This window comes from Helicovermis profundi (genome assembly GCF_033097505.1).
GTDB lineage: Bacteria > Bacillota > Clostridia > Peptostreptococcales > Acidaminobacteraceae > Helicovermis > Helicovermis profundi.
In genome coordinates, this window is the sequence record NZ_AP028654.1 from 922,743 (window position 1) to 1,038,085 (window position 115,343).

The 115,343-nt window shown below is 27.2% G+C and carries 106 protein-coding genes and 2 pseudogenes (2 of these 108 cut by a window edge); 84 read left to right on the forward strand and 24 right to left on the reverse strand.

Features of this window, described 5'->3' with window-relative positions; all coding sequences use genetic code 11:
* From uvrA to AACH12_RS04080, 25 genes are all read left to right on the forward strand, one after another.
* Nucleotides 1–2,079 carry the 3' portion of an excinuclease ABC subunit UvrA gene (gene uvrA, locus AACH12_RS03960; RefSeq protein ID WP_338536780.1) on the forward strand. 762 nt of this gene lie to the left of the window's left edge, so the window shows 2,079 of its 2,841 coding nt (coding positions 763–2,841); its start codon lies beyond the left edge, outside the window; the stop codon is at nucleotides 2,077–2,079.
* A 53-nt stretch (nucleotides 2,080–2,132) separates the two neighbouring features.
* Entirely contained in the window at nucleotides 2,133–3,989 is a 1,857-nt protein-coding gene (gene uvrC / locus AACH12_RS03965; RefSeq protein WP_338536781.1) for an excinuclease ABC subunit UvrC, read from the forward strand.
* Between the two features lie 439 nt (nucleotides 3,990–4,428).
* Nucleotides 4,429–4,905 (forward strand): NADH-quinone oxidoreductase subunit NuoE family protein, encoded by a 477-nt coding sequence (locus AACH12_RS03970; RefSeq protein ID WP_338536782.1) that lies wholly within the window; start codon nucleotides 4,429–4,431, stop codon nucleotides 4,903–4,905.
* Nucleotides 4,906–4,955: 50 nt separating this feature from the next.
* Nucleotides 4,956–5,327 carry a (2Fe-2S) ferredoxin domain-containing protein gene (locus tag AACH12_RS03975; protein WP_338536783.1) on the forward strand — a complete coding sequence of 124 codons (372 nt, stop codon included), beginning with the start codon at nucleotides 4,956–4,958 and terminating at the stop codon, nucleotides 5,325–5,327.
* 12 nt (nucleotides 5,328–5,339) lie between these two features.
* Nucleotides 5,340–7,130: an NADH-quinone oxidoreductase subunit NuoF gene (gene nuoF, locus AACH12_RS03980; RefSeq protein WP_338536784.1), complete on the forward strand. Its 1,791-nt coding sequence runs from the start codon at nucleotides 5,340–5,342 to the stop codon at nucleotides 7,128–7,130.
* Nucleotides 7,131–7,180: 50 nt separating this feature from the next.
* Complete coding sequence (locus tag AACH12_RS03985) at nucleotides 7,181–8,935, forward strand: NADH-dependent [FeFe] hydrogenase, group A6 (RefSeq protein WP_338536785.1); 1,755 nt, start codon at nucleotides 7,181–7,183, stop codon at nucleotides 8,933–8,935.
* A 272-nt stretch (nucleotides 8,936–9,207) separates the two neighbouring features.
* On the forward strand, nucleotides 9,208–11,892 hold the full coding sequence (fdhF, locus tag AACH12_RS03990; RefSeq protein ID WP_338536786.1) for a formate dehydrogenase subunit alpha: 2,685 nt from the start codon (nucleotides 9,208–9,210) through the stop codon (nucleotides 11,890–11,892).
* Nucleotides 11,893–12,068: 176 nt separating this feature from the next.
* Nucleotides 12,069–12,749 (forward strand): dTMP kinase, encoded by a 681-nt coding sequence (locus AACH12_RS03995; RefSeq protein ID WP_338536787.1) that lies wholly within the window; start codon nucleotides 12,069–12,071, stop codon nucleotides 12,747–12,749.
* A gap of 152 nt (nucleotides 12,750–12,901) precedes the next feature.
* Nucleotides 12,902–13,258 carry a hypothetical protein gene (locus AACH12_RS04000; protein ID WP_338536788.1) on the forward strand — a complete coding sequence of 119 codons (357 nt, stop codon included), beginning with the start codon at nucleotides 12,902–12,904 and terminating at the stop codon, nucleotides 13,256–13,258.
* Nucleotides 13,258–13,725 carry an ATP-binding protein gene (locus tag AACH12_RS04005; RefSeq protein ID WP_463670999.1) on the forward strand — a complete coding sequence of 156 codons (468 nt, stop codon included), beginning with the start codon at nucleotides 13,258–13,260 and terminating at the stop codon, nucleotides 13,723–13,725. The genes AACH12_RS04000 and AACH12_RS04005 overlap by 1 nt, the downstream gene beginning before the upstream one ends.
* Nucleotides 13,726–13,733: 8 nt before the next feature.
* Complete coding sequence (locus AACH12_RS04010) at nucleotides 13,734–14,984, forward strand: [Fe-Fe] hydrogenase large subunit C-terminal domain-containing protein (RefSeq protein WP_338536789.1); 1,251 nt, start codon at nucleotides 13,734–13,736, stop codon at nucleotides 14,982–14,984.
* Nucleotides 14,981–15,316, forward strand: coding sequence for an AraC family transcriptional regulator (locus tag AACH12_RS04015; protein ID WP_338536790.1), 336 nt, complete (start codon nucleotides 14,981–14,983; stop codon nucleotides 15,314–15,316). Before AACH12_RS04010 ends, AACH12_RS04015 begins: the two co-directional genes overlap by 4 nt.
* Entirely contained in the window at nucleotides 15,316–16,032 is a 717-nt protein-coding gene (locus AACH12_RS04020) for a PHP domain-containing protein (protein ID WP_338536791.1), read from the forward strand. Before AACH12_RS04015 ends, AACH12_RS04020 begins: the two co-directional genes overlap by 1 nt.
* A gap of 120 nt (nucleotides 16,033–16,152) precedes the next feature.
* Nucleotides 16,153–16,698 carry an ATP-binding protein gene (locus AACH12_RS04025; protein WP_338536792.1) on the forward strand — a complete coding sequence of 182 codons (546 nt, stop codon included), beginning with the start codon at nucleotides 16,153–16,155 and terminating at the stop codon, nucleotides 16,696–16,698.
* Between the two features lie 64 nt (nucleotides 16,699–16,762).
* Complete coding sequence (locus AACH12_RS04030) at nucleotides 16,763–16,936, forward strand: hypothetical protein (protein WP_338536793.1); 174 nt, start codon at nucleotides 16,763–16,765, stop codon at nucleotides 16,934–16,936.
* A gap of 150 nt (nucleotides 16,937–17,086) precedes the next feature.
* A complete protein-coding gene (locus AACH12_RS04035) occupies nucleotides 17,087–17,464 on the forward strand; it encodes a hypothetical protein (protein ID WP_338536794.1) in 378 nt (125 codons plus the stop codon).
* 39 nt (nucleotides 17,465–17,503) lie between these two features.
* Entirely contained in the window at nucleotides 17,504–19,267 is a 1,764-nt protein-coding gene (locus tag AACH12_RS04040; RefSeq protein WP_338536795.1) for a DUF5702 domain-containing protein, read from the forward strand.
* A 23-nt stretch (nucleotides 19,268–19,290) separates the two neighbouring features.
* Nucleotides 19,291–19,860, forward strand: coding sequence for a hypothetical protein (locus tag AACH12_RS04045; RefSeq protein WP_338536796.1), 570 nt, complete (start codon nucleotides 19,291–19,293; stop codon nucleotides 19,858–19,860).
* A 94-nt stretch (nucleotides 19,861–19,954) separates the two neighbouring features.
* Nucleotides 19,955–20,542 carry a protein kinase domain-containing protein gene (locus AACH12_RS04050; RefSeq protein ID WP_338536797.1) on the forward strand — a complete coding sequence of 196 codons (588 nt, stop codon included), beginning with the start codon at nucleotides 19,955–19,957 and terminating at the stop codon, nucleotides 20,540–20,542.
* Nucleotides 20,543–20,550: 8 nt separating this feature from the next.
* Complete coding sequence (locus AACH12_RS04055; protein WP_338536798.1) at nucleotides 20,551–21,087, forward strand: chromate transporter; 537 nt, start codon at nucleotides 20,551–20,553, stop codon at nucleotides 21,085–21,087.
* Nucleotides 21,084–21,599 carry a chromate transporter gene (locus AACH12_RS04060; RefSeq protein WP_338536799.1) on the forward strand — a complete coding sequence of 172 codons (516 nt, stop codon included), beginning with the start codon at nucleotides 21,084–21,086 and terminating at the stop codon, nucleotides 21,597–21,599. Before AACH12_RS04055 ends, AACH12_RS04060 begins: the two co-directional genes overlap by 4 nt.
* A gap of 22 nt (nucleotides 21,600–21,621) precedes the next feature.
* Nucleotides 21,622–22,704, forward strand: a complete 1,083-nt coding sequence (locus AACH12_RS04065; RefSeq protein ID WP_338536800.1) for an FUSC family protein — start codon at nucleotides 21,622–21,624, stop codon at nucleotides 22,702–22,704.
* A 122-nt stretch (nucleotides 22,705–22,826) separates the two neighbouring features.
* Entirely contained in the window at nucleotides 22,827–24,497 is a 1,671-nt protein-coding gene (locus AACH12_RS04070; RefSeq protein WP_338536801.1) for a glycosyl hydrolase family 18 protein, read from the forward strand.
* 12 nt (nucleotides 24,498–24,509) lie between these two features.
* Nucleotides 24,510–25,799, forward strand: a complete 1,290-nt coding sequence (locus AACH12_RS04075; protein ID WP_338536802.1) for a sensor histidine kinase — start codon at nucleotides 24,510–24,512, stop codon at nucleotides 25,797–25,799.
* A 106-nt stretch (nucleotides 25,800–25,905) separates the two neighbouring features.
* A complete protein-coding gene (locus AACH12_RS04080; RefSeq protein WP_338536803.1) occupies nucleotides 25,906–27,291 on the forward strand; it encodes a dihydrolipoyl dehydrogenase family protein in 1,386 nt (461 codons plus the stop codon).
* Between the two features lie 81 nt (nucleotides 27,292–27,372).
* On the opposite strand, the gene AACH12_RS04085 is transcribed toward AACH12_RS04080, so the two are convergent.
* Nucleotides 27,373–28,254: a response regulator gene (locus AACH12_RS04085; protein WP_338536804.1), complete on the reverse strand. Its 882-nt coding sequence runs from the start codon at nucleotides 28,252–28,254 to the stop codon at nucleotides 27,373–27,375.
* A 234-nt stretch (nucleotides 28,255–28,488) separates the two neighbouring features.
* Between AACH12_RS04085 and AACH12_RS04090 the strand changes: the two genes are divergently transcribed.
* Entirely contained in the window at nucleotides 28,489–28,647 is a 159-nt protein-coding gene (locus tag AACH12_RS04090) for a hypothetical protein (protein WP_338536805.1), read from the forward strand.
* A gap of 93 nt (nucleotides 28,648–28,740) precedes the next feature.
* On the opposite strand, the gene AACH12_RS04095 is transcribed toward AACH12_RS04090, so the two are convergent.
* Nucleotides 28,741–29,823 (reverse strand): NAD(P)H-dependent flavin oxidoreductase, encoded by a 1,083-nt coding sequence (locus AACH12_RS04095; protein ID WP_338536806.1) that lies wholly within the window; start codon nucleotides 29,821–29,823, stop codon nucleotides 28,741–28,743.
* A gap of 364 nt (nucleotides 29,824–30,187) precedes the next feature.
* Between AACH12_RS04095 and AACH12_RS04100 the strand changes: the two genes are divergently transcribed.
* The 12 genes from AACH12_RS04100 (at nucleotide 30,188) to AACH12_RS04155 (ending at nucleotide 42,826) form a co-directional block, all read left to right on the forward strand.
* On the forward strand, nucleotides 30,188–31,870 hold the full coding sequence (locus AACH12_RS04100) for a methyl-accepting chemotaxis protein (RefSeq protein WP_338536807.1): 1,683 nt from the start codon (nucleotides 30,188–30,190) through the stop codon (nucleotides 31,868–31,870).
* A 286-nt stretch (nucleotides 31,871–32,156) separates the two neighbouring features.
* The gene (locus AACH12_RS04105; RefSeq protein ID WP_338536808.1) at nucleotides 32,157–33,026 is read left to right on the forward strand and encodes a Rossmann-like and DUF2520 domain-containing protein; all 870 of its coding nucleotides are present in this window, start codon (nucleotides 32,157–32,159) and stop codon (nucleotides 33,024–33,026) included.
* 19 nt (nucleotides 33,027–33,045) lie between these two features.
* The gene (gene panB / locus AACH12_RS04110; protein ID WP_338536809.1) at nucleotides 33,046–33,882 is read left to right on the forward strand and encodes a 3-methyl-2-oxobutanoate hydroxymethyltransferase; all 837 of its coding nucleotides are present in this window, start codon (nucleotides 33,046–33,048) and stop codon (nucleotides 33,880–33,882) included.
* A gap of 51 nt (nucleotides 33,883–33,933) precedes the next feature.
* The gene (panC, locus tag AACH12_RS04115) at nucleotides 33,934–34,785 is read left to right on the forward strand and encodes a pantoate--beta-alanine ligase (RefSeq protein ID WP_338536810.1); all 852 of its coding nucleotides are present in this window, start codon (nucleotides 33,934–33,936) and stop codon (nucleotides 34,783–34,785) included.
* Between the two features lie 56 nt (nucleotides 34,786–34,841).
* A complete protein-coding gene (gene panD, locus AACH12_RS04120) occupies nucleotides 34,842–35,225 on the forward strand; it encodes an aspartate 1-decarboxylase (RefSeq protein WP_338536811.1) in 384 nt (127 codons plus the stop codon).
* A 248-nt stretch (nucleotides 35,226–35,473) separates the two neighbouring features.
* Nucleotides 35,474–36,475, forward strand: coding sequence for a LacI family DNA-binding transcriptional regulator (locus tag AACH12_RS04125; RefSeq protein ID WP_338536812.1), 1,002 nt, complete (start codon nucleotides 35,474–35,476; stop codon nucleotides 36,473–36,475).
* Between the two features lie 182 nt (nucleotides 36,476–36,657).
* On the forward strand, nucleotides 36,658–37,575 hold the full coding sequence (rbsK, locus tag AACH12_RS04130; protein ID WP_338536813.1) for a ribokinase: 918 nt from the start codon (nucleotides 36,658–36,660) through the stop codon (nucleotides 37,573–37,575).
* On the forward strand, nucleotides 37,572–37,979 hold the full coding sequence (rbsD, locus tag AACH12_RS04135) for a D-ribose pyranase (RefSeq protein ID WP_338536814.1): 408 nt from the start codon (nucleotides 37,572–37,574) through the stop codon (nucleotides 37,977–37,979). The genes rbsK and rbsD overlap by 4 nt, the downstream gene beginning before the upstream one ends.
* Before the next feature lie 10 nt (nucleotides 37,980–37,989).
* A complete protein-coding gene (locus tag AACH12_RS04140; RefSeq protein ID WP_338536815.1) occupies nucleotides 37,990–39,495 on the forward strand; it encodes a sugar ABC transporter ATP-binding protein in 1,506 nt (501 codons plus the stop codon).
* Nucleotides 39,485–40,426 carry a ribose ABC transporter permease gene (rbsC, locus tag AACH12_RS04145; RefSeq protein WP_338536816.1) on the forward strand — a complete coding sequence of 314 codons (942 nt, stop codon included), beginning with the start codon at nucleotides 39,485–39,487 and terminating at the stop codon, nucleotides 40,424–40,426. Before AACH12_RS04140 ends, rbsC begins: the two co-directional genes overlap by 11 nt.
* A gap of 13 nt (nucleotides 40,427–40,439) precedes the next feature.
* Nucleotides 40,440–42,179, forward strand: a complete 1,740-nt coding sequence (rbsB, locus tag AACH12_RS04150; RefSeq protein ID WP_338536817.1) for a ribose ABC transporter substrate-binding protein RbsB — start codon at nucleotides 40,440–40,442, stop codon at nucleotides 42,177–42,179.
* 146 nt (nucleotides 42,180–42,325) lie between these two features.
* Nucleotides 42,326–42,826 (forward strand): GNAT family N-acetyltransferase, encoded by a 501-nt coding sequence (locus AACH12_RS04155; protein ID WP_338536818.1) that lies wholly within the window; start codon nucleotides 42,326–42,328, stop codon nucleotides 42,824–42,826.
* 60 nt (nucleotides 42,827–42,886) lie between these two features.
* Here AACH12_RS04155 and mog read toward each other — a convergent pair whose 3' ends face one another.
* Nucleotides 42,887–43,387 carry a molybdopterin adenylyltransferase gene (mog, locus tag AACH12_RS04160; RefSeq protein ID WP_338536819.1) on the reverse strand — a complete coding sequence of 167 codons (501 nt, stop codon included), beginning with the start codon at nucleotides 43,385–43,387 and terminating at the stop codon, nucleotides 42,887–42,889.
* A gap of 166 nt (nucleotides 43,388–43,553) precedes the next feature.
* Here mog and AACH12_RS04165 point away from each other — a divergent pair, with 166 nt between their 5' ends.
* The 6 genes from AACH12_RS04165 to AACH12_RS04190 all read left to right on the forward strand — a co-directional run bounded on the left by AACH12_RS04165 (nucleotide 43,554) and on the right by AACH12_RS04190 (nucleotide 51,375).
* Entirely contained in the window at nucleotides 43,554–43,946 is a 393-nt protein-coding gene (locus AACH12_RS04165; protein WP_338536820.1) for a hypothetical protein, read from the forward strand.
* Between the two features lie 384 nt (nucleotides 43,947–44,330).
* Nucleotides 44,331–46,280 (forward strand): 5'-nucleotidase C-terminal domain-containing protein, encoded by a 1,950-nt coding sequence (locus AACH12_RS04170; protein ID WP_463671000.1) that lies wholly within the window; start codon nucleotides 44,331–44,333, stop codon nucleotides 46,278–46,280.
* A gap of 110 nt (nucleotides 46,281–46,390) precedes the next feature.
* A complete protein-coding gene (locus AACH12_RS04175) occupies nucleotides 46,391–47,539 on the forward strand; it encodes a YibE/F family protein (RefSeq protein WP_338536821.1) in 1,149 nt (382 codons plus the stop codon).
* A 122-nt stretch (nucleotides 47,540–47,661) separates the two neighbouring features.
* Entirely contained in the window at nucleotides 47,662–48,276 is a 615-nt protein-coding gene (locus tag AACH12_RS04180; protein ID WP_338536822.1) for a hypothetical protein, read from the forward strand.
* A gap of 152 nt (nucleotides 48,277–48,428) precedes the next feature.
* Nucleotides 48,429–49,799 (forward strand): 23S rRNA (uracil(1939)-C(5))-methyltransferase RlmD, encoded by a 1,371-nt coding sequence (gene rlmD / locus AACH12_RS04185; RefSeq protein ID WP_338536823.1) that lies wholly within the window; start codon nucleotides 48,429–48,431, stop codon nucleotides 49,797–49,799.
* A gap of 142 nt (nucleotides 49,800–49,941) precedes the next feature.
* Nucleotides 49,942–51,375: a DEAD/DEAH box helicase gene (locus AACH12_RS04190; protein WP_338536824.1), complete on the forward strand. Its 1,434-nt coding sequence runs from the start codon at nucleotides 49,942–49,944 to the stop codon at nucleotides 51,373–51,375.
* 272 nt (nucleotides 51,376–51,647) lie between these two features.
* On the opposite strand, the gene AACH12_RS04195 is transcribed toward AACH12_RS04190, so the two are convergent.
* The 5 genes from AACH12_RS04195 to AACH12_RS04215 form a co-directional block, all read right to left on the reverse strand.
* The gene (locus tag AACH12_RS04195) at nucleotides 51,648–52,880 is read right to left on the reverse strand and encodes an FAD-dependent oxidoreductase (protein WP_338536825.1); all 1,233 of its coding nucleotides are present in this window, start codon (nucleotides 52,878–52,880) and stop codon (nucleotides 51,648–51,650) included.
* A gap of 37 nt (nucleotides 52,881–52,917) precedes the next feature.
* Entirely contained in the window at nucleotides 52,918–53,475 is a 558-nt protein-coding gene (locus tag AACH12_RS04200; protein ID WP_338536826.1) for a YeeE/YedE thiosulfate transporter family protein, read from the reverse strand.
* A 35-nt stretch (nucleotides 53,476–53,510) separates the two neighbouring features.
* Nucleotides 53,511–53,738: a sulfurtransferase TusA family protein gene (locus AACH12_RS04205; protein WP_338536827.1), complete on the reverse strand. Its 228-nt coding sequence runs from the start codon at nucleotides 53,736–53,738 to the stop codon at nucleotides 53,511–53,513.
* 64 nt (nucleotides 53,739–53,802) lie between these two features.
* Nucleotides 53,803–54,030 carry a sulfurtransferase TusA family protein gene (locus AACH12_RS04210; RefSeq protein WP_338536828.1) on the reverse strand — a complete coding sequence of 76 codons (228 nt, stop codon included), beginning with the start codon at nucleotides 54,028–54,030 and terminating at the stop codon, nucleotides 53,803–53,805.
* A 110-nt stretch (nucleotides 54,031–54,140) separates the two neighbouring features.
* Entirely contained in the window at nucleotides 54,141–54,854 is a 714-nt protein-coding gene (locus AACH12_RS04215) for a YeeE/YedE thiosulfate transporter family protein (protein WP_338536829.1), read from the reverse strand.
* 176 nt (nucleotides 54,855–55,030) lie between these two features.
* Between AACH12_RS04215 and AACH12_RS04220 the strand changes: the two genes are divergently transcribed.
* Nucleotides 55,031–55,927, forward strand: coding sequence for a LysR family transcriptional regulator (locus AACH12_RS04220; RefSeq protein ID WP_338536830.1), 897 nt, complete (start codon nucleotides 55,031–55,033; stop codon nucleotides 55,925–55,927).
* 42 nt (nucleotides 55,928–55,969) lie between these two features.
* On the opposite strand, the gene AACH12_RS04225 is transcribed toward AACH12_RS04220, so the two are convergent.
* On the reverse strand, nucleotides 55,970–56,191 hold the full coding sequence (locus AACH12_RS04225; protein ID WP_338536831.1) for a sulfurtransferase TusA family protein: 222 nt from the start codon (nucleotides 56,189–56,191) through the stop codon (nucleotides 55,970–55,972).
* A 167-nt stretch (nucleotides 56,192–56,358) separates the two neighbouring features.
* On the opposite strand from AACH12_RS04225, the gene rffA reads away from it, so the two are divergent.
* From rffA to AACH12_RS04255, 6 genes are all read left to right on the forward strand, one after another.
* Entirely contained in the window at nucleotides 56,359–57,501 is a 1,143-nt protein-coding gene (gene rffA / locus AACH12_RS04230) for a dTDP-4-amino-4,6-dideoxygalactose transaminase (RefSeq protein ID WP_338536832.1), read from the forward strand.
* Nucleotides 57,470–58,192, forward strand: a complete 723-nt coding sequence (locus AACH12_RS04235; RefSeq protein WP_338536833.1) for a glycosyltransferase family 2 protein — start codon at nucleotides 57,470–57,472, stop codon at nucleotides 58,190–58,192. Before rffA ends, AACH12_RS04235 begins: the two co-directional genes overlap by 32 nt.
* A gap of 55 nt (nucleotides 58,193–58,247) precedes the next feature.
* Nucleotides 58,248–59,492: an ATP-grasp domain-containing protein gene (locus AACH12_RS04240; RefSeq protein WP_338537341.1), complete on the forward strand. Its 1,245-nt coding sequence runs from the start codon at nucleotides 58,248–58,250 to the stop codon at nucleotides 59,490–59,492.
* Nucleotides 59,493–59,520: 28 nt separating this feature from the next.
* A complete protein-coding gene (locus tag AACH12_RS04245) occupies nucleotides 59,521–60,486 on the forward strand; it encodes an ABC transporter substrate-binding protein (RefSeq protein ID WP_338536834.1) in 966 nt (321 codons plus the stop codon).
* Between the two features lie 240 nt (nucleotides 60,487–60,726).
* Nucleotides 60,727–61,488 carry an ABC transporter permease gene (locus AACH12_RS04250; RefSeq protein ID WP_338536835.1) on the forward strand — a complete coding sequence of 254 codons (762 nt, stop codon included), beginning with the start codon at nucleotides 60,727–60,729 and terminating at the stop codon, nucleotides 61,486–61,488.
* Nucleotides 61,472–62,194: an ABC transporter ATP-binding protein gene (locus tag AACH12_RS04255; protein WP_338536836.1), complete on the forward strand. Its 723-nt coding sequence runs from the start codon at nucleotides 61,472–61,474 to the stop codon at nucleotides 62,192–62,194. Before AACH12_RS04250 ends, AACH12_RS04255 begins: the two co-directional genes overlap by 17 nt.
* A gap of 32 nt (nucleotides 62,195–62,226) precedes the next feature.
* Here AACH12_RS04255 and AACH12_RS04260 read toward each other — a convergent pair whose 3' ends face one another.
* Nucleotides 62,227–63,717, reverse strand: a complete 1,491-nt coding sequence (locus AACH12_RS04260) for an ArnT family glycosyltransferase (RefSeq protein ID WP_338536837.1) — start codon at nucleotides 63,715–63,717, stop codon at nucleotides 62,227–62,229.
* Between the two features lie 230 nt (nucleotides 63,718–63,947).
* Here AACH12_RS04260 and AACH12_RS04265 point away from each other — a divergent pair, with 230 nt between their 5' ends.
* From AACH12_RS04265 to map, 4 genes are all read left to right on the forward strand, one after another.
* On the forward strand, nucleotides 63,948–64,853 hold the full coding sequence (locus AACH12_RS04265; RefSeq protein WP_338536838.1) for a sulfurtransferase: 906 nt from the start codon (nucleotides 63,948–63,950) through the stop codon (nucleotides 64,851–64,853).
* 168 nt (nucleotides 64,854–65,021) lie between these two features.
* Entirely contained in the window at nucleotides 65,022–66,806 is a 1,785-nt protein-coding gene (locus tag AACH12_RS04270; protein ID WP_338536839.1) for a rhodanese-like domain-containing protein, read from the forward strand.
* A 121-nt stretch (nucleotides 66,807–66,927) separates the two neighbouring features.
* Nucleotides 66,928–67,929, forward strand: a complete 1,002-nt coding sequence (rfbB, locus tag AACH12_RS04275) for a dTDP-glucose 4,6-dehydratase (RefSeq protein WP_338536840.1) — start codon at nucleotides 66,928–66,930, stop codon at nucleotides 67,927–67,929.
* Nucleotides 67,930–68,290: 361 nt separating this feature from the next.
* The gene (gene map, locus AACH12_RS04280; protein ID WP_338536841.1) at nucleotides 68,291–69,157 is read left to right on the forward strand and encodes a type I methionyl aminopeptidase; all 867 of its coding nucleotides are present in this window, start codon (nucleotides 68,291–68,293) and stop codon (nucleotides 69,155–69,157) included.
* Nucleotides 69,158–69,269: 112 nt separating this feature from the next.
* Here map and AACH12_RS04285 read toward each other — a convergent pair whose 3' ends face one another.
* Nucleotides 69,270–69,446, reverse strand: a complete 177-nt coding sequence (locus AACH12_RS04285) for a hypothetical protein (protein WP_338536842.1) — start codon at nucleotides 69,444–69,446, stop codon at nucleotides 69,270–69,272.
* Complete coding sequence (locus AACH12_RS04290) at nucleotides 69,439–69,846, reverse strand: NifB/NifX family molybdenum-iron cluster-binding protein (protein WP_338536843.1); 408 nt, start codon at nucleotides 69,844–69,846, stop codon at nucleotides 69,439–69,441. The genes AACH12_RS04285 and AACH12_RS04290 overlap by 8 nt, the downstream gene beginning before the upstream one ends.
* A 296-nt stretch (nucleotides 69,847–70,142) precedes the next feature.
* Here AACH12_RS04290 and AACH12_RS04295 point away from each other — a divergent pair, with 296 nt between their 5' ends.
* A complete protein-coding gene (locus AACH12_RS04295) occupies nucleotides 70,143–73,121 on the forward strand; it encodes a ligand-binding sensor domain-containing protein (RefSeq protein WP_338536844.1) in 2,979 nt (992 codons plus the stop codon).
* A gap of 250 nt (nucleotides 73,122–73,371) precedes the next feature.
* On the opposite strand, the gene AACH12_RS04300 is transcribed toward AACH12_RS04295, so the two are convergent.
* Complete coding sequence (locus AACH12_RS04300; protein ID WP_338536845.1) at nucleotides 73,372–73,767, reverse strand: hypothetical protein; 396 nt, start codon at nucleotides 73,765–73,767, stop codon at nucleotides 73,372–73,374.
* 188 nt (nucleotides 73,768–73,955) lie between these two features.
* Between AACH12_RS04300 and AACH12_RS04305 the strand changes: the two genes are divergently transcribed.
* The 4 genes and pseudogenes from AACH12_RS04305 (at nucleotide 73,956) to AACH12_RS04320 (ending at nucleotide 79,237) form a co-directional block, all read left to right on the forward strand.
* Complete coding sequence (locus AACH12_RS04305; protein ID WP_338536846.1) at nucleotides 73,956–76,124, forward strand: methyl-accepting chemotaxis protein; 2,169 nt, start codon at nucleotides 73,956–73,958, stop codon at nucleotides 76,122–76,124.
* 278 nt (nucleotides 76,125–76,402) lie between these two features.
* Nucleotides 76,403–77,845 carry an NAD(P)/FAD-dependent oxidoreductase gene (locus AACH12_RS04310; protein ID WP_338537342.1) on the forward strand — a complete coding sequence of 481 codons (1,443 nt, stop codon included), beginning with the start codon at nucleotides 76,403–76,405 and terminating at the stop codon, nucleotides 77,843–77,845.
* An 11-nt stretch (nucleotides 77,846–77,856) separates the two neighbouring features.
* Nucleotides 77,857–78,822: pseudogene (locus AACH12_RS04315) on the forward strand (NAD(P)/FAD-dependent oxidoreductase); the annotation flags it as partial.
* A 37-nt stretch (nucleotides 78,823–78,859) separates the two neighbouring features.
* Nucleotides 78,860–79,237: a DUF1667 domain-containing protein gene (locus AACH12_RS04320; protein WP_338536847.1), complete on the forward strand. Its 378-nt coding sequence runs from the start codon at nucleotides 78,860–78,862 to the stop codon at nucleotides 79,235–79,237.
* A gap of 81 nt (nucleotides 79,238–79,318) precedes the next feature.
* Here AACH12_RS04320 and AACH12_RS04325 read toward each other — a convergent pair whose 3' ends face one another.
* Nucleotides 79,319–80,272, reverse strand: coding sequence for a tRNA-dihydrouridine synthase family protein (locus AACH12_RS04325; RefSeq protein WP_338536848.1), 954 nt, complete (start codon nucleotides 80,270–80,272; stop codon nucleotides 79,319–79,321).
* Between the two features lie 208 nt (nucleotides 80,273–80,480).
* On the opposite strand from AACH12_RS04325, the gene AACH12_RS04330 reads away from it, so the two are divergent.
* The gene (locus tag AACH12_RS04330) at nucleotides 80,481–80,627 is read left to right on the forward strand and encodes a hypothetical protein (RefSeq protein ID WP_338536849.1); all 147 of its coding nucleotides are present in this window, start codon (nucleotides 80,481–80,483) and stop codon (nucleotides 80,625–80,627) included.
* 287 nt (nucleotides 80,628–80,914) lie between these two features.
* On the opposite strand, the gene AACH12_RS04335 is transcribed toward AACH12_RS04330, so the two are convergent.
* Nucleotides 80,915–81,583 carry a cyclic nucleotide-binding domain-containing protein gene (locus AACH12_RS04335; protein WP_338536850.1) on the reverse strand — a complete coding sequence of 223 codons (669 nt, stop codon included), beginning with the start codon at nucleotides 81,581–81,583 and terminating at the stop codon, nucleotides 80,915–80,917.
* Between the two features lie 129 nt (nucleotides 81,584–81,712).
* On the opposite strand from AACH12_RS04335, the gene AACH12_RS04340 reads away from it, so the two are divergent.
* Nucleotides 81,713–82,135 (forward strand): DMT family transporter, encoded by a 423-nt coding sequence (locus tag AACH12_RS04340; protein ID WP_338536851.1) that lies wholly within the window; start codon nucleotides 81,713–81,715, stop codon nucleotides 82,133–82,135.
* An 8-nt stretch (nucleotides 82,136–82,143) separates the two neighbouring features.
* The gene (locus tag AACH12_RS04345; RefSeq protein ID WP_338536852.1) at nucleotides 82,144–82,623 is read left to right on the forward strand and encodes a DMT family transporter; all 480 of its coding nucleotides are present in this window, start codon (nucleotides 82,144–82,146) and stop codon (nucleotides 82,621–82,623) included.
* 15 nt (nucleotides 82,624–82,638) lie between these two features.
* Here the strand turns inward: AACH12_RS04345 and AACH12_RS04350 are convergent, their stop codons facing one another.
* Nucleotides 82,639–83,520: a DMT family transporter gene (locus tag AACH12_RS04350; protein ID WP_338536853.1), complete on the reverse strand. Its 882-nt coding sequence runs from the start codon at nucleotides 83,518–83,520 to the stop codon at nucleotides 82,639–82,641.
* A 217-nt stretch (nucleotides 83,521–83,737) separates the two neighbouring features.
* Nucleotides 83,738–85,042 (reverse strand): IS110 family RNA-guided transposase, encoded by a 1,305-nt coding sequence (locus tag AACH12_RS04355; protein WP_338536854.1) that lies wholly within the window; start codon nucleotides 85,040–85,042, stop codon nucleotides 83,738–83,740.
* 349 nt (nucleotides 85,043–85,391) lie between these two features.
* On the opposite strand from AACH12_RS04355, the gene AACH12_RS04360 reads away from it, so the two are divergent.
* From AACH12_RS04360 to AACH12_RS04370, 3 genes and pseudogenes are all read left to right on the forward strand, one after another.
* Nucleotides 85,392–86,696: an MJ1477/TM1410 family putative glycoside hydrolase gene (locus tag AACH12_RS04360; RefSeq protein WP_338536855.1), complete on the forward strand. Its 1,305-nt coding sequence runs from the start codon at nucleotides 85,392–85,394 to the stop codon at nucleotides 86,694–86,696.
* Nucleotides 86,697–86,884: 188 nt separating this feature from the next.
* On the forward strand, nucleotides 86,885–87,895 hold the full coding sequence (locus AACH12_RS04365) for a cation diffusion facilitator family transporter (RefSeq protein ID WP_338536856.1): 1,011 nt from the start codon (nucleotides 86,885–86,887) through the stop codon (nucleotides 87,893–87,895).
* A 90-nt stretch (nucleotides 87,896–87,985) separates the two neighbouring features.
* Nucleotides 87,986–88,297, forward strand: a pseudogene (locus AACH12_RS04370) (Spx/MgsR family RNA polymerase-binding regulatory protein); the annotation flags it as partial.
* Nucleotides 88,298–88,391: 94 nt separating this feature from the next.
* Here the strand turns inward: AACH12_RS04370 and AACH12_RS04375 are convergent.
* Nucleotides 88,392–88,706 (reverse strand): hypothetical protein, encoded by a 315-nt coding sequence (locus tag AACH12_RS04375; protein WP_338536857.1) that lies wholly within the window; start codon nucleotides 88,704–88,706, stop codon nucleotides 88,392–88,394.
* 128 nt (nucleotides 88,707–88,834) lie between these two features.
* On the opposite strand from AACH12_RS04375, the gene AACH12_RS04380 reads away from it, so the two are divergent.
* A complete protein-coding gene (locus AACH12_RS04380) occupies nucleotides 88,835–90,997 on the forward strand; it encodes a DNA topoisomerase III (RefSeq protein WP_338536858.1) in 2,163 nt (720 codons plus the stop codon).
* A 46-nt stretch (nucleotides 90,998–91,043) separates the two neighbouring features.
* Here the strand turns inward: AACH12_RS04380 and AACH12_RS04385 are convergent, their stop codons facing one another.
* The 4 genes from AACH12_RS04385 to AACH12_RS04400 form a co-directional block, all read right to left on the reverse strand.
* Nucleotides 91,044–91,646, reverse strand: a complete 603-nt coding sequence (locus tag AACH12_RS04385) for a LysE/ArgO family amino acid transporter (RefSeq protein WP_338536859.1) — start codon at nucleotides 91,644–91,646, stop codon at nucleotides 91,044–91,046.
* 186 nt (nucleotides 91,647–91,832) lie between these two features.
* Nucleotides 91,833–92,366, reverse strand: coding sequence for a glutathione peroxidase (locus AACH12_RS04390; protein WP_338536860.1), 534 nt, complete (start codon nucleotides 92,364–92,366; stop codon nucleotides 91,833–91,835).
* Between the two features lie 141 nt (nucleotides 92,367–92,507).
* A complete protein-coding gene (locus AACH12_RS04395; RefSeq protein WP_338536861.1) occupies nucleotides 92,508–92,972 on the reverse strand; it encodes a MarR family winged helix-turn-helix transcriptional regulator in 465 nt (154 codons plus the stop codon).
* A 73-nt stretch (nucleotides 92,973–93,045) separates the two neighbouring features.
* On the reverse strand, nucleotides 93,046–93,813 hold the full coding sequence (locus AACH12_RS04400) for a PfkB family carbohydrate kinase (protein WP_338536862.1): 768 nt from the start codon (nucleotides 93,811–93,813) through the stop codon (nucleotides 93,046–93,048).
* 101 nt (nucleotides 93,814–93,914) lie between these two features.
* On the opposite strand from AACH12_RS04400, the gene AACH12_RS04405 reads away from it, so the two are divergent.
* From AACH12_RS04405 to fdhD, 5 genes are all read left to right on the forward strand, one after another.
* Nucleotides 93,915–94,331, forward strand: a complete 417-nt coding sequence (locus AACH12_RS04405) for an EamA family transporter (RefSeq protein ID WP_338536863.1) — start codon at nucleotides 93,915–93,917, stop codon at nucleotides 94,329–94,331.
* A gap of 116 nt (nucleotides 94,332–94,447) precedes the next feature.
* Complete coding sequence (locus tag AACH12_RS04410) at nucleotides 94,448–96,226, forward strand: methyl-accepting chemotaxis protein (protein WP_338536864.1); 1,779 nt, start codon at nucleotides 94,448–94,450, stop codon at nucleotides 96,224–96,226.
* Between the two features lie 101 nt (nucleotides 96,227–96,327).
* The gene (locus AACH12_RS04415) at nucleotides 96,328–96,804 is read left to right on the forward strand and encodes a methylated-DNA--[protein]-cysteine S-methyltransferase (protein ID WP_338536865.1); all 477 of its coding nucleotides are present in this window, start codon (nucleotides 96,328–96,330) and stop codon (nucleotides 96,802–96,804) included.
* A 25-nt stretch (nucleotides 96,805–96,829) separates the two neighbouring features.
* Entirely contained in the window at nucleotides 96,830–97,426 is a 597-nt protein-coding gene (locus AACH12_RS04420) for a molybdenum cofactor guanylyltransferase (protein WP_338536866.1), read from the forward strand.
* Nucleotides 97,427–97,440: 14 nt separating this feature from the next.
* The gene (gene fdhD, locus AACH12_RS04425; RefSeq protein ID WP_338536867.1) at nucleotides 97,441–98,208 is read left to right on the forward strand and encodes a formate dehydrogenase accessory sulfurtransferase FdhD; all 768 of its coding nucleotides are present in this window, start codon (nucleotides 97,441–97,443) and stop codon (nucleotides 98,206–98,208) included.
* A gap of 175 nt (nucleotides 98,209–98,383) precedes the next feature.
* Here the strand turns inward: fdhD and AACH12_RS04430 are convergent, their stop codons facing one another.
* A complete protein-coding gene (locus AACH12_RS04430; protein ID WP_338536868.1) occupies nucleotides 98,384–100,234 on the reverse strand; it encodes an IS1634 family transposase in 1,851 nt (616 codons plus the stop codon).
* Between the two features lie 125 nt (nucleotides 100,235–100,359).
* Here AACH12_RS04430 and AACH12_RS04435 point away from each other — a divergent pair, with 125 nt between their 5' ends.
* On the forward strand, nucleotides 100,360–100,479 hold the full coding sequence (locus AACH12_RS04435) for a formate dehydrogenase accessory sulfurtransferase FdhD (RefSeq protein ID WP_338536869.1): 120 nt from the start codon (nucleotides 100,360–100,362) through the stop codon (nucleotides 100,477–100,479).
* A 79-nt stretch (nucleotides 100,480–100,558) separates the two neighbouring features.
* Here AACH12_RS04435 and AACH12_RS04440 read toward each other — a convergent pair whose 3' ends face one another.
* Nucleotides 100,559–102,409, reverse strand: a complete 1,851-nt coding sequence (locus AACH12_RS04440; protein WP_338536870.1) for a hypothetical protein — start codon at nucleotides 102,407–102,409, stop codon at nucleotides 100,559–100,561.
* Between the two features lie 232 nt (nucleotides 102,410–102,641).
* Here AACH12_RS04440 and AACH12_RS04445 point away from each other — a divergent pair, with 232 nt between their 5' ends.
* The 11 genes from AACH12_RS04445 to AACH12_RS04495 all read left to right on the forward strand — a co-directional run.
* On the forward strand, nucleotides 102,642–103,838 hold the full coding sequence (locus AACH12_RS04445; RefSeq protein WP_338536871.1) for a metallophosphoesterase family protein: 1,197 nt from the start codon (nucleotides 102,642–102,644) through the stop codon (nucleotides 103,836–103,838).
* Between the two features lie 17 nt (nucleotides 103,839–103,855).
* Nucleotides 103,856–106,396, forward strand: coding sequence for an AAA family ATPase (locus AACH12_RS04450; protein WP_338536872.1), 2,541 nt, complete (start codon nucleotides 103,856–103,858; stop codon nucleotides 106,394–106,396).
* A gap of 70 nt (nucleotides 106,397–106,466) precedes the next feature.
* Complete coding sequence (locus tag AACH12_RS04455) at nucleotides 106,467–106,712, forward strand: hypothetical protein (protein ID WP_338536873.1); 246 nt, start codon at nucleotides 106,467–106,469, stop codon at nucleotides 106,710–106,712.
* Nucleotides 106,713–106,745: 33 nt separating this feature from the next.
* Nucleotides 106,746–107,615 carry a cation diffusion facilitator family transporter gene (locus AACH12_RS04460; protein WP_338536874.1) on the forward strand — a complete coding sequence of 290 codons (870 nt, stop codon included), beginning with the start codon at nucleotides 106,746–106,748 and terminating at the stop codon, nucleotides 107,613–107,615.
* A gap of 136 nt (nucleotides 107,616–107,751) precedes the next feature.
* Nucleotides 107,752–108,222 carry a hypothetical protein gene (locus AACH12_RS04465; protein WP_338536875.1) on the forward strand — a complete coding sequence of 157 codons (471 nt, stop codon included), beginning with the start codon at nucleotides 107,752–107,754 and terminating at the stop codon, nucleotides 108,220–108,222.
* 125 nt (nucleotides 108,223–108,347) lie between these two features.
* Complete coding sequence (locus AACH12_RS04470; protein ID WP_338536876.1) at nucleotides 108,348–109,040, forward strand: cytochrome c biogenesis CcdA family protein; 693 nt, start codon at nucleotides 108,348–108,350, stop codon at nucleotides 109,038–109,040.
* Between the two features lie 26 nt (nucleotides 109,041–109,066).
* Entirely contained in the window at nucleotides 109,067–109,705 is a 639-nt protein-coding gene (locus tag AACH12_RS04475; RefSeq protein ID WP_338536877.1) for a TlpA family protein disulfide reductase, read from the forward strand.
* Between the two features lie 173 nt (nucleotides 109,706–109,878).
* Complete coding sequence (locus tag AACH12_RS04480) at nucleotides 109,879–112,170, forward strand: ATP-binding protein (protein WP_338536878.1); 2,292 nt, start codon at nucleotides 109,879–109,881, stop codon at nucleotides 112,168–112,170.
* Entirely contained in the window at nucleotides 112,157–113,209 is a 1,053-nt protein-coding gene (locus AACH12_RS04485; RefSeq protein ID WP_338536879.1) for an HD-GYP domain-containing protein, read from the forward strand. The genes AACH12_RS04480 and AACH12_RS04485 overlap by 14 nt, the downstream gene beginning before the upstream one ends.
* Nucleotides 113,210–113,564: 355 nt before the next feature.
* On the forward strand, nucleotides 113,565–114,275 hold the full coding sequence (locus AACH12_RS04490; protein ID WP_338536880.1) for an ABC transporter ATP-binding protein: 711 nt from the start codon (nucleotides 113,565–113,567) through the stop codon (nucleotides 114,273–114,275).
* Nucleotides 114,259–115,343, forward strand: the 5' portion of a protein-coding gene (locus tag AACH12_RS04495) for a COG1361 S-layer family protein (RefSeq protein WP_338536881.1). The gene runs 1,318 nt beyond the window's last position; the window shows 1,085 of its 2,403 coding nt (coding positions 1–1,085); the start codon lies at nucleotides 114,259–114,261; the stop codon falls past the right edge of the window. The genes AACH12_RS04490 and AACH12_RS04495 overlap by 17 nt, the downstream gene beginning before the upstream one ends.

Below are 115,343 nucleotides of genomic sequence, written 5' to 3' on the forward strand. Positions count from 1 at the left end.
AAACATGGAATAAGTTTAAGTGAACTTGAACCAAGAATTTTTTCCTTTAATGCTCCGTATGGTGCGTGCGAAAAATGTAAAGGACTTGGTTATGATTCTAAAGTTGATAAAGACTTAGTTATTCCGGACTACACATTATGTCTTAAAGAAGGTGCAATCGCACCCCTTGCAAATAGTGGAGAAGGAACTTATTACCTTCAACTAGTTACTACGGTATTGGTGGATAATGGTTATGATACTAGTACACCATTTAATAAGCTGCCCAAAAAAGTAATTAAAGAAATATTGTATGGAACGGGCAAAAGGGAACTTGAATTTAATTATGAGAGTAAATTTGGTGGAGTGAGAAAATATAAAGCTCCATATGAAGGTATGATTACAAATTTAGAAAGAAGATATAATGAAACAAATTCTGATTATATGCATAAAAAAATCGAAGAGTATATGAGTGTGGTTAAATGTGATAAATGTGGAGGAAAGAAGTTAAAAGATGAAGTGCTTGCGGTTACAATAGATGGAATAAATATATCTGATATAACAGAATATTCAGTTAGAGATTCTATTGAATTTTTTAAAAATTTAACAAACAACTTGAGCGTGAAAAATAATATAATCGCTGAACAAATTTTAAAGGAAATTAATGGACGACTTGAATTTCTTAAAAATGTTGGATTAGATTATTTGAATTTAGCAAGAACTGCTAAAACTCTTTCTGGAGGAGAGTCACAAAGAATCAGGTTAGCGACACAAATTGGATCAGGTCTTGTTGGAGTTCTTTACATTCTTGATGAGCCGAGCATAGGTCTTCACCAAAAGGATAATCACAAATTATTAGTAACACTTAGAAAATTGACTGATATTGGAAATACTCTTATTGTTGTCGAACATGATGAAGAAACTATTGCTAGTGCCGATCATATTATAGATATAGGCCCAGGTGCAGGTGAACATGGAGGTTATGTAATAGCAGAAGGCACTATTGATGATATTTTAGTAAATGAAAACTCTCTAACCGGTCAATATATGTCGGGAAAGAAAGTAATTGAAGTCCCAAAAAGAAGGAAACATAGAGATGAGTGGATTTCTGTAAAAGGTGCAAGTGAAAATAATCTTAAAAATATAGATGTAGATTTTCCATTAGGTGTTTTTACAGTAGTAACAGGTGTTTCAGGATCAGGTAAAAGCACATTAGTAAATGAAATACTATACAAATCTGTTGCAAATAAACTTTATAAAAGTAAAGCAAAACCGGGTAAACACACTGGAATTGAAGGACTTGATTTAATAGATAAAGTTATTGATATTGACCAGTCGCCAATAGGAAGGACTCCAAGGTCTAATCCTGCTACATATACAGGTGTATTTGATCATATAAGAGATATTTTTGCAAAAACAAAAGAAGCAAATAAAAGAGGCTATAAAAAAGGTCGATTTAGTTTTAATGTAAAAGGTGGAAGGTGCGAAACTTGTAAGGGCGATGGAATTATAAAAATTGAGATGCATTTTTTACCTGATGTTTATGTTCAGTGTGAAGTGTGTAAAGGAAAAAGGTACAATAGAGAAACACTAGAAGTGAAATACAAGGGTAAAAATATTTACGATATACTTAATATGACGGTTGAAGAAGCTTTAAGCTTTTTTGAAAATGTTCCACAAATAAAAAGAAAATTACAAACGCTTCACGATGTAGGACTTGATTATATTAAATTAGGTCAACCGTCGACTCAACTTTCGGGTGGAGAGGCTCAAAGGATAAAATTAGCATCGGAATTAAGCAAAAGAAGTACTGGACGAACGCTCTATATACTTGATGAACCAACAACAGGACTTCATATGGCAGATGTACACAATTTAATTGAAGTACTACAAAGACTGGTGGATACAGGAAATACTGTACTAATTATTGAGCATAATCTTGATATGATTAAATCATGCGATTACGTAATTGATCTTGGACCAGATGGTGGAGATAAAGGAGGAACCGTAGTAGTATGTGGAACACCAGAACATATTGCAGCGGATAAAGTTTCTTATACTGGAGAATATTTAAGAAAAGTGCTAAAACAAAATGGCATATAAGTAATATTATTTTAATTAACTGATAATATTAATATTTACATTAGGAGCAATATATGTTTGATATTAAAGAACAACTTAAAAAACTTCCCGATAAGCCAGGCGTTTATTTAATGAAAGATAAGAGAAACAATATTATATATGTTGGTAAGTCAAAATGTTTAAAGAATCGAGTGAGTTCATATTTTAGAGGGTTTAATTCACATGCTCCTAAAGTTCAAACTATGGTAGTAAATATTGAGGAATTTGAGTATATAATTACTGATACTGAAATGGAAGCACTTATTTTAGAGCAAACGCTAATAAAAAAATATAAACCAAGATTTAATATTGCACTAAAAGATGATAAACAATACCCTTATGTAAAAATAACGATTAAAGAAGATTATCCAAGAGTTTTTGTTACAAGAAGAGTTACAAAAGATAAATCACTTTATTTTGGTCCCTATACCAATGTTTATGCATTGAATCAAATGATGGAAATTATTCATAAAGTTTACCCGATTAGAAAATGTAATAAAAAACTTAAAAAATCGGGTGAAAGACCTTGTTTAAATTTTCATATAAAACAGTGTATCGGTCCATGCACTGGAAATGCAAACAAAGAGGAATATGATAAATATATACGAGAAATATCAGAAATTTTTAGTGGAAAGTACGAATTGCTCTTTGAGATTATTAAAAGTAAAATGACAAGTTATGCAGAAAAACTAAATTTTGAAAAAGCTGCTGAGTATAGAGATATAATGAATTCTATGAGGCTGCTTAGCGAAAAACAAAAGGCTGTTTCACCTGTCGATATAAATCAAGATGTATTTGGTTTATATAGCCTTAAAGATAAAACTTGTATAATGTGTTTTTTTGTAAGAGGTGGAAAAATAATTGGTAGAGAAAAATTTGTGATTGAAGAAACGCATAGAATTAAAAAAGAAACAATTTTATCAAAATTTGTTTTTCAATATTATTCCGGTGTTCAATTAGTTCCAAAAGAAATTTTACTTCCTTTTAAACTTGAGGATGGTGAGTTGTTTTCACAGTGGATTAACAATAAAACGAAAACAAAAGTTAATGTGATTATTCCTCAAAAAGGGGAAAAGAAAAAACTAATAAATATGGTTGTAAATAATGCAATAGAGTATTTAGATAAATTTGAAGATAGTATTAATATTAAATTAAATAATAATAAAAAAATAAATGATGACCTTAAAGAAATTTTAAATACGGATAATGTTTTTAGAATCGAATCCTATGATATTTCAAATATGTATGGTGTTTATTCGGTAGGATCTATGGTTGTTTATGAAGGACTTGAGAAAAAGAGAACTGACTATAGAAGATTTAAAATTAAAACAATTGAAGGTCCTAATGACTATGGTTCAATGCAAGAAATTTTATTTAGGCGATTTGAGAGAGGTATAGAGGAAAGGAAAAATATTGAAAGAAATTTTTCTTTGAATAAAGATAAATTTATAATTTTTCCTGATTTGTTATTAATAGATGGTGGTAAAGGTCATGTAAATGCAGTTTTGGAAATTTTAAGTGCGCTGAAATTAAATATACCCGTAATAGGTATGGTAAAAAATGATAAGCATCAAACGGAAAAATTATATTATAATAACAATTACTATAATTTGAAAGAAAAAAAAGAATTGTACAAATTTATTTATGGAGTGCAAGAAGAAGTACATAGATTTGCAATTAACTATCATAGAAATTTAAGAAGTAAAGAAATGACACAATCAATTCTTGAAGAGATAGATGGAATTGGTAAAATTAAACGCATGGAATTATTAAAAGAGTTTAAGTCAATTGAAAATATAAAAAATGCCAAAATATCTGAATTAAGAAAAGTAAGTGGTATAACTGAAATTTTAGCAAAAAAAATAAATGAATATTTTAATACTATTATTTAGTAAATAAAAAGTTGATTAAATTTAAATTGAATTATTTTTAATCAACTTTATTTTTGTTTTTAAGGTAACAATAAATAAAAAGAATCTTTATTCGTAATATTCAGAATATTGTTTAAAATAATACCTTTTGTTCGTGGAATTTCAACGTGTTCGGAAAGTTAAAAAAAAGATAAACAAACAAATTTGCGTTAATATTAAGTTTTTGTAACATATGTATAAAACGTATTGTATACAGTATTTTCTATATAGCTGTTTTCAAGAGTTACACACTTAATTACACTAACTGCAATAATAACTACATAAAAAATAGCTACTATTTTAGGTCTATAAGTGTTATTATATTAACGAAAAAGGTTGGGAAGTAAAATTTATTTATAGTGGGTTTAATTATAAATAAAAGTTATAACAATAAATTTTAAGTTGAATTAGGAGGTAAATCATGGCCAAAAACACCTTGACCAAAGAGAATTTCGAAAAACTTGACCAAATTATTGAAAAGTACAAGGGAACTCAGGGACCATTAATGCCAGTTCTTCATGAAGGACAGAAAATTTTTGGTGCATTAACTTTTGAAGTTCAAAAAAGGATTTCTGAAAAATTAAATGTCCCTCTTGCAGAGATTTATGGAGTTGTGACATTTTATTCACAATTCACACTAGAGCCTAAAGGTGAATTTGTAATTGGAGTATGCTTAGGTACAGCGTGTTACGTTAAAGGGTCTCAAAATATAATTGATAGAATGTCACGTGAATTAGACGTAAAAGTTGGATGTACTTCATGTGATGGTAAATTTACTCTTGAAGCTACAAGATGTATTGGTGCCTGTGGTTTAGCTCCAGTATTAACAGTAAATGAAGACGTATACGGAAGATTAGTAGAGTCAGATGTACCTAAAATATTAGCTAAATATAAGTAAATTTATTAGCTTCGAAAGGGTGAAACACTCAATCAATAAGGAGGATACAGATGAAATCTTTAGAGGAATTAGCAAAAATAAGAGAAAATGCTAGACAAAAAGTCGGATTAAGAGAAGACGGAAAAGGTACAAGAATAGTTGTTGGAATGGCTACTTGTGGTATTTCTGCAGGTGCTAGACCGGTACTAGCTGCTTTAGTTGAAGAAGTTAATAAAAGATGGCTTACAGATGTCGAAGTAACACAAACTGGATGTATTGGAGTTTGTAGACTTGAGCCAATCGTTGAAGTATATAAAGATGGTAAAGAAAAAGTAACTTATGTCGAAATGACAGAAGAAAAAGCTAGAAAAATTATAGCTGAACATATTGTAAATGGAAAAGTTGTTACTGAATATACTATCGGTGCGGTAGAAGGAAAATAAGGAGGTTCATTAATGGATTTTTATAGATCACATGTATTAATCTGTGGAGGTACTGGTTGTACTTCATCAGGTTCAGTAAGTATTGAAGAAAAATTTAAAGATGAATTAGAGAAAAACAATTTATCTGATGAAGTTAAATTAGTAAAAACGGGTTGCTTTGGACTTTGTGAAGCAGGTCCGATTGTTATTGTTTATCCTGAAGGCGCATTTTATTCAAGAGTGAGCGTTGAAGATGTAGAAAAAATTACAAGTGAACATTTATTAAAAGGTAGGATTGTTAAAGATTTGTTATTCAAAGATTCAATTGAAAATGATACAATAAAATCTTTGAATAATGTTGAGTTTTATAAAAAACAAAAAAGGATAGCACTTAAAAACTGTGGTGTTATTAATCCTGAAAATATAGAAGAATATATTGCTTTTGATGGCTACAAGGCACTTGGAAAAGCATTAAAAGAAATGAGTCGAGAAGAAGTAATTGAAACAGTTAAAAAATCAGGTCTTAGAGGACGTGGTGGTGGAGGATTCCCTACAGGAATGAAATGGGAATTCACATATAATGCGGTAAATGATCAAAAGTATGTAGCTTGTAATGCTGATGAGGGAGATCCAGGAGCATTTATGGATAGGTCTGTACTTGAAGGTGATCCGCATGCAGTAATCGAAGCTATGGCAATTGCAGGTTATGCAATTGGAGCTTCTAAAGGATATGTTTATATTAGAGCTGAATATCCAATCGCTGTTCATAGATTAGAAATTGCTATAGAACAAGCAAAAGAGTATGGATTATTAGGTGAAAATATATTTGATTCTGGATTTGATTTTGATCTTGAAATTAGACTTGGTGCTGAAGCGTTTGTTTGTGGCGAAGAAACTGCATTAATTGCTTCAATTGAAGGCCAAAGGGGTATGCCAAGACCTAGACCACCATTCCCAGCAGTAAAGGGTATATTTGGAAAACCAACATTATTAAATAATGTTGAAACTTATGCAAATATTGCACAAATTATATTAAATGGTGCTGAGTGGTTTAACAATATTGGTACTGAAAAGTCAAAAGGAACTAAAGTTTTCGCTCTTGGCGGGAAAATAAATAATACTGGTTTAGTTGAAATTCCAATGGGAACTACACTTAGAGAAGTAATTTATGAAATTGGTGGCGGTATTCCTAACGGTAAAAAATTCAAAGCTGTACAAACTGGTGGACCATCAGGTGGATGTATTACTGCAGATCACTTAGATGTTGAAATTGACTATGACAATTTAATATCGCTTGGATCAATGATGGGTTCAGGTGGAATGATTGTAATGGATGAAGATAACTGTATGGTTGATATAGCAAGATTTTTCTTAGACTTTACGGTTGATGAATCATGTGGTAAGTGTACTCCATGTAGAGAAGGAACTAAGAGAATGCTTGAAATTCTTGATAAAATAACTACAGGGAAAGGTACTTTAGAAGATTTGGATAGACTAGAATCGCTTGCTAAAACAATTAAATCTGCTTCACTTTGTGGACTCGGACAGACTGCACCAAATCCTGTTCTTTCAACACTAAAGTATTTCAGACATGAATATGAAGCTCACGTAATTGACAAAAAATGCCCGTCAGGTGTATGTAAAGATTTACTTTCAATCGTTATCACTGATAAGTGTATTGGATGTACTGCTTGTACTAAAGTTTGCCCTGTTGATTGTATTAGTGGGGAGAGAAAAGGTCTTCACGTTATAGATCAGGAAAAATGTATCAAGTGTGGTGCATGTATAGAAAAATGCCCAGTAGATGCAATCATTAAAAAGTAGTAGTGTATGAAAACTTTGATTTCTAAAACTAATATTTAAGGAGTGTAATCGTGAGTAAAGTAAATATAACTATAAATGGTAGTGAAGTTAGTGTTGATAATAACTTAACAGTGCTTGAAGCTGCTAAATTACAAGGAATAGATATTCCAACACTTTGTTTTTTAAAAGATATAAATGAAGTTGGAGCATGTAGAGTTTGCGTTGTTGAAGTTGAGGGCGCAAGATCACTTCAAGCTTCATGTGTTTTACCAGTTAGAGATGGAATGAAAATTAAAACTCATTCAAAGCAAGTAAGAGAATCTAGAAAAGAAATAGTAGAATTAATACTTGCTAATCATAATAGAGAGTGTTTAACTTGTGTTAGAAATAAGAACTGTGAACTTCAATCGGTTGCAGATGAGCTTGGAATTCAAGATATAAGATATGAAGGTGCAAAAAGAGTTGGAACTATTGATGATTTTTCTCATTCAATAGTAAGAGATTCTAGTAAATGTATTTTATGTGGAAGATGTGTTAATGTATGTAAAAAAGTCCAAACAATTGGAATATTAGATTTTGCTGAAAGAGGATTTAATACAACAGTTGGTCCAGCATTTAATATGAGTATGAATGATGTTCCTTGTATTTATTGTGGACAGTGTATTAATGTTTGTCCTGTAGGAGCTTTAAGAGAAAAAAGTGAAATTGAAATGGTTTGGGATGCTCTTGATGATGACTCTAAACATGTAATTGTTCAGACAGCGCCTGCTGTAAGAGCTGGATTAGGTGAAGAATTTGGTCTTCCTATTGGAACTAGGGTTACAGGTAAAATGGTTTCAAGTCTTAAGAAAATCGGATTTGATCAAGTATTTGATACAAACTTTGCTGCTGATTTAACTATTATGGAAGAAGGAACAGAACTACTTGGAAGAATTAAAAATGGTGGAAAACTTCCTATGATTACCTCTTGTTCTCCTGGTTGGATTAGATTCTGTGAATTTAATTACCCAGAATTACTTGATAATCTTTCTTCATGTAAGTCACCACATCAAATGTTTGGTGCTATATTAAAATCATACTATGCTAAACAAAAAAATATTGATCCTAAAGATATATTTGTAGTTTCTATTATGCCATGTACTTCTAAGAAAACTGAATCAAAAAGGGATGAAATGGAAGTTAACAGTTTAAGGGATATTGATGCTGTTCTTACAACTCGTGAACTTGCTAGAATGATTAAAGAAGCGAGAATTAACTTTACTGAACTTAATGATGAAGAGTTTGATTCAGCTTTAGGTGAATATTCTGGTGCAGGAGTTATCTTTGGTGCAACAGGTGGAGTTATGGAAGCTGCTCTTAGAACAGTAGCTGACGTTGTTACTGGAGAAGATATTAAAGAAATTGAATATACTGCTGTTAGAGGAATTGAAGGTGTAAAAGAAGCTAATGTTGTGATTGGCGACATAACAGTTAAAGCCGCTATTGCTCATGGTACTGGTAATGCAAGAAAATTATTAGATAAAATTATTGCTGGAGAAGCTGATTATCATTTCATTGAAGTAATGGGATGTGAAGGTGGCTGTGTTAACGGTGGTGGACAACCACAAGTTTCTGGTAAGATTAGAGATATGATAGATGTAAGAGTAGAAAGAGCGAAAGCTTTATATGAAGAAGACGCAATTATGGCAGTTAGAAAGTCTCATGAGAATAAAACTATTCAAAAATTGTATAAAGAATTTTTAGAAGAACCAAATAGTCATATTGCTCATGAATTACTTCATACTCATTACGCAAAAAAAGAAAAATACCCAACTAAATCTAAATAATATGTTATTAATTAAATAATTATTTCAGAGACTAAGCTAACCATTGCTTAGTCTCTGTTTTTTTTGATATTTGTTAAAAAACAATCAAAGATTATAATTATATTAAAATTTGTGTCAATTATTTATGAAAAATAATCGCTTTTGCTTTAATTTTACTTTAAAAAGTGTTAAAGTAAAAAATGAAACAGTAAATAAAAAAATGATATTAATAAAACGTTTTGTACATTATAAATTAAATGAAATTATTATTTATTTGATAAAGGGGTGTTATTTTGATTAATGTAACTATTAATGGTTTACCAAGAGAAATTAAAAAAGAAGGAACAATACTTGATGCTTGTAAAGAAGTCGGTATCAAAATTCCAACTTTATGTTTTGATCAAAGATTAGTAGCACATGGTGCATGTAGAATGTGTGTAGTTGAAGTTGAAGGCGCTAAAAATTTAGTAGCTTCGTGTTCTGCTCATATTAGAGAAGGAATGGTAATACATACACATTCAAAAAAAGTTGAGAATTCTAGAAAAGATATATTAGAGTTAACTTGGGCATCTCATAATAATGATTGTTTAAGGTGCAGCAAAGCTGGAGATTGTCAGCTTCAAGATCTTTGCTATGAGTATGGAATCGAACCTGAAACTACATATTATAAAAGACCGGTTTCTAGAGTGATTGATTCTTCAAATAAATTCTATAGTTATGATAGAAGTAAATGTATAGTATGTGGAAAATGCGTTAGGGTTTGTAATGAGCTTCAAGGGTCTTCATCTATTACAATAAGTGGGCGAGGTCATGAATCTCATATTTCCCATCCCTTTGAAGTTGGTATGGAATATTCAACTTGTGTATCATGTGGAAATTGTGTATATGTTTGTCCAACAGGGGCTTTATTTGAAAATTCAGCTTTTAAATTTAGAAACTGGGAAATTGAAAAAAAAGTTAGAACAACTTGTTCGTATTGCGGAGTTGGATGTCAAGTAGATTTAAATGTAAAAGATAATAAAGTAGTAAGAATTGATCCAGCAAGCGATGGTGTCAATGAAGGCTTATTATGTGTTAAAGGCAAATTTGGATATAAGTTTATTGACCATCCAGATAGATTAACAAAACCACTTATTAGAAAAGATGGTGTTTTAATTGAAGCTTCTTGGGATGAAGCATATTCTTTAATTGTGTCGAAAATACAGGAAACAAAAAAACATTTTGGACCTGATGCATTTGCTGGACTTAGCTCTGCTAGATGTACCAACGAAGATAATTATTTGATGCAAAAATTGTTTAGAGCTGTAATTGGTACAAATAGTATAGATCACTGCGCACGCCTCTGACATAGTTCTACAGTTGCAGGTCTTGCAACAGTATTTGGTAGTGGTGCTATGACTAATAGTATAAAAGAAATTGAAGAAAATGATGTTATATTTGTTATTGGCTCTAATACTACTGAAAATCATCCAGTAATTGGAACTTTTATGAAAAGAGCGATTAGAAAAGGCGCAAAACTTATTGTAGTAGATCCAAGAGAAATCGAACTTGCAACAATGGCTGATGTATTTTTACAAGTCAAACCAGGATCTAACGTTGCTCTTATAAATGCTTTAATTAAAGTTATTTTAGATGAAAAACTTTACGATATGAATTTTATAAATGAAAGAACTGAAGATTTCAATGAAGTTGTTCTCAATTCTTCAAAAGTTTCTTTAGAAGAATCAGCGAAAATATGTGATGTAAGTGTAGAAGATATTAAAAAGGCGGCTAGAATGTACGCAAAAGGCAAGAAAGCTGCGATATATTATGCGATGGGAATTACTCAACAAAGCGACGGAACAAAGCATGTAATGGATATTGCGAATTTAGCAATGCTTTGCGGCAGTGTTGGAAAAGAGTTTACTGGAGTAAATCCACTTAGAGGTCAAAATAATGTTCAAGGTGCTTGCGATGTCGGTGGGCTTCCAAATGTATACCCAGGCTATGCAAAGGTAATTGAAGAGGCTAATGCAAGAAAGTTTGAAAAATATTGGAATGTTGATAAACTTTCAACAAAACTAGGTCTTACTGTTCCTAAAATGATGGATAAAGCACATGACGGTGACATTAAATTTATATATATTATGGGTGAAAATCCAATGGTTTCAGATCCAGATTTAAATCATGTTAGAGAAACTTTTAATAAGCTTGATTTTTTAGTTGTTCAAGACATATTTTTGACTGAAACAGCTATGGTTGCAGATGTTGTTCTTCCAGCGACATGTTTTGCTGAAAAAGAAGGAACCTTTACAAATACAGAGAGAAGAGTTCAAAGAGTAAGGAAAGCTGTAAATGCACCAGGTGAAGCAAAAGTTGACTGGGTAATTTTCGATGAAATTATGAGAAGACTTGGATATGAAAATGAATTTAATTCTGAAGAAGATATAATGAAAGAAATTGCGAAAGTAACACCTCAATATGGCGGTGTTACTTATGAAAGAATAGTAAATGAAGGCGGATTACAGTGGCCGTGTAAAGACGAAAATCACTTAGGAACAAAGTTTCTTCATGAAAATTCTTTTGCTAGAGGAAAAGGTTTATTTACATCAGTTGCATATAAAGAACCAGCTGAGATAACTGACGAGGAATATCCTTTGGTTCTAACAACTGGTAGAGTTTTATATCACTATCATACTAGATCGATGACAGGTAGAGTTGAAGGTTTGAATGAAATAGTTCCAGAAGCATATATTGAAATTTCACCTGAATATGCGGCGAAATATGGGATAAAGAATGGTGAAATGACGATTGTTGCTTCAAGAAGAGGTCAAATTGAAGTAAAAGCAAAAGTTACTGAAAAAATAGCAAAAAATGTTGTATTTATACCTTTTCATTTTGCAAAGACTGCTGCAAACGAACTTACAAATACAGCGCTTGATCCTATTGCAAATATTCCAGAATTGAAAGTTTGTGCAGTTAAAGTTCAAAGAAAATAAATTATATTTTCAATAAATTATTTAATTAAGTCAGGAAGTATTAAAGAGCAGATAATGAGAAGCATGATTTCTTGTTATTTGCTCTTTTTTTAAAATAATAAATAAGAAAAACATATAGTGAAAAGAAAAAATCTTATATGATATAATAATGATATTAATTAGAAATAGGAGGCAATATGAAAGGGAAATTAATTGTAATTGAATCGGGAACTGATTCAAGTGGAAAAGAAACGCAATCCAAATTACTTAAAAATAGACTTGAAAATGATGGATATGATGTAATAAGAATTACATTTCCTGATTATGAATCGAAATCATCTGAACTTGTTAAAATGTATTTAAATGGAGATTTTGGTGAAAATGCAAACGATGTTAATCCATATACAGCTTCAACTTTCTATGCAGTTGATAGATTTGCATCGTACAAAATGAAATGGAAAAATTTCTTAGATAAGGGTGGTGTTGTAATTGCAGATAGATATACCTCATCAAATATGGTTCACCAAGCAGCAAAGTTTAATAATGAAAATGATAAAAACATATTTTTAGAATGGCTGTATGATTTGGAGTTTAATAAAATGGGACTTCCTAAACCTGATGAAACTATATTTCTAGATATGGATATTAAAGCAAGTTTATGGCTAATGAGTTTAAGAAAAAATAAAATTAATGGAAGTAATAAGAAAGATATTCATGAAAGTGATAAAAAATATATGACAGATTCATATGAAAATGCAAAATGGATTGCAAAAAAGTATAATTGGAATATTGTAAAATGTACATTTGAAGAAAATATAAAGTCTATTGAAGAAATTCATGAGATAGTTTATAATAAGGTTATCAGCATCGTTAAATAAATATCATATTTGTGTGAACTATGTGACCTTTATTTTTGAAAATTAAAATTCCTGCTTCTACAAGTGGGAATTCAAATCAGACGAAGTAAATTCTTTATTTGATTATGCATTATTTAGCTTTAGCTAAATGAGTTTACTGATAAGGAGGCACTATGAAAATTAGTAAGATAGTTGATTTAATTTCTGCTGAAGTTGTTCTTGGCAACGAGTGGATAGGTGAAAATGTTAAGGCAGCATTTGGATCAGATTTAATGAGTGATGTACTTGCTTATGCGCACGATGAAGCGGTTTTAATAACAGGATTAATGAATAATCAAGTAATTCGTACAGCGGATATGCTAGATCTTAAAGCTATTATTTTTGTTAGGGGTAAAATACCAACTGAAGAAGTACTTAGCTTAGCTTGCGAACATGAAATGGTTATTGCGACAACTCCTATTACTTTATATGAAGCGTCAGGTATATTATATTCTAACGGTTTAAAGTCAGTTGAAATGGGTGATAAATAGTGGTCGGTTTACTAGGAGACAGAGAAATATATAAAAGCTATGATAATGCCATTATGAAACTTTTTTTTGATATAGAACCTGAAGATATGAACAGGGCAGGAGAAGCTTCTTCTCAGATTAAAAAAAAGCTTAAGCTTTTAGGTATAAATCAAAGTATTATTAGAAATATTTCAATAGCAACTTATGAAGCTGAAATTAATGTAGTAATCCATTCGAAAGGTGGGCAAATTGAAGTTTTAATTAAAGATGATAAAATTGAAGTTTTTATTGAAGATATTGGACCAGGAATTGAAGATGTAGATTTAGCTATGCAAAAAGGCTTTTCGACAGCTAGTAAAAGTGCCAGAGAAATGGGTTTTGGAGCTGGAATGGGACTTCCTAATATGCATAAATGTTGTGATGAATTTTATTTGAATTCTAAGAAAGAACAGTTTACTAAAATTAAAATGGTTTTTAAACTCTTTTAGGAGGAATTATGAAAGAATATTGGCATTCAGTAATTCTTGAAGAAGATTTTTGTAATGGATGTACTTATTGTTTAGATAGATGTCCAACTCAAGCTATTAGAGTAAAAAATGGTAAAGCGAGAATTATTGCAGAAAGATGTATTGACTGCGGGGAGTGCTTAAAAGTTTGTCCATACCATGCAAAAGGGGCACTTACAGACTCACTTTCAATGCTTAGTGAATATAAATATAATATAGCACTTCCTGCTATATCAATGTATGGGCAGTATGATAAAAAATATGATATCAACAAAATATTTAATGGATTTTATAATTTAGGATTTGATTATGTTTTTGATGTGGCATATGCAGCAGATATTATATCAAAATATCAGTTAAACAAGATTAAAAGTAAAACAGTTAATGGACCAATTATATCAACATTTTGCCCAGCTATAACAAGATTAATACAAATTAGGTATCCATCACTTATAGATAATATTTGCAAAGTTGAATCGCCTATGGAAGTTGCAGCTAGAATTGCAAGAAAAAAAGTGAAAGAAGAAACTAAACTTACTGATGATGAGATAGGAGTTTTTTATATTACTCAATGTCCAGCTAAAATTACGAGCATAAAAAATCCAATTGGAATAGAAAAATCAAATATTAGTGGTGCAATTTCTATTGAATCAGTATTTACAAAACTTTTAAGAATATATGATGATATTGAAGTAAAATCGCAAATTAGAGAATCGTCTGGAACGGGTATTGAATGGGCTATGGTTGGTGGACAAAGCTATGCGATGGGTATTGACAACTATTTAGCTGTCGACGGTATTGAAGAAGTTATAAAAGTACTTGATAAAATAGAGATGGGAAAATTAAAAGATGTAGATTTTTTAGAAGGATATGCATGTGTTACTGGTTGTAGCGGTGGACCACTTAATGTAGAAAATCCTTTTATTGCAAAAAGTAGAATTAGAAAAATTTCAAATAAGCTATTAGAAAATAGAAGTTCTAATGCTAATATAGAAAATTATGATGAAAATATATTAGAATGGAACAAAGAAATAAAACCTATACCAGTTTTAAAACTTGACAATGATTTTAAAAAGGCAATTGTGAAAATGGGTAAAATAGAAGAGATATATAGAATTTTACCAGGAATTGATTGTGGAGCTTGTGGCTCGCCAACGTGTCGAGCATTAGCTGAAGATATTGTTCTTGGGAGATCAAAACTAAGTGAGTGTGTAGTTCTAAAAAGGAAGGAGAAAAAATGAACATTAATGATATTTATCAGAATTTTGGATTTATTGTTTTAAATAAAGACTATAAATTGGTTAAAGAGGTAGATGACTTAATTTGTTGCGATTTACTTAGCTGGGTAATGGCAAATGGAAAGAATAACGCTGCATGGATTACTGTTCAGATACACAATAATATACTTGCAGTTGCATCACTTTTAGATTTTTCTTGTATTATAATTCCAAACGGAATAAAAGTTGATGATGCCTTAATAAGCAAAGCCGACGAAGAAGAAATAGTTATTTTTAGTACAGATTTATCTTCATATGATATATTTAAGAAGTTTTATGAATTTGGATTAAAATAATGAAAGCGTATTTTGATTTTCATATTCACTCATGCTTATCTCCTTGCGCAGATGATGAAATGACACCTAATAATATAATTAATATGAGCCTTCTTAAAGGACTTGATGCAATTGCGATAACTGATCATAATTCAATAAGAAATTGTGAGGTGTGTATAGAACTCGGCCTCAAAAGTGGATTAATTGTTTTTGCGGGTATGGAACTTCAAACAAATGAAGATGTTCATATGATTTGCTTATTTAGGAATATAGACTTAGCTAAAACATTTTTTAAACAAATAAAAGAAAAACAAATTAATATCAAAAATAATAAAAAGAAGTTTGGAAATCAGCAAGTGATGGATATTAATGATAATATTGTAGGTGAAGAAGAAAATGCACTAATTATGTCAATTAATATTGGAATAAATGAAGCTATTAAACTTGTAAAAAATAATGGTGGAGTAATTTTTCCTGCACATATTGACAGAGGTTCGAATAGTATTGTGTCAAATTTAGGATTTATTCCTACTGATTTAATGTTAAATATTATGGAGATATCATTTGGAGAAAATTCTTCGAATTTTTTATCAGATGTAAAATATACAAAGTTTAATATACTTAGAAATTCAGATGCACATTTTTTAGGGAATATTTCAGAAAGAGAAAATTATTTAGAAGTAAAAAATATAAATAAAGATGATATTTTTGATAAACTTTTAGAATTAGATTATTAAAAATGTATAATAATATTTGATAATCTTTTAACAACACTGTATAATATAGTGGAGTATTAAAATTTAAATTATAGTTGGTAACTAATGCCAAACTATTAGTAAAGGATAGAGGCGAAAATAATGAGAGAATTATCTTTACATATATTAGATATAGCACAGAATTCAATTTCAGCGCACGCAGAAAGTTTAAGAATTGCAATTATTGAAGATCTTAAATGTGATAAGTTATTAATTAAAATAAAAGATGATGGAGATGGAATGGATAGTGAAATTCTTAAAAAAGTTGTCGATCCATTTTACACTACTCGAACAACAAGAAAAGTAGGTCTTGGTATTCCTATGTACAAAGCTAAAGCTGAAAATTGTAATGGAAGTTTTAGTATAAAATCTGAAGTTGGCATTGGAACAGAAGTAGATGCTGAATTTGAACATTCGCATATTGATAGAGTTCCTCTTGGTAATATGGCAGATACAATTATTACTATTATTTTATCCAATCCTAATATGGAACTTATTTATACACATATGGTAAATGAAAAAAAATTCACTTTAAATACAAAAGAAATCAAAAAAATTCTTGGTGATGTTCCCATTTCAAATCTTGAAGTTATTTCGTGGTTAAAAGAATATTTGAAAGAGGGGTTACAAGAATTATTAATTAATTGATGATTGTATATTATGTTTGTTGTTATATTTTTTTTGATAGTATATAATATTTGTGGGTGATAAAATGTTTGGTAGTTTAAGAAAAATAGGCGTATATATTTTTATATTTAGTGTATTGCTTTCGATTGGTCTTAAGTACATAAATATGGATCAATACATTAGAATTGCACTAAGTACTTTTGGAATTGGAACTGGCGTTGTTTTTATGATGTTTGGTAGTAATTTAATTCCGAAGTAATTTTTTTAAAAATATAAAAAAAGTCAATATAGTAAATACAAGAAATTTCTAGGATGCTTATTCTAGAATTTTTTTTTGCAAAAAAAGAACAAAATTAAATACAAAATATGGTATAATATAATTAAAATTCCAATTATTAGGAGTGTGTATATGAATAACAAAGGTATGATTACAATTGAATCAGTTTTGGTTTTTCCGATTATATTACTAATAGTAGTTACATTTATTCTTCTAATAAATAGTGAATTTATTTTTTCAACCAAGGTAATGGATATTAATTACAATTTACTAAAATCTGCATTTGAAGATAGCAATAGAGTAAAATATGTAAAAGTTAAAGAAACTAAGTTAAAGAGAACAGCTTATTTAGAAAAAGATGTAAATGCATTTAATGTAAATTCCAATAAATTACTAATAGACTTTATTGGAAGAAAAAAAGTAATAAAGAATACCATAGAATCAAGGAAAATTAGAAAAAATATTATTTTAAATCGTTCTTTATTAGACTTAATTCAAATTAACGAATAAAGAAATTAATTAGTAGATAAATATTAAAAGGTGGAAAATTTGAATAAAATAAAAATAGTAAATAAATTTAAAAATTTTAGAAAACTAAATAGTATAGGAAATAAAGGCGCAATTAGTATATTTTTGTTAGTAGTTTTTATTTCAATAATTTTTATGTTTTCAGCCTATTCTATTGTACTTAATTTGAGGAAAATGCGAAATTCAGTATATAGAAATGAAATTATTATAAGTAATTCGTTATTTGCAGATTATGATGAAACTCTTTTTAACGATTATGGTTTAACTGCTTATAGAAGAGATAATTTAGAAAAAAATCTTAGCTTTGGAATGACTTATTTAAATAAGCGTTTTAAATTTTATGTTACTCCATTGGAAGATTTAGCAAATAGCAGAAAGTTTTTAGAACAAGCAAATGAGTTTACTCTGTCGTCAATAGGTTTAGAAGCAATTAAAAAAATAGATAGCAAGATAAATGTTTTAGCAAATTTAAAAAAATTAAATTCGTATATTAGTAGAAAAACTAAAATAGATAAGAGTATTTTAAAATACTATAATAAAATTTATGATCTTAACAATGAGTATAAAGACCTATTTTTATATTTTAATGATTCAAGAAATGATGGTAAAATTGTTCCAATTGACATTAGAAAATCTCTTAATAAATATAGGAATGAGCTATTTAGACAAAAGAAAGTTAAATATGATATATACAAAAATCTTGATTACCTAAAAAAAGAAGTAAATAATAAAAATTTGTCTAAAGAATTCACTATTCCTTTTATAAAAACGATTATTAATGAAAAAAACAAACTAAATCCAAATTTAATAATTAAAAGTATTAATAAAAGTAATAATAATGTAGATGTTTTTAACTATGTAGATAATCTTAATAAAAATATTGATGAGAATGGATATTTTACTTATGATAGTAACTATTTTGCCCTTAGTGTTATTGAAAAAAAATCTGTAATAAGCAAATCTTTATGGAAAACTATTTTAGATGGTTTAATAAAAAAAGAATCATTTGATATTAATGAAAATAATTTAGAAGAAGCAAATAATTATATTCAATATGAGTCAGTTTTAAGTAAAGAGATATCGACTAAGTTATTAGAAAGTTTTATTTTTGATGAATATATTATGGGAGTTTTTTTTGATAATGTTAACTCTAAAAAAAGAGAGTATTCATTTACTAGAAGAGAAAATGAAAAACTTTATTCTAAAGGAGAAATCGAATTTATTATATATGGGAAAAGTTTTGAAATTAATCGTATTTCTTGTAATACGGAAATTTATTTATTAAGAATTATTTCCAATACAATATTTCTAATTACGAATCCAAAAATGAAAGAAAATGTTGATATGATTTCTCTTGGAATTGCAGGATTAACTGACTTGCCATATCAAATTACTAAGCCTATTGTAATCGCCTCGTGGTCGGCTATTGAAAGCAAAATTGATTTAAATAGTATTTTAAAAGGTGATGGTATTGCAGTTTATAAAACTCAAATAGGGCAGTGGAAATCTGTGCTTATAAATGATAATAATATTAATAAAGTAGTTCTAACAAAAAACGAACAAAATGAAAAAAAATCATATAGTATTAATTTTTACTATGATGATTATTTGAGATTTTTTTTAAAGCAATTAGATGTTAATAAAAAAATAGAAAGATCTAAAATGATAATAATAACAAATTACAATATTAAGAATCATCATAATAGTACTTTTAGTGATTTTATTATTAAACATAGAATAAGTTCGAATATAAAAAATATTGATTCTTTTGAAGGTGAATATTAGTGGTAGGAGATAAAAATAATTTTTTGAAAAACAAAGTTTTATTTTCACAAGGAAGTATATCTGTAGAAGCAACAATTATTGTGCCAATTTTTATTGCTGTATTAGTTGTTTTAGTTTTGTTAATGAAGTTTTTTTTTGTGAATGAAGTAATAGAAGAAATTCTTTTCGAATCGACAAATGATATAATGTATTCTTATAATTTAGATAGTAATATTAGTAATTCTATAGAAAAAAATATTTTATTTAATGTATATATAAAAAAACATAGTAAAGAAATGAATTTTGATGCAAAAATAATGGCGAATATTGAAGTATTAAAAAATAATTCGCTTAAAACAAAGGTTATGTGTAGTTACAAAATTCCATTTGTAAAAAATATAATTATAAGTAAAAGTTACATAGTGAAAACATATAGGTTCAATTTTAATACTGAAAATAAAATAGTCTATATAACCAATACAGGAAGTAAATATCACTACAAAAACTGTATTCATTTAAGGCAAAGTTCTATACCAATTAATATTAATGAAGCGATTAAAAAAGGGTATACTCCTTGTGAAAATTGTGTAGGGGGGATGAATTATTTTAAGTAAATATAAAATAATTAAAAAATTGAGTTCTTCAAATAGGAAGGAAGTTTTTTTAGTTGATAATTCAAATATCAACAAACAATATATTTTAATCAAAATGAAGAATAATATACTATACTCGATTGAACTAGATATTTTAATTAATCTTAATTGTCATGGAATTGCGAGTGTTATAGATGCTTTTGTTAGTAAGAATAGTTTATATTACGTATTAGAATATATTGAAGGAAATCAATTAGATAGTATAGAATTTAAAATAGATATGTTTAATAAATCAGATATTATTGGTTTAGTATATAAATTATCAATAATTATAGATTATCTTCATTCCATAAAACCATATTCAGTAATTCATTGTGATATTAAACCTGATAATATAATTGTTGATAATTTTTTGAATATTTTTTTAATTGATTTTGACTCAGCTTTCTATTATAATGAATTTCTTGGGCAAAATATATCATTTGGAACAAAAGAGTATTCTTCACCAGAGCAAATATTATTTCCAAATCAAATAAATACGAGTTCTGATATATATAGCTTCGGAAAAGTGGTATTATATATTATGAGTGGCTATTTTATTAAGGAATTATTTCAAATTGCTATGGAGTGCACTGAACTAATTCCTTGTAATAGACCTTCATCAATGAAATATATTATAAATAAAATAAAATTACTATTGTAGGTGATTAATTGAAGGAATTATTTAGTATTTTTAAAGTGTTTTTTAGAATCGGAGCATTTACTTTTGGTGGTGGATATGCAATGATTCCCTTAATCCATGAGGAAATTGTAGACAATAATGGATGGATGAATGAATCAGATTTTTTGGATGCAATTGCTATTTCACAATCTCTTCCAGGAGCGATTGCTATTAATATAGCAACATTTGTAGGATATAAAATTAAAGGAATAAAAGGGGCTCTAGTTTCTGCTTTAGGTGTAATTTTACCATCATTTTTAATTATTTTATTTTTATCTGGAATATTAATTAAAAATAAAGATAACATTTATTTAAAGAAGGCTTTTTTAGGAGTTAGACCTGCAATTGTTGGATTAATAATTTTTTCCATATACAAACTACAAAGATCTGTTGAAAAAAATATTTTTTCTATAAGTTTATATATTGTTTCAGTGATTCTACTAATAGTTCTTGGAATAAACCCTATTTTTGTAATAATTGCATCTGGTATATTAGGTTATTTATACTATGGAGGAAAGAAAAAATGATAATAAGGTTATTTTTGATTTTCTTAAAAATTGGGCTATTTAGTTTTGGCGGGGGCTATGCAATGCTTCCATTTATACAAAATGAGATAGTTAATACATGGAAATGGATAGATATTGATGAATTTGTAAATATAATTGCAGTTTCGCAAATGACACCAGGACCTATTGCAGTTAATTCTGCAACGTATGTTGGAGTTAAAACAGCTGGTTTTTTTGGTGCTGTATTTTCAACCCTTGGAGTTGTTATAGGTTCATTTGTACTTGTTATATTAATTTCTAAAAAATTAGAAACTATTAAAAAAACTCATATATTGAATAATGTTTTTAGAGGGCTTAGGCCTACAGTGATAGCACTTATAACAACTGCGGCTTATAGTGTTGCAAAACTATCTGTTAAAGGAATTAAAGATATTATTATAATTATCCTTGTTTTTATTTTAAGTTATAAATATAAATTACATCCAATTATTTTAATTATAATATCTGCCTTTATAGGAGTTGTATTGTATTAAATATTTAGTGAAAGTGCATGAGGTGATAAGAATTAAAGCATTTGTAAGCAAACTTAAATTGGTTAAAGAAGCAAATCTATTAGATTCGAAATTTTTTGTTTTAAAAACGTTTTTTGCAATTACAGTAGCCTTCGTGATTGGAAATAATATACCGCTAGTAAGAAGGGATATGATTTCTGTACTATTTGGACTTATTCTTACTTTAGAAGCTATTAATGTAACTGGAGTGAAAAGTGGTTGGGATCAGATTGTCGCTTCATTCATAGGTGCAACAGTAACTGGCATAATAATTTTAATATTTGGTGTTAATGCTATTACAGTGGGACTATCTGTTGCATTTACATTATATATCTGTTTGATAATTGATTGGAAATCAATTTCACCAGTTGCTTTGTTTACTGCAATTTATATGACTCAAAATTTACAAATAGGTATTTCAGGCCAACCAAGTATCTTATTAACAGTAGCGTTAAGATTTGCAGCTTTAGTATTTGGCGTTGTTGTAGCAATATTATTTAATTTTATTTTTTCGCTGCTTCAATATAAATTTTTAACTAATAAAAGAACTGCATATTTATTAAAGTTACTATTATTTGATTTATCTTCTACTAATGAATATATAATTAAGAAAGATAAAAAATTATGTGACAATACAAGAGCTAAATTGGTGGAAACATCAAATAGTATTGAGTGGGTATATAGTTTATTTAGTGATATGAATAAAGAATTTAATCATAATATCAAAATATTTGGTTTTTCTAATAATCCTGTAAAAGATAAACTTAGACTTGTTAGGCATATTAGAATTATTAGTCATTTGTTATTTGATATTAATTATATACTTGGAGATAGAATAAGTGATATTGATGAATTAAATGAAATTTATAGTTATATATCAGATGTTATTAATAAAGTTATGGACAACCTAGGTGGATTAAAAAGAGTTTACGATGGAGTGGAAAAAAGTGCAATATTAGAACATAATTGGTTAGTTCTTCCAAAAAGGAAATTCGGAAATGGGTACGCTTTTAGAATAAATCAAAATTTAATAGATATAAACAAAAATATTAGAATAATGGCAGAAATAATAAACGACAACAAATAGAAGAACTTTAATAATATAGTGTTTAACATTTATATTATTAAAGTTCTTTTTTTTTATAATATAGTTATATGATATAATTAGTTCCTACACATATTAATAATACATTAAGGACGTGAAATTTTATGAAAAAAATTGCAATTATATTTTTAAGTTTTGCATTAATATTATCGATATTTTTTATTTTTACAATTAACAGTAAATATCAAGAATTAAAAAATAATATTATCAGTAGTTATTTTGAAAATCATTATTATATAAATAATGAAGAGATACTAGATAATTCAATTATAGAAAAAAATGGTAAAATTCTTATTTCTTATAATACAATTAAAAAATATATTGACGATGAAGTTACGCTTTCAAATAGCTCAACTAGAGTATATTTTACTTTGAGAAATGTTGAGTTTAATGCAGGAAATACTTTAGTTGATAGATATATTTATGATTACTTAAAGTCATTTAATTTACCAGTTATAAAAGCAAATAATAATAATTATATTTCCTATGATATGTTATCGAAATTTTATAAATTAAGACTTCTAAAATACGAAAAGAGTAGTAACGTTTACGTTTTTACAGATGGACTCAAAGTTGCTATAATTGATAAAAAAACGAAAATTACGGGTAGACTTGATAAATCTTCTATAACTTTGGATAAGTTGAATACAGGAGAAAAAGTATATTTATTTAATTCGAAAATAAATGAAAATAACGAATATAATATAATTGATAAAAATGGATATTTAGGTTATATTAAGAGCGAAAATATAAATAGCATTAATTCAGTAGATATGAGTATAGTGAAAAAATCAGATAGAATAAAAAAACAATCAAACCTAGAAACAGTAAATGTTATGTGGGATCAAGTGGGTAGCTATTCTAAAAACAAAAATTTAACCGATACTAATTATTTAAAAGGAATAAATATTATTTCTCCAACTTGGTTTAAAATTAACGTCGATGGAATTGTATTAAATGAGGCATCACTTGACTATGTTAATAGAGTTCATAGTGATAAAAAAATGGTTTGGGCATTATTTAGTAATAGTTTCAATAAAGATTGGACAAGTAAAATGTTTACAAATGAGGAATTCAAAAAAAATACTATAGCACAAATTTTATTTTATTCATCTGTATATAATTTAGATGGAATCAATATTGATTTTGAAAATATGAATTTAAGTGACAAAGCAAATTTTGTAGAATTTACTAAAGAACTTGGTGCCTTATTAGATGAATATAAAGTATATTCTAGTTTGGATGTAACAGTTCCAGGGGGAAGTGATGCCTATTCAAAAGTATTGGATAGAAAAAAACTTTCTGAAAACGTAGATTATATAATGCTTATGGCTTATGACGAGTTTTGGGCTAGTAGTAAAGTGGCAGGATCAGTTGCTTCTGCTAACTGGACAGAAAAAGGTATTGTTGGAACTCTAGAGGAAGTTGATACAAGTAAATTGGTACTTGGAATCCCATTATATACAAGAATATGGGAAGAAACTAAATTGAAAAGTGGGAAAAAAGTAGCTAAATCTTCAACACTAAGCGTTAAAAATAGTTCGAAATATATTACTGATAATAATATTGATATTAAATATGATAAGGTTTCACAGCAAAATTATGGTGAGTATTACAAAAATGATAAACTGAATCGAATTTGGTTTGAAGATAGTAAGTCATTTGATATGAGAAAAAATTTAAAAAGCAAATATAACTTAAAAGGGTATGGATTTTGGTCAATTGAATTTATTGATGAAAATACATGGAATGAAATTTACAAAATTATAGAATAGTGGAGACAATAAATGAGAAAATATTTTAATAAAAATAGAATAGTCATAAGTCATATGTTATTTGTAGCATCTATGACTACTATAATGGGTCAAGTTTATATAAATCCATTTAAATCACAATTTAGAATTCATTTAGGAATAATTGTTTTAACTATTTTACTATTATTGTTTGAAGAAATTTCTATTATAAAAACTAATATCTTAACTGGTATTTTTATTTTTACTTTTAGGTTTTTAATTGATTATTTTACTGAAAGTTACGCAATAATAGATCTTTTGGGTAAACATATTCCATCTTTGATTTTTTATGTTAGTTTTGGAATGCTTTTGTCGAATTTTAATATACGAAATTTTAAGAATTATCCAATTAGGCTGATTTTTCTTGTTGCTATGTCTGACATACTCTCTAATATGGTTGAAGCAATTATTAGAAGAGAATTTTTGACTAAGAATATAGAATTTATTATTACAAGTTTAGTTATCGTAGGTCTTACAAGGGCGTCATTGTCTTTTATTGTTTATTCAGGCATAAGATTTTACAATATTTTAGTTATAAGAGATGAACAAATGATGAAATTAAAAGAATTTATTATGCTTAAAGCTAATTTAAAATCTGAGTTATTTTTTGTGAATAAATCAATGGATGATATAGAAACTGCAATGAATAGATCATACTCAATATATAATGAACTTAAGAATTTTGAATATGAGAATATTAATGAAAATTATATAGGTAACTTAAAAATAAGGATGCTTAATCTATCAAAAGACATACATGAACTAAAAAAAGACACGCAAAGAGTTGTTTATGGACTTGAAAAAATAATGCCTGAAAGTATTGATAAGGAAAAAATATATATTTCAGAAATAGTATCAATTTTAAATGATAGCACGAAAAAACTTATTGACTCAATGAATAAATCGATTATTCTAGAGTTCGAATTTGAAGAAAATTTATGTATTTATGATTACTATCCAATGATAAGTGTATTAAATAATCTTATAGTAAATTCGATTGATGCCATTAAATTTTACGGTAAAATTTGTCTTTATATTGATTCTGATAAAGAAAATATTTTTTTTAAAATTTCTGATACAGGTAATGGAATTAAAGAGGACGATATTAATGTTATATTTGAACCTGGATTTTCAACGAAATTTGATAAATTAACTGGAAAAATGTCTACTGGTATTGGTTTGACACATGTAAAAGAATTAATTGAAAAGCATTATAAGGGGAATATAAAAGTAGAAAGTGATGTAAAAAAAGGAACGACGATTACAGTGTCCTTACCTATTTGATGAATTTTTAATAAGCAAATTAATATTGACATTTGTTAATATTAAGATTATACTGAATGAAACTTTAAAACTAAATTAGAATATTATAATATTAGATGGAGGAAATATGAAGGTATATGACATTATAGTTATAGGAATGGGTCCTGCGGGCATGGCTGTATCAGGCATGGCTTCAAATATGGGGTTAAAAGTACTTGGAATTGATGGTGAAAAACTTGGTGGAGAATGCCTAAATACAGGTTGTATTCCAAGCAAATCTCTTCTTAAATCAGCATATTTTAAAGATTCAGCGGAACATCTTAATAAATTTGGATTGAATTTAAAGGGTGATATTGAAGTCGTTAATCCACTTGAAATTGTTAGAAATCAACTAAAAATGCTAACAGGAGAAGGCTTGCATAATAAATTTAGTAAAGTAGATATGATTTTAAAAAAAGGCTATGCAAAATTTATAAATAGCAATACTATTAAAGTTAATGATGTGGAATATAGTGCAAGAACCATATTTATTGCTACTGGAACTAAACCAATGATTGTACCTATTCCAGGTTTAAGCGAAATTGATGTACTTACAAATGAAAATATGTTTAATTTAGATAAAATACCAAATTCTCTTACTATTATTGGAGGAGGAGCTATTGGAACAGAGATGGCTCAAGCCTTTTCACGACTAGGTTCTGATGTAACTATTGTTCAAATGGATGATCATTTAATTCCTAATGGCGATGAAGAAGCTGGAAAGTTACTTGAAAAAGTCTTTAACAAAGAAGGAATTAAAGTTTTTAATTCAACTACTATTAATAAAGTTGAAATGCAAGACGCTAAGATAGTAACTTTTACTTCTAAAGGCAACTTCATTTCTGATGAAATACTAGTTGCTACTGGAAGAAAACCGGTAATTGATAGATTGGATTTAGATAGTGCAGGAATAAAATATGATAAAAAAGGTATAAAAGTAGATGAATTTAATAGAACAAATATAAAATCCATATATGCTGTTGGGGATTGTAATGGTGTAAACCTTTTGTCTCATTCAGCTATGCATCAAGGTATGACATCCTTAATGCATATGTTAAAAGGTAATGATGACAATAGCTTGAAAAGAAGTAATTTTCCAGTTCCTTGGTCTGTATTTACTTCTCCAGAAGTTGCTCAAGTTGGTTTGAGTGAAAAAATGGCTATTAACAAGGAAATAGATTTTTTTATTGTTAAGGAAGAATATAAAACATATGCTAGAGCAATAACTGATGGAAAGCCAGAAGGATTTGTAAAAATTATTACGGATAAAAAGGGGAAAATATACGGAGCTACTATAATTGGAGAAGCAGCATCTGAGCTTATTCAAGAATGGACTATGGCTATACAAAATAACTTAACTATGTTTAATATTATGATGATGCAGCACTCGTTTCCAACAATATCAATATTAAATAAATCTGTTGCAGAAAAGTGGATGATGATGCTCGTAAAAAATGGTGAAATGGAATTTTAAGAAAAAAATAAATAAAAGGGACTCACTAAAAAAAACCTTAGTGAGTCCCTTTATTTTGTAATAGATAGGTTGAGTTTATTATTAATCTTTTAATAAATTTATTGTTCCTTCAATAAAAGTTTTAATATTAATTTTACCTCTTTGTTTAGATTTACCTCTTATATAGTCCATTTCGAGTCGTATATCTGAAAAATCAAATAAAACACTGGAGTATTTTTCAAATTTATAATTGCTAAAGTCTTCTATACCAATATTTGCAATGTTATTTAAAGCTACTATAACGGTTCTTCTTATTCTTTGTTCAATTGCCTTGATTGTTTTAATTGAATTTTCTGAGTAGAAGCGTTTGTTAAGTTCTAAGTAAATCTCTTTCATATTATATTTATTGAAATGATTATTTGTTTTTCGTTCATTTACGATTATCTCAATAATATTTGCTAAATCGTTGCAGCCAGACTCGCCAGTTATTCCAAGTTCAGAATAAATTTTCATTGTATTTCTTCTTGACGAGTTCGTAATAGGTGCAGTAACGTTTTTTCTAGAATCAATACTATAAGTATTTTTTAATTGGTTAAGAACATTTCTTAAATTTTGTGATTCAATTGCTCTTTTAATAACCGTTACTACTTCTAAGACATTTATAGGCTTTGAAATAAAAAATTCAATACCTGCCTCATAAGCTTCAGTAATCATATTATCAGAAGATACTTCAGATATCATTATAAAAATCATATCATGGTTAATTTCATTTTTTACTTTTTTTATAATTTCTATTCCATCAAGTGAAGGAAGTAGTAAATCAATAAGTACAATATCAGGGTAAATCGAACTAATTTGTTTATAAGCTATTTCGCCGTCATTTGCTTGCCCGATGATTACTCCTAAGTCATTATCTTCGATAATATTTTTAATCATGACTCTAATACTTTTATCATCGTCAACTATATACATTCTTTGTGCCATATTTCCTCCTGAAGTTTCATATAGTACAATTATATAATATTTGAACGAAAATAAAAGTAAAATATTTTTAGGAAGGATTATTGCATAATAATTGACATAAAAGAATAAAACATTGCAAAATTAAAATAAAAATACTCTTTTTTTAAAAAAAACTATTGAAAAATGAATAATAAAAATATATAATAAGCATATAGAGAATAATTGTATACGATTATACACAGATGGAGGTTTGTTATGGAAAAAATGATTAATAAAGAAATTGTTAAACTAGGTTCTTGTAAAAGATGTGGAGATCAAAAGAAAGTTGATAAATTTGGACTTTGTAAAGAATGTTCACAAGAAGTAGACTATGAATATTCTATGATTTATAAAATTAAAGATATGGAATACTAGTATGGATAGCGAAATTAGTGATTCAAAATAAAAAAATTCTGTGAGGAAATTATCACAGAATTTTTTTACTTTTTACTTATTATTTAAAATATTTTATTTATTACTTAATGCAATAAAATATTCTTTTTTTATTTCTTCCACAATTTCATGTACAGATTTTATTGAGTTAACTTTATAAGCATTGCTTCCAGCAAATATTAAACCATTTTTACTATCCCCTGTAACTGATCTAATAAGTGCATCAGTGATGCAGTAAGGTGTAGTAGCAGGATTACATTGTTTAAGACATCTGTAACAAGAAGTTATTTTTTCTCTCGCATTTTTAACACTTTCAGTAAATTCATTTACTATTGCTCTTCCTGGCATACCTACAGGACTTTTTATAATATCAATATTATCTTCATTTGCATTTACATAAGCTAATTTAAAATTTTCATGTGCATCACATTCATTTGTAGCAACAAATCTAGTAGCCATTTGTACTCCATCTGCACCGGCATTAAATGCTTCAAGTATGTCTTTTCCGCTAAAAATTCCTCCGGCTGATATAACAGGGATTTTTGCATTAAATTGCTCTTCTATTTTTCTTACTGATTCAACCACTTCTTTTGTAATTTGATAAATTGATGGAAATGTTTTGTTTATTAAATCTTCTGCTTTAAATCCAAGATGGCCTCCAGCTTTACCACCTTCAACTATAACCATATCTGGTAATTTATCATATCTTTTTTTCCAAAGTTTTATTATTGTATCAATTGATCGTTTTGAAGATACAATTGGTGCAATTTTAGTATTTGAACCTTTAACAAGTTCAGGTAAGTCTTTGGGAAGTCCAGCACCTGAAATAATTAAATCAACTTTTTCTTTAACAGCAGTCTTAATCATATCAGCATAATTGTTTGTTGCCATTAGAACATTTACGCCAATTATTCCATTCGGTGAAAGTTTTTTAGCGTTTCTAATCTCTTTTACTAGCGCATTGATATTAGCCTCATCATTGTTTGATTTAAAGTTTTTTTCTCTAAAACCTATTTGAGCACCTGAAATAATACCAATACCACCTTCGTTAGCAACAGCTGAAGCTAAATTCGATAGTGATACACCAATTCCCATTCCACCTTGTATTATAGGTAAATTTACCGTTAAATGTCCTAATTTGAAAGAAGGCATTTTCATAATAGTTCTCCTTTTTTATAAGTATCAATAAAGATACTTTTTTATCAGTATTGTATTATTAAATTATAATTAAAAATAGGCAAAGTGTCAATAGTAGATATTAATAGTTGGTACTAATATATGATAATTTTACTAGTATCTTTAAACTCTCAAAAGAATTTAAAGATACTAGTAAAATTTAGAAATTGATTTATAAATTTATAGTAAGTGGTTCTCATAAAAACATTACTAAAATGTAACAATCGTTTGTATAAAAAAATTTATATGATATAATTATTGAGGAAGAAAAAAATTTATATTAAGAGGGGTATGTTTTAAAAGCTTTATATATAACGGTTTGAACAGCAATGTTTTGGAGGGGAGCATGAAATTAAAAAATAAAATGATTTTACTTTTTTTGATAATCATATCAGTATATTCACTTGTAATGGGTGTTTATGTACTAGGTAATTTTAAAGGCAAATTACTTAATTCTGCTCAAGAAAAATTGATTAGTGATTTGTCTTTAGGAAAAGAACTACTTAACAAAGAATATCCAGGAAATTGGAGAATAGATGGTGATAAACTATTTAAAGGAGATTCATTAATAAATAATGATTTTGATTTTGTCGATAGAATGGGTAAACTAACGGGAGATACTGTAACTATTTTTTTAAAGGATGTAAGAGTTTCAACAAATGTTGTTAAATCAAATGGTAAAAGAGCTGTAGGAACCCTAGTATCAAAAATGGTTGCCAATGAAGTTTTAACTAAAGGAAAGACTTATATTGGGAAAGCAAATGTTGTAGGAACTTGGAATCAAACCGCATATGAACCAATAAAGAATGCTAATGGAAAAATTATAGGAATCTGGTATGTCGGTGTACCGAATACTGCCTATGATAAAATTATAAGTAAGTTTATTGAGGATTTAGCTTTGATAGTTGTCTTAGCCTTGATAATTTCGATTATATTAATAGCTATTTTTTCAAATAAAATTATAAAACCACTTAGGTTATTAAATGAAGCAGCAATAAAATTTGCAAATGGAGATTTAAGTCACAAAATAAATATTAATGATTCAAGTGAAATAGGTAGTTTAGCAAATTCTTTTAGTAAAATGGGTAAAAGTATAAGAAATATGATAAAAGAAATTAATACACTTACTTTAAATATTTCAGAAACTTTATCTATTGTTGTAGAGTCATCTGAAGAAATTAGTCATTCCTCAGATGATGTTGTAAAAGCAATAGACCAAGTTGCTATGGGAGCAACTGATCAAGCAAATATTATAATTGAAACTAAAAGGGAAACTAATGAATTATCTGAAAACTTGAATTATATGATTGATAAATCATCTATTATAAAAAATAGTATAAATACTATGAATTCTAATACAAAAAATGGTGTAACTATATTAGAAACTCTTAAAGATGGATTGCTTAATAACTATGAAGCATCGACAATGGTTTCGAAAAGTGTAGAGGATTTATCCGATAAATCTATAAAAATAGGGAATATAATAGAAACAATTACTGCTATATCTGAGCAAACCAATTTACTTGCACTTAATGCTGCAATTGAAGCTGCAAGAGCTGGAGAACATGGTAAAGGTTTTGCAGTAGTTGCTGATGAAGTAAAAAAACTTGCAATAGAAAGTTCTTCATCAGCTAATGAAATTGGAATTATAGTAAATGATATAATAAGTTCAATTAATAGTGCAAAATATGAAATGACTCAAGCTGAGAAAATTATTAATGTTATTAATGAAAATATCGTCGAAACAGAAAATTCGTATAAAATTATAAGTGATAATAGCGCAAAAGTGAATATGAACTTTGATGAATTTATGGTTATGACTGAAAAAATTGAACATGTTAAAGATGCAGTTATTTCATCTATGGATAATATATCCAAAATTTCAGAAATAACAGCTTCAAATACTGAAGAGGTTAGTGCCTCTGTTGAAGAAGAAAATGCTGCAATTGAAAACATATCAGAAGTTATTAAAGATATTGAATCTTCAACAAAAGTATTGACTACATTAGTAAGTAAATTTCAAATATAGATACTTTAGTTTTATAGTAAAAATGAAATCAAATTATGTACAAATTCTTGATTGTGTGTTAATATGAAATTGGATGGGATCACTTTAGTGAGCTATACCTTTGTTTTAAAAATTAAAAAATTATAAATTCTGCTTGAACCGTTTGGACGAGACAGATATAGGTGTGTTAGATGATTAGTGCAAATTTTTTATTTAAATTATTGCAGTAATTGTTTTATCCTTTTTGAAATTACACTCCTTGATGCCTATGCGTCAAGGAGTTTTTGTCGTTTAAAAGGAGTGAAATATGAAAATTGGTTTTATTGGCGCTGGAAAAGTTGGAACAGCATTTGGTATGTATTTGAAAGAAAATAATTTTGATATATCAGGTTACTTTTCTAAGTCTCTTAATTCAGCAAAATTAGCAGCAAAATTTACAAATAGCACTTATTTTAATAGTTTAGAAAAAGTGCTGATTGAATCTAAAATTGTTTTTGTTACTACAAATGATGATCAAATAATGAATGTAGTAAAAGAAATAAAAAAGTATAGAGAAATAAATGAAAATAAAATATATGTTCACATGAGTGGTTCATTATCTACTAATGTATTTGATAGTCTTTTAAAAACTAATTCATCTTTTTATTCAATTCATCCTTTAGCATCTTTTGCTAAAAAAATTGAAAGTGTAAAAAATTTAGAAGATGCTGTTTTTACTATTGAAGGGCTTAGTAAAAAACATGATGATACTATAGTTATAAATTTAATTAATAAATTAGGAAATAAATATTTTAAGATTGATAAAAACCAAAAAGTAAAATACCATATGGCAGCATGTATTGCTTCTAATTATCTAGATACTATTTTAGACCTAGCATTAGAAATGTTTTCTTCTATAGGGATTGAAAATGAAGAAGGGTTTAATGCCTTAAAGCCGCTAATCTATGGCACTTTAAATAATATTGAGAATTTTGGTACAAAAGAAGCAATTACAGGCCCAATTAGTCGAGGTGATTATAATACGATAAAATCACATTTAAGTGAAATTAATGATGAAGAATTAAAAAATTTGTATTTAACACTTGGAAGAAGAACCTTAGAAATATCTAAAAAAAGAAAGTTAAAAGATAAAAATAGTATTGATGAGTTAGAAAAAATTTTAGGAAAGAATTACTAAATTAATTATGGAGGTTATTATGAAAAACAAGAAATTTACAAGTACCTCATTTATTAAATCTAAGCAAGAAAAACACATGATTTCAATGCTTACTGCATATGATTATTCAACAGCTAAACTTTTGGATGAAGCTGGAGTGGATAGTATTTTAGTTGGTGATTCACTTGGTATGGTAATGCTTGGATACGAAAATACTCTTAAAGTAACAATGGAAGATATGATTCATCATACAAAGGCAGTTAAAAGAGGAGTGAAAAATGCTTTTGTTATTGGTGATATGCCTTTTATGTCATATCATATAAGCACCGAAGAAACGCTAAAAAATGCTGGGCGATTTATTCAAGAAGCAGGAGCAGATGCTGTAAAATTAGAAGGTGGATACGCGGTAATTGATAAAGTTAAAGCAATAATAAAAGCTCAAATTCCAGTTGTAGGTCATATTGGTCTGACTCCCCAATCAGTAAATATGTTTGGTGGATTTAAAGTGCAAGGAAAAAGCGAGGAGAATGCTAAAAAGCTTATAGAAGATGCTTTATTACTTGAAGAAGCAGGTGTTATTGCAATTGTTTTAGAATGTGTTCCTGCCAAACTTGCAAAATTAATTAGTGAAAAACTTAGTATTCCGACCATTGGAATTGGAGCTGGTAATGGATGTGATGGTCAGGTACTTGTTATACAAGATATGCTTGGAATGTATAGTGATTTTACTCCTAAATTTGTAAAAAAATACGCAACACTAGGGGATAACATGAAAGAGGCTGTTAGAAATTATATTGAAGAAGTTGAAAACAAGGAATTTCCTAAAGTCGAACATACTTTTTCAATATCTGACGAAGTATTAGGCAAATTGTATTAATATAGAGTAAGCTTTATGGTTCTTAAATAATACTTATGAAAAGGAGCGCAAATGAAAACTATTTCGAAAATTGATGAATTAAAAGTAGTACTAAGAGAAAAAAAATATAATAAAGAACAAATCGGATTTGTTCCTACAATGGGATTTCTTCACGAAGGTCACGCGTCTTTAGTAAGAAGAGCTGTTAAGGAGAATGATATTACTGTTGTAAGTATATTTGTTAATCCAACTCAATTTGATAGTAAAGAAGATTTAGAAACTTATCCAAGCGATTTAAAAAAAGATATAGAATTGCTTAGAGCTTTAGGTGTTAATTATGTATTTACTCCAGATAAAAAAGAAATGTACTCTAAAATGTTTTCCACTTTTGTGGATATTGAAGGTGATATTACAAAAAAATTATGCGGAGCATCTAGAGAAGGTCATTTTAAAGGGGTAGCAACTGTTGTAACAAAATTATTTAATATTGTACTTCCTGATAAAGCGTATTTTGGGCAAAAGGATGCACAACAAGTTGCTGTTATAAGTAGAATGGTGAAAGATCTTAATATGGATGTAGAAATTATTCCATGCCCAATTGTAAGAGAAAAAGATGGGTTAGCTCTTAGTTCAAGAAATGTACTACTTAAGGAATCTGAAAGAATTGATGCACTAATACTTTCAAAGTCATTATTTGAAGCTAAAGAGTTAATTGAATCAGGAGAAAAAGATTCTAAAATTATAAAAAAATATATTGTTGACAAAATAAATACACTAGAGTATGCTAATATCGATTATGTTGATGTAGTTAATGCATCAACTCTTGAAGATATTTCACTTATAGAAGGTGAAGTGTTAATCGCACTTGCAGTTTATATAGGAAAACCAAGGCTTATAGATAATATTAGAATAAGTGTAATATAAAGAATTAAAATTATCATTATAAAAATAACTACTGAGTATCAATATGAGGTGAAATTATGTTAGTAAATATGTTTAAAGGTAAAATTCATAGAGCAACGATTACTGAAGCAAATCTTAATTATGTAGGAAGTATTACAATTGATAAAACCCTTATGGATGCATCAGGTATAATCGCTGGTGAGAGGGTACAAATCGTGGATAATAATAATGGTGCTAGGCTTGAAACCTATGTAATTGAAGGAGAAAAAAATAGTGGCGTTATATGTTTAAATGGAGCAGCAGCAAGATTAGTTCAGCCTGGTGACAGTTGTATAATTATTTCTTATGCATGGATGGACCAAATGGAAGCCAAAACATTTAAACCTAAAGTAGTATTTGTTGATAAAAACAATAAAATTACTGAAACGGATGATCATGAAAATCATGGAGATATTAAATAAAAAAATGTGATGAATAAATTAGAAGATTTGTAAATAAAGTAAAGAACTATTATAATAGTTCTTTATTTTATTTACAAAAAAAATGATTTAGATTGAAATATTAGTACATAAGTTTATTGAATTAAAAGATTTAGAATTGCTACAAAACTAAGAATAATAAAAAAAACTATAAAATAAAATTTATATATTGAAAAAATAAATAACTAATGTTATGATTAGTTAAACGTTTACCTTATAAGGATGATAATATGAAAATAACAATTAAAGATATAGCAAAATTAGCAGATGTTTCTACTGCAACAGTTTCTAAAATTGTGAATAATAAAGATCAAAGTATTTCTTCTGCAACAAGAGAAAAAGTTAAAAGCATTATTGAAGAATACAATTATGTGCCAAATAGAATTGCATCTTCAATGATAACTAAAAAAACTAATTCAATAGGCTTAATTATACCTGATATAGCCAATCCATTTTTTCCTGAACTTGCAAGAGGAGCAGAAGATATGGCCAATAAAAATGGTTATAATATTATATTATGTAATTCAGATAACGATTTAAGCAAAGAAGATTCATATATAGAAATGCTTCAAGAAAAAATGGTTGACGGAATTATTTTTACTTCATCTAGTAGACGTAGTAGTGTTTCAAATACACTTAAGAAACTACATATTCCAATAATTACAGTTGATAGAGAGATAGAAGATTTAAAAAGTAATTGCAGGATCAAAGTTAAAAATAGAGAAGGTGCTTTTGAAGCTGTAAGTTATATGATTAGTAGAGGCTATAAAAAAATAGTAAACTTAGCTGGACCAATGACTTCAAAGCCATCAAAAGATAGACTTGAAGGTTATATCGAAGCCTTGGTAAAAAATAATTTAGTAGTAGATGAAAAATATATAATTGAAGGTAGTTTTACATCTGAATGGGGTTATAAAGGAATACTAGATATAATTAGAAAAAAATTAGAATTCGATAGTGTATTTTGTGGAAATGATTTAATTGCACTTGGAGTTTTAAAGGGATTAAGAGAAAATGGATTAAATGTACCAAAGGATATTGGAGTAGTGGGCTTTGATGATATTTATATGGCTACTATGATTGATACTGAGTTAACAACTGTAAGACAACCCAATTATCAAATGGGATATAAAGCAGCTCAGCTTCTTATAAATATGCTTGAAAACAAACACTATATAGATAAAGAATATATTCTAGATACAAAATTAATAATTAGAAAAACTACTAGATAAATGAATTTCTTGGATTCAGAGGGAGTATTAGAACTCTAAGGCATCGGATAAATTTTTTCTTCGCTGGGAGTTTATTTATAATGTGCTTAATAAATATTAAGTTATTAAATTTAAAGGAATGGGCGTAGATTTGTCTAGGTAAACGTTTAACTAATAGACTTATTTTAGATTTGGAGGTTAAATTGAAAAATATTTTGGTATTGGGCAGTCTAAATATGGATTTGGTTACTAGTGTTCAACATACACCTAAAATTGGAGAAACCATTTTTGGTGATAAATTAGCATTTATTCCAGGTGGAAAAGGAGCAAATCAAGCAGTTGCACTTGGAAAACTTGGTGCAAATGTTGAAATTATAGGAATGATTGGTGGAGATGAGTATGGAGAAATTTTAAGAAAAAATCTGAATAAATTTAATGTCTTAAATAATAATATTTTATATTCTAAAAATAATACTACAGGAATAGCTTTTATTATGGTCAACAATTCTGGTGATAACTCTATTGTAGTTATTTCAGGAGCAAATGAAGATTTTAAAAGTGATAGGATTAAAAATGAGTGGTTTATAAATAAAGATATAGTTGTATCGCAGTTAGAAATACCCATTGAAACTGTTAACGAAGCTTTTAGTTTAGCTAAACAAAATGGGTGCTATACAGTTTTAAATCCAGCACCTGCATTAAATCTTCCAGATTCACTTCTTAGAAATACAGATATTATAATTCCAAATGAAACTGAATTTGAGATTTTAACTGGAATTAGATATACAGATAATGATGATATTATAGAAGGCTCAAAAATTTTATTTGATAAAGGTGTTAAAGAAATTCTTGTAACACTTGGTGAAAAAGGAGCAATTTATTTAAGTAAAGAAAGGGTAATTCAAGTAAATAGTTATATGGTAGATGCGGTTGATACAACTGCAGCAGGAGATAGTTTTATTGCGGGAGTCGTATTTTATATTTCTATAGGTAAAAATATTGAAGAAGCATTAGAATTTGCGAGTAAAGTTGCTGCAATAACAGTATCAAGAAAGGGTGCTCAAACTTCTCTTGCATCTTTTAAAGAAGTTGAAAAATATAAAGGAGTGAAAAGGGCGTGAAAAAAGGAATACTATTAAATTCAGAAATCTCATATGTAATTTCTAAACTTGGTCACACAGATTTTATTACAATTTCAGATGCTGGGCTCCCAATTGATGAAAAAGTAAAAAGAATTGACCTTGCTTTGAAAAAAGGTATACCTTCATTTATAGAAGTTTTAGATACTTTGTTAAATGAAATAGTTATAGAAAAAATTGTTCTAGCTAAAGAAATAAAAACTCAGAATATAGAAGTCTATAATAAGATTATTGAACGTATTAATTTTGAAAATAAAGATATTAAAATTGAATTTGTAAGTCATGAAAAATTTAAAGAAATAAATAAAGAATCTAAAGCAGTTATAAGAACAGGAGAATTTTCGCCATATGCAAATATTATTATTAAATCAGGAGTAAGTTTTTAGTGAGGTTACTATGAATGATAAAATTTTAGAAATGAGGTCAGTAATAAAAACTTTTCCCGGAGTTATTGCACTCGATAATGTTCATCTCAATGTATATAAAGGTAAAGTAATGGCACTTTTAGGGGAAAATGGAGCCGGAAAATCAACCTTAATGAAAATTCTCTCTGGCGTTTATAAAAAGACTAGTGGTGATATTTATTTTAAAGGAAAAAAAATTGAGGTTAATTCTCCAAAAGATGCTCAAAGTATTGGAATTGCAATAATTCATCAAGAATTAAATTTAATTGAAGAACTTTCAATAGGAGAAAATATATTTCTAGGTAGAGAGCCTAGAAAATACTTGAACCTTGTAGATTTTCCAAAACTTTTTAATGAATCTAAAATTCTTTTAGAGAGCCTGGGAATTAATGAAAATCCGAAATCGAAATTATCAGAATTAAGTATAGGTAAGAAGCAAATGATCGAAATTGCAAAAGCTTTATCAGTTGAAGCTGAACTTATTATTATGGATGAACCAACTGACGCATTAACTGATAAAGAAACTGAAAGTTTATTTAAAGTAATTAATAAATTAATTGAAAAGGGAAAATCAATAGTGTATATTTCTCATAGATTAAAAGAAATATTTGAAATGTGTGATGATGTAACTGTTATTAGAGATGGTAAATTTATTGCAGAAAGTAAAGTTTCTGATATTGATGAAGAAAAATTGATTGAAATGATGGTGGGAAGAAAACTTTCAGAGCAGTATCCATATTTAAAACAAGAACTTGGTAAAGTTATATTTGAAGTTAAAAATTTAAACAATAAGTTTATACATGAAATAAATTTTAATTTGAAAAAGGGAGAAATTCTTGGAGTATCAGGTCTTATGGGCTCTGGAAGAACAGAGCTTGCTAAAACAATTTATGGTGCTATTGATAAAAAAAAAGGTAGTATATTAGTTGATGGAAAAGAAATATTAATTAATTCAGAAAAGGATGCTATTTTGTCTGGTATAACATATGTATCTGAAGACAGAAAGAAAGATGGTTTAGTTCTTGGAATGAATGTAAAGGAAAATATATCATTATCATCACTAAAAAATATTTCTAAATTTAATATAATTGATAAAAAAAGAGAAATTGAAGAATCAAATAATTACGTAGAAAAAATATCAATTAAAACTCCATCAATAAATCAAAAATTAAAAAATTTAAGTGGAGGAAATCAACAGAAGGTTAGTATTGCAAAAAGTTTATTAACTAACCCTAAAATATTAATTTTAGATGAACCAACAAGAGGTGTTGATGTTGGAGCAAAAAAAGAAATATATGATTTGATCAATGTGTTTAAAAAAGAAGGAATGAGCATTATTATGATTTCATCTGAAATTCCAGAAATACTTGGCATGTGTGATAGGGTAATGGTCATGTCGGAAGGTAAAATTGCAGGTTTTATAAATAGAAAAAATGCTAATTCAGAAAATATTATTAAATTAGCAATTGGATATAAGGAGGAAAATAATGAAGCTTAAATTTAAAGAAAATATATCAAAATATCAATCTATAATTGGTTTGCTTATATTTTCAATTATTATTTCTTTCCTAAATGATAGGTTTTTAACTGTTTCAAATATTTTTAATATATTAAGGCAAACTTCAATAAATTCCGTGATTGCAGCTGGAATGACATTCGTTATTTTAACGGGTGGAATTGATTTATCAGTAGGATCTACACTTGCTTTTAGTGGAGCAATAGCAGCGTTTTTAGTAGGAAGTGGAATGAATCCTTTTATAGCCGTTATAGCGGCACTATTTTTAGGTATGGTTATAGGAGCATTTAATGGTGTTGTTATAGCAAAAGGGAAACTTCAGCCTTTTATTGTTACTCTAGCTACTATGACAATCATAAGAGGAGCTGTTCTTGTATTTACAAAAGGTAGACCAATTAGTACAGGATATGAAAAAAATGCGGATTTTTATTCTAAAATTGGAAGTGGTTATTTTCTTGGTATTCCAAATCCAATAATAATAATGATAATTGTGTTCATAGTTGGATATTTTATTCTTAAAAATACAACAATAGGCAGATATGTATATGCCCTAGGAGGCAATGAAGAAGCTACAAAACTCTCAGGAGTAAATACAGATAGGGTTAAAATATTTGTATATGCAATGAGTGGATTTTTTGCAGCTCTTGGAGGAATTATTATAACCGCTAGACTTTCAAGTGCACAGCCTACGGCAGGTACAGGGTATGAACTTGACGCTATAGCTGCCGTAGTTTTAGGTGGAACTTCACTTTCGGGAGGATTTGGTTCAATACTTGGGACAATAATAGGTGCGCTAATTATTGGAATTCTTAATAATTCTCTTAACTTAATGAACGTAAGTTCATATTATCAGCTTCTAGTTAAAGGACTGGTAATATTAATTGCAGTAATGATAGATAGAAAACAAAAATAAGGAGGAATAGAAAATGAAAAAAATTTTTAGTATTATTCTTGTATTAATTTTAATGATTTCAACTTTAGCGGGGTGTAGTGCTAAAACTGAAGAAAAAGCTGTTGTAGGTGATTCTACTACTAAAGTTGGGCTAATTGTATCTACATTAAATAATCCTTTCTTTGTATCACTTAAAGACGGAGCCCAGGTAAAAGCTAAAGAATTAGGATATGATTTGATTGTTTTAGATTCACAAAATGATCCAGCAAAAGAACTTTCTAATATGGAAGATTTACTTACTAAAGGCGTAGATATTATACTTATAAATCCAACTGATTCAGATGCAGTTGGTAATGCAATTAAACTTGCAAACGACAAAAAAACACCAGTTATCACATTAGATAGAGGAGCAAATGCTGGTGAAGTAGTAACTCATATTGCATCAGATAATGTTAGTGGTGGCAAAATGGCAGGAGATTATATTATTAAACTTGTTGGTGAAAATGCAAAAGTTGTAGAACTTGAAGGAATAGCTGGAACGTCAGCTGCAAGAGACAGAGGACAAGGTTTTAATGATGCAATTAAGGGAACTAATATAAAAGTAGTTGCAAGACAAGTTGCAGATTTTGATAGAACAAAAGGATTATCAGTTATGGAGAATATATTAGAGGCTCAGCCTAAAATTGATGCAGTATTTGCTCATAATGATGAAATGGCACTGGGAGCTCTTAAAGCAATAGAAGCATCAGGAAGAGATATAAAAGTAGTAGGATTTGATGCAACTGAAGATGCTGTAAAATCAGTTAATGATGGTAAAATGTCGGCAACAGTAGCGCAACAGCCAGATGAAATTGGTTCACTAGGAGTTGAAGCTGCTAGTAAAGTAATTAATGGTGAGAAAGTTGATAAATTTATTCCTGTAGCACTAAAATTAATAAGTTCATCAGAATCAGCTAAAATCGAGAAATCATATACAATGGGATTAGTACTTTCAACATTAAATAATCCATTTTTCGTATCATTAAAAGATGGAGCTCTTGAAAAAGCAAATGAATCTAATGTTAAATTAATTATTTTGGATTCGCAAAATGATCCGGCAAAAGAACTTGCAAATATTGAAGATTTATTAACTCAAAATGTAGACTTAATTTTAATAAATCCAACTGATTCAGATGCAGTTGTAAATTCAATAAAAAATGCTAATAATAAAAATGTTCCAGTTATTACACTAGATAGAGGAGCAAATGCTGGTGAAATAGTAACTCATATTGCATCAGATAATGTTGCAGGTGGAATGATGGCGGGTAATTTTATTAAAGATCTTTTAGGTTCAAAAGGAAATGTTGTAGAACTTGAAGGGATAGCAGGAACATCAGCTGCAAGAGATAGAGGAAAAGGATTTAATGATGCAATTAAGGAAACTGATATAAAAGTAGTTGCAAGACAAGTGGCTGATTTTGATAGAACAAAAGGATTATCAGTTATGGAAAATATATTAGAGGCTCAGCCTAAAATTGACGCAGTATTTGCTCATAATGATGAAATGGCACTTGGAGCTCTTAAAGCAATAGAAGCATCAGGAAGAGATATAAAAGTAGTAGGATTTGATGCAAGTGAAGATGCTGTAAAATCAGTACATGACGGTAAAATGTCTGCTACAGTAGCTCAGCAGCCTGGGAAAATTGGTTCACTCGGAATTGAATCTGCCATTAAATTTTTAAATGGTGAATCTTTAGAAAAATATATTCCAGTTGATTTGAAGATAATTAAATAATATTTAATAATATTGTTTATAATTGATACACAATAAATAATATTCCCCCAAATGTAAAAAGATAAGTGCTTTTAAGCGCTTATTTTTTTTTGAAAAACTAAGTAAAAATGTTAGACTTGTTATATAAATTGATATGGGGAGTTAATATGATAGTAAAAACAGAAAGATTAAAATTAATTGCATGTAATTATGATATGATTCTTGAAATAATAAATTCTGATATTGGAAGTGACAAACTTTTTAATTATAATATTAGTCAATTAGAATTAAAAAAAATAAAAAAAATTGCTCCAGTTTTTAAAGGTTTATTAAAAGAAAAAAAAGATAAATATTATTGGTATATGTGGATTATAGTTAATATTGAACTTAACACAATTATTGGAGATGCGGGATTTAAAGGTAAACCCAATAATGAAGGTTTAATTGATATAGGATATAGTATAGATGAAAAATATAGAAAAAATGGATTTGCAACAGAGTGTGCAAATGGATTAGTTAAATGGGCATTTACAAAAAAAAAAGTAAAAGGAATTACAGCTGCTTGTAAAGAAAATAATACTAATTCTATAAATGTATTATTAAAATTAAATATGAAAAAAATATTACATGAGAATGGATTTATGTATTGGAAATTGAAAAACAGCTAAAAGATTAAGTGCCAGTTCAAAGTTATTTCTATACTTAAGTTTATAGCTGTTTTTTTATATCTATTTTTTAATTGGAAGAGCACATTCGCTATCAAGTCCAAGTAGAATTTCTAGGCCATGTTTAAGAGCAGGAAGAATAAATTCTAAATTTTCTTTTACAGCTTTAGGGCTGCCTGGTAAATTTATTATTAAAGATTGCTTTCTAATTCCAGCTACAGAGCGAGAAAGCATTGCTTTCGGAGTTATTTTCATACTATAAGCTCTCATAGCTTCTGGTATTCCAGGAACTTCTCTATCTATTACATCTTTTGTCGCTTCAGGTGTAATATCTCTCATTGAAAAGCCTGTACCACCGGTTGTTAAAATAAGATTAATATTTTCACTATCTACCATATTTATAAGCTCTTTAGAAATAAGTTCTCTCTCATCAGGTAGAATTATTTTTTTTACAACCTTATATTTATTTTTAACCATAATATCTTTTATTAGTTCGCCACTTTTATCAATTCTTTTACCAGCGTATCCCTTGTCACTTGCCGTTATAATACCAACTGTAATCATAATGTTTTATACTAATAATGTTAATTTTAGTATATCCTCCCTTCAATTTTAAAATATTATTTATATAAATTATTATAGCAAAAAAATATACAAAATATTGTTTAGAAATAAAAACATAGGGTAAAATCTTTACGAGGCGATAATATTATGGGAAGAGGAGGAATATATGTATCAAATAAAAAAAGAAAACTATGGATTTAAACTTGTATTCGAAGGGATGATTCATAAAGAAGAGATGGAGAAATGGAGAGATGAATCAAAAAAAATTCTTTCAAGCGCGAGTAAAGACTTTGGAAATGTTATTGATTTAAGAAAAATGAGCGCAATAAAAGCTGATACACAAAGCGTTATGGAAGAAGGACAAAAACTCTACAAAGAAAGTGGAATGAAGCGTTCTGCAGTTGTCCTCGATAGTGCAATAACTACAATGCAATTTAAAAGAATAGCTAAAACTACTGGAATAGACAAATTTGAAAGATATATAGATGCATCTACTCATTCTAATTGGGAAGAACTTGCTGTTAAGTGGGTTAAAGAGGGAATTGATACAGATATTTAGTAAGTTTAAAAATATTCTTATAAAATAAGCCTTATTTTAAGGGATAACATAAAAAAACAAGGCTTATTTTTTTATGTTACAAAAAGTTAATTTTTAAATATGACATATGTCTAGAATATTCTGAATTTATAAATAAATGTATATAATTTGTTTTTGATTATTTATTTTTTATAATAAAGGCTTTGATAGCAAAGATTTACAATGCATAGCTAAGTATTTTTATACGTATAAATTTTTATTTAAAAATTAATAAGAAAATTTGAAAAACTTTGTAATAAGTAGTGATTTCAGCAGTTATAAAATAATTAAATTGATTTATTAGATAGATTAGAATATAATTATATTGCATGATGATGCATAAAATACATAAATGGGGAGGATTTTATGAGAAACAATGTTAAAAGAAGTTTAGTATTAGTACTAATGCTTGTACTAGTTATGGGGTTATCATTTAGTGTTTCATTTGCGGACACTAGCAATGATATTTCACTTACTATTTTACAAACGTCAGATATGCACGGTCGTATTTATCCACACGATTATGCTACTGATAGTGCAGATTCTGATGCAGGGTATGCAAAAATATTTACACTTATTAAAGAGCAAAGAGCACTTGATCCAGATTCGTTATTAATTGATAATGGTGATACAGTTCAGGACAATAGTGCAGAACTTTTTAATGATTTACCAGTTCATCCTATGGTACAAGCAATGAATACTATGGGTTATGATATTTGGGTTCCAGGAAATCATGAATTTAACTTTGATATGGATTTTCTTAATAGAAACTTAGCAGCTTTTAAAGGTGATGTTGTAGTTTCTAACGTATATAAAAAAGGAACTACTGAAAGATGGCAAATGCCTTATAAAATTGTTGATATGAAAGGCGTAAGAGTCGCTGTTGTTGGAATGCTTCCTCCAAATATTCCACTTTGGGAAGCTAGTTCACCAAGTCACTTTGCAGGTCTTGAGTTTACTGATACTTTAGCTGAAACTGGTAAAGTATTAAAAGAATTAGAAGGAAAATATGACGTATTAATTGGCGCATATCACGTTGGACCTACTGGAGAACATGGATATGAAGGAACTGAAGAAATAGCAAATGCTTATCCACAGTTTGATGTTATTTTCTCTGGCCATGCTCATTCAAAATACAATAAAGTTATAAATGGTGTTCATATTATTGAGCCAGGAAAATACGGTTGGGCTTTAGCAAAAGCTGAAATTAAAGTGAATAAAGATACAAAAAAAGTTGATGTAGTTGAAACAACAAATATTGAAACAAAAAAAATGGATGCAGATAAAACAATTTTAGATGAATTTAAATTTGTTGATGATAAGTCTTTAGCTGATGCTAATACAGTTGTAGGTACAATTGGTTCTGATTTTATTGCAAAACCTGATTATATTACAGGTTCAAGTGATATTACTACAATGCCTACAGCACAAGTTGAGGACACTTCTATAATTGATTTAATTAACAACGTACAAATGTTCTATGCAAAATCAGATATTTCTTCTGCTGCATTATTTAATTTTGGATCTAATTTAAAGAAAGGTCCATTCCTTAAGAAAGATGTTGCCTATATTTATAAATATCCTAATACATTAGTAGGTGTAAATATTAGCGGTGAAAACTTATTAAAATACATGGAGTGGTCAGCAAATTATTATAACACTTATAAAAAAGGTGATATTGAGCCAAGCTTTAATCCTAAAGTTCGTGGTTATAATTATGATATGTTTTCTGGAGTAACTTATGATATAGATTTATCTAAAGAAGCAGGACATAGAATTGAAAATGTAATGTATAAAGGAAAAGCATTGGATCCTAAAGCAACTTATAAGCTTTCAATTAATAACTATAGATTTGGTACTTTAATTGGACTTGGTCTTGTTACAATGGATGATAAATATTATGATTCTTATTCTCAAATGCAAGATAAAGGTAGAATTAGAGATTTAATTATTAAGTATACTTTAGAAGAAAAAGGTGGAAAAATTGATCCTACTGTAGATAATAACTGGAAAATTACTGGTGTTGATTATAATATGCCAATGAAAGATACAGTGCTTAATCTTGTAAAAGAAGGAAAAGTGAAAATTCCAACTTCAGAAGATGGAAGAACAAAAAATATTAAATCTTTAAATGTTTATGATTTATTAAAAGAAAATATGTTACCTGTAAAATCTTACACAATTAAATCTGGTGATATGCTTTGGAAAATATCAAAAGCAAATGGTTATGATTGGAAAGATGCTTCTGTGCTAAATAACTTAGCTAACCCAAATATGATTTATCCTGGTGAAGTACTTTACTTCCCGGCAAAATAATAAATACAGGTTAATTAATTAAAAAATAAAAGGGTTTCGGAGTAATCCGAGCCCTTTTTAATTATTATATATTTGATTTGGAATAAAAATACATATAAAAAGGTGATCACATGAAATACATTTGGAACAAAAAAACATTGATTTTTACAATTTTAGTTATACTTGCTATGCCGTTAATAATTTTATCATCTCCTTTAATGAATAAAAATATAGTTAAGCAACATTACTATAATCAAAAATTTGAAAAAGCACTTGTTACAAAGATTATAGAAAGTAATTTGCAAAAGGACCATGTTATTCCTAATCTTGAGATAGGTACTCAAAAATTAAAAGTTAAGATTTTAACTGGAAAATATAAGGGCGGAATTTATGAAACAACTAACCTTTTAAGTAGAGCTCATAATGTTTTGGCTAAAGAAAATTTAAAAATAGTTGTAGGAATTAGAGAAACAGATGATGGTCCAAATGTATGGGTTTATAATCATGTAAGGTCAAATGTTATTTATTTTTTAATTGGATTATTTTTTATTTTAATGCTAATATTTGGCGGAATTAATGGGTTTAAAGCAGTATTATCATTGATATTTACAGGAATTATGCTTATTTTTGTACTTGTCCCTATGATATTTATGGGTAAAAATCCAATGCTTTCGTCAATTCTTATAGTATCAATTATATGTGTAATATCATTTTTATTAATAGGTGGTTTTGATAAGAAGACACTTGCAGCTATAATAGGAACCATTGCAGGTGTAGTTGTAGCGGGAATTATATCATATATTAGTGGAAATCTAGCATATGTAACTGGTCTAAATGTTGAAAAGGGAGTGCAATTAGTATATATCGCGCAGGACTATAATATTCAAGTAAAAGGTCTACTTTTTTCGGCTATATTAATTGCGTCACTTGGAGCAGTAATGGACGTTGCAATGTCCATAGCTTCTTCTATATTTGAGCTTCATAGAGTGAATGAAAATCTAAGTGCCTATGAGCTATTAAAATCAGGTTTAAATATTGGAAAAGATATAATGGGTACAATGTCAAATACATTAATACTTGCATTTGCAGGATCATCACTTGCTTTAATACTTCTTATTTGGGGTTATCAGATGGAGTTTACGCAAATGATAAATATGCCATTTATTGCTGTTCAAATAATTCAATCTATTAGTGGTAGTATTGGAATAATTTTAACTGTGCCGTTTACTGCAGCCTTTTCTGTATTTTTAATAAAAAATGAAGTCGTAGTTAAGAAATAAAAAAAGTAAAAAACTATTTGTTTTCAGAAAATAAGAAAAATATTTTACATTTTTCTTATTTTTTTTTATTACTTGCCGATAACGCTTCTATATAGCTAAAGCAAAATATGGAGGTGAAAGAAGTGGATTTAAAAATTAACCCTATTAATAAAGATGCTTTAAAGGTTTATAGTAATAAAGACGTTAAAATTAAAGAAAATAAAGCAAAAGATATACTAACAAATGAAGTAGTATATGATAAAACGGATAATGTAAAAAATGAGTCTACTTATGCAAAGATTGGTAAGAACAATTACAAAATTGATGTTAATGAAATTAAAAGAATGCAGGTGGAACTTGATTCACATATTATTAAATCTTTTAAACTTTTTACAGAAGACATAATGACTTCTCAGGGAATGGGATTAAAAGATGCTCTTGAATATATAATGAAAAATCATTCTGATAAAATTTCAAATGAGCAAATTGAGCAGGCTAAAGAAGATGTTTCAGAAGACGGATATTTTGGCGTAGAACAAACATCGGAAAGAATTTTGAAATTTGCAAAAGCAGTTTCTGGTGGCGACCCTTCTAAAATAGAAATATTAAAACAAGGTTTTAAAGATGGGTTTGAGGCGGCTAAAAAAGCATGGGGGGATGAACTTCCTGACATAAGCAAAAAAACATATGATGCTGTGATGGAAAAATTTGATGATTGGGAAAATGAAGCAAATTCTTCTGATGAATCTACTAATTAAATAAAATACTTTAAGCAATATATTAAAGATCTCTTAATGAATTTTTATTAATAAGAGATTTTTTTTTGTTTATATGATATGATGTTATAATGGAAAAAAACAGATAAAAGTAGTATAGTGAAGATATAATAATATCTCAAAACGGAGGAAACATGAATAAGAATTTAGAAGTAGGCCATGAAATTGAAATAACGATTAATGATTTAATTGATTCAGGAGAAGGTATTGGAAAATTAAATGAATTTGCTGTGTTTGTAGAAGGTGCTGTTCCTGGTGATACAATAAAATGCAAAATTACAAGTGTAAAAAAAACATATGCGTATGGTGAATTAATTGAAATTATAAATTCGTCTGAAATAAGAGATACACCAAAATGTCAGTATTTTAATGAATGTGGTGGATGTCAAATGCAAAATGTTAAATACCAAGAACAATTAAAATTAAAAGAAAAATCTGTTAAAGATGCTCTTAAAAGAATAGGTGAATTTAAAGATATTAAAATTAAGGCAATTGTTGGTATGAAGGAGAACTTTAGATATAGAAATAAAGCTTCATATGCAATTAGCGAGGTTAATGGAGAGGTTAGAATAGGATTTAAGAAAAGAAATTCACATGATGTAATTGATATTGAAGATTGTCTACTTCAAGATAAGGAATATGTAAATATTTTCAAAGCAATAAAGAAATACATTGCAGATTTTAAAGTGACAATTTATAACGTCGAAACACATAAAGGTTTACTTAGACATGTGGTTATAAAAAAATCATTTTCTGAAAATACGTTAATGGTAATTTTAGTTACAAATAGAAGTAAGCTTGTTATGACAAAAGCTTTAGCTAAAGGCATTGTAGAATCTGATAATAGAGTTGTTTCAGTTATTCAAAATATAAATAAAGTTGTTGGAAGTAAAATACTTGGAAATGATAATAAAATATTGTTTGGTGATGATCATATTGTAGACAAAATTAGTGGAATGAAGTTTAAAATATCTCCATTATCATTCTTCCAAGTGAATTCATCTCAAGCAGAAGTTTTGTACGAGAAAGCTATAGAATACGCTGATTTAAAAGGTGAAGAAACTGTATTTGACCTATATTCGGGCATTGGTTCAATAGGTATGCTTATGGCAAAAAAAGCTAAAAAAGTATATGGAGTTGAATCGGTTAAAAGTGCAGTAATTGATGCTTGGGGAAATGCAAAATTAAATGATATAGCAAATATTGAATTTATTACAGGAAGAGCAGAAAAAGTAATACCTAAACTTTTTAATAAAGGTGAAGGTGTAAAAGCGGATGTTGTTGTAGTAGATCCACCGAGAAAAGGGTGCGATAAAGAACTTCTTGATACAATGATAATGATGGAGCCAGAAAGGATAGTATACGTTTCTTGTAAAGCATCAACACTTGCTAGAGATTTAAGAATACTTTGTGATAATGGATATAAATTAGTTGATGTTACTCCAGTTGATATGTTTCCTCATACCATGAACGTGGAGAGTGTTTCAAAACTTGTTAGGAAATAGAATTTTTCCAAGAGTTATATTACTATAAAACATAGTTTGCCGACAATTTACCAAAATTTGGTTAGTTTGTCGGCAATTTTTAGTTTTTATAATAATGGAATGCAATAGAATGAATAAAAAAATTTAGAAAGAGGTTAAAATAATGAACAAATTTGAAAAATATAATTTAGATAAGTCATTAACAAAAGCACTTCTGCTTATGGATTATATAGAACCAACTGAAGTGCAAGCACAATCAATTCCAGTGATCAAAGACCATAAAGATTTACTTATAAAATCAGAAACTGGTAGTGGTAAAACAGCTGCTTTTGCAATTCCTATTATTGATGAAGTTATGTGGGAAGAGAATGCACCACAGGTATTAGTATTAACGCCTACAAGAGAATTAGCCCAGCAGGTTTCAGAGGAAATGTTTAATATTGGTAGGTTCAAGAGAATGAAAGTAGTATCTGTCTTTGGTAAGTCACCAATTAAATCACAGATCAAAGATCTTAAGCAAAAAACTCATATTGTAGTAGGCACTCCAGGGAGAATATTTGATCATATAAAACGTGGAACGTTAGATTTATCTAAAATTAAATATTTAGTATTAGATGAAGCAGATGAAATGCTAAATATGGGTTTTGTTGATCAGATAGAAGAAATATTAAGTAAAATACCTAAAGGTTTTATAATGACTCTACTATCAGCAACTTTGCCAGATGACCTTTCTAAGATATGTAATCGTTATATGAATAGTCCTGTGATTGTTGAAATTGAAAAAACAACAACTCAAAAGCGTATAGAGCAAATTAGGTATGATGTTCCTAAAAAAACTAAGATGGATGTATTATTAGATATTACTGTTATTGAAAATCCAGATACTTGTATTATTTTTTGCAATACTAGGCTTCAAGTAGATGAAATTTTTACTAGCATGAAAAAAGCAGGTTATCCTTGCGAAAAATTACACGGTGGTATGGAACAGGATATTCGTACAAAAGTAATGCAAAATTTTAGAAAAAGATACTTTAGATATCTTATTGCTACGGATGTAGCGGCACGTGGAATTGATATTGATGATATTTCATTAATAATAAATTACGATTTACCTGAAGAACCACAAGTATATGTACATCGAATTGGAAGAACTGGAAGAAAAGAAAAACAAGGAAAAGCAATATCATTAGTGGCAGGCGATTCATATTTATTAAAAGGAATTACTGAGTTAACTAACAATGAATTAACTAAGCGATTTGTTCCTGATAAAAATTTAGTTGAATCTATGCGAGAGTCTTTTATTGAGAAAATTAACAAAAAACAAGAAATTAGACATGAAAAACATAAAGAATTACATCAAGAAATAATGAAAATTCATATTAATGTAGGTAAAAAAACAAAAATGAGAGCAGGGGATATTGTTGGTGCTCTTTGTAATATTGAAGGCATGACAAAAGATGACATTGGAAATATTAGTATAATTGATGTTTCTACTTTTGTAGAAATATTAAATAATAAAGGTGAAATGGTTTTAAGAAAACTTCAAGATACACCAATAAAAGGGCGATTAAGAAAAGTAAATAGGGCAAATGAATAAAGACTAAATATTATATTATTAGTAAATTAAGCGTACAAGAGTGGGCAATAATATTATGGTTTAAGTTAAAATATTTATTTAACCCACAGAACAATTTCGTCAATAAAAAAACTATAAACGAATACGTTTATAGTTTTTTTAAAGGGGTATATATAATATCTTATCAAATATTTTCGAATTTTAGCACCTTAACTTCCTTAATATAGGTATTAGAACACCGAAAAGATTCTAGATTATGTTTTCTAAACGCCAGTTGAAGTGAAGAAACTAATTTATAACTTGAGTTCTTTAACTATTACTTCTTCAGTTAAAGCTGAAGTTATTTTCCTAGCAATCTTTCCGTTCATCGTAGTTACAACACTTGGGAAAGTATCAATTCCAAGTTTTTTTGCAATGCCTTTAGATTTATATACATCTACTCTTGAAACAGCAACTTTATTAGCATTATCATCTTCAATTTTTTGAATTGTCGATAAAAATTCTCTTGATGGAGCGTCAATTGCATTGTAAAGATAGATTAAACCTGGAAGTTCTTTTTGCATAATATTTTCATTGAAAGCTTCTTCTTCAGCAATAAATTTTTCAGCTGCACATGCAGCAATAGCACCGTCACCAACTGATGTAGCAACTTGTCTTAGCCATTTTTCTCTTACATCACCACATGCATAAACACCTTCAACATTTGTTTCCATCATATCGTTTGTAAGAACATATCCTCTATTAGTTAAGTTAATTTGACCTTCAAATATATCAGTATTTGGAATATATCCAATAAACTCAAAACAGTTATCACATTCAATTGGAATTAACTCATCAGTTTTAACATTTTTAAGAACAACTTTTTGAAGGTGATCTTCACCTTCAAAAGAATCTACAACAGTATTCCAAACGAATTCCATTTTAGGATTTTTAAGAGCAGCAGCTTTTGCTATTTCATTACAGTCCATTTTACCAGTATCGTGAAGTACAGAAACAGTAACTTTAGAAGCAAATTTTGTTAAAAACATTCCTTCTTCAATTGCTGCATCACCACTACCGATTACTACAACGTGTTTGTCTGTGTTTGCAGCAGCATCACAAGTAGCACAGAAAGAAATACCTTTATCAAATAAGAAGTTTTCTTCGTTTTTTCCACCAGTGATTCTTGGTTTTCCACCAGTTGAAATAATAACAGTTTTAGCGATATATTTATTTCTAAAAGTTTCTACAATTTTTTCTTCTCCAGCTAAATCTACAGACTTAACTGCAGTTAATTTGAATTTTACACCTAAGTTTTCAGCTTGTTTTTTCATAAGGTTGGTAATAGCTTCACCTTTTGGACTATCAGGGAAACCAGGATAGTTTTGAATTTCATTAGTATAAGTTGCAAGTCCACCAATTAATGCTTTTTCGATTAAAAGAGTGTTTAATTTAGCTCTACTTGCGTATATAGCTGCAGTAAGTCCAGCAGGTCCTCCACCTATAATAACTACATCATAATTTTCAATTTTCTTTTCTCTTGCCATTATTATCACCTCATATTTTTATTTAGTTCTGCCAATATTACATAAAATATTTAACTAATAATTTACTTCCAACAACAGCTCCAAAGAACATTCCAATTGCAAATATCCAACCTGAAAGTGAAAGTGATGTAATTCCTGAAAATAATGCACCAATATTACATCCGTATGCAATTCTAGCTCCATATCCCATTAAAAGTCCACCAAGTACAGCTGCAACGACTTGTTTTTTTGATTTGATTTTTTTAAATTTAAATTGTGATGCCAAAAGACTTGAAAGTAAAGCTCCAAATATTATTCCTAAGTTTCTAATTGAACCTGGGTCGTTTAAAAAACCACTAGCTAATGTCTTTTGAGCTCCAACACTACTAAAGTAATACCATTTATCGACTGAACCGCCAATTAGTTGATATATCCAAGCACCCCATGTTGCTAGTGTTCCAGAAACTCCCCAAGGATTACCTGTTGATGCTAATGATACTATTTGAAAAAGTGCTAATAGTATTGCGCCTGTAACATAAGTCCAAGCACTTTTAAACCACGTTTTATAAAATTCATTATCTCTAACTTTATTAAAAAACTTTTTAGTTGATTCCAAAATCTACACCTCCATAGTTACTATCAATATAGTTACTATTTAGTTTTCTCAATAATAACTTCCCATTCGCCGTCATCAATTTCTTCAACTTCAACATTGTAGCCTTCTTTTCTAGCCCATTCAGGAACGTTTTTCATTGCACATGAGTGATCTATTTGAACGATTAAAATATCTCCAATTTCAAGTTCTTTTAATTTATTTTCAGATTTTACAATAGGGATAGGACACGCTTCTCCAAAACAATCTAATACTACTTCATTCATAATAATACCTCCATATTTAAGTAAGTTAATAATTTTTAAAATTACTAATAAATTTATATATTAATTATTTAGTTTTCTCAATAATAACTTCCCACTCACCGTCATCAATTTCTTCAACTTCAACATTGTAGCCTTCTTTTCTAGCCCATTCAGGAACATTTTTCATTGCACATGAGTGATCTATTTGAACGATTAAAATATCTCCAACTTCAAGTTCTTTTAATTTATTTTCAGATTTTACAATAGGGATAGGACACGCTTCTCCAAAACAATCTAATACTACTTCATTCATAATATTACCTCCAAATTTTATTTTTATAATATATTTAAAATTACGAAATACTTTTAAAACAATACGAAATACTTTTAAAACAAATTGATATATAATTTTAAAGTAAAACCTTAATGACTTGAATTTTTTTGTTCATGTTTATATGCAACGATATAAAGAAATGCTATTAATGCTAATTGTGCGAACACTGCTCCAAACCATCCAAGATAATCAGGTAAGAAAATAGGTGCTCCTTTAGAAATTACATGTAATTTCCACCATCCAAAGTCATGAGCTCCCCAAAGTGAACCGATAACAAAGAATAATAATGATAAAACTTGCATTTGAAAACCTTCTCCAACTCTCATAAGAGTACCTGAAGCACAACCACCTGCGATAACCATTCCTATACCAAATAAGAAAGCACCTATTACAGTTGCACCGCTAATTGGAACAACATAACCCATTCCTGGAATTGGTAAACCTTTTGAAGCGTAACCGTATTTAATTGCTGTAAACCCAATAGTAGTTATTGCAAATGCAATTAATACAGCTCTTGTGATTGATGTAGATCCAGTAAGATATGGATCTCTCATTGAAGCAGTAAAACAGAATCTTGCTCTTTGAAGAATAAATCCAAAAGATGAACCTATAATCCAAAATAAGGCAAGGTTAGTTGAATAAGTTGTTACATAAATTCCGAAAGCTACCATAATAATTAGTAAAATAACTCCTAAAGGAATTTGATTTTTCTTAGGCTTTCTTGGAGCTCTTGTACGAGTACTACTTCTTTTTATTCTAGAAGTAGAAGGAGCTGTCGTTTTAACGTTATTATCTTCAGCCATAAATATACCTCCTATGCAAATATGTTGTGATGCATTTAACAATCTTCCTGATAAAATATTATCATATAAATGTATGGATTGTATAAGCTTAAAAATTATGTAACATTAAAAAAACTTATAGCATCATTAGAATAATTAATGTTACTATAGAAGTAGTTATGGCAAAGGAGGATAATATGCATATAGAATCATTAGAATATTTTAGGGAAGTAGTTGAGTGTAAAAGTATATCTAAAGTAGCCAATAAATCACATATATCTCAATCTGCATTAAGTCAATTGATACAAAAAATTGAAGATAGTTTAAATTCTAAACTTCTAAATCGAAGCAATAGGGGCGTTGAACCGACTGATATTGGTAAAATTGTATTAAAATATTCAAATAATATACTTAAGACATACGAAAAAATGATGGAAGAAATTGAAGATTTTGAAAAGAGCACGCATACTATAAGGATAAATGCTGAAAGATCTTTAGTAACATATTCTTTACCATGTGCATTATATAAAGTTAAAAAAAAATATTCAAAACACAAATACGAATTAGTTTCCAGTAAAAAAGATGAAATTATTAATGATGTTAGAAACGATATTTGTGACATGGGAGTTATTAATGAAAATATTAGTGAAATAGATTTAGATGTAAATAGGATTGGAAGAGAAAAAGTTGTTTTGGTTGCAGAAAAAGACTTTAGAATTCCTGATAAAATAACAATTGAAGAACTATTTAATTATGATATTATTGCACTTTCAAATGCATATTATATTTCTAGTAAAATATGCGAAAAATTAGGTCGTTTTGGAAAGTGCGAAGATGATTTGAAAATACTCTTTAATATTGATTCGATTGGTGCTGTAAAATCAAGTGTTCACAACGGGTATGGGATCTCATTTTTGCCATATATGGCAGTAAAAAAAGAATTATATAGTGGATTATATAAAATTATAGAAATTGAAGATTTTGATTTAAGTTATGACATATTTTTATTGCATAAATCATACGATAAATTATCAAGTTCTTCTTGTGAAACTATAAAATATTTTATAGAAATGGGAGATAAAAGTTTTTGTTAGAATTAATAAATCTACTAGTAACAATGTAATTTGCTTGTAAAGTTATTTTATTCTTTTTATAGTGATTTCCCAGACGCCATTCATAACTTCGTTGGAGTCAATTTTTAAATTTGAACCATTAAAAGTATCGAATATTGATTCCATTACACATGAATGATCAGTTATAATCATAAATTTATCTCCATAATTAGTTAGTTTAAGTTGTTTTTGTATTTTTAAAATTGGAATGGGGCAAATATCTCCAAAGCAATCAATTTTAAGCATGATACCTCCTATAATTATTGAAAGTGTTATTGATTAAATATAATATAATTTTAACATAATAAGGCCTTATAGCAATAAGAGTTTAAAAAAATATAATAAAGTAGCTAAATAATATCCAAAATATATCGATTGGTGTGATTCTTAGCTAATAGCAAGTGGTGAAAAAAATGAAGATTAAATTTAATAAAATATATAAATCAAACAAGGAAAAAAAATATATTATGGATGTTCTTGATAACCATAGTATTTCCGGAGATGGTATATACACTGATAAAGTCATAGAGTTTTTAAAAAGAAAATACTCCATCATGAATATACTTATGACTACATCTTGCTCTCAAAGTTTGGAAATGGCAATAAGATTAGCAAAAGTAAAAGAAGGAGATGAAGTGATTCTACCATCTTTTTCATTTACTTCGTGTGCAAATTCTATACTAGCAGTTAATGCAAAACCCGTATTTGCAAGAGTTGAAAAGGAGACTCTAAATATTGATATTAATAGTATAAAAAGACTAATTACGGATCAAACCAAAGCTATAATGGTAATACACTATGGAGGAATATCTGCAAATATTGATGAAATCATGAAAATTGCTAAAGAACATAATATAAAAGTTATCGAAGATGCTGCTCATGCTATTGGTGCGTTCAGTAATGGAAGGACTTTAGGTTCAATTGGTGATTTTGGAAGTATTAGCTTTCACTCAACAAAGAATATTACATCTGGTGAAGGCGGAGCTATATATATTAATAGTGAAGGTATAGATAAAAATAATGCTGATATAATGCATCAAAAAGGAACAAATAGATTTGAATTTTTAAATGGGAATACTGAAAAATATGTTTGGAAAGGTTATGGTTCTTCATTTTGTCCATCAGAAATACTGATGGCACATTTATACGCTCAATTAGAAGATGTAGAAAAAGTAACGGAAGAAAGACTAAAAATTGTTAAAATATATAACAAGTTAGTTGAAGAATTTAAAGACATATTATTTTCATATACAAAATTTAATACTGAGTCAAATGGACATCTGTTCTATATATTTTTTAAAGATTTGGATAAAGCAAATAAGTTTAAAAAATATGTAAACAATAAAAATATTGATGTAAGAACTCATTATGTGCCACTTCATAGTACTGAATTTGGGAAAAAGTATAAAAACGATTTTCTTAATTATCACTTAGAAGATGATATTGATAAAAAATTGATGCGTTTACCATTATATCCTGCTTTAACAGATAGTGAAATTGAGTATATTTGTAAGGAGATTAGAAATGGATTTATCTATTGTAATACCAGTTTATAACTCTCAGAAGAGTTTAAATTTATTAGTAACAAAGATTATAGATAATTTAATAGATATATCTTTTGAAATAATACTTGTGGATGATGGAAGCATTGATAATAGTTTTAATGAAATTTTAAAATTATCAAAGGAGAATGAAAATATACTTGGCATAAAACTTGATAAAAATTATGGTCAGCAAAATGCCACGTTTTGTGGAATTGTAAATAGTTCAGGAAAATTTATAGTAACTATAGATGACGATTTGCAACATCCTGTAGAGTGTATAGAAAAATTATTTAAATCTATTAAGGAAGGCTATGATGTATGCTATGGAATTTATACATATTCTGATAGTAGCGTAAGAAAAGCAGGTTCGCTTATGAGAGATTTTTTATTTAATTATTTAATTGGAAAACCTAAAGGAATTGATATTAGTTCGTTTAGAGTTATTAATAGAGATATTGTTAATAAAATAAAAAAATGTGACTATAAGTTTATTAATATTTCTGCACAAATACTAAAAGAGACTAAAAATATTTCTAATTTAAAAGTTGAGAAAGAACCGAGATTATATGGAAATTCAGGATATAATTTTAAAAAATTATTATCTTTATATTTAAAAACGGCCCTATACTATTCAAAATTTAGTTTTTATCCTGAAAAATTTAAAAAAGGAAAAGCCTATAAAATAGAAAGTAAAACAGAATAGTCAAAATATAAATTATAAATATATTATTAAAAAAGAGGTAGTGCTAGTGAAAGTAATGATTTTAGGTGCGGGAAAATTACAAGTTAATGCAATTAAAAAAGTTATTGAAATGGGACATGAAGTTGTTGCAGTAGATTATTACGAAGATTCTATAGGGAAAAAAATTGCATCTTATTCAGAATTAGCGGATGCATTTAACTATGAAGAATGTTTAAGGGTTGCAGTAAAACACAATATTGATGGAATATTTACAGTTGGAACAGATCAACCTGTTTTAACTGCTTCAAAAGTTTCTGAGAAGCTTAATTTGCCGTATTGTATTAATAGCGTTGTTGCCAGAAATGTTACAAATAAAGCCTATATGAAAAAAATATTTAGTAAAAAAAATATTCCAACAGTAAAATATTTATTAGTTGATAAAGAGTATGATTATAGTGACTTTAATTTGAAATTTCCTCTAGTAATAAAACCTGTAGATTCGCAAGGTCAAAGAGGAATATTTGTAGTAAATAATATTGAAGAGATAAAAGAGAAATTTAAAGATGTTATTAAATTTTCAAGAGATACTGTGATTCTAGTGGAAGAATATTATAAAAATACTGAAGTTACTGTAACTGGATGGGTTAATAAAGGTAATACTACAATTTTAGCAATAACTGATAGAGTGACATTTGAAGATGATAAATTTATTGGAATATGTACGTCACACGAATTTCCTACAAGACATATGGAATCTTATTCAGAAAAGATAGAAGAGTTAACTAAAGATATTGTTAAAGCTTTTAATATAGAAGAAGGTCCAATATACTTTCAAATGTTGGTTGGAAATGAAGGGGTGAAAGTAAATGAAATTGCATGTAGAATTGGTGGAGCATATGAAGATATATTTATTCCCCTATTAACAGGAATAGATATATTAAAAATGAGAATAAATTCTGCACTTGGATTAAAAATAGATTATTCAAAGCTTGAAAAATATGATTATAAAAATAATAATAAGTTTTTATCCTCACAGTTATTTTTTGCAAATAAAGGTAGAGTAGATAAAATAAACGATTGTGAAGAAAACAGTAAAATTGATTATTTAGTTTCATATGACTACAATTATAGAATTGATGATATTATTGGAAATATAGAAAATGCAACACAAAGAGCAGGATATTTTATAGTATTAGCAGATTCTTTAGAAGCGAAAAAAAGCTATATTAATGAAATTTATAATGTATTATATATTAAAAACAAGGATAATAAAAATTTAATGATTAAAGGTATTGATCTTTTAACTAAGAAAAATACTTAGTAAAAAATTCAAAATTAGGAGTGTTATTGTGAAAAAATTATTAATCGGGGTTTTAATTGTTGTTTTATTAGGTTTAACGGGATGTACATCAAAAGTAGATAATAATCAAATTGATAGTAGTGTTACTAAAGTTAGAAGTATAAAAATAGCCGAGCAATATGGTCTTGCATATGCACCTCTTATTATATTAAAAGAAAAGAATTTTATTAAAAATTATGATGAAAATCTTACATTAGAATGGGTTAAACTAGCTAATACTACAGCGATAAGAGAATCAATGATATCTGACAATTTAGATATTGGTTTTATGGGAATACCACCTTTCTTAATCGGAAGTGACAATGGGATGAAATGGAAAATTTTTACTGGACTTTCAAGTAGTCCGCTTGGTTTAGTAACATCAGATAATAGAATAAAAAATTTAAGAGATATAAGTAAATCTGATAAAATTGCACTGCCTCAGCCAGGAAGTATTCAGCATATTCTATTATCAATGGCAGCAAAAAGAGAATTTAATGACGCTAAATACTTTGACAAACAATTAGTTTCGATGAAACATCCAGATGGAATGACTGCACTCGTTTCAGGAAGTGATATTAAACTTCATTTTACTTCGCCGCCATATTTGTTTATGGAACAAAATGAAGGATTAAATACAATTCTAACTGGTGATGAAGCTTTTGGAGATGAGTTTACTTTTATAGTAGGTGCAGTTAATAAAAATGCTTTAGTTAATAAAAAAGATGATATTGAAATTTTAAAAAAGGCATTAAATGATGTCTTTGAGTTTATTGATAATAATAGGAATGAAACATTAGAAATTTTATCTAAATCTTATAATATTGATAGAGAAGATTTGGAGGATTACTTATATAATAGAAATATGATTTATGGTGATTCTGTAAAAGGTTTAGATACTTTTATTAAATTTTTAAAAGAAAATGATTATATTAGTGATAAAATAGAAATTGAAGATGTAGTTTACGGTATGTAGAATATAATTGATATTACATTATAATTTTGAGTATTTATCCGATGCCTTAGAGTTCTAATACCCCCACTTCTTAAAAAAGTGGGGGATAAAGAACTCTAAAAAGGCCCTGGATTATGTTTACTAAGATTCAAAGGGAGTAAAAACTCACTCTGAATCCAAGAAATTCATTTATATCGTGAAAAATAGTATATTTAAGAGGAGAGCATACTAAGATTTACCTATATGTATGCAGGGTTAAGTATGAATAAAACAAAAATAAGTTTAGTTATTGTATTGATTCTATGTTGGGAAGTAGTTGCATATATTGGAATATTTCCAGAGATTGCTTTTCCAAGTTTTACTGAGGTTTTCATAAAACTCTATAGAGAAATTATAAAATTAGATATTATTGTGATGACATTTAAATCAATAATAATAATAATATTTAGTTTAACTGCTAGTTTAATTATAGCTTTATTAGTTTCGTATTTTGCAACTATAAATAAAAGAATTAGTGATATTGTTGATACTTTTATTTCTATATTACATCCACTTCCAAGTATCGCATTATTACCACTTGTTATCTTGTGGTTTGGCGTTGGACGAGGATCCTTAATTATTATTTTGCTTCATTCTACAATTTGGCCCTTAATAATTAGTATTAGAACAGGTTTTAATTGTATTCCAAAAAAATATTATTTAATTGCTTCAAATTATGAATTATCAAGTTTTGAAAAGGTTTATAGAATTATGATACCTTCGTCGATACCATATATTTTAAATGGTATTGAAATAGGATGGGCAAGATCGTTTAGAGCATTAATAAGTGCTGAAATGATATTTGGAGCTATGGGAAGTGGCATTGGTTGGTATTTATTCGAAAGAAGAGCATTTATGGACACTAAGGGTCTTTTTGCAGGTCTTTTAATAGTAATTATAGTTGGAATAAGCGTAGAAAATATTGTATTTAAGAAACTTGAAAAACTTACGTATAAGAGGTGGGGAAATGGCCTTAAAGATTAAATTAAATAATGTTTGCAAAACTTTTGATAATAAAAAAGTATTAAAAGATATTAATTTTGAAATTAATGAAGGTAAGAAAATAGTTATATTAGGAAAATCTGGTGTTGGAAAATCAACACTCTTAAATATATTAGCTGGATTTGACAAGGAATTTAAGGGACAACTTGATTATAGTGAAATAAATACCCCACCAAATTTAGATATAGGTTTTGTATTTCAAGAATTTGATCAATTATTTCCTTGGATGAGTGTAGTGGATAATATTATTTTTCCAGTGAAAAAGAAAGCGTTTGATAAAAAGCGTTTAGAAAAATTATTAGAGTTAATTGAACTAGAAGAATCTAAAGATAAATTTCCAAATGAATTATCTGGTGGAATGAAACAAAGAGTTGCAATAGCAAGATCTATATATAATAAACCTAAAATATTATTTTTAGATGAACCGTTTTCTAGCTTGGACAATTCACTAAGAAGTTCGCTTCAAGATATTTTAATTAAAGTATCTAATGTTGAAAATTTAACCTTTGTATTTGTAACTCATGATATTAGAGAAGCAATAAAAATATCGGATGAAATTATTATTTTAAAAAATGATAAAGTTATTATAATAGAAAATAGTATTTCAAAAAAAATTGCAGAAAAAAATATTGATGAGTTTGATAAGGAATATATTGATTTTTACCAGAAAATTATATCTAAAATGTAAAAAAACAGTTACTAATAAAGATTAAACCTTTATTAGTAACTGTTTTTCACTTTATAAATATTAATATTCCAAATACCTTCATTAATATATCTAACAATTCTAATTCCATAATCATTACTTATAAAACTTCCTTCTAAAGAACAGTTAGTCTTTATAAAAGTATCTAATTCATCGTAGTAGCTTGATACATCTCCATAAACTATATTCCACTGTCTATTGTTATTGATATACTCTATTTCATTAGAAAGAATTATATATTCAATCTTATTTTTTTTTATATATTCAGAAAGACTAATATTATTTTCTTTTAAATAAACTAGATTTCTAAAATCAAATAGATTTCCATTATTAAATGCATATTCCGCATTTAAATTACATAGAACTTTAGAATTCTTTGAAACATAGGAATTTATATTTGAGATATATGTACTATAGTCATTTATAGGTGCGTTAAATATATTAATTGTAGTATTTGCAATTGTTAATATAAGAAAAAGTGAAAGCAATAGAATCTTAATGCGTTTTTTATTAAAAATATTATCTAAAATTTCCATAAATAATAGAATAATAAGTGGAAAAATAAATATTATTGAAGTTGCATTATTTCTTCCAACAATAAAAATTCCAAGTAATAACATTAGAATTGATAGTAAATATTTTCGACTCTCTTTAATAAAAACTGCTAAAGATGTGCTAACTAAGCAAATATAGTAATAAATTTTAATATTAGGTACATAGTAAGTACCACTAATTTCTAAGTATAGTTTTTTAAAGAAACTTATAAAATTTAAAAATCTACTATTAATATTTGATGTCACACCAAGCGTAGAACCATAATCTATATAATTTTTTATAAAATTTATATTAAGCATAAAGTTTGTAGCAATTAGTAATAAGGTAGATAGACTGCAAAAAAGTACAAATGATTTTAGTTCTTTATAAGCATTTTTATAAAATAATATAGAAAATATAATTAAAGCTATAATATAACTATTTGGATGAATCCAAAAACTTATTGAAATAGCTAAATTTAAAGTCGTGTATTTTTTATTATCAATTAGGTATAAAGATAGAATAAAAATAAATAAAATTAGTGCTTCTTGCCGAGCGAAATGACTTGAGTATATAAATTGAATATTTAATGCAAGCAAGCTTGAGCCAATTAAAGAAGATAATTCGCTATAGGTGATTTTTAGTAATTTATAAAAGAAAAATAGACTTAAAGAAGAGAAAATAAGTGAAATTAATCTAAATGTAAAAATCGAGTAGCCGAAAACTTTTAAAAATATAATTTGTATTATTATGAATACTGACTTTAAACTATTTGGATGTCTGGGATATAAATCAAAAAAAGTTTCTGTAGTGTTAAAAGTTTTTTCTATAGATATTTCTCTAGAAAGACCACTTAGCCAGGGTTCATCAGAATGAATAAATGGAAAGCTCGTCAAAAAAATGATATTAACTATAAAAAATATTAATATCAAGAAAACTATATTTTTTTGTTTAATTAAATTGCTTAACATATTGAACACTCCTTACTAATATAGTCAAGTTTATTATATTATAACTTAATATATTCATTTTGTGCTATAAGAATTATATAATAATCATATACTACATAAGTAAAGTTAATAGCAAATAGGCACAAAAATGTATTATAATTTAAACAAAGATTGAAGAAATATTAACGATCTTTAGATTGTATTTAACAATAATTTTTCCTAAAAAAATTAAATGTCGATTGGAGGTCAATATGAAGCTTCTTTCTAAAAAGTGGATTATTCTTTTAGTAGTTTTAACTGTTGCATTAGGTGTTGTAGGTTGCGTAAATAAAACTACCTATGATGGTTCTGTAAATATTATTGAAGTTAGCGAACTAAAAGAAGTGATAGGTGAATCAAATGTAGTTGTAGTTGATGCAAGAAAATCAGAAGAATATGCAAAAGGTCATTTAAAAGGTGCAATAAACCTAGCACCAAGTAATTTCGATAAAACAGGTGATGTTGGTGCATTAATTGCTGATAAAGCTACTATTGAAAGTGTACTTAGCGAGAATGGTATTTCTAATGATACATTGGTACTTATATATGATGGATCAAATGGAGTTTTTTCTTCAAGAGTATGGTGGGTATTAAAAGGATATGGACATGAAAATGTAAAAGTTATTAATGGTGGTGCAGACGCAATTGTAAGAAATTCTCTTGAATTAAGTGCTAGTGCTAGAAAAATGAAAAAAACTGTATATACCGCAAAAGATTTTGATGATAGTATGTATGCTTCAATTGAAGATGTAAAAAACGCAATTGAAGATGAAAACATAAAAATAATTGATGTAAGAACGAAAGCTGAATTTGATGAAGGTGCTATTCCTACAGCGATTAATTATTCAAATTCAAATAATTGTTATACTGATGGTACATTCAAAAGCGAAACAAATATTTTTTTAAATTACAATGACTTAGGTTTCGAAAAAGATTCAAATATTATTCTATATTGTAAATCTTCATATAGAGCTACACAAACCGCACTTCTTCTAAAAGAAGCTGGATTTGAAAATGTAAAAGTATATGACGGTGCATGGTTAGAATGGAGTAATAGTAATATGCCTGTTGAAGAAAAGACTGATACTGAAGTTATTACAGAGCAGGATGCATCATAAAAAAATAAAATTATTATCTTTAGAAGAGGTAAATATTTCTTCTAAAGATAATGATCATATAATCCATTAGAATTTATTTCTCTTAGAAAGGGGAATATAGTTATGGATAAATATTTTTATTTAAAACATTATGTTAAAAATTGAACAAACTATTAAGGGGGAAAAAAAATGAATAAGAATACTTCTAAAGTATTATCGTTACTTCTAATATTAATGTTAGCTTTTAGTATAGCAGGTTGTGCAAGCACACCAGTTACTGAAGATACATCAATGGAAGTTAAAGAGGATGTTGCAGTGGCTGAAGAACCAGCAGCCGAGGTTGTTAGTTTAGAAACATTGGAAAATGAGTATTTTGCAAATAAACCAAGTGACTCATATATGGTCAATGAAGTTAAGTTTGTTGAAATGGTAAAGAATAATGAGAACATGACAATTCTTGATATAAGAAGCGCTAATGATTATGCTGCAGGCCATGTAAAAGGAGCGGTAAATGCGCCTTGGGGAACTGCAATAAGTGATATACTTACAAAAATACCATCAGATAAACCTCTTTATGTTTATTGTTATAGTGGCCAAACAGCAGGACAAGCTGTAAATACATTAGTTGTAGCTGGATTTGAAGCAAGAACTGTTCATTTTGGGTGGAATTTAGGGCTTTCAAAAGTTGAAGGAATTGAAGCTGTAACTTCTACTGAAGCAAATGTGTTGACAGAAGATGTTACAGAAATTAATCCAGTAGTACAAGAAGCATTAAATCAATATTATGAAGGACTAAGTGCTGTAAAAGATACAAAATATAAAAATTATAAAATTTCAGAAGCCAATTTAAAAGAAATGTTAGATAACAAAGATGATTCAATATTTCTTGTATCGGTTAGACAAGCAGTAGATTTTAGTGAAGGACATATTGAAGGAGCTATAAATATTCCTTGGGCAAAAGGAATGCAAGAAGGTTTTAGCGTTCTTCCAAAGGACAAGAAAATAGTAGTATACTGCTATACAGGACAAACAGCAGGAGAAACAACAGCAGGATTAAGATTAATGGGGTATGATGCAGTATCACTTAATGGTGGTATGGGAAAAGCATCAAATTCACCTAGTGGTTGGTTAAATAAAGGGTACCCAGTTGTAAGTTCACTTAGTTTAGAAGTGCTAGAAAATGAGTATTTTGCCAATATGCCAAAGCATATTTATAAAATTAATCAAGTAGAATTTTTAGATAAAGTTAAAGCAAATGAAGATATGACAATTCTTGATATAAGAAGTGCTGATGATTATGCAAAAGGACATATTAAAGGAGCAGTAAATGCACCTTGGGGAACTGCAGTAAGTGATATTCTTACAAAACTTCCTTCAGATAAGCCACTCTTCGTACATTGTTATAGTGGACAAACAGCAGGACAAGCAGTTAATACATTAGTAATAGCAGGATTTGATGCAAGAAGTGTAAACCTTGGATGGAACTTTGGAATATCTAAAGTAGAAGGTTACGAAGAATTTGTTACAACAGACGAAAGTGTTTTAACAGAAGACGTTACAGAAATCGATAAAGGCATTCAATCTGCACTAGATGCATATTATGCAGGACTTAGTGATGTTAAAGAAACAATCTTCAAAAACTATAAAATTTCAGAAGCAAACTTAAAACAAAAAATTGAAGAAAAAGATGATTCAATATATATCTTATCAGCAAGAAGTGCTGAAGATTATGCAAAAGGGCATATTGAAGGAGCTGTAAATTTACCTTATGGTAAAGATATGGCAAGTGGATTCTCTGATTTACCAAAAGATAAAAAAATCGTAGTATATTGTTATAGTGGACAAACAGCAGGACAAGCAACAGCAGCAATGAGATTATTAGGCTATGATGCAGTTTCTCTTAACGGAGGAATGGGTGTTGGTTCAAATGCACCACTTGGATGGACTAATAAAGGATATGATGTAGTTCAGTAATTAAAATTCAATTTCATAAATAATAGTAAAGGTAATCGCTTTTTAGTGATTACCTTTATTGTTATTAGATGTTAAAATATAATAAGATGTATCAATTGTATTACTAAATGGAGGTTGTTTTATGAAAACAATTCTTGTTACAGGTGGTCTTGGTTTTGTTGGAAGCAATTTTATAAAATATATATTAAAAAAATATAAGAATTATATTATTGTAAATATTGATAAAATCACATATTCAGGCAATTTAGAGTATCTAAAAGATGTTGAAAAAGAATCTAGATATTACTTTGAGAAAGGTGATATTGCAGATATGTCGTTTATTTTATCGGTTTTTAAAAAATATGATATTGATTATATTATTAATATTGCAGCTGAAACTCATGTGGATAGAAGCATTGAAGATTCAAATCCATTTGTAAGAACAAATATAGTTGGAACTTCAATACTTTTAGATGTTGCAAAAAAAGAATGGCAAATTAATACAGATAATCATGGTTATCCTATATATAAAGATAATGTAAGATTTATTCAAATTTCAACGGATGAAGTATATGGATCGTATACTGATGAAGAAATTTTTACAGAAAAAACAAATTTATTGGCAACTAATCCATATGCAGCAAGCAAAGCGAGTGCAGATTTAATGGTTATATCATATGGAAAAACATTTAAATTACCATTTAATATAACTAGATGCGCAAATAATTATGGAAAATATCAATTTCCAGAAAAATTAATACCATTAGTAATTAAAAAGTGCATAAATAATGAAGAAATACCTCTATATGGAGATGGAAAACAAATTAGAGAGTGGATACATGTGTTAGATCACGTTAGGGCTATAGATGTTATTTTGCATGATGGTATACTATTTGAAATCTACAATATAACAACAAATGAAGAGAAACAAAATATAGATGTTGTAAAAAAGATTATAGATATTGTAGGAAAAGATTATAGTTTAATAAAAAATGTAGAAGATAGATTGTCACATGACGTAAAATATTCAATAAATGCAGATAAATTAAAAAACACATTGAATTGGTCGCCAATATATAATTTTGATGTAGAACTAGAAAATGTTGTTAATTGGTATTTAGAAAATTCGTGGATTTTTGAATAAAAAAATTAATTTAGAGTAAGGATATTGTAAGAAAAAATAAAATAGAAAAAAGCTTCTTATGTCTTATTATTTAATCACTTAAATAAAATTATAATACAAGGGGAGCTTTTCTTATCTACAATTGTAGACAGTATTTTATGGATGATGAAAATATGATACGTAAAATTTAGTTTAGAGACTACAAAAGCCATTGCAATAGCTATAGTTAAGAAAATATTGAAATCTTTAATTTACGGCAGTAAATTGATATAATTCTTTTTTAATTGATAATGTTTATTAATTAAAAAACGTGATATAATTATTTAGTTAATAAGAATTTTATCATATGAAAAATGATTATAAAATAGCTGAGGTGAAGATATTGAGATTAAGAAATGATCTTTGTTGGTGTGGTAGTGGTAAAAAGTATAAAAAGTGCCATTTGCATATGGATGAGAAATTAAAAATTTTATCTAAAGAAGGATATGAAATTCCTGACCATAGAATTATTTATAGTGATGAAATTATTGAAGGAGTTAGAAAAAGCTCTGAAATAACTAAGGGTATATTTAAATATTTGGAAGATAAAATTGTAGCAGGTATTAAAACTAGTGATATTGATAGATGGGTACATGATTATACCGTTGAAAGAAATGCTTTGCCAGCAACACTTGGTTACAATGGCTTTACTAAAAGCTGTTGCACATCTGTAAATGATGTAGTTTGCCACGGAATACCGAGTGATGAGGTATTGAAAGATGGTGATATTATTAATATTGATTTGACAACGAATTTAGATGGTTATTTTTCAGATTCTAGTCGTATGTATATGATAGGTGAAGTAAGTGAAGAAGCTAGGCGACTTGTTGAAGAAACATATGAATGTATGATGATTGGTATAGGTGAAGTTAAACCATATAATACAATATCAAATATTGGAAAAGCTATCGAAAAATATGCTATAAAAAAAGGCTATTCAGTAGTCGAAGCATTAGGAGGTCATGGAATAGGAGTTAAATTTCATGAAGAACCATTTATAAATCATTTTGAAACGGACGAACTTGGAATGATTATGGTTCCTGGAATGATGTTTACTATTGAACCTATGATTAATGAGGGAAGTTTTGATGTTAAGATGTTAGATGATGGGTGGACAATTAAAACTATTGATGGTTCTTTATCCGCTCAATGGGAGCATACAATTTTAGTTACTGAAGAAGGATACGAAATATTGACATTGTTAGACTGATAGTAAGTGCTATAAAATTGAATATTTTATATGAGTAATTCTATTACTTATAAAATAAAAAAAAAACGACCTTATAAAATTAATTTTTTAGAGGTCGCTTATATATTAAAATCTATTTTTCTCTTAATTCTTCTCTAGTTAATGAGAAATTACATTTAGGACATTTTACTTCATAGCAAGGAATCCCACGTTTATGTTCTTGAGAATATCCGCATTTAGGACAAACACATTTCCCATTAACACCTAATCCAAAATTTTTTTTGTTTTTTCCCATACCTTCATTATTCATTTAAAATCACTTCCTTATTACTTAATAAATCAAAATAAGAGTGGTTAGATTTACTAAGAATATTTAATAATAAATCATAATTTTTTTGGAGTTCATTCAAACTTTCTTCAATTAAAATATTTTCAGAAATAACAGGTAATAATTTTTTTGAAATTCTTTTTATATTTGGGCCAAATACTTTTGTAATTGCAATATTTATATTTTCTTTTTTTAAAATACTTAGAATACCTTTGGCTTTATTTGGATCAGCATGTTTCTTTTCTTCTTCGGTAGTATTTTCAATTCTATTTATAAAAACAATAGAATTAGAATCAATTTCATAAATATCATAATATATAGCATCTCCAAAATGTCTAATACAAAATTCTGTTCCATTATCTGTAGCACAAGCAATTAACATAAAATCCCTCCAAAATTAATATATATAATTATAACATTAATTTTTAATTAATAATAGTTATCAATTAAAAAAATGTGAAATTTACTCTTAATATATAATGAGTATGGGTAATCTTTTGTATTAAATTTCTATTAGCCTTAGTCTGTAAAAGGGTATTTAATTAGGAGGTATAAATAAAATTATAACAAATTAAATAATGCTATAATTATATTGTATAGGTTAAAATAAAAGTTTTAATATATAAAAATATTAATAGTAATTAGTGATTGTCATAAATAAGTATGAAAGGAGTATTTATGAAAAAAATTCGTGTATTAATTTTAACTATTATTATAATTGTTTCTTTTCACTCAATTAGTTTTTCTTTGTTATCTGATCATGATTTTAGCACAGAAAATGATGGTGTTTTTAAAAATATTACAATGTCATCTGGATTATCACAATCAAGTATTGAAAGTGTTTTAGTAGATACAAAAGGTCGTATATGGATTGGTACACAAGATGGACTTAATAGATATAATGGAGATAGTTTTATTTACTATAAGCATAATTTCAAAGATAATACAAGTATATCGAATAATACTATTAAGCAACTCTTTGAAGATTCAGAGGGAACTATTTGGGTAGGAACAATGAACGGAGGAATTGATTTATATAATACTAAAAATGATAATTTTGATAAACTTATTATAAAAGATGCTTATGGAAAAATAATTACTGATATTAGAGATATAAAGGAAGATAGCAATAAAAGAATAGTTATTGCTACTAATAAAGGTATTTATATCTACGATTTAATAAAAAATCAATTTTTAGATAATAACGTTTTAGATAAAATAGGTATTGAAAAACTTTTAATTGATAATGAAAATAAAATTTGGGCTGCAACAGAAAAAGGATTTTTTTCAATTTCTTTAAATAAGAGTAATTCAATATCTATATATAATTATTCTAAAAATGAATTCAAAAATATAATCAAATGTAAAGATAATTTTTTTCTTGTTCAAGAAGGAAATACAAATTTATTATTATTTAATACAGAAACAAAACAATTCCAAAATTTTGAATTATTTAAAAATACTAATATGGATACTATTTCTGCAATTCACAAAGATACAATTGGACAAATTTGGATTGGTACATTTAATAATGGTATCTATAATATAGATATTTCTTCAAAGAAAATAAAGCATTATATACATTCTCCTGAAGACGAACACTCTTTAAGTAAAAACGATGTTCGTGTTATATATGAAGATAGTCGCAATCAAATTTGGATTGGAACTAATACAAATGGAGTTTCAATTTATAGTTATAGAAATCAAAAGTTTCATGTAGTAAAAAATAATATATATAATAAATTTTCTCTATTAGATAATACAATTCGTGGATTCTACTATGATAAAAAAAATAATTACTTGTGGGTTGCGTCTTCAAAAGGAGTAAGTCGATGGGACGAATCAATAAAAGGCTATATACATTATTCGGAAAATCTTGGTAATTTTCCTGATAAACAAGCTGGTAAAGTTAGAGGTATGTTTGCTTCAAATGATGGAAGGTTATTTGTATTTTCATGGAATGGAATTAGTATTTATGATTCTAAATTAGATAAATTTATTGAATATACTTCGAAATCAAAACTTCCTATACCCTCATCAGCATGGATTGCATTATATATAGATAAAGATGGCTATGAGTATATAGGCTCAAAACAAGGTGTTTTGATTAAAAGTCCAATAGATAAAAATTATAAGCTATATACACAAAATGATGGATTAGTTAGCAATTTTGTAATGAGATTTTTTGAAGATAATAAAAATCGAGTTTGGTTTGGTACAGACCATGGAATTAGCATATTTGACAAAAAAACAAAAAAAATTATAAATATATCTAAAGATAGTAAAATTAAATTAAACACTGATTTTATATTTAGTTTTTATGAAAATAAAGATTATTATTGGTTAGGAAGTCGAGGTGATGGTATATTTCGTGTTTCAAAAGATTTAAAATCTTTTAAGAATTACACTGAAAAAGATGGGCTTCCTAATGGAACTGCCTATTCAATTTTGCCATCAACTGATGGTACATTATATATTTCATCAAATAAAGGAATTTATTCATTTAATCCTATAACTGAAAAGATACATTCTTATAATTATATGGATGGAATTCAAAACTTAGAATTTAACAATTACGCATATTGGCAATCTAAGGATGGTACAATTTTTATGGGTGGAATTTCTGGGTTTAATTATTTTCATCCTGATAATATTAAAATGGAATCTATAAGCTCAAAGGTTATAATTAATAAAGTTATGATCAAAGGTTTAAAAGAAAATTTTGCAAATAGTTCTAAGGTTAATAATATATATGATTATAAGCATAGAGATATATTATTTGGATTTTATTCGTTAGATATAATTACAGATTCAAAAACAAAATATAAATATGTTTTAGAAGGTTATAGTAAAGAATGGTCTAAAGCAATTAGTTCAAAACAAGTAAGATATACAAATCTTCCTAGTGGAAATTATATTTTTAAAGTAATAGCGACTGATTCTAATAGTAATTGGAATTCAATAGAAACTACATTTGCATTTACAATTGATAAAGCACCTTGGGAAACTTGGTGGGCAATCGGTATCTATATTGTTATTTTTTTACTTGTAATATTATTAATAATAAAAATTATTAATGAGAGGACTATAAGAATAAAAAAACAAAATGAACTTTTAGAAGCTATAGTAGATATGAGAACAGCTGAACTCATTAAGGCTAATAAAAAATTGGAAATAGAAGCGACAATAGATAAGCTCACACATTTATATAATAGACGTAAAATTCAAAATATTTTAGAGGATGAAATAGTAAGAAAGAATAGATATGAAAAACCACTTAGTATTTTAATATGCGATATTGATTTTTTTAAGAAAGTTAACGACACATATGGTCATAATGTTGGAGATGAAGTTTTAGAAGAAGTAGCATTGGCTATGAAAAATTCCACAAGGGAAACTGACTTTGTTGGCCGATGGGGTGGTGAAGAATTTATTATTGTTGCAGTTGAGACTAATTTAGAAACTTCTAGAATTTTATCAGAAAGAATACGAGAAAATGTTGAAAATACAGTAATAAATGGTGATATAAGTATAACTATTAGTATAGGAGTAGTTGAGTGTTTTGAAGATGAAGATTCGAAGTCAGTTGTATATAGAGCAGATAAAAATCTTTATAGAGCTAAAAAAAATGGAAGAAATCGTGTAGTATCAGGATAAAATATATTTTATCCGATGCCTTAGAGTTCTAATACCCCCACTTCTAAAAAAGTGGGGGTATTAGAACTCTAAAAAGGCCCTGGATTATGTTTTCTAAGATTCGGTGGGAGTAAAAACTCCAAGAAATTCATTTATGTTGTCTGAGTTTGGTAAATTATAAAAAGCCTATAGGTTAATGAATGTTATTTCCAATTTAACCTATAGGCTGTTCTATATTTATTTTATTTTTTTAAATATAAAGAAAGTAATATTAAGATGCAATATTTCTATTAGTATCTTCCCATTTTAGATAATCGTTTAGCAAACGAAGCGATTGCTTTGTTTTCTTATTTTTAACATTTTTTATATCAGAACTATCTTTTAAAATTTTAGACATTTTAACTAATTGAATTTCTAGATATTTAGGATTATTTAATTTGTTCATATTAGGAGTAGTTTTTGATTTTTTAAGCGATGCTGACATTGTTTCCATGAACATTAGTAGTAAAAAACTTTTTTTCTTTTGCTTTGGAATCTGGCGTGCGCTTACATAAATTTGTTCAAATAATTTTGTTAAATTTCTTTTTTTGTAATAATATATTGCGATAGCAACGACAGCTACTACTATTGTAATTACTGCAATAATTATTAGACTCTTATTATCCATTATTTCTCCCCTTTAGTAAAAATATTGTTTACACATATTATTATATAATAAATAAGACTGAGAATAAATAGTAAAAGTGAAATGTTATTTGAAAAACAATTTTATTGTATGTTTATATTATTGAGTAATTTGTCGAAAAAGTGGTATAGATAAATATGAGTAGTAAAATGAAAAAAGGGGAGGCATATATGAAGAAGAAAAAAATAAGTTTAAAAGTATTAAATGTTTCTATTGTTATTATTTTATTAATTATTGCTATAATTATTACGGCGGGTATTTCTATTTATGGATTAAAGTCGAATGTTAATGCAATTACTGATAAAATAACAACAGAAGGTCAAAAAACTTCTACAGAGTTTAAAAATACTTTAACGGATGTTGCACTTAAAGGAACAATGGACCAAATGGATGCTGTTAGAGACTCAGTAAGAAATTATTTTAGAGATGCTGAAATTGGAACTAGAATTATTTCAGAAGATAGTAGTGCAAAACAAATTATGAATTCTGAAAATAAAATTGAAACAGGAGCATTATTAAAAAAATCACTTGTAAATGTGTACGAACAATCGAAAGGTAGTATTTTATTTATTTATGCAGGATATGAGGATGGTGGCATATATACTGCAACAGGTTGGGAAACTGATGATTATGATCCACGTGTTAGACCATGGTATAAAGATGCTATGAAGAATAAAGAAAAATTAATTTGGACTACTCCATATATTGATTTTGCAACTGGAGCCTTGATTATTTCCGCAGCTATAACAATTGAAGATGAAAAAGGTAATGCAATAGGTGTAGTAGGTGCAGATATATCTTTAACTTCTGTTCAAAATTTATTAAAAAATTATAAAATTGGCGAAAGTGGTTATATTTATGCTGTAGATAAAAAGGGTGTCATTTTTTACCATCCAGCTGACGATGGCGTTGAAGATCCAAAAGCCTATAAAAAAATTGGTAAACCGGTTACTACAGAAGTAGCAAAAGAATATTCAATGGGAAACGATAATACAACTAAAATACTTAGATATGAATACAATGGTGATAATAAAGTTGCAATAGCAGTTAAAGTTCCAGAATTAGATCTTTCATTATTTGCTGCTTATAAAATGGATGAACTTAATAAAATTTCTAATGAAACTGTTGAAAAATTTAATAATCTTGAAAAAGAAGTTGCAATTACATCAAACAATAGTCAAAAAAATACAATTAGAAATATAATATTAATGGGAGTTGGTTTATTAATAGTATTAGGACTTATTACAATAATTATTATAAGCAAGATAGTTAAACCTATAGAGCTTATGACTATTAATATTAAAGAATTAGCAAAGGGTAAATTTACAAATAAAATTCATTTTTCAGCATTTACTAGTGAAATTGGTGAGGCGGTAGATGGTCTTGAGCATTTAAGACTTGAACTTAGTGAAATTATCAACAACATTTTACTTCTTTCAAATGATATTGGTACATCTTCTGTAAAACTTTCTAAAAATGGATCTGAACTTGAAGAAATTTCAGAAGCTGTTTCTCTTGCTGTTAATGAAATTGCTGAAGGTGCAACTAATCAAGCTATGGACGCTGAAGAAAGTGCTCGTTTAATGGAAGGTTTATCTAGTGAAGTTAATAGTCTTACTGATTATAACGCTGAACAAGTTGAAGAAATAAATAAATTAGATAAAAATTCTTTAAAAGGAGTAAAAGCAATTGAGAATTTAACTATTAAATCAAATGAATCATTAGATATAATAACTAAAACTTCTGATAAAACTCATGAACTTTCAGATGTTATTGGTACTATAACTGGTATAACTGACACTATTTCTAGTATTGCAGAGCAAACTAATCTACTCGCTCTTAATGCATCGATAGAAGCTGCAAGGGCAGGCGAAGCCGGAAAAGGTTTTTCTGTAGTTGCTGATGAGATTAGAAAATTGGCTGAAGAAACTGCAAATGCTACTAATCAAATTACGGAGATGATATTTAAAGTTAAGCAAACATCGGAAAGTGTTGTAGACTCAATGGGATTTGTTGAAAAAATTAATGACGAACAAATGAAAGCGTCTATTGATGTAAGTTCATCATTTGATGATATTAGAGTTTCACTTGAAAATATAGTAAGAATGATTGATGAATCTTCAAATAAAATTAATGATATTGATTCTAGAAAAGAACTTGTATCAAGTAAAATTGAGAATATTGTTTCAGTTACTGAAGAAACTGCAGCAGCCTCAGAAGAGGTTTCTGCTTCTATGGAAACTCAGAATGAATCAGTAAAATTACTTGCAACCTTATCTGAGGATTTAGAGAAAAAAATTGAACGATTAAATGGTGACTTAGAAAAATTTGAAATTTAAAAAATCATAATTTTTAATATATCCTATAAATAGATAATTAATTATCTACTTTATAGGGTATATTTTTATATAACATATAATAAATGAATTTCTTGAATTCAGAGAGAGTTTTTACTCCCACTGAATCTTAGAAAACATAATCCAGGGCCTTTTAGAGTTCTTTATCTCCCACTTTTTTAAGAAGTAGGGGTATTAGAATTCTAAGGCATCGGATAAATAAGATGTGGTATAATTTTGGTAAAATAATATTCACAATTGTTTCAAAATGGGGTGATAATATGTATGATGTTGCAATAATAGGAGCTGGAGTAATTGGAACTATAATTGCAAGAACTTTATCAAAATATAAGCTTGATATAGTTATATTAGAACGTGATAATGACGTGTCAAATGGAACAAGTAAAGCAAATAGCGCTATTATTCATGCAGGATATGATGCCCCCTTTAATACAAAAAAAGGCAAATTAAACGTTAAAGGCAATAAAATGTTCGATAAAATATGTAGTGAATTAAATGTACCTTTTAAAAGAATCGGATCATTAGTTGTTGCTAAAAATGAAGAGGAAATTAAAGTATTATATAAATTAAAAGAAAATGGTGAAAAACTTGGAGTTGAAAATTTAAAAATATTAGATGGCAAAAATGTTGCTATGTTAGAGAAAAACCTTACTAGTGATGTATTAAAAGCCCTTTATGCTCCAACAGCAGGAATAATAGAGCCGTGGGAACTAACAATTGCTTTAGCTGAAAATGCAATGGACAATGGTGTTAAGTTAGAACTCAATTTTGAAGTTAACAGTATAAAAGTATTAAAAGAACACTTTCTAATCAAAAGTAATGATAAGAAAGTTGAAGCAAAAATTGTTGTGAATGCTGCAGGTGTTTATGCAGACGATATTTATAATATGGTTACTGATAAACCCGAATTTTCTATTAGACCAAGGAGAGGTCAGTATTTCCTTCTCGATAAAGAAGCAAGAGGGTTTGTAGAGCATATTATTTTTCCAACACCTACTTCTTTAGGAAAAGGAACTTTGATTACTCCAACGATTGATGGCAATATTTTAATAGGCCCTGATTCAGAAAATCTCAATAAAAATTCTAAAGAATCAATTAATACAACTTTTGAAAGATTAAATTTAGTTAAAAAACTTGCAAAAAATTTAACTGACAAAATACCATATAATCTCAATATAACAACATTTTCAGGACTTAGAGCAGAAGCAACAATAGACGATTTTATAATAGAAGAATCTAAAAAAATACCAAAATTTATCAACGTTGCTGGAATAAAATCACCAGGTCTATCTTCATCACCTGCTATTGCAGAATATGTTGAAGAAATATTAAAAAATATTCTTAAGAATGTTAGCTTAAAAGAAAATTATAATCCATATCGTAGGGCGAGGATAAAGTTTGATAAACTTTCAATTGAGGATAAAAATGAATTAATTAAAAAAGAACCATCATTTGGGAGAATTATATGTCGCTGCGAAATGATTACTGAAGGAGAAATTATTGACGCGATTCATAGAAATGCTGGTGCTAGGACTATAAACGGAGTAAAAAGAAGAGTAAGAGCAGGATCTGGAAGATGTCAAGGTGGATTTTGTGCTCCTAGAGTAATGGAAATATTAGCAAAGGAACTTAATTTAAAAATGGAAGATATAGTTATGGAAAATAAAGAATCATATATTTTGAGTGGGAAAACAAAATCATGATGGAGACTAATATGAATGATTATGACATTGTAATTATTGGTGGTGGTCCTAGTGGACTTGCTGCTGCAATAGAAGCTAAAAGAGAAGGAATAAAAGAAATATTAATTATTGAAAGAGAAATAGAACTTGGAGGAATACTTAATCAATGTATTCATAATGGATTTGGTATACATATATTTAAAGAAGAACTTACTGGGCCAGAATATGCACAGAGATATGTAAATGAACTGATATTAATGGATATTGATTACATGATAGATACAATGGTTGTAAAGATAGAAAAAGATAAAAAAGTTCATGCAATAAACAGAAAAAATGGCTATATGATTATTAATTCTAAAGCTATTATACTTGCTATGGGTTGCAGAGAAAGAACCAGAGGTGCTATTGCAGTTCATGGATATCGACCATCTGGAGTGTTTAATGCGGGTACTGCTCAAAGGTATATTAATATAGAAGGCTATATGATAGGTAAAAGAGTCCTTATATTAGGTTCTGGTGATATAGGATTAATAATGGCTAGAAGATTAACCCTTGAAGGTGCTAAAGTACTTGCAGTTGTAGAGATTATGCCGACTTCTAGTGGACTGTTAAGAAATAAAGTTCAGTGTCTTGATGATTATGATATTCCACTTTTATTAAGTCATAAGGTTACTATGATTAAAGGTAAAGATAGAGTTAGTGGAGTCGTAATTCAAAAAGTTGATAGTAGTTTAAATGTTGTTAGTGGAAGTGAAATTGAATATAAATGTGATACTTTACTTTTGTCTGTTGGATTAATACCGGAAAATGAATTATCAAAAAAAGCTGGAATTAAGATTGACAAATCTACAAATGGACTAATTTTAAATGAAACTATGGAAACTTCAATATCGGGAATATTTGCTTGTGGCAATGTTGTTTATGTTCATGATTTAGTTGATACTGTTACAGATGAGAGTCAAAAAACAGGCAAATTTGCAGCTAATTATGTAAAAAAAAATTATCATAATTATTGATAAAAGGAGGAAGGTGTTGGATAAGACAAAAGAGATTATATGTATTGTATGTCCTGTTGGATGTAGATTAAAAATAATAAAAAATATAGATACGAGTACTTATAGTGTTAAAGGAAATAAATGTAATCGTGGAAAAATATATGGGATTAAAGAATTGACTAATCCAACTAGAAAGGTTCCGAGTACGGTAGCTATTGAAAATGCACTATATACAAGACTTCCAGTAATTACAGACAAAGCAATTGATAAAAAATTAATATTTGATGTGATGGATGAACTTAAGAAAGTAAGTGTTAAAGCACCGATTAATATGGGCGATATTATTATTCATAATATTTTAGATACTAATGTTAATATTATAGCCACTAGAAGTATGGCTGCCTTAAAAAAGTAAAAAACTGTAAGTTAATATTTCCTTTATAAAATTAATTGCAGCTTAAAAAATAATTAAAAGGTGGGTAAAACCACCATTTAATTATTCTATCCATAAATTAGATGTATCAAACATTTTATCTATAATATCAAGATACACAGAGGTGGTGTTACACTTTTTTAATTTTTTTAAAAATTTACCACTTGGATCAATATGTACAGAAGTATAGATCCAAAATTCTTTCATTTTATCACATAAATGTTTATCACCATAAAGTACTTTCTTATAGTGGTTAAAAATGAAGTCGTGAAATTCCTTTATTTTAGCAATTTTCTCGCTAGTAGGTGTAATTATCCCTTTTATAGTTGAAGGTAAAAATGGATCGCGAAGTGCACCTCTACCGATCATAAAACTATTTACCATAGGAAATCTATTTTTTATTTTTATAAAGTCTTCATTTGTAAATATATCGCCATTATAAGTTACTTCATGTTTAGATAAAGAATTTAATATTTCAAATGACTCAAGATTTACTGTGCCTTCGTATTTTTGAATTCCGGTTCTTGCATGTATGATTACACTCTTTAAAGGGTAGTTATTTAGTAATTCAATTATATTAATTCCCTCATCTAAGCTATTAAGTCCTAATCTTAGTTTTACAGTTAAGTCATACTGTTTATTAGTGCAAACCTCATCAAGAAATTTATTTACCATATCAGGATACGCTAAAATACCAGATCCTTTTTTCTTTTTTGTTACAGTATGAGATGGACATCCAATATTCCAGTTTATTTCTTTATATCCCATATCTGCAATTGTAGATGCAAAAAAATTAAAATCAGATCCATTATTTGAAAGTAGTTGCGGGATAATGTCTATATTATTGTTATTATTTTGTGGGATAATGTCTTTATAAATTGATGGCACTATTTTTCTCAAGCTAGATGTTGCTATAAATGGTGTGTAATAGCTATCAACTCCTCCAAAGATTTCTGAGTAAATGTTTCTGTAATGTGCAAGTGTAATTCCTTGAATTGGTGCTAAACTAAGTTTCATATATATCTCCATTTTGTATAGTTATTAGTGCTTATAATTTTAACATATAAAAAGATAGTATTTAAGCATTAATTATTTAAATACAAGAATTAATAAATAATTATTTAGTTAATATCTTGTCAATATGTATTAAATAGTATATTATAAAAGGGTAATTAAATGCGCTTTTAAATATTTGTTTTGATTAATGTATATATTGGAGATTAAAATGAAAAATACAAAAATAGTAATTTTTATAATTGTGTCGATATTACTTTCTTCGATATTAGTTATTAAAATATATGATCAAATTAATAGTGGTATTGAGATTAATATTAAGTTAAGTCAAGTTAGGGCTAATGATTCTCATATTTAAATGAATAAAGTAATGATACTTTTATAGATTGCAAAATTTACTATGAGTTAAAATTTATTTTTATTGTTTATCGTATATGATATAATTAATAGGATAGATTGGATTTAAGGAGATGAGAATCATGTATGTAGCAATTATAATTGTAGTGTTTTTGGGTTTATTATATACTCTTGTAGATATTAAGAAAAATCACGGAAAATAATATTTATATGTTGTATAAAAAATGCACCTATACTTTAAAGTATAGGTGCATTTTTTTAATTTACTACTTTGATATAATTATATTATTAGAATAAATCTTCTGACATTTCTTTTAATAATTCTAAATCGATGATTTGTATGATATTACCATCTTTTTGTATTGTATTATTTTTAGATAATTTATCTAAAATTCTAAGTAGATGTCTATAACTTGTTCCAAGTAGTTCTGACATTTCTGTGAAATTATAATATGTTCCAGTTTCATTATTGTTAGTTAACAAATAGTTTGCAACTCTGTTTTCAAGTGGGTAAAGTAAATTTATAGAACTAGCTTTCGAAAAACTTTTTAATTTATTAGCAAGGCTTTCACACATATATTTTAAAAAACTGCTATCATTAAGGTAGTTCATTTTAATGATTTCAATTGGAATACCAATGCAATAAGTATTTTCAATAACTTCGATATTAGAGTTTGCGCGGTCTTGGTGTATAAATTCAATATCTCCAATTACTTCTAATGAATCATAAAAACGATATGAAAGTATCTTGCCATTTCTAAGTAATGTGTAAACTTTAGCTCTTCCTTCTACTAAAAAATATAAATAATCAAGTTTTTCATCTGCTCTACAAATATGTTCGTTTTTATTAAAAAATAGCAATTTAGCAAATGGAATAATATCTTTGCCAAAAATTTCATCAATTTTATTATCATATATATATTTTGTTAATTTTTTGTTATCTGTTATTATAATCATAATGCCTCCCAAAATGGTGGTTAAATATTCTTTTATAGTATAGCATTTTTTTCATTATGACATTAGTCATAACATATAAATGTTTAATGTGATATTTTTTAATAGCAACAAGTTTAGAGGAGGTATATTTTGTATAAATTATATGCAGTATTTGTAGGAATGTTAATTTCTATTATGATAAGTTTTAATAGTATTTTATCAGTAAATATAGGAACTTATTTATCGATTGTTGTGATTCACCTTGTTGGATTAATTTCAGTATCATTGATTATGATTATATTTAAATTAAAATTAAAAATAAAAAAAGAATTACCCTGGTATTTGTATTTTTCTGGCCTAATCGGAATAGTAATGTTATTGTTTGCAAATCTGACTGTAAGTCATATAGGAGTAGCTTTAACAGTTTCTCTTTCACTATTTGGTCAATCAATAATGGCGCTTGTTATTGATCACTATGGATTATTTGGTATGGATATAGTGGAAATTAGTAGAGAAAAATTTATTAGTCTTTTTATAGTATTTATTGGAATTGGGTTTATGTATTTCTTATAGGAGGAAAAATGTATTTATTAATAGCTTTTATAAGTGGTGGTTTAACAATATTATCAATGATAGTAAATTCTAAACTCGCAAAATATATTGGAATTATTGAAGGTACTATGGTTAACTATATTGTGGGTTTATTTTTTTCTTTTTTAATAATTTTAGTTAATAAGGATATTTTTAATATTTCAATATCTATGCTAAATAATGTTCCATTTTGGTGCTTATTTGGTGGTGCTGTAGGTGTAATAGTAGTTTCAATTTCCAATATAATTATGCCAAAAATTCCTACAATTTATACAACTTTATTAATATTTTCAGGACAGATATTATTTGGATTGGTAATTGATTTTTTTCTAATAAAAAATGTAGGTATTGGTAAAATCATTGGAAGTATTTTGGTTATAGTAGGACTTACTTATAGTATATTAATAGATTATAAGAAAAATAAAATTAAAATAGAACAGGCTTCAAAACAATATAATTTAAGTAAATAGAAATTATATTGTTTTTCACTTTGTATTTTTAAGTTTTATCTGAGAGAAAATCATACCTACAAACATAAGACTCGCTCCAAAGTAACCACGAGTAGTAAGTTTTTCACTTAAAATAATAGCAGCTCCAATTGCGCCAAAGACTGTTTCTAGACTTAATATAAGTGCGGCATGTGAAGGCTTTGCATATTTTTGACCAACAACTTGAAGTGTATAAGCGACTCCAACTGACATAAGTCCACCATAAAGTATAGGAATAAAAGCATTATAAATCATTGTAGTTGTTGTATTTTCAAAAAGTATTGCAGAAACTGCGCTAAAAATTGAGCAAGAAAAAAATTGAATCATAGATAATTTTAAAGCATCATATTTTTTTACAAAATAATCAATAGAAAGAATATGAGTTGCCCAGAAAAAAGCTCCAATTAATTCGAGCAAATCTCCGTAATTTATACTAAAGCCTTTACTAATAGAAAGAAAGTACAATCCTATCATTGCAATTACACTTGATATCCATGTCTGTTTAGTTGCTTTGTGTCTGAATAATATACCTATTAAAGGCACAAGAACAATATAAAGTCCAGTAATAAAAGCAGTGTTTCCAACTGATGTATACATAATTCCAATTTGCTGAAGAGCTGAGGCGATAAATAGGATAAAACCAAGTAAAATACCGGAAGGTATTATTTTTTTTATGCCAGAAAAAGCTAAATTATTATTCTTTTTATCAAAATATATTATAAGAGGAATTAAAGATAAAGCACCTAAAAAAAATCTTATACCATTAAATGAATAAGCTCCTATAACTTCTCCACCAAGTCTTTGAGCTACAAAAGCGAGTCCCCATATTATTGAAGTGATAAATAATAAAATATTTCCTTTTATTCGATTTTTATTCATATTTTTCTCCCAAACTAACTCTATAAGATTAATTGATTTTCTATATGTATTTTATCATAGATAAGAAAATTATTTAATGTTATCATGTTATAATTAGTAAAGACCAGCTAGTAATAGTCAAGTAATTTAATAAAAAAAGTTCTTATTAAAAATGAGCATGCTAAATAATGCTCGAGTAAAAACGAACATTCAATATTATTTACTGTAAAAATATTTATTAAGCAGCAACAGGATTATGAAGTTTAGATTCTAAAAACATTCTTTTGTGGATGAGTGGATTTCTAACTTCATATGGTTTTTGATTTTTTAGTATTGAAAAAATATAGCGAAGTAGTTTATTCATAACAGCTACAAGTTTAACTTTTTTCTTTTTCTTATCAAGGGCTATGTGATAATATTCATACAAAACAAGATTTATTGGCTTTTTATTTTTACTTGTACGTATTGAAGCAAGAGCGACTGTGTACAAAGCTCTTCTACCTATAGCAGTACCACGTTTGGACATTTTATTGCGATCACCGCTAAAATTGCCAGATTGATTAACGCTAGGATCTACACCGAAAAAAGCTACAAGTTGTTGAGGCTTAGAAAAATTATTAATATCACCCATTTCAACTAACAAAGTAATTGCAGTTATATCACCAAGACCTTTGAAACTTTTAAGAAGATTAATATTTTGTTTAAATACTTCTCCAAAAGAGGCATTGTCAATATATTGGTGAATTTCATCTACAATATTTCTAAGTTGATTTGTATAAAAATCAAAACTTTCGCTAAAACGTATTACTTTAGATTCAAAAAGCAAGGGAGTAATACCAATGATATTGGCACTATTAGCGATTTTTATAAGTTTGTTATATTTATTATTAGCCCAACTAGAACCACGTCTTGATGACTTTGTTAGAAGTTCAATAACAACTTTGGGCTCAGCGTTAAGAAGATGTTTAGGTGTTGGATATTTTCTAATAAATATTAAAGGTGTCTTACCTGTTATATTAGCAAATGCATTTTGAAGTCCTGGATAGTTAATATAAATATTATTTGAGAAAGTTTTTTTCAAATTTGCCTTTAAATCAACAACTTTGTAATACTCACGAACTAGGAGTTTAAGGTGTAAAAACTCCTCACTAGTGAATGTTGAAGTCTTTACATTATCAAATTTACAAATTTTTGCGATGGAAAGAGAATCTAATTTATCAGTTTTTACTTTTCTTATGTTCGAATTCTTGTTAGAATTAGTTATCAGAGGATTTATTACATGTATATCAATCTGATTTTTAACAAGAAAATGAAGAAGAGTAAGATGATATATTCCCGTGGATTCGCAAAATACTTTGGGACTATCGTTAAACTCTTCTTCAATTTTTTGTAGAAAAAGAAGAAGTTTATTGAAGCCCTCAAGTGTATGGCTAATTTTAAGGTTCTTACGGAATACGTCGCCATTAGGTTTTAAAGCAGTAACTACTGAAAAATTAGCAGCAACATCAATGCCTACAACAGGCAAATGGTAATAGTTAGACATAAAATAACCCCCATTTAAAATAATAAAGAGTAACAATAATTAGTGAGTCAATTAACCTTGTAAGTGACACGAATAATTCTCTAATAATATTTATGATCAAAGAGAAATTCAACCAGCTAAATCAAAGAATCTCACAATAATGCAAGCTTTGTTACGAATATAAACTCAAGAAATGAGTCATTCAAGGAGAAGACGCATACACTCTTTATGAGATAACTATAATAGAAAAATTACAGTATGTTAAGTGGTTGAACTTATTTTTAATCACAAACAATATAAATGAATTAGGTAAGAATATTCGCAAGAAACTTAAGCAATATTTCTAACCTAATTATACAAGGAGGTTTTTATGAAAAAAATTTTATTAATTATAATATTTCAAATAGTAGTAATTACATTTACGTTTTCTGAAAATCTAACATCTAACGTAAGTGTATTTATAGATGGAAATAAAGTGATTTTTAATGAGAATCTTGCTAGTCCATTTGTTGATAAAAATAATAGAACTTTAGTTCCATTAAGAACTGTTTTTGAAAAATACGGAGCGAAGGTTAATTGGAACTTCTTAAAGCAAGAAGCTACTATAGATTACAATAATCATTTTTTAGAAATTCCTATTGGTGAAAATTATATATATGAAGACAATATAAAGTACAAAAATTTTGCGAAAGCTATAATTAAAAATAACAGAACTTATATACCAGTAAGAAAAATAATTGAGCTTATTGGCGGTAAAGTAAATTATGATTCAAATACTAAAACTGTTATTATTAATCATAATTATAAAGTTAGAGATGAGGTATTAATAAAAAACAAACTGCTATATCAACTTCAAAATTTAAATATTGATGACGTAATTAATTCTGGATATAAAATAATAATTATGGATTATTCTGAAGATGGTAGTGAAAACGATGCATATAGTAAAGACGAGATTCAAAGACTCAAAAATAGTAAAATAACTCCATTAGCTTACATTAGTATTGGAGAAGCAGAAAAATATCGTTATTATTGGAATGATACTTTTAAAAAAGAGAATTTTATTGGTATAGAAAATAGAGACTGGCAAGGTAATTATAAAGTTAGATATTGGGACAGTGAGTGGAAAAATATAGTATTTACTTACCTAGACAAATTAATTGACAGTGGCTTTGATGGTGCTTATCTTGATATTGTTGATGCTTATGAGTATTGGTCAGATGATGAAAATAAGGAAAAAAATCTTTTTAGTGACCCTAAAAGTGAAAAACAAAGTGCAAAGCTAATGATTCAATTCATTAAGGAAATTAATCAGTATTGTAAAAGCAAAAATCCAAATTTTCTTGTTATTCCTCAAAACGGATCAAATATAATTGACTATGATGATGGAACATATATTAGTAATATAGATGGAATTGGAATAGAAGACCTTTGGTTTATGGAAACTGAAAGACGGGAAGATAATGATGTATATAAAAGATTACAAAATCTACAGACCATTAAAAATGCAGGGAAATTTGTATTAGTAACTGATTACATTTATGATGATTTTGATACAAAAGAGAATAATACAAAAAGAGCTAGTATATTTATTAATGAGGCAAATCAAAATGGATTTAAATATTATATTTCAAATAGAAATAGGAATTTAGATGAAATACTTAAAATTAAATAATAAAATTAAATAATAAAATTAAATAATAAAAATAAACAACAACGACTATATGTCGTTGTTGTTTATTTTTAGGTTTTTAAAAGAATTTTAAAAATATAATTTAATAGTATTGACTTCTATATTTATTAGGAGTAATATAAAAACAAACATATGAATAAGTGTTCATATAAAAAATATGAGGTGATGAAATGAAAAAATTAAAAAGTGAAGAGGAACATGAAGTGGATAAATTGAATAATCATAATAGTGAAGACTATAAACATGATCATGATCATTCTCATGACAATACTCACGTTCATGATCATAATCATGGACACAGTCATGATGTATCCAATTTGTCTGGGAAAAAAATATTTTGGGTTACAGTATTAAATGCTACAATAACGATTGCAGAGATTATTGGAGGTATACTTTCGGGTAGTCTTGCTCTTTTATCTGATGCAGTTCACAATTTAAGTGATACAATTGCAATTGCACTTTCTTATGTAGCAAATAGAATTTCTAAGAGGCCAAATGATGAAAAAAAAACGTATGGTTATAAGAGAGCAGAAATACTTGCAGCTTTTATTAATTCATCAGTTTTATTTGCTTTATCTATAATTTTAATATTTGAAGCATTTAATAGATGGAAAAATCCTGAGACAATCAATGGGAACCTAATGATAATAGTGGCGTTCATTGGTTTAGTAGCAAATTTTGTTTCAATGTATTTGCTTGAAAAGGATTCTCATGGAAATTTAAATATTAAATCAAGTTATCTTCATTTATTAGGTGATACTATTTCATCTGTTGGAGTATTAGGTGGGGGCTTACTTATTAAATATTTTGGAATTGTATTTGTAGATCCTCTAATTACTATTCTAATTTCTTTATATATACTAAGAGAGACATGGCATATAATTAAAAAAACAATAGATATTTTAATGCAGTCTTCAGCTGATCTTTCATATGAAACAATAAAAATTGACATTGAAAATATTGAGAAAGTTAAAAACTTGCACCATGTTCACTCGTGGATGTCTAATGAAAAAACAATACATTTTGAAGCACATATTGACTTAGAAGACATGATGCTTTCAGAAGTAGAATTAATTTATGAGAAAGTTAATCATATATTAATTGATAAATATAGTGTGGATCATATCACTATTCAAGCAGAAGTTGATAAATGTAAAGATAAAAATTTATTTAAATGTTGATTTTTTTATAGTAAAATAATATATAAACATTATTTTTTAGGAGGATTTATGAATAAATTATTTTGCTACCCCAAATGAAGTACTTGCAGAAAAACTGTAAATTGGCTGGAAGCCAATAAAATTGAATTTGAATATATTGATATTACAAAATATCCACCAGGTGCTGAATTAATTGAAAAATTATTTTTAAGTAGTGAATATACCTTAAAGAAGCTCTTTAACACATCTGGCGTCAGGTATAGGGAATTAAAATTAAAAGATAAATTAGCAAATATGTCGGATAAAGAGGCTTTTGATTTATTAGCTACAGATGGAAAATTAATTAAAAGACCTTTCTTTATTTTTGATGGTAAATTGCAAATAGGTTTTAAAGAAGAAGTATGGAGTAAGTTATTTTTATAAACTAGAATAAATATCAATAGATGTTTAAGACTATTGATATTTATTTTTTAATATAAAAAAATCCAAATAAAATATATAATAAGTTGAAATTAAATTAGTTTTTGAATTTATAATTTCTTTTTGTACTTAAATATTTATATATTAAGTACGGAAGATACTTATTTGCGTGTATATTAAGTTTGCCACAGTTTTTCATAATGCCTTTATATAATTCTTCATTGATTTTTAATGTAATTTTTTTTGGATTTTCTTTGAAATCTAATGGATAATAATCTTCTATATTATCAGCCATTCTATCATTTGAAAGCAAAAAATTTATTTTCTTTTTTATAGTTATATCCTCATTTTTACATATTGTTTTTAAATCATCATAATATTGTTCGTTTAATGTAAATTTAACAACTTTCATAAACTAGCTCCTTTGAAAAATACTGTGTATTATTTTAATCTTAAATTATAAAAATTAATGTTATAATAGTTTTATTATAGCAAAAAGATAATGTTTGTCATTATCTTTTTTTTCTTTGAGAGGTAGATATGAGTAAAAGACTAATATTAGCTGAAAAACCTTCAGTTGGAAAAGAAATAGCAAGGGTACTTAATTGTAAAAATAAAAAAAATGGATATTTTGAAGGAAATGATTCTATTGTAACTTGGGCATATGGTCACTTAGTTACTTTAGGGGACCCTGAAGTATATGATGATAAGTATAAAAACTGGGTGCTTGATGATTTGCCGATTATTCCCGAAAAATTAAAGACTGTAATAATAGGTAAAACAGCTAGACAATATAAAATAGTAAAAGATTTAATGTTAAGAAAAGATATAGGAGAAATTATTATTGCAACAGATGCAGGTAGAGAAGGAGAACTAGTTGCAAGGTGGGTTATTGAAAAAGTACGCACTAAAAAGCCTATAAAAAGACTTTGGATATCTTCAGTAACCGATAAAGCTATAAGAGATGGTTTTAATAACTTACAGCCAGGCAAAAAATATGAAAATTTATTTAAAGCTGCTACTGCAAGAGCTGAAAGTGACTGGATAGTAGGAATTAATGGAACACGTGCACTTACAACAAAACATAATGCCCAGCTTAGTCTTGGAAGAGTTCAAACACCAACTCTTGCACTAATTAGTCAAAGAGAAGATCAAATTAGAAAATTTACGCCAAAAAAATATTACGGTATAAAAATTTTAGTAGACAAAATTAATGAAAATTTTATCTATAAATCTGATAATCAAAGAATTTTCGATGAAAAAAAAATTGATGATATTATAAATACTATAAAGTATAAAGATGCAAAAGTAACAAGCATTATAAAAAAAGATAAAAAAGAATACTCAAATAAACTATATGATTTAACTTCGCTTCAAAGAGATGCATTTAATAAATATGGATATTCTCCTAAAATGACACTATCTTTAATGCAAAGGCTTTATGAATTTCATAAAATATTGTCGTATCCACGTACTGATTCAAATTACCTTACTGATGATATGGTTGCTACACTTAAAGATAGACTTAAAACCATTCAAATAAATCCGTATAGAAAATTTGCATTTAATATTATGAGAGGAACGATAAAAAAATCAAAGCATTTTGTTGATGAAAGTAAAGTAAGTGATCATCATGCCATTATACCAACAGAAGAAAGTATATTAATTAGTTCCCTAAGCTTTGATGAAAGAAGAATTTATGAATTAGTTGTTCAAAGATTTTTAGAAGTACTTATGCCACCATACGAATACGAAGAAACTGTAGTAACTTTATCTGTGGAAGGGTATCAGTTTTTGGCGTCTTATAATAATATTAAAAGGATTGGATTTAAAGTGATTGGTCAAAGTGGTGAAAAACAAGAAAAATCTTTTCATATAGTAAAAAATCAATCAATTAGAGTCATGAATGTAAGCAAAACAATTGGAGAAACAAAGCCACTTCCATATTTTAATGAAGCTACTCTTTTAGGTGCTATGGAGAATCCTTCAAAATTCATTAAAGAAGGGGAAACAGAACTGAAAAAAATACTGACTGAAACGGGTGGACTTGGCACTGTTGCTACAAGAGCAGAAATAATTGAAAAGCTTTTTCAAGTAAAATATATGGAGAAAAAAGCTACTAGTATTAGACTTACAAAAAAAGGTAAACAAATTCTTGAATTAGTTCCTAAAGAACTAAAAAGTCCACTACTAAGCGCAAAATGGGAAAGAAATTTAAAACTAATTGAAAATGGGAAATTAGATAAAAAAGAATTTATTGATGATATGAAAGAATATACTTTTTCAGTTGTAAATCAAATTAAAAGTGAAAAGAAAATTTACAAACATGATAATTTAACAGGAAAAAAATGTCCTAATTGTGGTAAAGATATGATGATGATTGATAATAAAAAGGGGAAAATGCTAGTTTGTGTTGATAGAGAATGTGGATATCGTGAAAGGATATCTATGTTAACAAATGCTCGGTGTCCAAATTGTCATAAAAAACTATCGTTAAGAGGTGAAAAAGGTAGTCAGATTTTTACATGTTCATGCGGCTATAAAGAAAGTATGACGTCATTTGAAAAACGAAAAAATGAAAGAAAGAAACAAGGTGGTAAGAATGATTACGCAAACTATGTAAAAAAGCAAAAACAAATTGAAGCTAAAGAAAAATTAGAAGATAATCCATTTGCTAAAGCATTAAAAGGATTAAAATTTTAGAAAAAGTAAAGCCATAGAAATTCAATATTTCTGTGGCTTTATCTTGCTAAGCAAAGAAATTTAAAGCTAATTTAATACCAAAACCAATTAAAATTATTCCACATACTTTATTAATAATATTAATGAGATTTGAACTAAAGCTATTTTTAAATTTTGAAATAAAAATAGAAAGACTCATAAACCATGTAAATGATGCAGCAGAAACACCAATTATGAAATAAATAACGTTTTGACCTGACAAAATAGCTCTAAATCCGCTTAATAAAAGAGTACCATCAATAATAGCTTGTGGGTTTAGCCATGTAACAGCGAAGCATGTTAATACAATTTGCCACAGTGATTTGTTTAAGTCAAGTTTATCTTCTTTTTCATGTTTACTTTTAAATAACATAAATCCAATAAATATTACTGCAATACTTCCAATTCCGAGTGTTATAATTTTTAAAACAGGAATTTTTTCTAGTAGTATTCCTATTCCAAAGTAGCAACTTAAAGCTAAGGCAATATCAAAAAAAATAGTAATCAAAGCAACTTCAATTGCTCTTAATCTTGATTTACTAATCGCTGTATTTATAACGTACAAATTTTGCATACCAATAGGCATTACATATGCTAGACCTAACATAAACCCTTGAAAAAAAACATTCATAACTTCTCTCCTTATTTGATGCTAAATGTTGTAATCGGTTAATTATAACATTTTACATGTTAATAACGCATAAAATAATGAAATAATATATAAATTAATTGTAAAAAAGCGTATCCGAAATGTAGTATTAACCTTTTGGATACGCTTTTTTATTCTATATTTTATTATTTTTACACTGATTAGATACTATTTTAAATATTCTAATATATCTGCTTCAATTGATTCAGGTAAAATTTCTGATTCATATCTTTTGATTACTTTACCATTTGTATCAACTAAGAACTTAGTGAAATTCCATTTAATTTCACTATCTAGATAAGTCGGAGCATTACTTGATAAAAATTCTTTAAGTTTGCTTCCTTCAATAAATCCTTCAAAAGGTTTAGATTTAACTAAATATTTGAAAAGTGGATCTGCATTTTCACCATTGACTTCAATTTTTTGAGATAGTGGGAAAGTTACGCCGTAATTAATTTTACAAAATGAAACAATATCTTCTTTGGCGCCAGGCTCTTGATCTAAAAATTGATTACAAGGGAATCCTATAATTTCAAAGCCTTTAGTATTATGCTTCTGATAAAGTTTCTGTAAAGATTCATATTGTGGTGTAAAACCACATTTGCTTGCTGTGTTAACGACTAGTAGTACTTTTCCTTTGTAATCTAATAGGCTCTCTTTTTCATCATCTGTGTTTATAAAACTATAATTATATATACTCATAATAACCTCCGAATTTTTTTATTTAATCTTGTACGATTAATCTTACAAGATTAGTATAGCTCCGTTTAGTTTAAATGTCAATAACTAATATAAAAAAATCCATTGATTTATATTTAGTAGTATAAATCAATGAATCACTTATTACTTGTATTTTTTTTCTGCTACTTCTAATTTCATTGCAATTTCATCTAAAATAGCTATATATTTTTTATATTCTTCAGTTGTTAATTTAAGCTGGTTACCTAAAGTAGTTGGAACAGTTACAGCGTTGTTTTTCAAAAGTTTGCCATTTTTGGTTATTATTACAATAGTTTTTCTATCATCATTTTTATCTTTTTCCTTAAGTAGATAACCTAATTTTTCTAATCGATCTAAGAGTGGAGTTAGAGTGCCTGTTTTAAGTTCCAGTTTTTCTCCAAGTAATTTAAAGTTTATTGTTTCTTCATCCCATAAAACTAGCATAACCAAATATTGAGGATAGGTTAAATTCAATGCCTTTAATAGTGGTTTATAAAGTCTAGTCATTTTTCTTGATGAAGAATATAATCTAAAACATAATTGTTTATCTAACTTTAATAAATCATTTTCTTCTTTTGAGTTATTCATAATTTTATTGCAGTAAATAATATATTACTGCATCCTCCTTTTTATAGTTTAGCAATATTTAATAATTTACAGATTAAATAAAATTAATTATTTTAAACCCGCCTTTTAAAGAACAACTTTTCTCAGCATAATTGGTAGCCTTTCTTAAAGATTCGATTTTATTAACCCCATTTAAATAGTTGTCAATTAAAATGGTGTCAAATAAGTCGCCAGCACCTATAGTATAATTAAGTTTAGTTGTATTTCCATTAATGAATAGATCATCCCATTTAGCACCTTTTTCTCCTAATTTAATTATATTGCATTTAGTTAATGTATGTTCATTGATATTTCCAATTTTAATTATATTATCAGGAAAATTTATATTTTTTAAAAGAAAGGCTCTAGGTCCTACATCAAAAAAAATATTTTTATAATTTAAATTTAGTGCAGTATTTATTGATTCAACATGAATTTCGCTAGTTAATACTAAAGATTCGTTTCTTAAATTACTTGAATTAATTTTTAGTGAAAAGTCATTTACACCTCTCTTAACAGAAAACATTTTATCATTTTTAGCGATGAAAGATCCAGTGTAACCATTAATAATTGAAATATTTTTAGTATCAAAATCATAAGTTTTTAATTCTTCTAAAATATATTTTCCTTTTTCGTCATTACCTATATTGCCAAAAAAATTAACATTATGACCTAATAGATGTAAACCGAGGGCAATAGTAAGACCCGATCCACCTATTGTTTCAATAATTTCTTTTCCTTTACTTGTATCATAGATATAAGTATCTACGAATATGGCTCCCAAAACATCAATATCCATATATCTTTTTAGATGAAAAATCATCTATCTCCTTTTTATTTTATACTTAATTATAGTATACTAAGGCTGAGAAATAATATTAAATTTTATTTTTCTTAAATATTCATTTATAAAGTGAGGTATGTATGTATTACATTTCGTTTATTATAGTGATAATTTCCGGTGCATTTTATCATATTACTCAAAAATCAATATCTGAGGGTTCTAATCCTTTTCTCTCACTCTTTATAACATATTTAGTTGCAATAACTGTTTCATTTTTTCTGTATTTAACATCCAAAAATACTAGTTTTCTTTTAGATGTTAAAGCTATAAAACCGGCTAGTTATTTTTTAGGGTTTGTAATCGTCGGTTTGGAAATGGGATTTTTAATAGCTTACAGAAGTGGATGGAATATTGGTAAACTGAGTATGATAAATAGTATTACAGTTGCACTAATTTTAATTCCAGTTGGAATTTTCATGTTTGGTGAACATATATCTACAAAAAGCATTGTGGGAATTATTATTTCTATAATTGGGCTTGTTATTATGAGATTGTAATTTTAAAAATATCTATAGTTAGTATAGATATTTTTTTTTGATATTTATTATTATTTTGGGGTAACTAATAAAATGATAAGTAAATATTTTGAAAATAGTGTTTAGGGGGGAGTTATATGAAAAAAATTAGCTCAAAAATTTTATTTGCAGTACTTTTAAATGGACTTATTGCTGTATTATTAATTGGTAGTATTAGTATTTATTCAATGTATAATTTAAATGTAAATAGAATAAATCAAGACGAAACGTTACTTAGAAGTAATTATGATAAGATGATAAAAGCTCAAGTTGAAGAGCTAGTTAATTCTTTAGATGGTGTTAATGAAATGTACACTAATGGAAAAATCACAATAGATCAAGCAAAAGATATCTCAGCTAATGTTATAAGAAAAGCAACATATGGTGAAAGTGGATATTTTTGGACAGATACAATTGAGGGAAAAAATGTAGTTTTTTTAGGTCGTAAAGATGTTGAGGGTACAAATAGAATTGATTTGACTGATAAAAAAGGAAACAAAATAATTAAAAGCTTTATTGAGATAGTAAAAAAAGATGGTAGTGGCTATTATAATTACTATTTTCCTAAAGCTGGTAGCGATGAGCCACTTCCTAAAAGAGCATATATTATGCTTTATAAACCTTTTAATTGGATGATTGGAACAGGTAATTATATAGATGATATAGATAAATATATAAAAGAAGAAAAAACATTATCACTTAAAGAATTTTATAATAAAATAATGATTATGGCTGGTTTCACATTAATTGCAACTATTTTTGCATTTCTATTATCGTTCAAAATAAGTAGATCAATTGTGAAACCACTTTATAGAGTTATTGAAATGATTAAAAAGACTTCTGAATTGAATATTTACGATGACCCTTCGTATGATGATTTATTAACTTTTACAGGTGAAAATGGAGAAATAGCACAATCGCTTGGAAGATTAAGATCAGTACTTAGAAGTATCGTTGTGTCACTTAAAAATGATTCAGATACGCTAAATGAATCTGCATTACTATTAAATGATATATCAAAAGATGGTAAAGAAAGCACTTCTGGCGTTACAATGGCAATTGATGAATTTGCAAAAGGAGCACAAGAACAAGCAGAGGATGCTCAAATTGCAGCTTCGAAAATGCAAGATTTATCCAAGCAGATTGAAGAATCAGTAAACAATTCAAACGTAATAAATGAAATTTCTTCAGAAGTTGATGAAAAGAATAGTAACGGAGTAAAATTAGTTGAAGATTTAGCTGAAAAATTTGAAGTTACTAAAGAATCAACGGAGAAATTAAATACTAATGTTGAAGTTTTGGGTGAGCTTTCTACTAAAATAACAGATATAACAAATCAAATTCAATCAATTGCTCAGCAAACAAATTTACTTGCACTTAATGCTGCAATTGAAGCTGCGAGGGCAGGAGAAGCAGGTAAAGGTTTTGCAGTTGTTGCTGAGGAAATAAGAAAACTTGCTGAAGAAACAACAACTTCAACAGTTGAAATTGAGGGTATTATTGATAGTATATTAAGTGAAATTAAAGAAACTAGAGAAAATATGGATATATCCAAAACTGCAGTTAATGTTTCAGATAAAGTAATGGAAGAGGTTAAAAAAGCTTTTGACGCAATTGAAATAGCAATGAAAAAGAATTTTTCAGAATTAAAAATTCTTTCTACAAATATTGAAAATGTTGATAGTAATAAAAATGTTACTATTGAAGCAATTGAAGGAATCTCAGCGATAACTGAAGAAAATGCAGCTTCGGCAGAAGAAATATCTGCTACAATGGAATCACAAAGTGAATTAATGAATCAAATATTTGAGAATTCAGAAAAAACTAGTATAATTTCTTCAAGTTTAAAATCAATTATTGATAAATTTAATATTTAATTATAAAATAAATTTATTGATATAGTAATTTTTAATAATACTTATGGGTGCACTAATATATTAATTTTTATAATGTATTAGTGCATTGTTTTGGAGGGATAATGAATAATTGTTATATAGCTTATTATAATTCACCAATAGGAATAGTTAAAATCGTTACTAATAAAGAAGCTATTACATCAGTAGGTTTTGTAGATGTAGGAAATCCTAGTGATCTGTCTGAAAATGAGATGCCGGAAATACTTTTAAAAGCAGTAACTCAATTAGATGAGTATTTTAATGGTGAGAGAAAATTATTTGATTTAAATTATGAACTAAAAGGAACTTCTTTTCAATTAAAAGTTTGGAATGCTTTAATGAATATAGAGTTTGGAAAAACATGTTCATATAAAGACATTGCAATAGAAATAGGAAATAGTAAAGCAATGAGGGCAGTTGGTGGAGCAAATAATAAAAATCCAATTGGCATTATGATTCCATGCCATAGAGTGATAGGAGCAAATAAAAAACTTATTGGATATGCTGGTGGTCTAGATAAAAAACAGTGGCTTTTAAATCACGAAAAAAGGTATATTTAATTATATTCAGTTTATAGGAGTACTTATGAAAATAGAAGCAACTGCAGTAATTATGGCTGGAGGAAAGAGCCTCAGGATGGGTTTTGATAAACAAGAGATTAAGATTAATGAAAAGAATCTTGTTCATATTCAAGCCGATATATTAGGTGAGATTTTTAATGAGGTTATAATTATAAGCAATAAACCAGAGTTATATAAGAATTACCATTTAAACGTATATAAAGATATGATTAAAGATCAAGGACCATTAGGTGGTATTCATTCCGCACTAGTTAATTCATCGAATTATTATAATTATTTTATTGCATGTGATATGCCAAATATTAACACTGAGTACATTAAATACATCTATGAAATTATTTTTGAAGATAAGAGTAAAAATGGTATTGTTGCAAAGCTTAATGATTGGATCGAACCTTTTAATAGTTTTTATACAAAAAATTTAATTGAATCAATTGAAATTCATTTGAAAAACGGAAAGAGAAGTGTTTTTTCTTTGTTAAAAAAAAATAAAATCATATATCTTGAAGAAGAAGCTGTTAGAGAATTCAGTAGTGATTGGAGTATGTTTGACAATTTGAATACTCATCATGAATTAAGCGAATATTACTTAAAAATATAAATGGAAGTGAATATATGAGTTTTACTAAGCGAGTAGAAATTAAAAGAAATGAACTTGGAAAAGAAATTTTAAAAGAGGATATTGTTGTAATAGAAGAGCCTTTTACAATGTTTATAAACGCTAAGGAATTTATTACACTTCTTTGTTCACCAAATAATATTAAAGAACTTATAGTTGGATTTTTATTTAGTGAAGGATTAATAGAAACATATGAAGATATAACTTCAATATCTGTTGATAAATCAAGAGGCCTTGCTTATATTTATATCATAAATGATCTTCATACTCATAAAGAATATAGTGGTAAAAGAGTGATTACAACAGGCTGTGGAAAAGGAAGCGGTGTATATAATTTTAGTGATCTACTTAGAAAAAAAGAAATGGTCAATGCCGAAGAAAAATCTGTGCCAAATGAAAAAACTATTTTTTTTATTGCTTCGAAGATCAATGATATTTCTCCAGTTTTTAAAGAAACAGGAGGAGTACATTCATGTAGTCTTTGGGAAGAAAATCAATTAATTTATTCATTTGAAGACATAGGAAGGCATAATGCGCTTGATAAAATTATTGGGAAAATATTAATAGAAAAATATGATGTGTCAAATAAAATTTTGCTTTCTAGTGGCAGAATATCTTCTGAAATGTTGATCAAATGCGCAAAAATTGGGATAGCAGTAATAATATCTAGATCAGCACCCACATCGTTAGCCATCAAATTATCGAAAGAATTAGGAGTAGTTTTAATTGGATTTGCAAGAGGAAAAAAATTTAATATATACTAAAAAAATATTAAATTTATAAAAGAAAAAGTCGTAAAATTTTATTATTAAAAGTTTACGACTTTTTTAATTTGTTAAAGGTTTACTTCCTGACTTTGGAACATCATTTAACTAAAAAAATGCTATAATCACTTGAAAATCAAGGTTTATAGCATTTTTAAGTTTTGTGCAAAACTCACTACATTTTATTAATTATTTTTGAAATTGTATCCTTAAATGTAATACTATCTTTAAATTTAAATATATTCTTATTTATATCACTTTTTAATAACTTATCTGATATCATATACAATTTGTCTATTCCATAATCTATTTCAGCTAATTTAAAATTTGATAATCCATTTATTATTTCATGTGTTGATAATTTAATTTCAACCTTCTTTAATTTGTACTCCAATAATCTTTGAAGGACTAGGGCTACATAACAAACAAGGAAATGTGATCTAATACGTCTTGATTTAAAGTGATATACAGGTCTTGCTTCTATGTTCGTTTTTAATATCCTAAACGATTCCTCAATTTTATAAAGTGACCTGTATGCTTTCATAATCGATACTGGATCCATAGCTAACTTGTTTGTAACTATATAAAAATATCCAAAATTTTCTCGTTCTGCTGATATTTTTCCTTCATCTATTTCTACTAGTATTTTTTCTTTAGGATTTTCAGTAGCTTTGTAATATCTACTCTTTGATTTGGCAGTTGCATTTTTTGTGAAGTCTTTTAAATTTTTCTGAGCCTTTTCAATTGTCTTTTTTTGCTTAATCATTTCACGTTCTTTGTATAAATCAGAATATTTCTTGATTACCAACTCTTTATAATTTTCACCTTCATGTGAAGCTGTTCGAATAGCTGTGATATAACCACTTCTATATTTAGAATCTTTCCCAGATGTAATATTCCAAGTTTGATCAAACTTTGTCTTTTTAATTTTATCAGGAACTGAACTAGACTTTGAACCAACAATATAATTTAAACCTTTGTCTCTAATCATCTTTAGATTTTTTTTTGAGTTTAAGCCTCTATCTGCAACAATGACAATATCCTTTATTTTATAATTATGGAGGACATCATCAATAACCTTTTCCATTGTATGAAGTTCATGTTCATTTCCTCTAAATAGCTTATATGAGATTGGAATCCCATCAGAATCAATTAATAATCCCATTACTACTTGTGTTTCATTTCTTTTATTGTCTTTACTCATTCCACGTTCTCTAAGTTCATCTTCAATAAATGACTCAAAGTAATAAGTTGTGCAGTCATAAAGAGCAAATGACATATTTCTTTCTGGTATAATTTTATCTATAGTTTTATTAAGATGCTTAAATAATTTGTTTTCAGTCAATTTAAAATTCTCATCATACGATTCTGTAAGTACATCAATCTCTTGTAAAGTATTGTTGATATTTGATTCTAGTATCTTTTTAACTTCATCATCTACAGTTGATATAAGAGCATTCATATCATTAATAACTGTACATTTTTCAGATAATTCTTTTGATTTATGTTTATTAAATCCAGAAAAAACATCTAGACTTGAGTAAATATTGTCATTATTTATGAAACTGAAATCATAAAGAAAATCATCTTTTCTTTTAGCTACTTCATGTTTACTAGCAGGATTAAATAATCGTCCTAATATTTGATAAAACATCATATCACTAAAGTTATACTCTAGTTTAGAGTCTTTAGTTAATTTGTTAAAAAATCTAGGTAACTTCAACTCATTAAAGATTGATAGATATGGTAAATAGCCAATATTTTTATTATTAAGAGAAAGCTTTTGATTAGCTATAAAATCTTTAAATGATTTAAATCCTTTAGCTTCTTTTTCGAACCTAATCATTTCTTTTAAATCAACCTCTGCTTTAGCTAAAGCTTTTTTTCCTTCTTTTGAATTTAAGTCATGTGAACCATAGCTTTTAATCATTATTTTTTTTGATTTTTTAGTTTCAGGATCTCTAATCCCTTTAGCAATAGAAATATAATATTTTCCATTTCTTGATTTAGATTTACTAACATACATACATATTCTCCTTTATATATATTATACATCATTTCTTTCCTCACGGCAAGTTGTGAGGAAAGAAATACAAAAAATAATGAGAAATATTGAAATATCAACAATAACTCATTATTAGTTGCAAATTTATGTTCCAAAGTCAGGTAATATCTAGATCAGCACCCACATCGTTAGCCATCAAATTATCGAAAGAATTAGGAGTAGTTTTAATTGGATTTGCAAGAGGAAAAAAATTTAATATATACTAAAAAAATATTAAATTTATAAAAGAAAAAGTCGTAAAATTTTATTATTAAAAGTTTACGACTTTTTTAATTTGTTAAAGGTTTACTTGTAAGTTTCCATTTCTATATCGTCAACCCAAACTGTTGAGCCTAAAGAGTCAAATGTAATCGTTAGCTTGTTAATTTTTGATGTATTAACTTTTACTTGAACCATTTCCCAAACGTTTTCGGCTTTTGGTGTAAATGATATAGATTTAGAGAATTTGCTTACTCCATCGCTATAACCTTTAAAGTCAATTCCAATTTCATTTGTATTATCAGACATTACCCATAAAGATATTATATAGTTTTTATCAATTGAAATATTGTCTAAAGAAATTGTTGATTTACCTTTATTTTTTGTTAAATCAAGTTTAATTGAATGATTACCGCTTCTAAATATTTCATAATCGTCAATTACGTTGCCACTACTATCATATGTGATTGAATATTTATCAAGTTTTTCTTTTACTTCGGCAGAAATATCTGTTCCATCTCCATTTATTGGATTCATATCAGTTGCTTTGTAAGCAATATTTTCTTCATAAGCTTCACTCCATAAATCGTTTGCATCTTTTACTTTTAAAGAAACTGTATAATCGCCATCACTTTTAAAATTAAGAATCAATTCATCAAGTTTATCTGAAGTATAAAGAACATCTTTTCCTTTTGTAACTGTCCAAACAGCTTTTACAATCTTATTATTTTTACCAAACACTTTACTAGTATTAGTAAATTTAATTGAATCTTCATAGCTTGTTCTTTCATATGAAGCAACTGGTGGTTGATCCTTTTTAAATAAAGGTAAAATAAATACTATTGCTACTGCTAACAGTAATCCGAGTAATGCGAAAAGAATTATTCCTGACGTTTTTTTCTTTTCTGGTCTTTCTTCAGTAGAATCTTCATTAATATTAGAAATGTTTAGTCCATCAAGTTCAATTTCGTTACTATCATTATTAATTATATTATCATTAGCATAGTCTTCTTTAGTTGAATTATCTAATTTATTTTCGTTCTTTGACTTATCTAAATCAAAGTCATCTTCAGTATTCGAATTTGTGAGCAATTTTTCATCTGAAGAATTTTGAGTAGGATCATTTTTAATTTCTTCTAAATTATCGTTAATTTCAGGTGTATTTGGACTAGAAGTTTCACTTAAATCCTCAGCATTAACTTCATAAGTATTTTCTTTATCAAGTAATGATTTTGCAGCCAAAGCACCGAGGCTAGCGTTTCCAAGATTACTTAAAATTTCTGAATTATCATTATTAATAGGTGCATCTTTTGAAATGACATTTTCTTCAAACGCACTTCTCATTGAGTTAAATGAAAGAAATTTTGTAGAATCATTTTTTAGCTCGTCAACAAAGTCTGTAATTCTAGGAGAGGAATTACTAGTGAGTTTATTAATTTTATTAAGGACTGATGTAATTTTTGAAGTAACTTTGTTAAATGGAGTTATAGATTTTATTGCATCATCAATAATAATTAATTCATTAAAAAATAAATGATCATCTTTTACAATAATTTGATTTTCATCAATAAATATGTTTTTAAAGTAATTATTAAAAGAATCATAATTATTAATTTTATTAATATATTCATTTGCAAGTAAATTAGCTTTTTCTGCAGATAAAGTATTTTCTTTTAAGTAATTGCTGAAAGAAGTTCCTTCTTTATATTCAGTTACAGAAATTATTTCATTTTCATTTTCTTCGATATGTATTAAGTTAGTTAAGGAACTTTTTAAATTGTTAAAAAATTCAGTATTAAAAATATCGTTTTTATTAAAAATATTAATTACTACAACGTCATCAGCAGAATCTATTTTAGTTCCCATTAATATCTTTTGATAATCATTTTTTTCAAAAACTTCTAAAATATTAAAAAGTTGTTTATATTGTTCGCTCATTTTTTCACCTCTTTATAACATATAGTTCTAAAACGTATTAATTGCCACTTATAAAATTATCCATTTAGTATTACTTCTTTATTTTAACAAAAAATCCTTTAAAATAGTAATATAAAAACAAATAAAATAATATTGTAATATTTTGTGTTGAGCGAATACAATATTTAATAGCATTTCTTATAAATATTTGTTAAAATAAAACAGAACATACTTTCGCATTGGAGGTGTTAAAGTGATAAAAATACTACATATTGCAGACGTTCACTTTGGAAATAATTTTCTTAATAAAAATGAAGAATTATCAAATTTATTGATTTTAGGAATAGAAAAATCTTTTAAAAAAGCTGTTGATTTTTCTATTAATAATAATATAGATTTATTAATTATTGCTGGAGATTTATTTGACTCAAAAGATATAGCTTATAGAATTAAACAGTTTGTTTTAAGCGAATTTGAAAGATTAGAAAAACACAAAATAAATATAGCTTACGCACTAGGCAATCATGATTGCGTTTTATACCAAGATGATTATTTTATAAAAAATTTACCATCTAACGTTATCGTATTCGATAGTGAAAAAGTAAAAAAAGTAACTTTAAATTCTATCGATAATACGCCTTATGAGATTATTGGAATAGGGCATAGTAAAGAAATTGTAAAGGAAAATTTAATAAGAAACTTTCCTGTTAAACATAATGACATTGTGACTATAGGAATAGCTCATTGCAATGTATATAGTGCAAATGGCATAGGAAAAGAGGAAAAATATTTACCAACATCATTTAAGGATTTGGAAATAAAAAATTATGATTATTGGGCATTGGGACATATGCATAAAAGAGATAAATTAAGCGAAAGAATAATTTATTCAGGTTCTCTTCAAGGTTTGTCTATAAAAGAAATTGGAAGTAAAGGTGGAACTTTTATTACTATAGGTGAGAACAATTTTGAAGAAAATGCCATAGAATTTGCAGAAATTATTTGGCGAGAAGAAAAAATTACAGTAGACGAAAGCATAAATTCAATTGATTCATTAAGAAATTTTGTTAGTGAATATTTTATTAATTTAGATATTAAATCGAATGAAATTATTAGATTGATTGTTGATGGCGAATGTAAATTAAAAAGAAATTTAATTTCAAAAGAAGATATTTTATTCTTGGAAAATTACTTTAAGGACAAATATAACTTGAAAAATATAGAAATGATTATTGGAATTTCATATAAATATAATTTAGAAAAATATAAAATTGAAAAAAATTTTTTGGGTTATTTTTTAAATAATTTTAAAAGTGATGACATTGAAAATTTAGTAAAAAGTGAAGAACTGTATTGTTTTGATAATGATATAAAAACCAATACAGTCGAATTTGAAAAAAAGGTTAATACTATTAAAAATAAAATTATAGATACAATTATAAAATATTAATATTGAGGACTGTTTGCATGTTAAAAGAAATTGAATTAAATAGATACGGTAAATATAAAGATAAGAAATTTAAATTTAAAAATGGACTTAATTTTATTGTAGGAAACAACGAAGAAGGAAAAACAACTCTTATTAATGCGATAAAAGATCTTTTATTTGGCTTCAATAGTCCTAGATTGAAAAATAATAAATATTCTCCGTGGAATGGTAAGTCTGTAGAAATTGGTGGAAAATTTATTGTTGATGGATCTGAAATAAATCTTAAAAGAGAAATTAGTAATTCTCTAAAAAGTTATTTTAAACAAGGTGAGTCAATTACAAAACTTTCAAATAAAGTTTTTCCGTATTATGACTATTTATCAAAGGAAACTTATTCATATATATACGCAATCACACAAGATGAGATGAATTTATTAACTTCTAAATCATGGAATTCAATTATGGAGAGCTTAATAGAAAATTACGGTGTCGAAAACTTTAATACTCCGAGTGAAGCAATTGCAATTCTTCAAAAAGAAAAAAATGAAATTCTTAGAGATTCAAAGCGAGGAAACTATAAAATTAAAGAAATAGATAATAAAATTTCTAAGCTTAGAAATGAACTGTTAAATTCAGAAAAATTAGAATTGGAATTATTAAGTATTAAAAATAATAAAAAAAGTATTTTTAAGGAAATAAGTGGTATAGAAAATGAATTGAAATTACTTACAAAAAAACTTAAAGAAAAAAATGAGCTTAAAATTCAAATTGATAAATATAGAGAAATAAAAAATGAAAACATACAATATTCTTTAAATTTAGATAAATTGGATACAACAATTGATTTATTAGAAAATTTAATTGTTATTAATCAATCACTTAATGAATTGAATTTAAGTAAAAAAATGTATAATCTTGAATTAATAAAAAATTTAAGCAAAATTAAAGCATTAAATGAGGATGAATTAAAGTATTTAGAGTATGAAAATGATATTTTGATATTTCCATCTAAATATGAAAATATTAAATTATTTGAGAAGATAATAGAAAAGGGAAAAGAAAAAATAATAAAACTGAAAAAAAATATCAAAAAAACAGAAATTGAACTTTTTGATACTTGTCTTAATCAAGAGATTATAAGTAAAATCAAAAAATTGAATTTAACAAAGATTAAAATTGATAGTGATATTAAATTCAAAAATAAAATTAAAGTAACTAAAAATTTAGCTATAGATTTAATTTTAATTGTTATGAGCGTGGTTGCTTACAGTATTTTTAAGTATATAAAAACAGATAATTTTTTTACACTAGCTTATATTTTTCTCGCAATAGGTATTTTTGACTTTGTAAAAAGCATATATTTGGGAAAAAAATACGGAGAAAACTATAGTTTAGAACAAATTAAGAATTTACCTATTGAAAAAAAATATTTTTATCCAGTAAACTATATGTACTTAGAGAAACTTGAAAAGTATATTGTAGAATTAGATGAGTTGGAAATTGAAGAAAATGAATTAGAAAATAAAATAAATGAATATAAAAAATTTATTTTTGATTTTAAAGAAAACCTTTTTTGTGTATTTTCGAAGGATAATTATAAAGTTAATCTGGAATTTAGTAATGATTTTGAACATACTCTTAAGGAATTGGCTAGTAAATTATTCAAAATAAAGAAAATAAATGAACTAAATAAATCAATAAATAATTCAAATAAAGCAGTTCAAAAAAATATTGATGATACAGTTAATAAAATACTAAAACTAGATAAAAAAAAGGAGTTAATAGAAAATGAACTTAAAAATTTATTTTTAAGTGCTCATAATATAAATATAAATTTTTTAATTAATAACTTAGAAAATATTAGAAAATTAAATTTAAAATTAAATATGTATAAAGAAAAATATTTAAGCAAAATACAAGAGAATAATGGTAAATTTAATAATGAGTTTTTAAATCAAAATTTAGAGACTATAGATACAGAAGTTATAGATTTAGAAAGTACACAAGCTATATTGTTAAACAAGATAAATGAATTAGGAAAAACTAACGCTCAACTTACTGAGAGAGAGCAATCTTTTGAAACTTTTAGACAAATGGATATAGTAAGCAAAGATTTAGAATTAAGTAAAAACTTAAAAAGTGAATTATTAGAAGAACGAGATTTAATATACTTATCAATTAAAGTTTTAGAGATGTATGATGAGAAATATAAAATTATAAATCAACCAAATATAATAAAAAGAGCAAAAGAATACTTCGCGTTTATTACTTCAAATAAATATAGTGAAATCTTTATGGATACTGCAGAGAATAATGTAGTATTTTTAGCAACGGATTATGGAGAAAAATCGATAAATAACAGTTTTTCAAAGGGCACAAAAGAGCAATTGTATTTTTGTTTAAGACTTTCTATAATTGAAAATATTGAAAAAAACGAAAAATATAAATTACCGCTTGTCTTTGATGAGACATTTGCAAACTGGGATGATAATAGATATAAAAAAGCACTAAGTTTAATTGAAAATAATTTTAAAAATAGAGTAGTGCTTATTTTATCGTGTCATGATAGAATAATTTAAAGGTTAAAGCAGTATTACGTAATGTACAAGTGTAATTGTATCAAATTTTTATAGCAAGAAGGTGAGTAAGATGAAGAATGTAACAAATGATTTGGAATTTGAAAAATCTAGAATGGAAATATTAAAACGCTCAGGTAAAAGTTTACCTAATTATGCGAAGGGAAATAATAAATATGCATGGGAATATGAAATTGAACAATTGAAAAAAAGACAAAAACTTGATAAATTTTTTTTAATTGGTTCAATTTGTGGCATAATCTCGCTTATAATTAGTATTACATTAAATTTCGGACAGATAGTAGCTCTATTTAAATAGCACTACCATTTGTCATTAGTATAGGAGTCAAATATGAGTAATGATAAATTATTAGTAAATATCACCAGAAATACCATTGTTTTAAATATTCTTTTATCTTTTTTTAAAGTAATAGTAGGTATATTTGGAAGAAGTAGTGTATTAATAGCGGATGGTATCCATTCAGCTTCTGATGTTATAACAACCATAGTAGCTTTTATTGGTGTTAAAATTGCAGGAAAAAGTGATGATGAAGATCATCAATATGGTCATGAAAAGTTAGAACCAGTTATGAGTAAACTCTTAGCTATTTTTTTATTTGTTACTGCTGTCTTTTTAGCATACAATGCTTTTAAAAATATTCAAGCTGCAAATTACAGTGAACCAAGTGTTGTTACATTAGTCATAGCCGTTGTTTCAATTGTTGTTAAAGAATGGATGTATAGATACACATTAAAAGGTAGTTTAATACTTGAATCATCAGCTCTTAAAGCAGATGCATGGCATCATAGATCAGATGCATTTTCTTCCGTAGCTGCTGTGGTAGGTATTGGCGGAGCAATGATGGGCTATTTTATATTAGAGCCTATTGTAACTATTGGTATTAGTGCATTTATCATGAAAATATCAGTAGATATTTATATTGAATCAGTAAAAGAGTTAATTGATACAGCAGTTGATAGTGATACATTAAAAGAAATTAAATTCATTGTTAATGAAGTAAATGGAGTTCTTAGTATTGATTTGTTAAAAACTAGGTTGCATGCATCAAAAATATACGTTGATATTGAAATTGGAGTTGAAGAGTCACTTTCTCTTAAAGAAGCACATTGTATAGCTGAAAGTGTACATAATCAATTGGAAACTAAAAATAAAAAAATAAAACATTGTATGGTACATGTGAATCCTGTGAAAAGGACTTAAATTGTTTCAAATACTGTAATATTTTCAGAAATGTTAAAAAAGGTCAAAAAAATTTTTTAAAAAAACATTTGTTATAATTATTTATTTTGGGTATAAGTATTAATAGATAGCATAATCTTATATAGGAGTTGATAATATGACAGTACATTTTTTCTATGATTATAAGGATGAATTAATTAAAAGTTTAAGTGATCATTATTCAGAGGATATTAAAAAGAAAGAAGTAGAAAAATTTAAAAAACATCAAATTTTTGAGGCTGAAGAAACAATTAAAGCGTATTTTGCAAATCTTTGGAAGGATATAGAACCTATTGTAGAAGCATCAAACGGTGAAATCGAAATTGATTTTAGTGAAGAGAATGTAGTACTTGATTTTTCTATTAAGAAAAATTTTATTAAATTTTCTAAAAAAGGTAATTCAATTGAAATTAAAATAGGAAGGTATATTCCTGAGGAAGATATAGTTGAAGCTGAGATTCATGGATATATTGTTCCAGGTGAAAAAAGGGCTATTGTTAAAAAGCTTGGAAAAGTCCATGATGGAAGCACTTTTGAGGAAAGTTTAATAAATTATTATTTAAAACTTGCTTTTAACGAATTATTTTAAATACTGATAAGCTACATACATATATTAATGTATGTAGCTTAATTTTTTTATTTACTTTTATTTACTAGAAAAATAATGTATAATTACATTACTAATAATGATAATCGTTTTCTATTGGAGGACTTATGTTTGGAGAAATTTCATATGGAGTAGCATTTGTGGCAGGAATTCTATCTTTTCTATCACCTTGTATTTTACCACTAATACCGGCCTATTTAATGTATATAGCAGGAGTTTCAATTGAATCGGAAGCAAAAGCTAAAAGAAATATAATGATTACAAGAACTTTAAGTTTTGTATTAGGTTTTACTATTGTTTTTTTAGTAATGGGAGCATCAGCCAGTTTAATTGGAAAGTTGTTTGTAAGATATAGAGATGTTTTTTCTAAAGTAAGTGGTCTAGTAATTGTATTGTTTGGATTAAATTTAATAGGTATATTAAATTTAACTATTTTAACTAAAACAAAAAAAGCAAAAAGTCCTAAAAATGTAACTTCTCTACTTGGTTCACTACTTATGGGGGTTGCTTTTGCAGCAGGATGGACACCTTGTTTTGGACCAGTACTTGCTTCAATATTGTTTTATGCAGGTTCATCTAGCAACCTTATTAAAGGAGTACTATTGCTCGGTGTTTATTCACTTGGAATGGCAGTTCCTTTTGTACTTACTGCTATGTTTTTTTCAAAAGCAACAAGTTTGTTAACTAAAACTGAAAAATATGCACATATTTTCACAAAAGCGGCAGGTGTAATTCTAATTGTTTTTGGCTTGCTTGTATTTTTTGATAAAATTATTTCAATAAGTAGATTGTTTGTATAATAGATTAAAAATAAGTGGAGGAAATTATGAAAAAAAAATTTGTAGTAGCAATTATTTTAGGATTACTAATATTATCATTAGTAGCTTGTAGTACTTCAACTCAAAAAGAAGATACTGTAAAAAACGATTTGAGTAAGAATACTGAAGTAAATAAAAATAGCGATAATTCAGTAGACTCTACTAAAGAAAGTAATCAAAACAATGACACTAGTAGTGAAAAATTCTATGTAGAAAAAGGGATTACTATTGAAAAAGATAAACCACTTCCAAATTTTGTTCTTGAAGGATTGGATGGAAGCATAATTGATTTATCTAAATATAAAGGTGAATATGTAATTTTAAATTTTTGGGCTACATGGTGTAAATATTGTAAAACAGAGATGCCAGATTTGGAAGAATTTCAAAAAAATCATGAAGATTTTACTTTAATAGCCATAAATGTTGATGAGCCTAAGGATATTGTTAAAAAGTATATTGAAGATGGTGGATATACTTTTGAAGTTGCTCTAGATAAAGGTGGTAATGTTGCAAAAGAATATGGTATAAGTGCATATCCCACTTCTTATTTTTTAGATAAAGACGGAAAGCTAATTGGGGTGGTTCAAGGTATGATGACTAAAGATGGATTAAATGATGTTTATGATTATATAAATAAAAATTATTGAAATATTCTAAAAGTTCACATATAATACACACGAAGAGGATATGATATATTTGCAATTAATATTATTCCTCTAAAAAGAGAGAGAAGTGTTTGTATGACTTCTTTCTCTTTTTTAATTTTTTGATATCAAGCTAAATAAGTGTATAATAGTATTACGAAGAGACAGGGGGAATTATGAATATTACTAAATTAGCTAAAGAAAATAATTTGAATATTGATAATAGGATGTTTAGAATGGCATTTGATCAAAGTCCTTTTTCGGTTGTAATAACGGATATTGAAGGAATAATAGTTTACATAAATAAAGCATTTGTAAAAATTTCTGGATTTGATTTTTCTGAAGTTATAGGAAATACGCCACGTGCTATATATTCCGGAGTGCATGATAAAGCCTTTTATAATGAACTTTGGGATACTATTAAATCAAAAAATATATGGAAAGGTGAAATATGTAACAAAAATAAATCTGGAAAATTGTTTTGGGAAGAGGTTACAATATATCCTATTTTGGATTCTAAAAACATAATTACTGGATACTTGTCTTTTAAAGTTGATATTTCTGAAGCTAAAAGCTTAAATGATAAGCTAAAAGAATCGTTAAACAATATTGAAAAGTTAAATAATTATAATTTAGCTCTAAGTAAAAAAATGACACTTGATTCAATTAACAAAGTAGTTTTAGAAGAGCTTAAAAACATAGTCGATTGCAGTAGTTCAACTATACAGATGTTCTATAATGATCATTTTGAAGTTGTTCGTTGTTTGGGATTTAAAAATAAAGACGATGTACTGGGTCTAAAGTTTTATTTAGATGAGGGAAGTATTCAAAAAAAGGTATATGACACTAAAAAACCTGTCTTGATAAATGACATAAAAATACTAAATAAATTTGTTGATGCTAGTAAAGAGCATACAATAAAAAGTTGTTTGATTGTACCTCTTATTTATGATAATAATATTTTTGGAGAAATATCGATTGATAGAAATACGGATATAGGATTTAGTAAAAATGATATGGTTTTAGTAAATAATATTGCCTTTACAACATCAAATGCAATTTACAAATTAAAGATAATGAAGGAACTTGAAAATAAAAAAATTGAAGCTATAAGCCTTGCTAAATCCAGAGAAGAATTTTTAAGAGTTATGAGTCACGAAATAAAAACGCCACTAAATGGGATTGTAGGAATGTCGGAATTACTTCGAAATACTGATTTAACTACTAAGCAACTAAACTACTTAAACAAATTAAAAGTTTCATCAAATTTTTTAGCAAATATTATTAATGATTTACTAGATATGTCAAAATTAGAATCAAATAAAATGATTATTAATAACAGTAAATTTAATTTATATAATTTAGTTAGCGAAATAGAAAATATATATTTCACAAAAAAAATAATGGGAGAAATTGAGCCAATTATATATATAGAAGAGGGTATTCCTTTTAATTTAATTGGGGACGAATTAAAAATTAAACAAATATTACTAAATTTTATTTCTAATGCAATTAAATTTACTAAAACTGGTAAAATAGAATTGATTATAAGAAAATTAAAAGAAAGTAAAAAGAGGGTAAACTTAAGATTTTCTGTGATTGATACAGGTATAGGTATTGATCTTAATAATCAAGAATTTTTATTTAAATCATTTTCACAAGAAAATTACTCAATCCAAAGAAAATATGGTGGTACAGGTTTAGGACTGATGATTTCTAAAAAAATCTGTAATCTAATGGATTCAGATATTAAAGTTAAAAGTACGTTAGGTGTTGGAAGTGATTTTTATTTTGATATTTCTTTAATAAAAATTAATGATAAAGTAATAGAAAATATTATTGATAATAAACTTTTTAGAAAAAAAATATTAATAAACAATTTTCAAATTACACAAATGAGATTGTTACATAAATATTTGTCTAGTTTGAAAGGTTTGCACATTGAATATTTAGATGATTTTAAAGATGGTAAATATGATGAAGTAATTATTTTAACTAACTTAAGAGATTATGATGATAAAATTATGAATGAAAGTAATTCTATTTGTTTTTCAAATGATATTTTAGATTTAGAAAAATGTAATTATATAGTGAATCCAATTTACTCAAAAAAAATAATTAACAGTTTAAATAGTTTTGTAAATAGAAAAAAATCTAAAGCTAGTCCACAAGCTAGTAATAAAAAAACCAAGGTCAAAACAAGTAAATTTATAGTAAAAGATATTGATGAATTTAATGAATTAGTTGCTAAATTATATCAATATATCGACGAATCTTCTCCTAAAGAAGCAATGATTCAAATTTCAAAGATGCAAGCTAAATTTTGTGTGAATTTAACTGAAACTAATATATTAGAAGAGCAAAAAGAAATTGTAGAACTAAAAAATGCCATAGCTTCATATAATTTTGTTGGTGCAAAAAAAATATTAAATAAAATATTGGAGTTGTATTTTTATGGAAAAAACTAAATTATTAATTATTGACGACACAAAGATAAATATTGATATCTTGCTTGAACTATTGGGTGATGATTATAATATTAGCGTAGCTTTAGATGGTGATAGTGGATTAAGTATTGCTAAAAAAGTGAATCCCGAAATTTTACTACTTGACATTATGATGCCAAACAAAAATGGATTTGAAGTTCTAAAAGAATTAAAACTTGATAGTAAATTAAAAGATATAGCTGTTATTTTTATGACAGCAATTAACGATGTGGAAACTGAAATAAAAGGAATCGATTTGGGAGCTATTGATTATATTAGAAAGCCTTTCAATGGTAAACTTGTAAAAAGTAGAATTAAAAATCACTTAGAATTAAAAAAACTTAGAGATAATTTGCAAGATGAAGTTAATAGCAAAATTGATGAAATTATTGGTATTCAAAATACTTTAGTTGAGACTATGTGCGATTTAGTTGAATATAGGGATAGCGAAACAGGTTTGCACATTAAAAGAACGCAAATTTATGCGAAATTATTAGCCTTAGATTTAAAGAAAAATGGATACTATATTGAAACACTTACGGACGATTATATTAGAGAATTAAATAAATCAACTCCTTTACATGATATAGGGAAAATAGGTATTTCAGATACAATATTGCTTAAACCGGCTAGATTAACGGATGATGAGTTCAAAATAATGAAAACACATACAATAATTGGTTATGAAATTATGGAAAGTACAAAAAATAAATTTACTTGTAAAAGTTATTTGGATTTAGCAAAAGACATAGCAATAAGTCATCATGAAAAGTGGAATGGAAAAGGATATCCCTATGGTTTAAAAAAATCTAATATTCCTCTTGCAGGAAGGATTGTAGCAGTTGTAGATGTATATGATGCTTTGGTAAGCAAAAGAATATATAAAGAACCTATGACTCATGTAAAAGCAGTTTCTATAATTGAAACAGAATCAGGAGAATCATTTGATCCAATTATAGTAAAGAGTTTTCTGAACATAGCTAATGATTTTGAAAAGGTAAATATAAAATATAAAGATTAATTTATCCGATGCCTTAGAGTTCTAATACCCCCACTACTTAAAAAAGTGGGGAATAAAGGACTCTAAAAAGGCCCTGGATTATGTTTTCTAAAATTCAGTGGGAGTAAAAACTCCCTCTGAATCCAAGAAATTCATTTATATGGTTAAGTATTTTAAATTATCGTTATAATACTAAAAGCACGCTACTTATAGCGTGCTTTTATATTTTTGTATAGAATTTTTAGTATATAAAAATATATATTGCTAATTTGTTTCGAAAATGTTACTAAAAAGTCACTTAATATTAAATTTGTTTTGGTATATTAATATAGATGCAAATAATTGTTCAGTGTATTAGATGAAATGAGGTGAATTAATGGTAAAAATTAAAAATCTTAGAAAAGTATATAGCGTTGGAAAAGAGAAAGTGATTGCCCTTGATAATCTTGATTTAGATATTGAAAAAGGCGAAGTGTGTTGTTTTTTAGGAACATCAGGCTCTGGAAAATCTACATTACTTAATATGATGGCAGGACTAGAAAAACCGACAAAAGGGACAATATTTATTGATGGTGAGAAAATATCAACAATGTCAGAGAAAGAGCTTGCTAAGTTTAGACAAAAGAAGATTGGATTTATTTTTCAATCGTATAATCTTTTAGCTACTCATACTGCTCTTGAAAATGTTGCACTTCCCCTTACTTTTAGAAGAATTTCTAAAGAAAAAAGAGAAAAAGAGGCCTTAAGAATTTTAAAGGCAGTTGGGTTAAAAAAATATATTATGCATAAGCCTACTCAAATGAGTGGTGGTCAACAGCAACGTGTAGGAATTGCAAGAGCTTTTGTTGGAAATCCTTCCCTTATATTTGCAGATGAACCTACTGGAAATTTGGATTCGAAAACGTCAGAAGAAGTGATAACAATTATGCTTAATATGGTTAGAAAAAAAAAGCAAACGTTTATTATAGTTACACACGATAAAGAGGTTGCAAAATATGCAGATAAAGTTGTATACATCAAAGATGGAAATATTGAGAAAATTGAAATTAAAGAGGAGGACATTAGAGAATATGTTCATAAAGAATAGTAAATTTAAAAAAATGATATTATTTACCGTATTAATGTTGTTAATAATTGTAAGTGGAAGTGCATTTGCTGATTCGCAATACATAAGTAGTGTTAGTGCAGATGATAGTGAAATTTATATAAGTGATACATATAATTTAACAATAAATTTATCTAATCTTCCAGTAGGAAGTACTTATAAATTTTTAGAATTAAAATCAACTTCAATAATTGAACCAACAAATGGTGTATATAAAAAGTCAATTTCTTCAAATAAAGTAGTTTTTAATTTAAAACAAATTACAGATGGATCAGTTATAGAGTGTGATATTGTGTACAATGATGGTAGTTCAGATAAATCAGTAAGTGAAACTATAGTAATTCCAAATGTAAAAAAACTATCTACTTCTTCATCAACTTCGGTTACAGATACTTCAAAATATGAACCGGAAATAAAAGTAGTAGAGGAAAATGTACCAAGCTTTAATGTTAATAAGAGAAATCAAATCAAATTTACATTAGAAAATATAGGGACTTATTCAGCTAAAGATATTAACATATCTTTAATGTATGAGGGTGAAAATACTCCTCTTAAAAAAGGTAATGAAGTACTCACAAGTCAGATTGCATACTTAGGAAAGAATAAAACAAAAGAAATAGTAATAGATTTAGATTTAAGTAAAAATAGTTTAGCAATGCTTCATCAATTAAAAGTTAAATTAAGTTATAAGAATGCATTTGGAGATTCGTTTAAAAATGACGATTATTCGTATTCCTTTAAAGTTATCAACACCAATACTTTACCAATAATAGGTATTAAAAAATCAGAGATTAGATATACTGATGTTATTGCTGGAGTAAAAAATTATATAATTTTTGAAATAGAGAATACAGGTACATTAAATGCCAGTGATATTATGGTAGAGCTTTTAGGATTTGATAAAGATGGAATTAGACTTAAGGATGATGTTTCTAAAAGGTATATTTCCAGCATAAAAGGCAAATCAACTGAAAAAATATATTATGCATTTATACCAGCTAGTAATGCAAAATCTGGCAATTACGAATTAAATGCAAAATTTTCCTATAT

Bases quoted from the DNA above. Each gene is read 5' to 3' on its own strand.
- uvrC (WP_338536781.1), top strand. From the start codon at position 2,133: ATGTTTGATATTAAAGAACAACTTAAAAAACTTCCCGATAAGCCAGGC.
- AACH12_RS03970 (WP_338536782.1), top strand. From the start codon at position 4,429: ATGGCCAAAAACACCTTGACCAAAGAGAATTTCGAAAAACTTGACCAA.
- AACH12_RS03975 (WP_338536783.1), top strand. From the start codon at position 4,956: ATGAAATCTTTAGAGGAATTAGCAAAAATAAGAGAAAATGCTAGACAA.
- nuoF (WP_338536784.1), top strand. From the start codon at position 5,340: ATGGATTTTTATAGATCACATGTATTAATCTGTGGAGGTACTGGTTGT.
- AACH12_RS03995 (WP_338536787.1), top strand. From the start codon at position 12,069: ATGAAAGGGAAATTAATTGTAATTGAATCGGGAACTGATTCAAGTGGA.
- AACH12_RS04000 (WP_338536788.1), top strand. From the start codon at position 12,902: ATGAAAATTAGTAAGATAGTTGATTTAATTTCTGCTGAAGTTGTTCTT.
- AACH12_RS04010 (WP_338536789.1), top strand. From the start codon at position 13,734: ATGAAAGAATATTGGCATTCAGTAATTCTTGAAGAAGATTTTTGTAAT.
- AACH12_RS04015 (WP_338536790.1), top strand. From the start codon at position 14,981: ATGAACATTAATGATATTTATCAGAATTTTGGATTTATTGTTTTAAAT.
- AACH12_RS04020 (WP_338536791.1), top strand. From the start codon at position 15,316: ATGAAAGCGTATTTTGATTTTCATATTCACTCATGCTTATCTCCTTGC.
- AACH12_RS04025 (WP_338536792.1), top strand. From the start codon at position 16,153: ATGAGAGAATTATCTTTACATATATTAGATATAGCACAGAATTCAATT.
- AACH12_RS04030 (WP_338536793.1), top strand. From the start codon at position 16,763: ATGTTTGGTAGTTTAAGAAAAATAGGCGTATATATTTTTATATTTAGT.
- AACH12_RS04035 (WP_338536794.1), top strand. From the start codon at position 17,087: ATGAATAACAAAGGTATGATTACAATTGAATCAGTTTTGGTTTTTCCG.
- AACH12_RS04050 (WP_338536797.1), top strand. From the start codon at position 19,955: ATGAAGAATAATATACTATACTCGATTGAACTAGATATTTTAATTAAT.
- AACH12_RS04060 (WP_338536799.1), top strand. From the start codon at position 21,084: ATGATAATAAGGTTATTTTTGATTTTCTTAAAAATTGGGCTATTTAGT.
- AACH12_RS04070 (WP_338536801.1), top strand. From the start codon at position 22,827: ATGAAAAAAATTGCAATTATATTTTTAAGTTTTGCATTAATATTATCG.
- AACH12_RS04075 (WP_338536802.1), top strand. From the start codon at position 24,510: ATGAGAAAATATTTTAATAAAAATAGAATAGTCATAAGTCATATGTTA.
- AACH12_RS04080 (WP_338536803.1), top strand. From the start codon at position 25,906: ATGAAGGTATATGACATTATAGTTATAGGAATGGGTCCTGCGGGCATG.
- AACH12_RS04085 (WP_338536804.1), bottom strand. From the start codon at position 28,254: ATGGCACAAAGAATGTATATAGTTGACGATGATAAAAGTATTAGAGTC.
- AACH12_RS04090 (WP_338536805.1), top strand. From the start codon at position 28,489: ATGGAAAAAATGATTAATAAAGAAATTGTTAAACTAGGTTCTTGTAAA.
- AACH12_RS04095 (WP_338536806.1), bottom strand. From the start codon at position 29,823: ATGAAAATGCCTTCTTTCAAATTAGGACATTTAACGGTAAATTTACCT.
- AACH12_RS04100 (WP_338536807.1), top strand. From the start codon at position 30,188: ATGAAATTAAAAAATAAAATGATTTTACTTTTTTTGATAATCATATCA.
- AACH12_RS04105 (WP_338536808.1), top strand. From the start codon at position 32,157: ATGAAAATTGGTTTTATTGGCGCTGGAAAAGTTGGAACAGCATTTGGT.
- panB (WP_338536809.1), top strand. From the start codon at position 33,046: ATGAAAAACAAGAAATTTACAAGTACCTCATTTATTAAATCTAAGCAA.
- panC (WP_338536810.1), top strand. From the start codon at position 33,934: ATGAAAACTATTTCGAAAATTGATGAATTAAAAGTAGTACTAAGAGAA.
- panD (WP_338536811.1), top strand. From the start codon at position 34,842: ATGTTAGTAAATATGTTTAAAGGTAAAATTCATAGAGCAACGATTACT.
- AACH12_RS04125 (WP_338536812.1), top strand. From the start codon at position 35,474: ATGAAAATAACAATTAAAGATATAGCAAAATTAGCAGATGTTTCTACT.
- AACH12_RS04140 (WP_338536815.1), top strand. From the start codon at position 37,990: ATGAATGATAAAATTTTAGAAATGAGGTCAGTAATAAAAACTTTTCCC.
- rbsC (WP_338536816.1), top strand. From the start codon at position 39,485: ATGAAGCTTAAATTTAAAGAAAATATATCAAAATATCAATCTATAATT.
- rbsB (WP_338536817.1), top strand. From the start codon at position 40,440: ATGAAAAAAATTTTTAGTATTATTCTTGTATTAATTTTAATGATTTCA.
- AACH12_RS04155 (WP_338536818.1), top strand. From the start codon at position 42,326: ATGATAGTAAAAACAGAAAGATTAAAATTAATTGCATGTAATTATGAT.
- mog (WP_338536819.1), bottom strand. From the start codon at position 43,387: ATGATTACAGTTGGTATTATAACGGCAAGTGACAAGGGATACGCTGGT.
- AACH12_RS04165 (WP_338536820.1), top strand. From the start codon at position 43,554: ATGTATCAAATAAAAAAAGAAAACTATGGATTTAAACTTGTATTCGAA.
- AACH12_RS04170 (WP_463671000.1), top strand. From the start codon at position 44,331: ATGAGAAACAATGTTAAAAGAAGTTTAGTATTAGTACTAATGCTTGTA.
- AACH12_RS04175 (WP_338536821.1), top strand. From the start codon at position 46,391: ATGAAATACATTTGGAACAAAAAAACATTGATTTTTACAATTTTAGTT.
- rlmD (WP_338536823.1), top strand. From the start codon at position 48,429: ATGAATAAGAATTTAGAAGTAGGCCATGAAATTGAAATAACGATTAAT.
- AACH12_RS04190 (WP_338536824.1), top strand. From the start codon at position 49,942: ATGAACAAATTTGAAAAATATAATTTAGATAAGTCATTAACAAAAGCA.
- AACH12_RS04195 (WP_338536825.1), bottom strand. From the start codon at position 52,880: ATGGCAAGAGAAAAGAAAATTGAAAATTATGATGTAGTTATTATAGGT.
- AACH12_RS04205 (WP_338536827.1), bottom strand. From the start codon at position 53,738: ATGAATGAAGTAGTATTAGATTGTTTTGGAGAAGCGTGTCCTATCCCT.
- AACH12_RS04210 (WP_338536828.1), bottom strand. From the start codon at position 54,030: ATGAATGAAGTAGTATTAGATTGTTTTGGAGAAGCGTGTCCTATCCCT.
- AACH12_RS04215 (WP_338536829.1), bottom strand. From the start codon at position 54,854: ATGGCTGAAGATAATAACGTTAAAACGACAGCTCCTTCTACTTCTAGA.
- AACH12_RS04220 (WP_338536830.1), top strand. From the start codon at position 55,031: ATGCATATAGAATCATTAGAATATTTTAGGGAAGTAGTTGAGTGTAAA.
- AACH12_RS04225 (WP_338536831.1), bottom strand. From the start codon at position 56,191: ATGCTTAAAATTGATTGCTTTGGAGATATTTGCCCCATTCCAATTTTA.
- rffA (WP_338536832.1), top strand. From the start codon at position 56,359: ATGAAGATTAAATTTAATAAAATATATAAATCAAACAAGGAAAAAAAA.
- AACH12_RS04235 (WP_338536833.1), top strand. From the start codon at position 57,470: ATGGATTTATCTATTGTAATACCAGTTTATAACTCTCAGAAGAGTTTA.
- AACH12_RS04240 (WP_338537341.1), top strand. From the start codon at position 58,248: ATGATTTTAGGTGCGGGAAAATTACAAGTTAATGCAATTAAAAAAGTT.
- AACH12_RS04250 (WP_338536835.1), top strand. From the start codon at position 60,727: ATGAATAAAACAAAAATAAGTTTAGTTATTGTATTGATTCTATGTTGG.
- AACH12_RS04255 (WP_338536836.1), top strand. From the start codon at position 61,472: ATGGCCTTAAAGATTAAATTAAATAATGTTTGCAAAACTTTTGATAAT.
- AACH12_RS04260 (WP_338536837.1), bottom strand. From the start codon at position 63,717: ATGTTAAGCAATTTAATTAAACAAAAAAATATAGTTTTCTTGATATTA.
- AACH12_RS04265 (WP_338536838.1), top strand. From the start codon at position 63,948: ATGAAGCTTCTTTCTAAAAAGTGGATTATTCTTTTAGTAGTTTTAACT.
- AACH12_RS04270 (WP_338536839.1), top strand. From the start codon at position 65,022: ATGAATAAGAATACTTCTAAAGTATTATCGTTACTTCTAATATTAATG.
- rfbB (WP_338536840.1), top strand. From the start codon at position 66,928: ATGAAAACAATTCTTGTTACAGGTGGTCTTGGTTTTGTTGGAAGCAAT.
- AACH12_RS04285 (WP_338536842.1), bottom strand. From the start codon at position 69,446: ATGAATAATGAAGGTATGGGAAAAAACAAAAAAAATTTTGGATTAGGT.
- AACH12_RS04290 (WP_338536843.1), bottom strand. From the start codon at position 69,846: ATGTTAATTGCTTGTGCTACAGATAATGGAACAGAATTTTGTATTAGA.
- AACH12_RS04295 (WP_338536844.1), top strand. From the start codon at position 70,143: ATGAAAAAAATTCGTGTATTAATTTTAACTATTATTATAATTGTTTCT.
- AACH12_RS04300 (WP_338536845.1), bottom strand. From the start codon at position 73,767: ATGGATAATAAGAGTCTAATAATTATTGCAGTAATTACAATAGTAGTA.
- AACH12_RS04305 (WP_338536846.1), top strand. From the start codon at position 73,956: ATGAAGAAGAAAAAAATAAGTTTAAAAGTATTAAATGTTTCTATTGTT.
- AACH12_RS04310 (WP_338537342.1), top strand. From the start codon at position 76,403: ATGTATGATGTTGCAATAATAGGAGCTGGAGTAATTGGAACTATAATT.
- AACH12_RS04325 (WP_338536848.1), bottom strand. From the start codon at position 80,272: ATGAAACTTAGTTTAGCACCAATTCAAGGAATTACACTTGCACATTAC.
- AACH12_RS04330 (WP_338536849.1), top strand. From the start codon at position 80,481: ATGAAAAATACAAAAATAGTAATTTTTATAATTGTGTCGATATTACTT.
- AACH12_RS04335 (WP_338536850.1), bottom strand. From the start codon at position 81,583: ATGATTATAATAACAGATAACAAAAAATTAACAAAATATATATATGAT.
- AACH12_RS04345 (WP_338536852.1), top strand. From the start codon at position 82,144: ATGTATTTATTAATAGCTTTTATAAGTGGTGGTTTAACAATATTATCA.
- AACH12_RS04350 (WP_338536853.1), bottom strand. From the start codon at position 83,520: ATGAATAAAAATCGAATAAAAGGAAATATTTTATTATTTATCACTTCA.
- AACH12_RS04355 (WP_338536854.1), bottom strand. From the start codon at position 85,042: ATGTCTAACTATTACCATTTGCCTGTTGTAGGCATTGATGTTGCTGCT.
- AACH12_RS04360 (WP_338536855.1), top strand. From the start codon at position 85,392: ATGAAAAAAATTTTATTAATTATAATATTTCAAATAGTAGTAATTACA.
- AACH12_RS04365 (WP_338536856.1), top strand. From the start codon at position 86,885: ATGAAAAAATTAAAAAGTGAAGAGGAACATGAAGTGGATAAATTGAAT.
- AACH12_RS04375 (WP_338536857.1), bottom strand. From the start codon at position 88,706: ATGAAAGTTGTTAAATTTACATTAAACGAACAATATTATGATGATTTA.
- AACH12_RS04380 (WP_338536858.1), top strand. From the start codon at position 88,835: ATGAGTAAAAGACTAATATTAGCTGAAAAACCTTCAGTTGGAAAAGAA.
- AACH12_RS04385 (WP_338536859.1), bottom strand. From the start codon at position 91,646: ATGAATGTTTTTTTTCAAGGGTTTATGTTAGGTCTAGCATATGTAATG.
- AACH12_RS04390 (WP_338536860.1), bottom strand. From the start codon at position 92,366: ATGAGTATATATAATTATAGTTTTATAAACACAGATGATGAAAAAGAG.
- AACH12_RS04395 (WP_338536861.1), bottom strand. From the start codon at position 92,972: ATGAATAACTCAAAAGAAGAAAATGATTTATTAAAGTTAGATAAACAA.
- AACH12_RS04400 (WP_338536862.1), bottom strand. From the start codon at position 93,813: ATGATTTTTCATCTAAAAAGATATATGGATATTGATGTTTTGGGAGCC.
- AACH12_RS04405 (WP_338536863.1), top strand. From the start codon at position 93,915: ATGTATTACATTTCGTTTATTATAGTGATAATTTCCGGTGCATTTTAT.
- AACH12_RS04410 (WP_338536864.1), top strand. From the start codon at position 94,448: ATGAAAAAAATTAGCTCAAAAATTTTATTTGCAGTACTTTTAAATGGA.
- AACH12_RS04415 (WP_338536865.1), top strand. From the start codon at position 96,328: ATGAATAATTGTTATATAGCTTATTATAATTCACCAATAGGAATAGTT.
- AACH12_RS04420 (WP_338536866.1), top strand. From the start codon at position 96,830: ATGAAAATAGAAGCAACTGCAGTAATTATGGCTGGAGGAAAGAGCCTC.
- fdhD (WP_338536867.1), top strand. From the start codon at position 97,441: ATGAGTTTTACTAAGCGAGTAGAAATTAAAAGAAATGAACTTGGAAAA.
- AACH12_RS04430 (WP_338536868.1), bottom strand. From the start codon at position 100,234: ATGTATGTTAGTAAATCTAAATCAAGAAATGGAAAATATTATATTTCT.
- AACH12_RS04435 (WP_338536869.1), top strand. From the start codon at position 100,360: ATGTTCCAAAGTCAGGTAATATCTAGATCAGCACCCACATCGTTAGCC.
- AACH12_RS04440 (WP_338536870.1), bottom strand. From the start codon at position 102,409: ATGAGCGAACAATATAAACAACTTTTTAATATTTTAGAAGTTTTTGAA.
- AACH12_RS04450 (WP_338536872.1), top strand. From the start codon at position 103,856: ATGTTAAAAGAAATTGAATTAAATAGATACGGTAAATATAAAGATAAG.
- AACH12_RS04455 (WP_338536873.1), top strand. From the start codon at position 106,467: ATGAAGAATGTAACAAATGATTTGGAATTTGAAAAATCTAGAATGGAA.
- AACH12_RS04460 (WP_338536874.1), top strand. From the start codon at position 106,746: ATGAGTAATGATAAATTATTAGTAAATATCACCAGAAATACCATTGTT.
- AACH12_RS04465 (WP_338536875.1), top strand. From the start codon at position 107,752: ATGACAGTACATTTTTTCTATGATTATAAGGATGAATTAATTAAAAGT.
- AACH12_RS04470 (WP_338536876.1), top strand. From the start codon at position 108,348: ATGTTTGGAGAAATTTCATATGGAGTAGCATTTGTGGCAGGAATTCTA.
- AACH12_RS04475 (WP_338536877.1), top strand. From the start codon at position 109,067: ATGAAAAAAAAATTTGTAGTAGCAATTATTTTAGGATTACTAATATTA.
- AACH12_RS04480 (WP_338536878.1), top strand. From the start codon at position 109,879: ATGAATATTACTAAATTAGCTAAAGAAAATAATTTGAATATTGATAAT.
- AACH12_RS04485 (WP_338536879.1), top strand. From the start codon at position 112,157: ATGGAAAAAACTAAATTATTAATTATTGACGACACAAAGATAAATATT.
- AACH12_RS04490 (WP_338536880.1), top strand. From the start codon at position 113,565: ATGGTAAAAATTAAAAATCTTAGAAAAGTATATAGCGTTGGAAAAGAG.